Source organism: Parahaliea mediterranea (assembly GCF_003402235.1).
Lineage (GTDB): Bacteria > Pseudomonadota > Gammaproteobacteria > Pseudomonadales > Halieaceae > Parahaliea > Parahaliea mediterranea.
This window is the reverse complement of sequence record NZ_QEWO01000001.1, coordinates 173,015-288,357: the sequence shown is the minus strand read 5'-3', so window position 1 is coordinate 288,357 and position 115,343 is coordinate 173,015. Positions and strand designations below refer to the sequence as shown.

At 62.4% G+C, this 115,343-nt stretch carries 94 protein-coding genes (2 of these 94 running past the window's edge); 39 read left to right on the top strand and 55 right to left on the bottom strand.

The features are described from left to right. From DDZ17_RS01115 to DDZ17_RS01095, 5 genes are all read left to right on the top strand, one after another. Positions 1 to 145, top strand: the end of a protein-coding gene (locus DDZ17_RS01115) for an AAA family ATPase (RefSeq protein ID WP_116364118.1). It extends 3,029 nt beyond the left edge of the window; the window shows 145 of its 3,174 coding nt (coding positions 3,030-3,174); its start codon lies beyond the left edge, outside the window; it ends in the stop codon at positions 143 to 145. Positions 146 to 183: 38 nt separating this feature from the next. Further along, positions 184 to 858, top strand: coding sequence for a DNA-3-methyladenine glycosylase I (locus tag DDZ17_RS01110; RefSeq protein WP_116364117.1), 675 nt, complete (start codon positions 184 to 186; stop codon positions 856 to 858). Between the two features lie 74 nt (positions 859 to 932). After that, the gene (locus DDZ17_RS01105) at positions 933 to 1,304 is read left to right on the top strand and encodes an XRE family transcriptional regulator (protein ID WP_116364116.1); all 372 of its coding nucleotides are present in this window, start codon (positions 933 to 935) and stop codon (positions 1,302 to 1,304) included. Then, positions 1,304 to 2,044, top strand: coding sequence for an RES family NAD+ phosphorylase (locus DDZ17_RS01100; RefSeq protein WP_116364115.1), 741 nt, complete (start codon positions 1,304 to 1,306; stop codon positions 2,042 to 2,044). Before DDZ17_RS01105 ends, DDZ17_RS01100 begins: the two co-directional genes overlap by 1 nt. A gap of 93 nt (positions 2,045 to 2,137) precedes the next feature. Further along, positions 2,138 to 2,629 (top strand): DUF4124 domain-containing protein, encoded by a 492-nt coding sequence (locus DDZ17_RS01095; protein ID WP_116364114.1) that lies wholly within the window; start codon positions 2,138 to 2,140, stop codon positions 2,627 to 2,629. 18 nt (positions 2,630 to 2,647) lie between these two features. Here DDZ17_RS01095 and DDZ17_RS01090 read toward each other — a convergent pair whose 3' ends face one another. The 4 genes from DDZ17_RS01090 to DDZ17_RS01075 all read right to left on the bottom strand — a co-directional run bounded on the left by DDZ17_RS01090 (position 2,648) and on the right by DDZ17_RS01075 (position 8,664). Next, complete coding sequence (locus DDZ17_RS01090) at positions 2,648 to 3,910, bottom strand: cytochrome P450 (protein WP_241505749.1); 1,263 nt, start codon at positions 3,908 to 3,910, stop codon at positions 2,648 to 2,650. A 149-nt stretch (positions 3,911 to 4,059) separates the two neighbouring features. After that, entirely contained in the window at positions 4,060 to 5,664 is a 1,605-nt protein-coding gene (locus DDZ17_RS01085) for a methyl-accepting chemotaxis protein (RefSeq protein WP_116364113.1), read from the bottom strand. 166 nt (positions 5,665 to 5,830) lie between these two features. Then, positions 5,831 to 7,351: a hypothetical protein gene (locus tag DDZ17_RS01080; protein ID WP_157976381.1), complete on the bottom strand. Its 1,521-nt coding sequence runs from the start codon at positions 7,349 to 7,351 to the stop codon at positions 5,831 to 5,833. Positions 7,352 to 7,419: 68 nt separating this feature from the next. Further along, on the bottom strand, positions 7,420 to 8,664 hold the full coding sequence (locus tag DDZ17_RS01075; RefSeq protein WP_116364111.1) for a tyrosine-type recombinase/integrase: 1,245 nt from the start codon (positions 8,662 to 8,664) through the stop codon (positions 7,420 to 7,422). 204 nt (positions 8,665 to 8,868) lie between these two features. Between DDZ17_RS01075 and DDZ17_RS01070 the strand changes: the two genes are divergently transcribed. Together DDZ17_RS01070 and DDZ17_RS01065 are read left to right on the top strand one after the other, a co-directional pair. Beyond that, entirely contained in the window at positions 8,869 to 9,348 is a 480-nt protein-coding gene (locus DDZ17_RS01070) for a nuclear transport factor 2 family protein (protein WP_116364110.1), read from the top strand. Between the two features lie 112 nt (positions 9,349 to 9,460). After that, on the top strand, positions 9,461 to 10,333 hold the full coding sequence (locus DDZ17_RS01065; RefSeq protein WP_116364109.1) for a fumarylacetoacetate hydrolase family protein: 873 nt from the start codon (positions 9,461 to 9,463) through the stop codon (positions 10,331 to 10,333). Positions 10,334 to 10,366: 33 nt separating this feature from the next. Here the strand turns inward: DDZ17_RS01065 and DDZ17_RS01060 are convergent, their stop codons facing one another. The 6 genes from DDZ17_RS01060 to DDZ17_RS01035 are packed head-to-tail and all read right to left on the bottom strand — an operon-like array spanning position 10,367 to position 17,299. Then, positions 10,367 to 11,224, bottom strand: coding sequence for a sugar phosphate isomerase/epimerase family protein (locus tag DDZ17_RS01060; protein ID WP_157976380.1), 858 nt, complete (start codon positions 11,222 to 11,224; stop codon positions 10,367 to 10,369). 33 nt (positions 11,225 to 11,257) lie between these two features. Then, entirely contained in the window at positions 11,258 to 12,136 is an 879-nt protein-coding gene (locus DDZ17_RS01055; RefSeq protein WP_116364107.1) for a ThuA domain-containing protein, read from the bottom strand. Positions 12,137 to 12,151: 15 nt separating this feature from the next. Then, positions 12,152 to 13,852: a GMC oxidoreductase gene (locus DDZ17_RS01050; RefSeq protein WP_116364106.1), complete on the bottom strand. Its 1,701-nt coding sequence runs from the start codon at positions 13,850 to 13,852 to the stop codon at positions 12,152 to 12,154. A gap of 10 nt (positions 13,853 to 13,862) precedes the next feature. After that, on the bottom strand, positions 13,863 to 14,480 hold the full coding sequence (locus tag DDZ17_RS01045; protein WP_116364105.1) for a gluconate 2-dehydrogenase subunit 3 family protein: 618 nt from the start codon (positions 14,478 to 14,480) through the stop codon (positions 13,863 to 13,865). Further along, entirely contained in the window at positions 14,477 to 14,815 is a 339-nt protein-coding gene (locus DDZ17_RS01040) for a hypothetical protein (protein WP_116364104.1), read from the bottom strand. Before DDZ17_RS01040 ends, DDZ17_RS01045 begins: the two co-directional genes overlap by 4 nt. Before the next feature lie 54 nt (positions 14,816 to 14,869). Beyond that, positions 14,870 to 17,299, bottom strand: a complete 2,430-nt coding sequence (locus DDZ17_RS01035) for a TonB-dependent receptor (RefSeq protein ID WP_170150129.1) — start codon at positions 17,297 to 17,299, stop codon at positions 14,870 to 14,872. Positions 17,300 to 17,615: 316 nt separating this feature from the next. Between DDZ17_RS01035 and DDZ17_RS01030 the strand changes: the two genes are divergently transcribed. Continuing rightward, the gene (locus tag DDZ17_RS01030) at positions 17,616 to 18,557 is read left to right on the top strand and encodes a zinc-dependent alcohol dehydrogenase (RefSeq protein WP_116364102.1); all 942 of its coding nucleotides are present in this window, start codon (positions 17,616 to 17,618) and stop codon (positions 18,555 to 18,557) included. A gap of 5 nt (positions 18,558 to 18,562) precedes the next feature. On the opposite strand, the gene DDZ17_RS01025 is transcribed toward DDZ17_RS01030, so the two are convergent. Both DDZ17_RS01025 and DDZ17_RS01020 read right to left on the bottom strand, forming a co-directional pair. After that, positions 18,563 to 19,126 carry a gluconate 2-dehydrogenase subunit 3 family protein gene (locus DDZ17_RS01025; protein ID WP_116364101.1) on the bottom strand — a complete coding sequence of 188 codons (564 nt, stop codon included), beginning with the start codon at positions 19,124 to 19,126 and terminating at the stop codon, positions 18,563 to 18,565. Beyond that, on the bottom strand, positions 19,126 to 20,769 hold the full coding sequence (locus tag DDZ17_RS01020) for a GMC family oxidoreductase (RefSeq protein ID WP_116364100.1): 1,644 nt from the start codon (positions 20,767 to 20,769) through the stop codon (positions 19,126 to 19,128). The genes DDZ17_RS01025 and DDZ17_RS01020 overlap by 1 nt, the downstream gene beginning before the upstream one ends. 225 nt (positions 20,770 to 20,994) lie before the next feature. Between DDZ17_RS01020 and DDZ17_RS01015 the strand changes: the two genes are divergently transcribed. Genes DDZ17_RS01015 through DDZ17_RS00990 form a run of 6 tightly spaced genes read left to right on the top strand, consistent with a single transcriptional unit; the run spans position 20,995 to position 28,876 of the window. Then, positions 20,995 to 21,939 carry an SDR family NAD(P)-dependent oxidoreductase gene (locus DDZ17_RS01015; RefSeq protein WP_116364099.1) on the top strand — a complete coding sequence of 315 codons (945 nt, stop codon included), beginning with the start codon at positions 20,995 to 20,997 and terminating at the stop codon, positions 21,937 to 21,939. After that, a complete protein-coding gene (locus tag DDZ17_RS01010; protein WP_170150128.1) occupies positions 21,923 to 24,361 on the top strand; it encodes a glycoside hydrolase family 3 C-terminal domain-containing protein in 2,439 nt (812 codons plus the stop codon). Before DDZ17_RS01015 ends, DDZ17_RS01010 begins: the two co-directional genes overlap by 17 nt. Before the next feature lie 50 nt (positions 24,362 to 24,411). Beyond that, the gene (locus tag DDZ17_RS01005; protein ID WP_116364097.1) at positions 24,412 to 25,227 is read left to right on the top strand and encodes an SDR family NAD(P)-dependent oxidoreductase; all 816 of its coding nucleotides are present in this window, start codon (positions 24,412 to 24,414) and stop codon (positions 25,225 to 25,227) included. Between the two features lie 31 nt (positions 25,228 to 25,258). Next, on the top strand, positions 25,259 to 26,431 hold the full coding sequence (locus DDZ17_RS01000; protein WP_338322788.1) for an acyl-CoA dehydrogenase family protein: 1,173 nt from the start codon (positions 25,259 to 25,261) through the stop codon (positions 26,429 to 26,431). A gap of 16 nt (positions 26,432 to 26,447) precedes the next feature. Further along, complete coding sequence (locus tag DDZ17_RS00995; RefSeq protein ID WP_116364096.1) at positions 26,448 to 28,430, top strand: flavin-containing monooxygenase; 1,983 nt, start codon at positions 26,448 to 26,450, stop codon at positions 28,428 to 28,430. 23 nt (positions 28,431 to 28,453) lie between these two features. Beyond that, the gene (locus tag DDZ17_RS00990; RefSeq protein ID WP_116364095.1) at positions 28,454 to 28,876 is read left to right on the top strand and encodes a VOC family protein; all 423 of its coding nucleotides are present in this window, start codon (positions 28,454 to 28,456) and stop codon (positions 28,874 to 28,876) included. A 49-nt stretch (positions 28,877 to 28,925) separates the two neighbouring features. Here the strand turns inward: DDZ17_RS00990 and DDZ17_RS00985 are convergent, their stop codons facing one another. Further along, positions 28,926 to 29,561, bottom strand: coding sequence for a TetR/AcrR family transcriptional regulator (locus DDZ17_RS00985; protein ID WP_206613401.1), 636 nt, complete (start codon positions 29,559 to 29,561; stop codon positions 28,926 to 28,928). 192 nt (positions 29,562 to 29,753) lie between these two features. Between DDZ17_RS00985 and DDZ17_RS00980 the strand changes: the two genes are divergently transcribed. Further along, positions 29,754 to 30,989 carry a DegT/DnrJ/EryC1/StrS family aminotransferase gene (locus tag DDZ17_RS00980; RefSeq protein WP_116364093.1) on the top strand — a complete coding sequence of 412 codons (1,236 nt, stop codon included), beginning with the start codon at positions 29,754 to 29,756 and terminating at the stop codon, positions 30,987 to 30,989. Positions 30,990 to 31,076: 87 nt separating this feature from the next. On the opposite strand, the gene DDZ17_RS00975 is transcribed toward DDZ17_RS00980, so the two are convergent. The 15 genes from DDZ17_RS00975 to DDZ17_RS00905 form a co-directional block, all read right to left on the bottom strand. Then, on the bottom strand, positions 31,077 to 32,747 hold the full coding sequence (locus DDZ17_RS00975; RefSeq protein ID WP_116364092.1) for a purine-cytosine permease family protein: 1,671 nt from the start codon (positions 32,745 to 32,747) through the stop codon (positions 31,077 to 31,079). 87 nt (positions 32,748 to 32,834) lie between these two features. Next, entirely contained in the window at positions 32,835 to 34,217 is a 1,383-nt protein-coding gene (locus DDZ17_RS00970) for an FGGY-family carbohydrate kinase (RefSeq protein WP_116364091.1), read from the bottom strand. Continuing rightward, positions 34,214 to 35,002, bottom strand: coding sequence for a DeoR/GlpR family DNA-binding transcription regulator (locus DDZ17_RS00965; protein ID WP_116364090.1), 789 nt, complete (start codon positions 35,000 to 35,002; stop codon positions 34,214 to 34,216). The genes DDZ17_RS00970 and DDZ17_RS00965 overlap by 4 nt, the downstream gene beginning before the upstream one ends. 22 nt (positions 35,003 to 35,024) lie before the next feature. Further along, positions 35,025 to 35,717 (bottom strand): LutC/YkgG family protein, encoded by a 693-nt coding sequence (locus tag DDZ17_RS00960; protein ID WP_116364089.1) that lies wholly within the window; start codon positions 35,715 to 35,717, stop codon positions 35,025 to 35,027. Continuing rightward, entirely contained in the window at positions 35,717 to 37,126 is a 1,410-nt protein-coding gene (locus tag DDZ17_RS00955) for a lactate utilization protein B (RefSeq protein ID WP_116364088.1), read from the bottom strand. Before DDZ17_RS00955 ends, DDZ17_RS00960 begins: the two co-directional genes overlap by 1 nt. Next, positions 37,123 to 37,908, bottom strand: coding sequence for a (Fe-S)-binding protein (locus tag DDZ17_RS00950; RefSeq protein ID WP_116364087.1), 786 nt, complete (start codon positions 37,906 to 37,908; stop codon positions 37,123 to 37,125). Before DDZ17_RS00950 ends, DDZ17_RS00955 begins: the two co-directional genes overlap by 4 nt. 10 nt (positions 37,909 to 37,918) lie before the next feature. Then, positions 37,919 to 39,211 carry an L-rhamnose catabolism isomerase gene (gene rhaI / locus DDZ17_RS00945; RefSeq protein WP_116364086.1) on the bottom strand — a complete coding sequence of 431 codons (1,293 nt, stop codon included), beginning with the start codon at positions 39,209 to 39,211 and terminating at the stop codon, positions 37,919 to 37,921. A gap of 45 nt (positions 39,212 to 39,256) precedes the next feature. Next, complete coding sequence (locus DDZ17_RS00940) at positions 39,257 to 41,452, bottom strand: bifunctional rhamnulose-1-phosphate aldolase/short-chain dehydrogenase (protein ID WP_241505748.1); 2,196 nt, start codon at positions 41,450 to 41,452, stop codon at positions 39,257 to 39,259. A 401-nt stretch (positions 41,453 to 41,853) separates the two neighbouring features. Further along, positions 41,854 to 44,442, bottom strand: a complete 2,589-nt coding sequence (locus DDZ17_RS00935; protein ID WP_170150127.1) for a TonB-dependent receptor — start codon at positions 44,440 to 44,442, stop codon at positions 41,854 to 41,856. A gap of 193 nt (positions 44,443 to 44,635) precedes the next feature. Continuing rightward, a complete protein-coding gene (locus DDZ17_RS00930) occupies positions 44,636 to 46,573 on the bottom strand; it encodes a flavin-containing monooxygenase (RefSeq protein WP_116364083.1) in 1,938 nt (645 codons plus the stop codon). Between the two features lie 193 nt (positions 46,574 to 46,766). Next, positions 46,767 to 47,174 carry a VOC family protein gene (locus tag DDZ17_RS00925; RefSeq protein ID WP_116364082.1) on the bottom strand — a complete coding sequence of 136 codons (408 nt, stop codon included), beginning with the start codon at positions 47,172 to 47,174 and terminating at the stop codon, positions 46,767 to 46,769. A gap of 49 nt (positions 47,175 to 47,223) precedes the next feature. Further along, complete coding sequence (locus DDZ17_RS00920; protein ID WP_116364081.1) at positions 47,224 to 47,808, bottom strand: amino acid synthesis family protein; 585 nt, start codon at positions 47,806 to 47,808, stop codon at positions 47,224 to 47,226. Continuing rightward, positions 47,805 to 48,743 (bottom strand): NAD(P)-dependent oxidoreductase, encoded by a 939-nt coding sequence (locus DDZ17_RS00915; protein ID WP_116364080.1) that lies wholly within the window; start codon positions 48,741 to 48,743, stop codon positions 47,805 to 47,807. Before DDZ17_RS00915 ends, DDZ17_RS00920 begins: the two co-directional genes overlap by 4 nt. A gap of 13 nt (positions 48,744 to 48,756) precedes the next feature. Continuing rightward, positions 48,757 to 49,995: an MFS transporter gene (locus tag DDZ17_RS00910; protein ID WP_116364079.1), complete on the bottom strand. Its 1,239-nt coding sequence runs from the start codon at positions 49,993 to 49,995 to the stop codon at positions 48,757 to 48,759. 50 nt (positions 49,996 to 50,045) lie between these two features. After that, complete coding sequence (locus tag DDZ17_RS00905; RefSeq protein WP_116364078.1) at positions 50,046 to 51,104, bottom strand: hypothetical protein; 1,059 nt, start codon at positions 51,102 to 51,104, stop codon at positions 50,046 to 50,048. Positions 51,105 to 51,441: 337 nt separating this feature from the next. Between DDZ17_RS00905 and DDZ17_RS00900 the strand changes: the two genes are divergently transcribed. Further along, positions 51,442 to 52,521, top strand: coding sequence for a hypothetical protein (locus DDZ17_RS00900; RefSeq protein ID WP_170150126.1), 1,080 nt, complete (start codon positions 51,442 to 51,444; stop codon positions 52,519 to 52,521). A 1-nt stretch (position 52,522) separates the two neighbouring features. After that, on the top strand, positions 52,523 to 53,362 hold the full coding sequence (locus DDZ17_RS00895) for an SDR family NAD(P)-dependent oxidoreductase (RefSeq protein ID WP_157976379.1): 840 nt from the start codon (positions 52,523 to 52,525) through the stop codon (positions 53,360 to 53,362). Positions 53,363 to 53,401: 39 nt separating this feature from the next. Here the strand turns inward: DDZ17_RS00895 and DDZ17_RS00890 are convergent, their stop codons facing one another. The 9 genes from DDZ17_RS00890 to DDZ17_RS00850 form a co-directional block, all read right to left on the bottom strand. Further along, positions 53,402 to 54,526, bottom strand: coding sequence for a hypothetical protein (locus DDZ17_RS00890; RefSeq protein ID WP_157976378.1), 1,125 nt, complete (start codon positions 54,524 to 54,526; stop codon positions 53,402 to 53,404). Then, on the bottom strand, positions 54,523 to 55,863 hold the full coding sequence (locus DDZ17_RS00885) for a DUF1552 domain-containing protein (RefSeq protein ID WP_116364074.1): 1,341 nt from the start codon (positions 55,861 to 55,863) through the stop codon (positions 54,523 to 54,525). The genes DDZ17_RS00890 and DDZ17_RS00885 overlap by 4 nt, the downstream gene beginning before the upstream one ends. Then, positions 55,860 to 57,374: a DUF1592 domain-containing protein gene (locus DDZ17_RS00880; RefSeq protein WP_170150125.1), complete on the bottom strand. Its 1,515-nt coding sequence runs from the start codon at positions 57,372 to 57,374 to the stop codon at positions 55,860 to 55,862. The genes DDZ17_RS00885 and DDZ17_RS00880 overlap by 4 nt, the downstream gene beginning before the upstream one ends. A gap of 207 nt (positions 57,375 to 57,581) precedes the next feature. Beyond that, positions 57,582 to 58,031, bottom strand: coding sequence for a MaoC family dehydratase (locus tag DDZ17_RS00875; protein ID WP_116364072.1), 450 nt, complete (start codon positions 58,029 to 58,031; stop codon positions 57,582 to 57,584). Positions 58,032 to 58,034: 3 nt separating this feature from the next. Next, positions 58,035 to 61,238, bottom strand: coding sequence for a glycosyl hydrolase (locus DDZ17_RS00870; protein ID WP_116364071.1), 3,204 nt, complete (start codon positions 61,236 to 61,238; stop codon positions 58,035 to 58,037). A gap of 210 nt (positions 61,239 to 61,448) precedes the next feature. Continuing rightward, entirely contained in the window at positions 61,449 to 63,872 is a 2,424-nt protein-coding gene (locus tag DDZ17_RS00865; RefSeq protein ID WP_116364070.1) for a TonB-dependent receptor, read from the bottom strand. 356 nt (positions 63,873 to 64,228) lie between these two features. Further along, positions 64,229 to 65,098 carry an SDR family NAD(P)-dependent oxidoreductase gene (locus tag DDZ17_RS00860; RefSeq protein ID WP_116364069.1) on the bottom strand — a complete coding sequence of 290 codons (870 nt, stop codon included), beginning with the start codon at positions 65,096 to 65,098 and terminating at the stop codon, positions 64,229 to 64,231. A gap of 86 nt (positions 65,099 to 65,184) precedes the next feature. After that, positions 65,185 to 66,228 carry a Dabb family protein gene (locus DDZ17_RS00855; protein ID WP_116364068.1) on the bottom strand — a complete coding sequence of 348 codons (1,044 nt, stop codon included), beginning with the start codon at positions 66,226 to 66,228 and terminating at the stop codon, positions 65,185 to 65,187. 9 nt (positions 66,229 to 66,237) lie between these two features. Further along, the gene (locus tag DDZ17_RS00850; RefSeq protein WP_116364067.1) at positions 66,238 to 66,639 is read right to left on the bottom strand and encodes a VOC family protein; all 402 of its coding nucleotides are present in this window, start codon (positions 66,637 to 66,639) and stop codon (positions 66,238 to 66,240) included. Positions 66,640 to 67,029: 390 nt separating this feature from the next. On the opposite strand from DDZ17_RS00850, the gene DDZ17_RS00845 reads away from it, so the two are divergent. From DDZ17_RS00845 to DDZ17_RS00825, 5 genes are read left to right on the top strand one after another with little or no spacing between them, the layout of a single operon-like run. Continuing rightward, positions 67,030 to 68,625, top strand: coding sequence for a fatty acyl-CoA synthetase (locus tag DDZ17_RS00845; RefSeq protein WP_116364066.1), 1,596 nt, complete (start codon positions 67,030 to 67,032; stop codon positions 68,623 to 68,625). Beyond that, positions 68,615 to 69,889 (top strand): CaiB/BaiF CoA transferase family protein, encoded by a 1,275-nt coding sequence (locus DDZ17_RS00840; protein WP_116364065.1) that lies wholly within the window; start codon positions 68,615 to 68,617, stop codon positions 69,887 to 69,889. Before DDZ17_RS00845 ends, DDZ17_RS00840 begins: the two co-directional genes overlap by 11 nt. Beyond that, the gene (locus DDZ17_RS00835; protein WP_241505747.1) at positions 69,882 to 71,042 is read left to right on the top strand and encodes an acyl-CoA dehydrogenase family protein; all 1,161 of its coding nucleotides are present in this window, start codon (positions 69,882 to 69,884) and stop codon (positions 71,040 to 71,042) included. Before DDZ17_RS00840 ends, DDZ17_RS00835 begins: the two co-directional genes overlap by 8 nt. After that, positions 71,039 to 72,010, top strand: coding sequence for an acyl-CoA dehydrogenase family protein (locus DDZ17_RS00830; RefSeq protein WP_116364063.1), 972 nt, complete (start codon positions 71,039 to 71,041; stop codon positions 72,008 to 72,010). Before DDZ17_RS00835 ends, DDZ17_RS00830 begins: the two co-directional genes overlap by 4 nt. Positions 72,011 to 72,035: 25 nt before the next feature. Then, positions 72,036 to 72,821 carry an enoyl-CoA hydratase-related protein gene (locus DDZ17_RS00825; RefSeq protein ID WP_116364062.1) on the top strand — a complete coding sequence of 262 codons (786 nt, stop codon included), beginning with the start codon at positions 72,036 to 72,038 and terminating at the stop codon, positions 72,819 to 72,821. An 83-nt stretch (positions 72,822 to 72,904) separates the two neighbouring features. Here DDZ17_RS00825 and DDZ17_RS00820 read toward each other — a convergent pair whose 3' ends face one another. Then, a complete protein-coding gene (locus DDZ17_RS00820; RefSeq protein ID WP_116364061.1) occupies positions 72,905 to 73,501 on the bottom strand; it encodes a TetR/AcrR family transcriptional regulator in 597 nt (198 codons plus the stop codon). A gap of 100 nt (positions 73,502 to 73,601) precedes the next feature. Between DDZ17_RS00820 and DDZ17_RS00815 the strand changes: the two genes are divergently transcribed. Further along, a complete protein-coding gene (locus DDZ17_RS00815) occupies positions 73,602 to 73,886 on the top strand; it encodes a hypothetical protein (protein WP_116364060.1) in 285 nt (94 codons plus the stop codon). Between the two features lie 97 nt (positions 73,887 to 73,983). Here the strand turns inward: DDZ17_RS00815 and DDZ17_RS00810 are convergent, their stop codons facing one another. The 4 genes from DDZ17_RS00810 to DDZ17_RS00795 form a co-directional block, all read right to left on the bottom strand. Then, positions 73,984 to 74,838 (bottom strand): SDR family NAD(P)-dependent oxidoreductase, encoded by an 855-nt coding sequence (locus tag DDZ17_RS00810; RefSeq protein WP_116364059.1) that lies wholly within the window; start codon positions 74,836 to 74,838, stop codon positions 73,984 to 73,986. A 31-nt stretch (positions 74,839 to 74,869) separates the two neighbouring features. Beyond that, positions 74,870 to 76,807: a flavin-containing monooxygenase gene (locus DDZ17_RS00805; RefSeq protein ID WP_116364058.1), complete on the bottom strand. Its 1,938-nt coding sequence runs from the start codon at positions 76,805 to 76,807 to the stop codon at positions 74,870 to 74,872. 246 nt (positions 76,808 to 77,053) lie between these two features. Beyond that, positions 77,054 to 78,046 (bottom strand): alpha/beta hydrolase fold domain-containing protein, encoded by a 993-nt coding sequence (locus tag DDZ17_RS00800; RefSeq protein ID WP_116364057.1) that lies wholly within the window; start codon positions 78,044 to 78,046, stop codon positions 77,054 to 77,056. 161 nt (positions 78,047 to 78,207) lie between these two features. Then, positions 78,208 to 79,680 (bottom strand): AMP-binding protein, encoded by a 1,473-nt coding sequence (locus tag DDZ17_RS00795; protein WP_116364056.1) that lies wholly within the window; start codon positions 79,678 to 79,680, stop codon positions 78,208 to 78,210. A gap of 302 nt (positions 79,681 to 79,982) precedes the next feature. On the opposite strand from DDZ17_RS00795, the gene DDZ17_RS00790 reads away from it, so the two are divergent. The 4 genes from DDZ17_RS00790 to DDZ17_RS00775 all read left to right on the top strand — a co-directional run bounded on the left by DDZ17_RS00790 (position 79,983) and on the right by DDZ17_RS00775 (position 84,321). Continuing rightward, positions 79,983 to 81,146, top strand: coding sequence for a DUF3089 domain-containing protein (locus DDZ17_RS00790; protein WP_157976377.1), 1,164 nt, complete (start codon positions 79,983 to 79,985; stop codon positions 81,144 to 81,146). 158 nt (positions 81,147 to 81,304) lie between these two features. After that, positions 81,305 to 82,072 (top strand): crotonase/enoyl-CoA hydratase family protein, encoded by a 768-nt coding sequence (locus DDZ17_RS00785; RefSeq protein WP_116364054.1) that lies wholly within the window; start codon positions 81,305 to 81,307, stop codon positions 82,070 to 82,072. A 48-nt stretch (positions 82,073 to 82,120) separates the two neighbouring features. After that, on the top strand, positions 82,121 to 83,353 hold the full coding sequence (locus tag DDZ17_RS00780) for an acetyl-CoA C-acetyltransferase (protein WP_116364053.1): 1,233 nt from the start codon (positions 82,121 to 82,123) through the stop codon (positions 83,351 to 83,353). 191 nt (positions 83,354 to 83,544) lie between these two features. Next, complete coding sequence (locus tag DDZ17_RS00775; protein WP_116364052.1) at positions 83,545 to 84,321, top strand: SDR family NAD(P)-dependent oxidoreductase; 777 nt, start codon at positions 83,545 to 83,547, stop codon at positions 84,319 to 84,321. Between the two features lie 197 nt (positions 84,322 to 84,518). Here DDZ17_RS00775 and purU read toward each other — a convergent pair whose 3' ends face one another. After that, positions 84,519 to 85,382 (bottom strand): formyltetrahydrofolate deformylase, encoded by an 864-nt coding sequence (gene purU, locus DDZ17_RS00770; protein ID WP_116364051.1) that lies wholly within the window; start codon positions 85,380 to 85,382, stop codon positions 84,519 to 84,521. 146 nt (positions 85,383 to 85,528) lie between these two features. Here purU and DDZ17_RS00765 point away from each other — a divergent pair, with 146 nt between their 5' ends. After that, a complete protein-coding gene (locus tag DDZ17_RS00765) occupies positions 85,529 to 86,155 on the top strand; it encodes a TetR/AcrR family transcriptional regulator (RefSeq protein ID WP_170150124.1) in 627 nt (208 codons plus the stop codon). A 208-nt stretch (positions 86,156 to 86,363) separates the two neighbouring features. Then, positions 86,364 to 88,019, top strand: coding sequence for a hypothetical protein (locus DDZ17_RS00760; protein ID WP_116364049.1), 1,656 nt, complete (start codon positions 86,364 to 86,366; stop codon positions 88,017 to 88,019). A 410-nt stretch (positions 88,020 to 88,429) separates the two neighbouring features. Here the strand turns inward: DDZ17_RS00760 and DDZ17_RS00755 are convergent, their stop codons facing one another. After that, complete coding sequence (locus DDZ17_RS00755) at positions 88,430 to 88,753, bottom strand: winged helix-turn-helix transcriptional regulator (RefSeq protein ID WP_116364048.1); 324 nt, start codon at positions 88,751 to 88,753, stop codon at positions 88,430 to 88,432. A 138-nt stretch (positions 88,754 to 88,891) separates the two neighbouring features. On the opposite strand from DDZ17_RS00755, the gene DDZ17_RS22875 reads away from it, so the two are divergent. The 5 genes from DDZ17_RS22875 (at position 88,892) to DDZ17_RS00735 (ending at position 91,989) form a co-directional block, all read left to right on the top strand. Beyond that, on the top strand, positions 88,892 to 89,020 hold the full coding sequence (locus DDZ17_RS22875) for a hypothetical protein (protein ID WP_277749283.1): 129 nt from the start codon (positions 88,892 to 88,894) through the stop codon (positions 89,018 to 89,020). Then, complete coding sequence (locus DDZ17_RS00750; RefSeq protein ID WP_116364047.1) at positions 89,017 to 89,769, top strand: hypothetical protein; 753 nt, start codon at positions 89,017 to 89,019, stop codon at positions 89,767 to 89,769. Before DDZ17_RS22875 ends, DDZ17_RS00750 begins: the two co-directional genes overlap by 4 nt. 14 nt (positions 89,770 to 89,783) lie before the next feature. After that, positions 89,784 to 90,323: a redoxin domain-containing protein gene (locus DDZ17_RS00745; protein ID WP_193940519.1), complete on the top strand. Its 540-nt coding sequence runs from the start codon at positions 89,784 to 89,786 to the stop codon at positions 90,321 to 90,323. A gap of 118 nt (positions 90,324 to 90,441) precedes the next feature. Beyond that, on the top strand, positions 90,442 to 91,059 hold the full coding sequence (locus DDZ17_RS00740) for a TrmH family RNA methyltransferase (protein ID WP_116364046.1): 618 nt from the start codon (positions 90,442 to 90,444) through the stop codon (positions 91,057 to 91,059). A 372-nt stretch (positions 91,060 to 91,431) separates the two neighbouring features. Continuing rightward, positions 91,432 to 91,989 (top strand): nitroreductase family protein, encoded by a 558-nt coding sequence (locus DDZ17_RS00735; RefSeq protein ID WP_116364045.1) that lies wholly within the window; start codon positions 91,432 to 91,434, stop codon positions 91,987 to 91,989. A gap of 22 nt (positions 91,990 to 92,011) precedes the next feature. On the opposite strand, the gene DDZ17_RS00730 is transcribed toward DDZ17_RS00735, so the two are convergent. The 8 genes from DDZ17_RS00730 to DDZ17_RS00695 form a co-directional block, all read right to left on the bottom strand. Continuing rightward, on the bottom strand, positions 92,012 to 93,394 hold the full coding sequence (locus tag DDZ17_RS00730; RefSeq protein ID WP_241505746.1) for a GntP family permease: 1,383 nt from the start codon (positions 93,392 to 93,394) through the stop codon (positions 92,012 to 92,014). Positions 93,395 to 93,490: 96 nt separating this feature from the next. Beyond that, entirely contained in the window at positions 93,491 to 94,984 is a 1,494-nt protein-coding gene (locus tag DDZ17_RS00725) for a UxaA family hydrolase (RefSeq protein WP_116364044.1), read from the bottom strand. A gap of 3 nt (positions 94,985 to 94,987) precedes the next feature. Beyond that, on the bottom strand, positions 94,988 to 96,160 hold the full coding sequence (locus tag DDZ17_RS00720; RefSeq protein ID WP_116364043.1) for an L-lactate dehydrogenase: 1,173 nt from the start codon (positions 96,158 to 96,160) through the stop codon (positions 94,988 to 94,990). Between the two features lie 28 nt (positions 96,161 to 96,188). Beyond that, positions 96,189 to 97,121, bottom strand: a complete 933-nt coding sequence (locus DDZ17_RS00715) for a 2-hydroxyacid dehydrogenase (protein WP_116364042.1) — start codon at positions 97,119 to 97,121, stop codon at positions 96,189 to 96,191. A gap of 55 nt (positions 97,122 to 97,176) precedes the next feature. Next, complete coding sequence (locus tag DDZ17_RS00710; RefSeq protein WP_116364041.1) at positions 97,177 to 98,916, bottom strand: dihydroxy-acid dehydratase; 1,740 nt, start codon at positions 98,914 to 98,916, stop codon at positions 97,177 to 97,179. A 64-nt stretch (positions 98,917 to 98,980) separates the two neighbouring features. Continuing rightward, positions 98,981 to 100,543, bottom strand: a complete 1,563-nt coding sequence (locus DDZ17_RS00705; protein ID WP_116364040.1) for an acetolactate synthase large subunit — start codon at positions 100,541 to 100,543, stop codon at positions 98,981 to 98,983. 50 nt (positions 100,544 to 100,593) lie between these two features. Continuing rightward, positions 100,594 to 102,036 carry a coniferyl aldehyde dehydrogenase gene (locus DDZ17_RS00700; protein ID WP_116364039.1) on the bottom strand — a complete coding sequence of 481 codons (1,443 nt, stop codon included), beginning with the start codon at positions 102,034 to 102,036 and terminating at the stop codon, positions 100,594 to 100,596. A gap of 181 nt (positions 102,037 to 102,217) precedes the next feature. Beyond that, a complete protein-coding gene (locus tag DDZ17_RS00695; RefSeq protein WP_116364038.1) occupies positions 102,218 to 102,901 on the bottom strand; it encodes a Crp/Fnr family transcriptional regulator in 684 nt (227 codons plus the stop codon). A 144-nt stretch (positions 102,902 to 103,045) separates the two neighbouring features. Here DDZ17_RS00695 and DDZ17_RS00690 point away from each other — a divergent pair, with 144 nt between their 5' ends. Further along, on the top strand, positions 103,046 to 104,428 hold the full coding sequence (locus tag DDZ17_RS00690) for an FAD-binding oxidoreductase (RefSeq protein ID WP_241505745.1): 1,383 nt from the start codon (positions 103,046 to 103,048) through the stop codon (positions 104,426 to 104,428). Positions 104,429 to 104,596: 168 nt separating this feature from the next. After that, a complete protein-coding gene (locus DDZ17_RS00685; protein ID WP_116364037.1) occupies positions 104,597 to 106,138 on the top strand; it encodes an arylsulfatase in 1,542 nt (513 codons plus the stop codon). Between the two features lie 74 nt (positions 106,139 to 106,212). Here the strand turns inward: DDZ17_RS00685 and DDZ17_RS00680 are convergent, their stop codons facing one another. The 3 genes from DDZ17_RS00680 to DDZ17_RS00670 all read right to left on the bottom strand — a co-directional run bounded on the left by DDZ17_RS00680 (position 106,213) and on the right by DDZ17_RS00670 (position 109,731). After that, positions 106,213 to 107,046, bottom strand: coding sequence for an SDR family NAD(P)-dependent oxidoreductase (locus DDZ17_RS00680; protein WP_116364036.1), 834 nt, complete (start codon positions 107,044 to 107,046; stop codon positions 106,213 to 106,215). Positions 107,047 to 107,056: 10 nt separating this feature from the next. Continuing rightward, the gene (locus DDZ17_RS00675; protein ID WP_116364035.1) at positions 107,057 to 107,809 is read right to left on the bottom strand and encodes a glucose 1-dehydrogenase; all 753 of its coding nucleotides are present in this window, start codon (positions 107,807 to 107,809) and stop codon (positions 107,057 to 107,059) included. Positions 107,810 to 108,087: 278 nt separating this feature from the next. Then, positions 108,088 to 109,731 (bottom strand): M28 family metallopeptidase, encoded by a 1,644-nt coding sequence (locus DDZ17_RS00670; protein ID WP_206613399.1) that lies wholly within the window; start codon positions 109,729 to 109,731, stop codon positions 108,088 to 108,090. Between the two features lie 304 nt (positions 109,732 to 110,035). Between DDZ17_RS00670 and DDZ17_RS00665 the strand changes: the two genes are divergently transcribed. The 3 genes from DDZ17_RS00665 to DDZ17_RS00655 all read left to right on the top strand — a co-directional run. Further along, a complete protein-coding gene (locus DDZ17_RS00665; RefSeq protein WP_241505744.1) occupies positions 110,036 to 112,366 on the top strand; it encodes a M1 family metallopeptidase in 2,331 nt (776 codons plus the stop codon). Continuing rightward, positions 112,366 to 112,920, top strand: coding sequence for a DUF6702 family protein (locus tag DDZ17_RS00660; protein WP_116364033.1), 555 nt, complete (start codon positions 112,366 to 112,368; stop codon positions 112,918 to 112,920). The genes DDZ17_RS00665 and DDZ17_RS00660 overlap by 1 nt, the downstream gene beginning before the upstream one ends. Positions 112,921 to 113,236: 316 nt before the next feature. Then, positions 113,237 to 115,343, top strand: partial view of a carboxy terminal-processing peptidase gene (locus DDZ17_RS00655; protein ID WP_116364906.1) — the 5' portion only. It continues 35 nt past the right edge of the window; 2,107 of the gene's 2,142 nt are visible here — the first part of the coding sequence; it begins with the start codon at positions 113,237 to 113,239; its stop codon lies off the right edge, out of view.

Below are 115,343 nucleotides of genomic sequence, written 5' to 3'. Positions count from 1 at the left end.
CGTGGGGGTGATCTCCCACGTGTCGGAACTGCGCGAGCAGATGGACGTGCGCATCGACATTCGCAGCGGCCGCGGTGGCAGCTCGCTGCAAGTCGTGTCACCCTTTGCCGCGCAGTCCCAATCACAACCACAGTCACAGTTATAGCCACAGTTACAGTCACAAGGAAGGTGAGGCCGCGGGGGATGGACCACTTCGAAACGATTCACGAGCGCGCCGTTTTACGCCACGGCGGCAAAGCGGCCCTCAACCGCCTGTTGCCTGCGGTCAAAAGCCCGCGTCAACTGGCCCGCACCCAGGATCATCGTTGGCTGGCGGAAATGGCCCGCTGCATCTTCCAGGCCGGTTTTGTCTGGCGCGTGGTAGACAACAAATGGGAAGGCTTCGAAGAGGTGTTTTTCGGCTTCCCGCCGGAGAAAATCGTCATGCTCAGCCCCGAGCAAATCGACCGCTTTGCCGCCAACCCGCTGATTATCCGCAATCGCCAGAAGGTCATCAGCGTGCAGCGCAACGCTCGCTTTGTGCTGGATGTGGCCCGGGAGGCGGGCAGCTTTGGCCGCTTTGTATCGAACTGGCCCGATCAGGATCTGGTGGGCCTGTTCCGCCGCCTGAAGCAGGGCGGAGACCGCCTGGGCGGCATGACCGGCCAGCGCGTGTTGCGCAATATGGGGCGGGATACCTTTGTACTTACCGGCGACGTGCTGCGTTGCCTGCGCGGGGCGGGCCTGGAAGTGGCCGCCAACCCCACCAGCCAGCGCGACCTTGCCCGCATACAAGCCACATTCAACGAGTGGCAGCAGCAGAGCGGCCTGCCCCTGGCCCATATCAGCCGAATTTGCGCCTGTTCGATGGAAAGCTAAACCGGTATTTAGGTAGACAAAAACAATAATATAGTCTAAAAATAGACCATCAGTTGGCTCCAAAGGGGCAGAAAATGAACCACGCAGAGGCTGTAAGATCCGACGAGGCCATTGTCACCGGCGCACTGCTGGAAGCGGGCGGCGAGTTGGGCCTGACCCTCGCCCAGCTGGCGGTGGCGGTTGGCGTGAGCACTGCCTCCATGAAGAACTACTCCCGCGGCACCGCCATCCTGTCCAGCCCGAAAACCCAGGAACTGGCGCTGGGCCTGGTGCGGGTATATCGCTCGCTGTATGCCATTGTGGGCGGCAACCGGGAGCAAATGCAGCACTGGATGCGCACCCCCAATCACCACCTGCGCAACGAAGCGCCAGCGAACCTGGTAACCCGCTACGAAGGGCTGGCGCTGGTGAATCACTACCTGGATGGCATGCGCGGCCGCCTGTAATGGACCCTTTGCTGTTGCGCACCAGTGCTGCCAGCGGGCATATCTGGCGCATTGTGGAATACCAGGAGGAGGCCGCCACGCGCAACATCACCCGCTCGGCCGCCGAGCAGGACCGGCTGGAACACCTGCTGGATGCCCACAAGCCCGCCTACCCGCCGAACACCCTGCACCTGCACTGGATTTTGCGGGCACCCTTTCGCTACCCGCCATTGCGCCACGGCTCGCGCTTTGGCCGCTACACCGAAATGGGCATTCTGTACGGCGCGCGTGAACGCGAGACCGCCATGGTGGAATCCGCCGTTTATCTATGGCTGTTCCAGCAGGGCCTGAGTGACCTGGGCCCGCTGGAGGTGATTACCGACGGGCGCAGCGCGCTGCACTTTGCGGTCAGCCACCCGCGCAGTGCAGACCTGACCAGCGCCGTACTGGAACCGTGGCACAGCCGCATTTCTGACCCCGGCGATTACCATTTTTCCCAGCAGCTGGGCAGCGCCCACCGGGAGGCCGGCAGCGGGCTGTTGTGGTTTGGCTCTGCGCGCTGGCCAGCCGGGGTCAACTGCGCGGTGCTGGACCCGGCGGCCATTGCCGCCAACACCGTGCCGGTGCAGAGCCAGTGGAACCTGCGTATCGACATGACCGCCTGCTGGTGGGGGCGCCCGGGCGGCGAGCGCTTCGAGGTGCGCTACAGCGATGTTGCCGATACCGCCGGCCGCATTCCCCATCCGGCGCTGGCGGTTTGATGCGCTGGATGGGCAGCCTGTTACACTCGCCCTTGCCGCGTTCGCTGCCGTTGGCAGCTGGCGCATGACGATTGACCCGAGGTTTTAGCCGCAATGCCGAAAATAGTTTGCCTGCTGGCGTTGATACTGGCCGCCACGCAACAGGCCAGCGCACAAACGCGTATCTTCAAATGCACCGGCGAGCAGGGCCAGACCGTGTTCAGCCAGCAGCCCTGTGGCGACAACGCAGTGGAAACCACCGTGCGCTCGCCGGATACCAGCACCGGCACCACCGATGAGGAGCGCGCCACCTGGCGGCGGGTGGCGGAATCCAACGAAGTGCGGGAGCTGCGCCGGGAAATCTCACGCCATGAAAACCGCATCAGCGAGCTGCAGAAGGCGCGCGAAATCGATATGCAGCGCCTGCGTGAAAAGGGCGACTACGGCAGCAATTCCCCCCCTGGCAAAACCTACGAAGAAGGGCTGCAGCCGCAACTGGATGCCCTGGACAGCGGCTACCAGAAGCGCATTGATGCCGAGCAGAAAAAAATCGAGCAAATCAACGCCCAGATCGACGCGTTGAACCGGGGCAGCGAGCGCCGCTAAGCGCAAGCCCCGGCGGGTTCAGGTCAGCTGATAACGCACCGGCATAGAACGCAGCCCGCCCACAAAAATCGCCTTGATCCACTCCGGCTCGCCGTTGAAGGCCATAGACTGCAAGCGCGGCAGCAATTCCTTGAAGAAACAGCGTAACTCCAGCACCGCCAGGTGCTGGCCAAGGCACATGTGCGAGCCATAACCAAAGGCGAGCTGGGTTTTTGGGTCGCGCCGCAGGTTGAGTGTGTTGGGCGCATCGAAGGCCGCCGGGTCGCGGTTGGCGGCCGGATACCACAGGGCCACATTGTCGCCGGCGCGGATGGTTTTGCCGTGCAGCTCGGTATCGGCGGTGGCCGTGCGCACCATGTGCCGCACCGGTGACACCCAGCGAATGATCTCCCGCGCCGCGCCGTCATCAAGTGCCCGTGTGTCGCGCCACAGGGCAAGCTGCTCCGGGTGTTCCAGCAGGGCCTTCATGCCGCCGCCAATGGCAGCGGAAGTGGTGTCGTGCCCGGCACTGGCGGTGATGATGAAATAGCTGGCCTGGTCCAGCATGTTCATCGGCTCCCCATCCACCTCCGCGTTGGCCAGCACAGTGGCCAGGTCATCCTGCGGGTTGCGTTTGCGGTCTTCGATGACTTCGGCGAAATAGGCCCCAAACTCGTTGAGCACCTCCACCCCGGCGGTTTCCGAGTCGCCGCGCTGCAGCTCTGGGTCCTGGCCGCCAAACATTTCCTGGGTCAGGCGCAGCATGGTGCCTTCGGCTTCCCGTGGCAGGCCGAGAATCGACAGGATAATGCGCAGGGGGAAGAGGAGGGCGATGTCCTTCACAAAGTCGCACTCCTCGCCCATTTCCTGCATGCGATCGACAAATTCCTTCGCCAGCAATTCAACCTCCGCCTGCAGTTTTTCGATACTGCGGGGCAGGAACCACTCCCGGGTCACCTTGCGCATTTTCAGGTGCTTGGGGCGGTCCATGTGAATGAGGGTTTCCAGCCCGTTAGGCGTGCCGAACTGGGCCAGCAGGGCATCTTCAAAGGCACTGGGGATGAGAATGGTGCGCGGCGCGCTGAGGAAGCTGTCGTTCTGGCTGCCGATGTGGCGAATGTCGTCGTAGCGGGTCAGCGACCAGAAGGGGCGGTAGTCCGGGTGCTCCACGCGGGACAGCGGGTCGGTGCTGCGCAGGTGGTCAAACAGCGCGTACATACTGCGCTCGTCGCCCATCACCAACGGATCGAGCACATCCGCCGCCTGAAACCCGTCCAGCTTGACCTGTGCCTGTGTGTTCACCACTCACTCCTTTTTTATTGTTCCGCCTGGGTGGCGAAGGCCATCAGTATGGCCCAGCGCTCGCGCAAAACAGGAGTGATATATGGCCAAAAAGCGGTTAAATTCTGGCCCTTGTCATCGCGTTGGCAGTGATTTCAACACCGCAAGCCTCATCTGGCTGCACCGCCCCTAGGGCCGTCACCGGCAAAGCGAAACACCGCAGCGGCCCAGGCCAGTTCTTCTATCTGGGCCAGCAGGCGCTCGGTGTCCCGGGCGCTGGCACTGATGCCCTCTGCGTTCTTTCGGGTTACCGCGTCCATGTCGGATATGGCGGCGTTGACCTGTTCAATACCTGTGCCTTGCTCGCGGCTGGCGGTGGCGATCTGGGTGATGAGTTCACTGAGGCGGGTAACTTTCTCTACCAGCGCGTCCATGGATGTGCCGGCCTCGCGCACCAGTGCTGCGCCGCTCTCTGTATCGGCACAGGAGGTGTCTATCAGGGTGCGAATTTCCCTGGCCGCCTCCGCCGAGCGCCCGGCCAGGCTGCGCACTTCGCTGGCCACCACCGCAAAGCCCCGGCCGTGCACGCCGGCGCGGGCGGCCTCCACCGAGGCATTCAAGGCCAGCAGGTTGGTCTGGAAGGCAATGCCGTCGATCACCTCGATGATCGCCGCCATGCGCCCGGAATGCGCCGTGATGCTCCCCATGGTGCTGACCACCTGATCCATCAACGTGCTGCAGCGGGTAACCGTGGATGCCGAATCGCGCGCCAGCACGCTGGCCTGTTCCGCATGGTCGGCATTCTGCTGCACGGTGACGGTGATTTGCTCCATGCTGGAAGCGGTCTGCTCCAGCGACGCTGCCTGCTGCATGGAGCGGTCGGCGAGTTCACTGTTGCCGCCGGCCATGTCCCGGGCCGCCGGGCTGGCCACATCAATACCCCGTCGCACGTCTCCGGCAATGCCGGCCAGGCTCTTGCGCATCAGATCGAGACTGGCCAGCAGGCGCCCAACGTCGCCCCGTTGTGCGCCGGGCGCGGCAACGCCCAGGTTGCCCGCGGCAATCTGGCTGGAAAATAGCACAGCCTGGCGCAGTGGCTGCAACAACGTTTGGCGCTGGTGCCAGGCCATCCACAATAGCAGGGGCAACCCCAACGCCAGCAGCGCTGCCTGGGCCATAGCCAGCGCGGGGGAGGGCGCCTGGGCGGCACGCCAGCCAAGGCCGCTTGCCACCATAACCAGCAGGGCCGAAAACAGAGGAATGAGGGCCGACGACAGGCCCGCCAGGCGCTTGAACAGGCGCGGCAACACGCCGCGCCAGCCCGTGCTGACAATGCGACCATGGCGCACCGTGAGGGGGGCGCTGCCATCGGCGTGCATTTTCCGGTACGCCTGGGCTGCCATTTTGATGGCGGCCGGCTGGGCACGGCTGCGCACCGACACAAAACCCACCGGCTGCCCGTCTTCGTACAGCGGAATGACCTGTGCGCGAACCCAGTAATAGTCACCGTTCTTGCGCCGGTTCTTCACCAGGCCCACCCACATATTGCCGGCCTTCAGGCAGCGCCACAGGTCGGCAAATGCCGCCTGGGGCATATCCGGGTGGCGCACGATGTTGTGGGGCGCGCCGATCAGTTCCGCACTGCTGAAGCCACTGACCTCGATAAAGTGGCGGTTGGCGAAGGTGATATTGCCGCGAAGGTCGGTGTGGGAAATCAGCAACTGGTCGTCGGCGACGGGGTATTCTCGGGACGTGACGGGCTGGTTGTTACGCATACTGGCTCAAACTCCTGGATACAGCGGAGCGGTTCGCCATCAGCGTTGGATGCCGTCAGGGCAGGGCGCTCGGCCCTCCCGGTGCTTGGCGCCAGTGTCGACCCGCGACAGATGCTATCGGCCGAATCGCCACTGGCTTGAGGCGGTTATTGCGTGCTGGGCTGGTTTACCTGCTATTTCCCAACACCCGGGGACGGCGCAGGCCGGCCAGCAGGAGCAGCAGGGCGGTTAGCAACAGGGCCGGAGCACTGTTCACCGGCACAGGCCTGGGCGCTGGTGGCTCCGGCTCCTGCGGCGGCGATGTCTCATCGTCAACGGAGAGGGTCGCTACCTCGGACAACAACGGGCATTCATTTTCATTGCACGTCATCAGAACGCGCACCTGTTGACCATCCATCGCTGAGGTGATGTTTGCGATGCTCAAGGTATCGCTGTTTTCCCCCACGACGTCAGCGCCAGACGCCGCCACCCAGGTTGCGCCACCGTCCTGGCTGAACTGCCACTGGTAGCTGGCCGGGCTGGCAATCACGGTGCCGCCGGCAAAATCGGGAGCATTGTCGCTGCCGTAGGCGCTGGCTTGTACCACATTGGCTACTACTGAAAACGTCGCGGTGTCACCGGCTGTCAGCGCCTGGTTTGCTGGCCCGGTATCGATTACCAGCGCTGCGGGCACGGTGGCGAAGCCCGCCGACTGGCCGCCACCAGCCACCGTGGGCAGGCCGTTGGCATCCACCGCCGTGCCCAGATTGAGTGCACTGCCGGCGCTGGAGCCTGTACCGATGCCAAGGGCGGCGCCGCCGGGAATGGCGGTCAGGTCCACCTCAAGGAAGCTACCGCTGCCTTCAATGGCATCCAGGCAGCCGTCGTTGTCCGCATCCAGGTCCAGCGCATCCACAATGCCATCGCCGTCGGTGTCGCGCCGGCAATAATCAAACGCGATGATCGGGTCATCAAAATTCAGGGCCGTCCCGCTGCTCAGGCCATGAATGTAAATGCGTACCGAGTAGGTGGTGGCAGGCATCAGGGCGTAATCCACAATATCCAGCGCGCGCCGTCCGTTGGTGCCAGTTTGCCCCGCGCCAGAGGCCAAGGTGCCCAACACCGTCGTGTTGGCGGGCGTGGAAAAACCGTCGGTGGAAATTTCAAAGGTGGCGTTGAAGGTAGGGTTGCTGGTAAGGCCCGTGCGGTAGCCAAACCAGTCCAGATAGGCGACAAATACGGCAGACTGTGTGGTAAACGAATAGGCCAGGTACTCATTGAGGGCCCTGGCATCGTTCAGGTCGGTGGCATTGAGGTTGGTGATATCCAGGCTGTTTGAGCCATTATGTGAGGCGTTAAAGCCGCTGCCCGCGGTCAGGTTAGAGACGCTGGCCGGAACAATAATATTCAGCACATTGGCGTTGGACGGGGGAAATGCGGGGCTGTTAAAGGGGTGGGAAATAGCCACTACATTGGGGGTGCCCGTGTACACCGGCGCCCGATCACCGGGGAAGTCCGTGTCGTAGCAACCTTCCTCGATATCCGTCAGGCCATCATTATCATCATCGATGTCGAGGGCATCCGCGATACCGTCTACATCGCTGTCCTGGGCGGTAGCGCCAACGCTGATACCCAGCAATACGGATATCAGAACACATCGCCACCAGGCGGAGGCGAGCAGTAGGGCGTTTTGGATGGCAGTCGACATGGTGTAAACCCTCAGATAATTAGTGGGTATTATAATGCAATTCTCCAACGCAGAGTGTCACCCAAGTATCAATTGACTTTTCGGCCCTTGCCACTTTGCGCGCGCAAACGATTTTCGGTTTGTACATAAACCGTGTCGGTGGTGGCCATGCTGGCGTGGCCCAGGTCTTCCGAGAGATCCTTCAGCGCGCGGCCGCGTTCCACCTCCATGCTGGCGCCGGTATGGCGCAGCCAGTGGGTGGAGGCCTCCCTGAGCTTGCTGGCGCTGTCTTCGCCCTGTTCCCGGCGCATGTCCTGGTAGGCGAGGTCGAAGACCTCCTGCACGATGCGGGCAAGCTGGCGCGACGTCATACCGCCGCGGCCGCGGATTTTCTCCACAATAGGGTAGTTTTCGCCGCTGGATGGCAGGGGGCTGAGGCCGCGATAGGCCCGGTAGCGCTTGAGGTAGGGCAAAAAGCTCTCCGGCACCGTAATATCGCGCAGTTTTCGGCCTTTTCCGTAGATTTTAAGCCACCAGTTACTGTCTGAATCCTGCCAGAAATGGCCCATCGCCGGCGACCAGGTTTTGCGCTCGGACAACTCCGAAATCCGTAAAAACAGCACCTTCAGCGCGCAAATCACGAACAGGCTGCGCTCGAAAACCGGGTCTTCATCGGCCATTCTCAGGGCAACCCGGAATACATACTGCCACTGATGCTCCGTCAGGCGCCGCGGCTCCTTGACCTGCGCATCCTTGATGAAATGCCGGCAGTCGGCCTTGGCAATCTGCGCCGGGTTCCCGTAGAGATACTCCTCATTCATCAGGTATTTGTAGAAGGCAATAATGCCGGTGAAGGTTGCGGTGAGCGTTTGCTGCGACGGCCGGTATTTCTTCTTGTCCGGCTCAACATTGCTGGCCTTGGCGTTCTTCGGCAGGCGCAGCCTGAACGGTGCCCAGGCGCTGTTGGGTGTATAACAGCCGTTGATCAGCTGGAATTTGTCGTGGTTGGTCAGGCAAATCCAATTGAGCGGCGGTTCCCAGCAAAAATCCGCATAGTCCAGAATGTCTGACTTGCGCAGTTGATCCATTGGCTTACCCTTAACCAGGAACACCCACAGCAGAAAGCGCTCTGTTTCATTGCGAAAGCGCGTAAATGTGTGCTCGGATTTGTTACGGCCAATATACAGCAGGAACTCCTGACCCCATAGCCAGTGGTTCATCCACCAACTATCGCCAGCGGCCAGAAACGTGCGCAGGTCAGGATAGTCCCTGAAGTCCAGGTGCTTCAGGCTGTCGTGAGTTGGATACAGTGGTACAGGTTTTGGGATAGCCATGGATGCGCCAATTGGGTGGAGTTTTGTATTGAGGGCTATCTTACGGGCCTTTACCTCTATAGTCCAACACTAGACAGTATTGGACATAGCAAAGTATGAAGTGGATGGCAGCCTAGCTCGCTTCACCCGTTTATATGACCTCTACTCCCTCTGCACTCGCTACACTGCCACGTATATTCAGCAAATCGTCGATAGTGCTCTGCCATGCTTGAAGCCACTGATTACATCGCCATCCAGAACCTTATTCATTCATATCCCAAGCGGCTGGATGCGGGCGACTTAACCGGTGTTGGCAAGTTGTTCGTTAACGCGGCGGTATATTTTGAAGGTGAGGACGCGCCTGTTCGCAATGACCCTGCCGAAATCACCCGCCGCTTCAGCGAGTTTCTTCAGCTCTACAACGGCGTGCCGCGAACGCGGCATGTGGTTGTTAATCTGATGATTGACCCTGTCTCGCCGGACAGAGTCGAAGCCAGCAGTACGGTGGTTGTGTTCCAGCAGACGCCCGCCCTGCCCTTGCAGCCGATCATTACCGGCGACTACCAGGATGTGTTCGAGCGAGTATCCGGCGTTTGGCGCTTTGCCGAGCGTCACATTTCCAACGACCTTTATGGCAACCTCAGTGCCCATGGGCGATTTGCCATCGGGCCCCGAGCCGACGATGCCACGGCCGGCGAACCGTAAACCGTCAACCCGACGACACTCCCTTGATTCCATTCAGGCGTATAGTCTCGCGTAGTCGCCCGTGTGCGGCTGTTACTTCGCACATTTCACCGATCACACAGAGGCCACCCCTATGAAGCTCGGACGTATCAAGCATCGCGCAACCATCATTGCCGAATCTGGACTGATTGATGTCGAGCGCGCATCCAAGGGGCGGTTTCCGTCGGACCTGGACGATCTGATACCACAGCTGGCGGCTGTGATGAGCTGGTTTGAGTCCGAGCGCCCGGCCGTGACTGATCCGCGAACGCAGGCGGAACTGGAGGCTGATCTCAGCCAACTGGATGCGCCCCTGCTAAGGCCCCGGCAGATTTTTGCCGTCGGCATCAACTACAGGGGGCACGCCGACGAAGTGGATTTAGCGCTGCCGCCCTCGCCGATGATCTTTACCAAGTTTGCGTCGTCTCTCACCGGACCAGGCAGCACAATCGTGTTGCCACCAGGCACAGTTGACTGGGAGGTGGAGCTGGTTGCGGTGATTGGCCAGGGCGGGCGCAATATCGCGCCAGAGACGGCCCTGTCTCATGTTGGCGCCTATTGTGTCGGGCAGGATCTTTCGGAACGGACTCACCAGATGGCCTGTTCGCCGGCCCAGTTCAGCATGGCCAAGAGTCACCGGGGGTTTGCCCCCATTGGCCCCTGGCTCACCACTGCCGACGAATTGGATAACCCCCAGGATCTTGCCATTGCCTGCGATCTGGATGGCGAGGTGATGCAAAGTGCGCGAACGTCGATGATGCTTTTCGACCTGCCCACACAGATTGCCTACCTGTCGTCCATTTGCGAGCTCTACCCGGGTGACCTGATTTTTACCGGCACGCCCGCCGGCGTTGGCCTGTCGCACCAGCCCCCACGCTTCATTCGCCCCGGGGAGGTGCTGCACTCGCGTATTGAAAAGCTCGGGGCGCTGCGCAACCCGTTTGTTCAGGGCAGCGCCGGCGGTTGATGAACTCGGCACCCTGTGGCCACCAGAGCGGGCTCAGAGTTCGGCAAACAGCGCCTGCAGGAAGCGAGCGCCCTCTTCTGCCAGTGCATCCTGTGACGGTGCCAGTGGTCGCCAGATTGCGGCGGCCTCTGCGATGGTTGTGCAATCGGGCGTAAAGGACTCGATGACGCAGTCGCCCTGATAGTTGATGTCGCGCAGTGCGCTGGCCACATCGCTCCAGTGGACCTGCCCCAGCCCCGGCGTGCCCCGGTGACTTTCACTGGCGTCGAGGTAAACCAGATCTTCGCCTGCCAGGCAGATGGCGTCGTAAACACTCTGCTCTTCGATATGCATATGAAAGGTGTCAAGGTGGATGCGAACCGATGGCAGGCCGATATCGCGGATCAGCTGCTTTACCTGTGCGGCGGTATTGATAAGGTCGGTTTCAAACCGATTCAGCGGTTCAATGGCAAGTGTCACGCCGTGGTCTGCGGCCATCTGGCCGGCCTCGGTGAGTCCCCTCACCGCAAGTTCCCACTCCCGATCCCGTTGTTGCTGCGGTATCTTCCGCCGTTTGCCCGTCGCAGAGTAGGCAGGCCCCACCAAATGATTGACACCGAGCTGCTCACAGATAGCCAGGGTACTGCGTATATAGTCCAGTGCGTTCTGTCGTATCGATGGATCCGCATGGGTGAGATCACGATCCGGGCTGAAAGCGCCGGAAACATACAGGCGCAGGGGGTAGTCAGCATGTACGGCTTTGATCTCATCGACATCGATAAGAACCGGGGACTCCACCGGCACAGTGAATGCGTCGAAGCCCATTCTCGCCGCATGTTCGATCAAGGGCGTTGATTCGCGCGTAAAGGGTGACTGCCATACCCAGGCATTGACGCCGACACCAATGCTCACCCCACCATCCTCCGACCTGCATTAAAGTCAGTGCTATTCACTCGACTCACCCATGGCCCAGCGCATGGCTTTTGAAAGTAGCTCGCGATAGGCGGGTATCCCGTAGGTTGCCGGTTGGTGGCCGATTGCGGAGTAAAACGCCCTGCCCTGCCCCAGCCGGTGCCGCCAAACCTGCGGATGCTCGCCGTCGCTCCCCATGCGATCCGACCAGCCTTCCATCCACCCGGAATCAACAGGCCCGTGGGTTTCATAGCTATCAGGGTCTATCGTTACAAGGATTTCATAGCCTTTATCGCGCGGGCTGGCATCAAAGGCATACCACTCCTCGGCAGGTATCTGCCAGGGCGTGCTCAGGTGCTCGGTCACCACCGAATCAAGGTCTGTCCGGTACAGTTCAGCATCCTGGAACTGGGGCATCATGGTATGGCCGATAAACTGTGCGCCGATCAGCGTTTGTACGTACCAGGGCCACTGGTAGCTGGTGTCGCCCCCTGACCCGTGTACACCAAGCCATCCGCCACCATTTGTCAGCCACTGCTTCAGCGAGCTGCGTTGCTCATTGGTCAGAACATCGCCCGAGACATTGTTCCAGATCACCAGATCGAAGTTGTCCAACACGCCGGGGTTGTGCACTGCAGCATTGTCAGTAACAAACACATCCCAGCCGTGAGCTTGCGCCAGTTCGGTGAACAGCGCGTCTGCGACGGGCAGTGCATCAATATGGCGAAAGCCATTGGTCTTGTTGAAGATCAGCACCGCTGGTTTGCTGAACTGCGGCAATGCCGGTGGTTCGGTTTCATAATCGTGGGACGGAATAATGCCGATATACTTGTAGTAAGCATAGGCGCCGGCGCCTAGCAGAGTAAGAATACCGGCAAAAGTCAGGGCGCTGATTTTTAACCATCGTGGCATAGTGCTTTACCTTGTTTACAGGCGACCTTGCGCCAGTTGTTTGACAGCGTAATCACAGGCCCTGGCAGTCAATGCCATATAGGTCAGCGAGGGATTAACGCAGGAAGATGAGGTCATGCAGGCGCCGTCGGTGACAAACACGTTGGGCGCACCGTGCACCTGGTTGTGCGCGTTGACCACGGATTGCGCCGGGTCATCCCCCATGCGGGCAGTGCCCATTTCATGGATTCCCAGCCCCGGCTCACCCATTTCTTCCATCCTGACTGTGAACACAGCGCCAGCCGCTTTCATCAGCCCCTCACCCTGCTCCAACATGTCATCGCGAATCATGCGCTCGTTATCGCCCCACTGGCAGTCAAAGCCCACCTGTGGAATGCCAAACCGGCCCACCTTCTTCGCGTCTAGATACATGCGGTTGTTGTATTGCGGTAAGACCTCCCCAAAACCCGCCAGGTGGAAGACCCAGGGGCCGGGCTTGCGCAGGGATTCCTTCAGTTCAGCGCCAAAGCCCTTCTTATTGAAGCCGGTTTTCCAGTCCATACGCATGGCCGCGCCCTGGTAGCCATAACCCCGAAGGAAACCGGCATCATCATCCTGGCCGCCGAGGTTTCTGAACCGGGGGATATAGGTGCCGTTGGGTCTGTTGCCAAACCAGTAGCGGTCCATGTCGTCGTAGAAAATACCCGTAACCCCGACGCCATACACGTGGTCCATCAGGTAGTGGCCGAGCGCCCCGCTTCGATTGCCCAGGCCATCCGGAAAGGCCTCACTGCGCGAATTCATCAGTATCTGTGTACTGCCCACTGTCGAGGCGCACAGAAAGTACAGGCGGGCTCTAAAGGCACTGCGCTCACCGGTCTTGCTGTCGATCACATGAACGGCGCTGACCCTGCCACCTTGCGCATCGTATTCCAGGCGCTCGACCACTGCATTCGCCTTGAGGGTCAGGTTGCCGGTGGCACGCGCAGCGGGCAGGGTCGCGCTGTGGGAACTGAAATAACTGCCTGTTGAGCAGCCCCGGTCACAGGGTCCGCAATAATGGCAGGCCGCGCGCCCGTTGTGATCTTCGCTCAGGATCGCCACACGGCCGATGGTCATGTGCACATGGGGCGCCTTCTTGCGTAAACGCCCCTGGATCGTTTTCTCCAGTGCATGCATTTCCATCGGCTTGAGAAATTCGCTGTCGGGCAGTTCATCCAGGCCAAGCGCTTCGCCGCTAATGCCGGCAAACTTTTCTACATGGCTGTACCAGGGGGCCAGGTCGCGGTAACCGATCGGCCAGGGGATACCGTGGCCATCAGTAGCGTTCGCTGTGAAGTCCTGTTCACACCAACGGTAGGTCTGTCGCCCCCATATTAATGATCGTCCGCCCACCACATCGGCTCGCATCCAATAGAAGGGCTTTTCGGCATCAAAGACGTAGGGATTGTCCTTGTCATTGTTCCAGAATTGCCGGTTGCCTTCGTTCAATGCATAACCGTGGCTCTGGATCGGGTACTCGTTTTCGTACAATTCGCGGGGCTTTTTTCCCTGGTAGGGAAGCTTCCAGTCCGGGGCGTGTTCGCCGTAGTAATCCAGGCCGGGTGTGATATCCCTGCCGCGTTCCAACACCAGGACTTTCAGCCCCTTCTCGGTCAACTCCTTGGCTGCCCAGCCGCCACTGATACCAGAGCCGACCACAATGGCGTCAAAGTCGTAGTTTTCGCTTTGTATCATTCTCAACTCGCTAGTAAGGGGTACCGGCCCAACTACTGTCGTCAGGGCCAAGTTCTCGGTTACCATCGAAGGTCATGGGCATGGCTTCGTAGCGCAGTACCTGCGTTGCACCTGCTTCAGAGGTGAAAAAGCCCCAGATGGTCAATTCTTTCATCTGGCAAATAAAAGGCGCATCACTGACAAAAACACGTTGCGTATTGCCAAAGTCGTACCAGGCGGAGTCACTGGCCGCCGATTCAAGCGCTTCCAGACAGTCGCTTTGTTGCGCGGGTTCAAGCATTTCGAAACTCTTCCCGTACGAGCGCTGCGTGCTGGCCATCAACTCAGCCAGGCCCTGGTCAAAAATGGCCCGCTCCGCGTTGTTTAGCCAGTCTTGCACCATGTTCTCGATGAAACCCGGCACACCGGCATCAATCGCGCCGGGCGTATCGGTGGCTGGCATGATGGTTTCTGCAACCGCGGCGACTGTGCGTCGCTGGGCTTCGTTAAAGTAGTTGGCAGGTGTGCGGTTGTAGTTTGCCCGAGCCAGGTAGTGCTTCTGCTCGTCGCTCAACGCCATGCTGATGCGCGTGGCGGCAACGCCGCTCACCAGCAGCGCTGCACATTGCATGAATTCACGTCGATTCATTGTTGGGACACCTCTGTTGCTACGTTTTTTCGGGCGAAGCACAGCAGGCGTCGCCACGGCACGGCTATGATGAGTCCCAGTGCAATGCATGTGAATGTCTGGTACGGCCAGTGGTTGAAGTAATAGCCGCCTACCTTGAACAGGCTGTAACCCCAGTACACCACATTCCAGCCGGTGAGATGGTAAAGCTCGTAGAACATCCAGGCGGTTGGAACCAACAGAAACCTGAAAAACAGCGCAACGACAATGCCCAGAATGAGCCGGCGACGCTGGTTGCCAGGGCGGTATCTCATCACAGTATTCACCACACGGTTCAAAAAGGAAAAATGTGCCATGGCTTTGCAGTCATGGCACCAAAAAGCGCTCGCTGCCGCTATGGGCGAGAACACTTAGCCATTGCCAAAGGCGTACCTCAAGGTCACCCCGATCTCGCGCTCGGGTACAAAGCGAACACCGTAATAGCCGGCTTCGAAGGTGCCGTAGTACGTCTGTGCTTCGCCGCGATCAAGGTACTGATCCTCATCGAGAAGGTTCTTGGCCCAGACGCTCACTTCCCATGGGGAATTAACACCGCGAATACCGGCAAACAGATTCAGAATGCCGTAAGCGTCTGCCTCGAAGTCCATGCCGGTATCTTCTTGCGCTCCGTAGTAGTTGTAGAGTGCACGCACATACGCGTCGCTTGAAAACAGGTTAAAACTGTATTCCGTCTGCAGCACGCCGGACCATTTCGGCGTCGTGGCGATGCGCGTGTCTACATTGCAGTAGATAACCGAATTGCCGCCGAAATCCTCCAGGGTCAGATTGCCGATGTCACCGGAATCTGGTTCGCCATCCAGGTTGGTGTCACGGCAGGGAACGCTCGCATCGTCAAACGTGCCGTCCGCATAGGCGGTATTGAGCTGAACCCACCAACTGTCATTGATGCTGTAGGCCACTTCCAGCTCAAAACCGTCGACTGTGGCATCCCCCGGGTAGGTGAAGCCGCCGGATTGTATGGTGTCGCCCGCGCCGATATAGGGGATGTCATTGAAGCGGCCAATAAAATTGTCAAATTGCTGATGAAACAGTGATGCGTTTACCCGCAGGGTGCGATCCATCAGGTCTGAGCGCAAGCCGATCTCGTAGGAGTCAGACTCCTCGGCATCGCCCTGGATAAGGTCTTCCGATACCGGCGCTGTTACGCCGACCGTGACACCGGCCGGGCGCCAGGTGTGGCCATAGGTCAGGTAGGCCATTACCTCATCACTGAATTCATGTTTGAGTGATGCAGTGTAAACCCAGGCATCCTGCTTCTGTGACGCTGGCTGGGTGAAACTTGACCCCGCCAGCACCAGATCACAGTAGCCGTTATACGTCTCGTCACCGTTAAAGCCGACACCGAGGCCTACCAGACTGCCGCAGAGTCCGTTCAGGGGAGCGCCGGGTGCAATGCCGATGGCGATTTCCGCCTCACTGGTGGTAATGGTCTGGGAGCGCTCCTCCTCCGTCTCCAGGTAACGCACGCCTATTTGGAGGTCGGTCTGCTCGCTCAGATGCAGGGTGGTGTTGCTGTAAATGGCATATTCTTCCATGACAATCGGAATACTGCCGTCTACGGCAATGAGATAGTCGGGGTTTGCGCCACCCAGGCTGTCTGGGGCCAGTGGAGAACCAAAGGCGCCATCCAGCGGGGAAAACTGCTCGAAGGTGGTCGAAGTGTCTGTTTTCATGTACCAGAGACCAATCAGGTAGTCGGCAAAGGCATCGGGGGTATCCGATTCCAACCGCAACTCGTGCGAATCCACTTCGAAGGCCGACACCGTTTTCTGCGGCTCAGTCCAGCCTACAACGGCATTGGCGGTATCCTGCTCGCGGTCGATGTCAAAGGAGTTGTCCTGGTAGGCCCCGTTATAGATGAGCACATGGCGGGGAATTTCCAGCGACATTTGAAGGGTAGTAACATTGAACTCCTGCGGCCCACCCGATGGCCCCTCCATGACCGATACACCGCGGCGGTTACCAATCGCCGGGCCGTTGTAACCGGCACCGGGGCCGTTCACTTCAACCATGTTGGTTCGCTCGGATTCCAGCCACTGGTGAGTCAGCGATGCGTCGAAGTAGTCCGTAGGCGCCCACAACAGCGTAGCGCGCCAGCTGCGGGTTTCGCGTTCCGAGACGATGCCGGAGTTGGCGCTCTTGACCCGGTTCCCCTCATCTTCGTCAAACATGCCCGCCACCCGCAACGCCAGGCTGTCGCGAAGGATTGGCACGTTAATGGCGCCCTGGTAGTTGCGCGCCCCCTGGTCGCCGCCAGAAGCTGAGACATACCCTCCGAGAGCGTCCAGGTCCGGGCGACGGGTGGTGACAGTGATTGCCCCTCCGGGTGCCGGGCGCCCGCGCAATGTCCCCTGCGGCCCGCGCAGTACCTCCACCTGGCCAACATCATAAATGCTTTGAAAGGCGTAGTTGGCGTCGACGGGTGTTTCGTTGATGTACACATCCACCGCGGGTGCCGCCGAGGCCTGTGAGTCAAAGCCAACCCCCCGCACCTGTGCGACAGCCCCGAAGCCGTCACCGCCTTCCAGCGATAGCCCCGGCGACAATTGCTGAAGATCCTCGAAACGGAACAGATTGTAGTCGGCGATATCCTGGGGGGTTATGGCCGTCACTGTCATCGGTACATCTTGCAGGCTTTCGGCGCGGCGTTGCGCGGTGACGATAACCTCTTCCAGCATGCCAGCTTCACCGGCACCCGTTGTTTGACCGCTGGCCGAACCACTGTTCAGTGATATCAGGGCTGTGGCGACGGCTGTCGCCAGTTGATGGGGCTTGTACATTGCAGTACTCCTGCGCGAACCGTTATAAGGATTATTGTGTCGGCCCGGATTTCCACTCATGGGCAGAGTGCCGGCTGGGCCCTTGGTTATATATATCTAATTGATAATATAATGTGGCCGCGGGAGAAATGTAAACGTATACATTGGTGTTTGCAAGCCCCGTGATCGCGCTCCCTGGTCGCCTCCTTGATCACCCCTTTAAACGCCGATTGCCGCCCTTTAATTGCCCTTTTTTGCCGGGACGCAGGGCTCAGTATGTGATTTATTCTTACCATTAAGATAATATCACCCTTCAAATTCAAGAGGCATTGCCAACATGAAAGCCGTCCGCTGTCACAACCACGAAGTCTGCGTCCACGATGTACCAGCCCCATCCGGCGAAGGCGTGCGCGTGCGCATTGCCTCCGCGGGTATCTGCGGGTCGGATTTGCACTTCTGGCAGCAGGGCTTCCCTATTCCCTTCACCCTTGGCCATGAAATTGCCGGCATTGCAGAGGACGGAACGCCGGTTGCCATAGAGCCTACGGTGTACTGTGGGCACTGCGAACGCTGCGTACGCGGCGACTACAACCTGTGCATTCGCGGCACCGAGGCGGTGATGGGCGTGGGCCGTGATGGCGGCATGACGGAGGAATTGATAGTGCCCGCCAAGTGTCTGGTGCCCCTGCCCGGCGGGGTCCGCGCGGAAGATGCCTGCCTGGTGGAGCCGCTGTCGGTTGCCGTGCGGGGTATCGCCCTGGCGGGCATCAGCGACAAGCACAAGGTGGCGGTCATCGGCGGCGGCAGCATCGGCCAGTGCGCTGTGGCCATCGCGCGCCAGGCAACGAGCCAGGTGCATCTTTTTGCGCGCCACGACGCCCAGTTGCGCGCGGGCGAAATCCTGGGGGCAACCCTGGACGGTGAACTGGACGACTTTGACCTGGTCATCGACTGCGCCGGCACTGATGCCGCCATGGAGCAGGCGGCCAACCTGTGCCGCCCGGGCGCGACGATTCTCATGCTGGCCTCGTACTGGGGCGGGCTGACCATGCCCGCCATGCAGATGATGATGAAGGAATTGCGCACCGTCACCTCCATGGCACAGGCGCGTCAGGGGTTGGTGCGGGACGTAGAAATTGCGGCGGCGGCGCTGGCCCGCAACCCGCTGATTGCGCCAACGCTCATCACCCACCGACTGCCCCTGGAGGCAGCCCCGGAAGCCTTTAATATCGCGGCGGATCGCGCGAGCGGCGCCATCAAGGTCGCCTTCAACCCCTGAGCAAGCTAGTGCGGTGGCAAGCCGGCAACGTCGGCATCACTGACTCCGCCCTGGTAGTGCAGGTGGCCGGGAAACCCGATGGCTTGCCAGCCGGCGCTGTGCTGATTTGCTCCGTGACGCGGCGCCGCCAGAAAACCCAGCAGGGTGTTAAAGCGCAGGCTCTGGAACAGGGCCTGCTGCTCTGCTGGCGAATGGGCCAGGTGCCCGTCCTCAAGTTGCTCTAAAAAGCGCTGTTTGGTCGCTGCCGCCAAGGCACTCCAGTTGTCTGCACCCGCCGCCCGGGCCGCTGCCCTGAACAGGCCCAGCCCGCTGCGGTACAGGGGCAGTTGATCTGCCCCTTCGTGCAACAGCAGCTTGTCGATGAAGTTGACCACGCCGGCATCGCGCACACTGATGCCATTCACTGGCGGCAGCAGCAGGTCGCAGGCAGCCTCCAGTGTTTGCAATTCATCCACATGCAGCACCGCCGGGCGGTGTGACGCGGCAGCCGCCAGCAGCGCCTGCGGGTGCGCCGCCATGGCGCTCGCCAGGCTGGCGGCGGTGAGTTTGAGAAAATGACGGCGATCCATCAGCTCAATTCCCCCCGGCTATTCAGTGCTATGAAGTGATCCGCCACGCGGTAGGCATTGGCATAAATAGTGAGGGTCGGGTTGTAGCCGCCGGATGTGGGGAAGCAGCTACCATCCACCACCCAGAGGTTCTTGACCTCATGGGCCCGGCACCAGCGGTTGAGAACGCTGGTTTGCGGGTCATTGCCCATGCGGCAGGTACCCATGATGTGGCCAGAGCCGGTTTTGACGCCGGTGTAGTCGGTCGCCCAGGTTCTTCGCGCGCCGCCGGCTTCGGCAATGTCTGCCATGCGCTTTTCAAAATAGCGCGCCAGGCGAATGTCGTTGTCGTGGCGCCGGTGAGTGATGCGCGCCACGGCCAGGCCCTGGCTGTCGCGATGCTCGGGGTCGAGGTCAATCCGGTTGCTGGCCACGGGCAGGTCCTCCCCCACCATAATCAGGCCGCCAATGTACGGGTAACGCGCCAGGTAGTCGCTGAGATCGTGGCCCCATACACGCTGCGAGCGCCCCAGGTAGCTCGCGGCCTTGAGCGCGCTGACTATCGGCGTGGCTTCGATGGCCTCACCAATCACACCACCGCGAATAAAGCCCCGGCTGGCGTTTGAGGGGTGAAAGTCATCCACCGCGACGTTGCCCGGAGGCCCCAGCGCACTGTGGCTTGGGTCATCCATTTCGAAGTTCACCATGGCAAACACATGGCACATCAGGTTGCGGCCCACCTGGTCGTTGGTGTTCAGCAGCCCCCGGGGGAAGCGGCCAGAGGTGGATTGCAGAAGCAGCTGGGTGGTGCCGATACTGCCCGCGGCCAGCACCACCTGCCGCGCCTGCAGCACCTGTTCTTTGCCCTGCTCGTTCAGGTAGCGCACGCCACGCAGGCGGTCGCCCTCGCCTTCCAGCAACTCCACTGCGCGGCAGTTGGCCAGCAGGGTGCAATGTCCTGTCGCCAATGCGGCCGGGATATGAACCGCCAAAGACGATGCCTTGGCCTGCACCGGGCAGCCAAAGCTGGAACAGAAGCCGCTGTTCATGCACTTGCCCCGGCCGCCGTAGATACGGCTGTTGATGGCCATGGGGATCGGAAAGGGATTAAGCGCAAGGCGCCGCGCACCCTGCTCGATAAGCCGCGATGCCGGCCGGTACACATGGGGTGGATTGGGGTACATCGCCTGACCTGGCGCGCCGAAAGGATTACCGCCGGCATGGCCCGCCACACCAAGGGCCCGCTCGGCCTGTGCGTAATAGGGGCTGAGCTCTTCGTAGCTGATTGGCCAGTCAGCCAAACTGCTGTCAGGAACCTCACCCTCCACACTCGCCACCCGGAACTCATCCGGGCGAAAGCGCCAGCTCCAGCTGCCCCAGTGCACTGTACCACCGCCCACCGTTTGGGCCATCAGGCTGTACTTGCCTGGTACCGCAGTGTCACTGCTGGTTTCGCGCTGGGTTTCCAGGTAGTCGGGCAGGAAGAAATCCTGCCGGATGACGTTGCTCAGCTCGTCCTGCTGCATGAAGGCATCGGGGCTGTAGTGGCGGCCGCGCTCCAGCACCACCACCTTCATGCCTGTCGCCGACAGGCGCTCGGCCATTACGCCGCCACCGGCCCCGGAGCCGATGACGCATACGTCCCATTCTGTGCGCTTACCCATCCTGCCCTTTGTTATCGGTGTTGTTTGAGAACTGCCTATGTTGCATGGCCATCGCTCGCCTGCATAGGTAGCCGCCAGCTTGCATGATGGCGATGCCGGCGCGGTCTACCTATGCAGTCTGCAGGCAGCTTGACGCTCGCTCAGAAGCCACGCTAACCTGATCATTATATTATCTATAAATAAATAATCGTTAATTCAGCCAGTATTCAATAAGGGAAATGAACTATGGACATGCATCGTTTCGAAGGCCGTGTTGCCATAGTAACTGGCGCTGGCGGCGGCCTTGGCCGCGCCTACGCCATGCTGCTGGCCGCCCGTGGCGCCAAAGTGCTGGTGAACGACCTCGGCGGCAGCTTCCAGGGCGAAGGGGCCGACCAAAGCTATGCGCAGGCCACTGCACAGGCCATTCGCGACCTGGGTGGCGAAGCACTGGCCAATGGCGACAGCGTTGCCACTACCGAGGGCGCCGAAGCCATCGTGGCGCAGGCCATGGAAGCCTGGGGGCAGGTCGACATTCTGGTGAACAACGCCGGCGTGGTGGTGGGTGTTGGCCCGTTGTGGAATGTGACCGATGAGCAATGGGATACCGACATTGGCGTGGCCGCCGGCGGCACCTTCCGGCTGTGCCGGGCGGTATGGAAGCACATGTGGGAAAGGGACTACGGGCGCATCGTCAACATTGCTTCCGGCTCGTTTTTCGGCATGGGTAGCGGCGTTGGCTACCCCGCGGCAAAGGGCGCGGTGTGGGGCATTACCCGTGGCCTCGCCAGTGCCAGTGCCGCCAAAGGCAAGAACGTACACGTGAATGCCATCATGCCAATTGCTGCCAGCCGCATGACCGCCCTGATGGGGCCGGAAATTGAGGCGGCCATGACGCGGGACTTCCCGGCGGACGCGGTGGCGCCTGTAGTGGGCCTGCTGGCCCACGATGCATCCCCCTGTAACGGCGAAATGTTCAGTGTGGGTGGTGGCGGCTTTGCACGGGTATTACTGGGTGTTACTGGCGGTTACCGTGGCACCAACAAGCAGTTGACCATCGAGGAAGTGGCCGAAAACTTCGCTCTTGCCATGGATCACAGCACGTTCTTCCTGCCTGCGGACTCGCTGGAGGACGCCGAAGCCTACGAGTCCGGCGTCAACTGGAACGCCTTCCGTGAATTCATCGGCTGAGCCGTTGCTGGACGCGCTAACCACCGAAGAAAAAGCCGCACTGTGTTCTGGCGGCAGCTTCTGGCAAACCCGGGCCATTGAACGCCTGGGTATACCCGCCCTGCTCCTGACCGACGGCCCCCACGGCCTGCGCAAACAGGCCGGTGGGGCTGACCATGTGGGCTTGCAGGCCAGTATTGCGGCAACCTGTTTTCCCTCTGCGGCGGGCCTTGCCTGCAGTTGGAATACCGAATTACTGACAGAGGTGGGCAGCGCGCTGGGGCTGGAAGCGCGCGCAGAAGGCGTGCATGTGTTGCTGGGCCCTGGCGTCAATATCAAACGCCACCCTCTGGGTGGGCGCAACTTTGAATACTTCTCTGAAGACCCGTTCCTATCCGGCGTGCTGGCAGCGGCGTGGATCAACGGCCTACAACGCCAGGGCGTTGGCGCCAGCCTTAAACACTTTGCCGTCAACAATCATGAACACGGCCGCATGGTGGTGGACGCCGTGTTGGATGAGCGCACCCTGCGGGAAATCTACCTTCCGGCTTTTGAACACGCGATAAAAACGGCCCGCCCCTGGACGGTCATGTGTGCCTACAACAAATTGAACGGCACCTACCTATCGGAAAATGCACTGCTGCTTAACCAAATTCTGCGCGACGAGTGGGGTTTTGGCGGCCTGGTGCTGAGCGACTGGGGTGCGGTCAATGATCGCGTTCGCGCCCTGCAAGCGGGCATGGATCTGGAAATGCCCACCAGCGGCGAGGTGAATACGCGCAGGATTCTCGCGGCATTGGCCTCGGGTGATCTGCCAATGGCAACGCTGGATCAGGCGGTGGTGCGACTGCTTGCCCTTATTGACAGATCACAGCGCTCCCCCGCTGCCCTCCCTAACGAACTCCCCGACAAACTCCCCGACAATCTGTTGGAGACCAATCACGCCCTGGCACGCTGCGCCGCGGAGCAGGCCTGTGTGCTGTTGCGCAACGAATCTGGCCGCCTGCCGCTGAGCCCTAGCGGCCGCATCGCGGTGATTGGCCAGTTGGCCGAGGATACGCGCTACCAGGGCAGCGGCAGCTCGCAGATCAACCCGAGTCGGCTGGAGCAGCCTCTGCAAGCCATCCGCGATTTTGTGGATGAGCGGGCGCACATCGATTTTGCGCCGGGTTACAGCGTCGGCGGGCAAACTAGCGATGCCTTGCAGGCCGAGGCCTACGACCTGCTTGAGGCGGCCGATGTGGCCGTAGTTTTCCTGGGCTTGCCGCCGGCGTACGAATCGGAAGGTTTTGATCGCGAGCACATGCACCTGCCGTCGGGCCAGCTGACGCTGCTGGATGCCCTGCTGCCGCTGGCCGACAAGCTGGTGGTGGTGCTGCAAAACGGCGCGCCGGTGGCACTGCCCTTTGCCGAGCAGGTGCCGGCCATTCTGGAGACCTACCTTGGTGGCCAGGCAGGGGCATCCGCCCTCGCCCGCATCCTGTTTGGCGATGCGAACCCCTGCGGCAAGCTGGCCGAAACCTTCCCCCTCGCTGCGGATGATGCCGCCAGTGCGCCATTTTTTCCTGGCGGCCTGCGGCAGTCGCAGTACTGTGAAGCACTATGGGTGGGTTATCGCTACTTTGCTACCGCTGGCGTGCCGGTGCGCTACCCCTTCGGGCACGGCCTGTCCTACACCCGTTTTGAATACAGCGACCTGGCTGTTGAGCCCGGCGATGCCAGCAGCGACACCGCGGTGGCAAGCGTATCCTTCAGCATCACCAATACTGGCGATCGCGCCGGCGCGGAAGTAGCCCAGGTATACATTGGGCAGCGCCACCCTTCCCTGCCCCGCCCAGCCAGGGAATTGAAACACTTTGCCCGGCTGCAGCTTGAGCCCGGCCAGCAGCGCAGGGTAAGCCTTGCGCTGAACCGGCGCGCCTTTGCCTACTGGGACAGCGGCACCAGCGCCTGGCGCGCCGAGGCGGATATCTTCCGCATCGAGGTTGGCGCATCCAGTGCCGATATTCGCCTGACCGGCCAGCTGACCCTTGCCGAGGGGCCTGCCCGGCGGCCCCAGCCTGCGGGACTGGCGCCCTACGCCGACCCTGCCAGCCGGCAATTTGACCGCGCTGCTTTCGAGGCGCTGCTTGGCCACCCCGTGCCCGTCCCGGTACCCGCCAGGCCCTATCACCTGAATTCGACACTGGGTGAAGTACAGGCAACCTGGCTTGGCCGCCAGCTCAAAAACATTATGGCGCAGCAGGCCGGCAAGACGCTGAATGACGACGCCAGTGAAAGTGCTCGGCGGATGATCGAGGCCATTGTCGAGGAAATGCCCCTGCGCAACCTGGTGACCCATAGCGAGGGCAAGCTCTCGCCGGGCCTGATGCGCGCCATGATTCACATCATGAACCACGATTGGCGAAAGCTATTGCGCCGAGCGCCAGAACAGGCCCGCTAGCGCAGGGCCTGCTATCACCACTGCAAATCAACCTAGCTGGACTACAACCCATGTCAAGATTGAAGAATAAAGTTGCACTCGTCACCGGCGCCGGCCAGGCCGGCAACATTGGCGCTGCCATTTGCGATGCCTTCCTGCGCGAAGGGGCCGCCGGCGTGATGGCCACCGACATCAACGAGGCCCATGCGGCTGAGTTGCTGGATGACCTGCGCCAACGCTATGGCGAGGCGCGTATCCAGTTCACACCGCTGGATGTAAGCGCGTCCGAGCAGTGGGCCGCGGCGCTGGAGGCTACCGTAGGCCACTTCGGCCACCTGGATGTACTGGTGAACAACGCGGGCATTGCCATCCACGGCGGCATAGCGAATACATCCCTGGATGACCTGCGCACGGTGATGGCGGTCAATCACGATGGCAGCTTCCTCGGTATCAAGGCCTGCCTGCCGCTGTTGGCCGAAGCACATACACGCCACGCCGGCGGCGGCGTGATTATCAACACCGTCTCCATGGCGTCCTACATGCCCAATGCCAACAACATCGGCTACCACGTGTCGAAGGCGGCGCAGCGCATGCTGACCCTGTGCGCGGCACAGGAACTGGGGCCACAGAAAATTCGCGTCAACTCGGTTCACCCCGGCGTCACCATGACACCGCTAATGCGCCAGGGGCTGGCGGATTATGTGGCGCAGGGCCTGTGGGAGAGCACCGAGGCCGCCGAGGCCGAATTGGCGGCCATGAACCCGCTCAACACGGCCAGCCAGCCGCAGGATACCTCCGAGGCCTTTGTTTACCTGGCCTCGGAAGAATCACGCTTTGTGACCGGCGCTGCCATCTGCCATGACGGCGGGCTGGGCATGCGCTATTGAGCCATCCCTCATCCCGGAGCCGTAGAGTAAATTGAAGAACAACTTGAAGAGCACCATGCAGAACAACGACATCAACGAAGAACTGAACCTGTTTCGCGAAAGCCTGGAAAAGTTTTGCGACGCGGAAATTGAACCGTACTACGCCGAATGGGAAAAGCAGGGGCAGGTGCCGCGCGAACTGTTCAACAAGTGCGCAGAGGCCGGCCTGCTTTGTGTGGATGTGCCAGAAGCCTACGGCGGCCTGGGTGTCGATGCGCGCTTTTCCTTCGCCGTGGTGGATGTCATGTCGCGCCGTGGCTACGGCGGCTTTGTGGGCGGCCTGCAGGTACACAACGACATCATTCCGCCCTACCTGCTGCATTTCGGCAGCGAAGAACAGAAGCAGGCCTGGTTGCCCCGGCTCTGCTCGGGCGAAGTGGTTGCCGCCATTGGCATGACCGAACCCGGCGCCGGCTCGGACCTCAAGAACCTGCGCACCCACGTCCGGCGCGAGGGCGATGGCTATGTGCTGAACGGCTCCAAGATTTTTATCTCCAACGGCCAGCATGCGGACCTGGTGGTGGTGGCCGCCAAAACCGACCGGGAGGCCGGGGCCCACGGTATTTCCCTGTTTCTGGTGGACACTCGCCTGCCCGGTTTCAAGCGCGGCCGCAATCTCGAGAAGGTGGGCCAGCACGCGGCAGACACCTCGGAAATGTTCTTTGACGAGATGCACCTGCCCGCCAGCGCACTGCTGGGGGAAGCGGGCAAGGGCTTTGCCATGATGATGCAGGAGCTGCCCCGGGAGCGCTTGATCATCGCCGTGCAATCCCTCGGCCTGGCGATGGGGGCCAGGGATCTGACGCTGCGTTACGTGCAGGAGCGCGAGGCCTTCGGCGCGCCAATCGCCCAACTGCAGAACACCCGCTTTACGCTGGCTCAGGTAGATACCGACATTGCCGCCGCCGATGCCCTGACAGAGCGCGGTATCGAATGCTACTGCCGCGGCGCACTGACGCCCGAAGACGCCGCCGCCATGAAACTGTTCACCAGCGAAATGGCCGGGCGCGTGGCCGATAGCTGCCTGCAGTTGTTTGGTGGCTATGGCTACATGGTGGAATACCCGATATCCCGCTTCTGGGCCGATGCCCGGGTGATTCGTATCTACGGCGGCACATCGGAAATCATGAAAGAAGTGATCGCGCGCTCCCTGTTGGGGCGCTAATACGGAAGGACACGCTATGACTGCTCAATGCACACCCAATAACCTGACTGAACAGGAGCTGGACCAGGCCATCGACGCCCTGGACCCGGTGGTCGCGCTGATGTCGCTGATCCAGATCACCGGCGACCGCAGCCTGCTCAATCGCTATGGCGACGCCCTGGAAGGCACCCAGCACACCGTAAAGGAAGCCTTTGTCGCCTTTGAGGATGAACGCGCGCCCCCCAGCGAGGAGGCACTGCGGACGGCACAGATTGTGCGCGACTTGTTGCGCGACGCAGTAAAAGCTGCCAAGCAACCCCTGATGCCCAACCTGGACAAACGGCTTTTTCACGAGATGGCCAACCGGGTCACCGGGGTGCAGATACCCGAGATGTCGGTGGAGCCGGCCTTCCAGCACGCCGGCTTTACCACCGATACCCGTGTACGCGAGCCCGCCCGGCTGCCACCGGCGGACTTTAAGGTGCTGGTGGTGGGCGCCGGTATGATGGGCATCAACGCGGCGGTAAAACTGCAACAGGCGGGCTTTGATTTTACCGTGGTGGAAAAGCTGGACGCGGTGGGCGGCAACTGGCTGGAGAACACCTACCCCGGCGCCGCCGTGGACACGCCCAGCCGGGTCTATTCGTTTTCCTTCGAGCCCAATGCCTCCTGGAGCAAGTACTACCCGAACGGGCCCGAGTTCCTGTCCTACCTGGAGCGGGTGACCGACAAATACAGCCTGCGCGAGCGCATTGACTTTGGCACCCGGGTAACCGGCGCCGCCTGGGACGAAGCGAGCAAACGCTGGAAGGTCAACGCCGAGCGTGGAGGCAAGCCGGTCGTCTATGAGGTGAACGCACTGATCATGGCCGTGAGGCCCAACAACGAGGCCAACTACCCGGCGGTGGAGAATCTCGATGCGTTCGCCGGGCCAGTGGTGCACTCCGCCCACTGGGACCACAGCGTGGACCTCAAGGGCAAGAAAGTGGTGCTGGTGGGCACCGGCTGTTCTGGGGTACAGGTGGCCACTGCCATTGCCGACCAGGTGGGTGAGCTGGTGATTGTGCAACGCCAGCCAGAGCACATTCTGCCCAACCCCAGCGCGCACGCGCCGGTGGACCCGCTGGAAATTCGCGCCATGGAAGTCGTGCCCTTTGCGGCCCAGTGGAAGCGCCTGCAGAGCCTTGCCAGCCAGCTCACCGACATGCACGGCATGGTGCTGAAGGACGAGCAGTACGCGGCAGAGACTGGCGGCTTCGGGCCCATCAACGACGGCATTCGCATGCTGTGTGCGGGCTACCTGCAAAGCCACTTCCCGGATGACCCGGCGATGGTTGCCATGCTGACACCGAACTTCCCGGTGTTTGCCAAGCGCCCCATTCTCGATTGCGGCTTCTACGACACGCTGAAAAAACCCAATGTATCCATCGTGCGCGGTGCCCTGAAGGCCGCCGACGAAAAGGCCGTGATTCTGGATGACGGCACCCGCATCGAGTGTGATGTGCTACTGCTGGCCACCGGCTACAAACTGCACTTTGGCCGGCAGTTCGACATTCTCGGGCGAGACGGCAAAAACCTGCGGCACGAATTCGAGCCCTACCCCTATTCCTACGAGGGCATGCTGGTGCCCGGCTTCCCCAACTTTGTTCTTGGCGGCGGCCCCTACAGCTTCCTGGTGGCCAACCACGCCGTGGTCAGCGAGCAGCAAATGCACTACGCCATTGAGCTGCTGCAGTGGATGGTGGACGACGGCCTGTCCTCCGTCGATGTCACCGAGGAAGCCACTAGGGCCTTCGTTGAAGACGTAGACAGCAACCTGCAGCAGTCCGCCTGGGTGCAGTGCGGCAATGCGCATGGCTACTACCGGGATCAGGGCAAAAAGGTGATTCTCGCCATCCCGCGACACAACTCGCGCATCTGGCACGACCTCCGTGCGCCGCGCCAGGGAGATTTCCGCGTCACCCAGGAGGCGGGGCGCAAGCCAGTAGCTGCGCCAGAAATGCCCATGCTCACCATTTAATACCAATAAACAGGCGTTCACTCATGACTGACCCCCGCCCCAGCGGCAGCAACCACGGCATGCTGTACAGCTTCGCCAAAACCTTCGTCCACAACCTCGATGCCATGGCGGCGTTCTACGAGAACGTGTTTGGCCTGATCCCCTTCAATCGTCACAAGGATGCGATGTTCGGCCGCAAGATTGACGAAATCACCTACCAGAGCAGTTACCCCGGCGGCCCCGCCCTGACCCTGATCCAGTACATGGATTCCAGTGGCCCGGCGACTGGCGAGTCTGTGCAGGGTTTTATCACCGAGGACTTGGAAGCGCTGTGTGAAAGAGCCCTTGCAGCGGGCGGCAAGGTGCCCGAGTCTATTCGTGAGGTTGCGGAATTCGGCATCCGGGTGGCCTTTGTGCTGGACCCGGAGGGTCACGTGAATGAAGTCGTGCAGATGACCACCGCCTGATGGGATCTGATGAGACTTGCCGGCAATGGACGCTCCCGGCAAGTCTCGCTCAGCAGAGGTTGGCCACCAGTGCCCCGCGCAGTGCATCTAGGTGCCGCGCCAGCGCCGCCTCGAATTCACTGTTGCTGAAATGCACGGCGCTCACCATAAAAATAATGCCGCTCCCCCAGGCGAGGTTGAACACCACCCCGCCTTCGCTGCGCAAGCTCGGCTCCTGCACGGGAATGCTATAGGGCTCAAAAATTCGTGTCAGTGTCGAATCCCCCAGTGGTTGCAAGCGCCGCTCTGCCATGTCGCGCAGGATAAGCCCCAGTTGTGCCGGGCGCACGCGCATAAAACGCAGCCATGCCGTGACGGTGGCAAGGATGCGATCCACTTGCTCGCTGCTGGCAGGTGCCGCATGGGCATTGAGGTAGGCGGCATAGTCCGCGGCCATGCGCTCCAGTACCGCCCGGTAGAGGGCATCCTTGCCACCGAAAAAGTGCGCCACCGCAGGGGCTGTTTTGCCGACATCCGCGGCCACGTCCTGCAGGCGGGTGGCAGCGTAGCCGAGGTCGGCAAAGCGCTTTTCCGCTGCGTCCAGGATTGCGGTGCGGGTTGCGCTGCCCTGCTGGCCTTCCCCCTGGGGCCTTCCCCTGCGCCGGCCGGATGGCTGCCTGTCTGTCATGCGGGTTACCTTTGCCATGTGGCATTTTCATCGGTGTGGCTTCGGCGTTTTGTGGCTAAATTGCCGCACGCGTCGCCTGGCCCGATTTAAGCCCCTGTTATTAATTGTTGAACCGCAATTGCGGTGCGCATATTTTTACTGAATTGATATTAAGTTAAAACAAATTACCCTGTCATTGTGCAAACCCACATTTCATAAAAGGAGATAAGCATGCCCACTGAAAAAATCGCGCCCCGCGTTGTGCGCTATGGTGGCGCCATGTATGGCGAAGACGAAATTGCACAGGTCAATGCCGTGCTGGCAGATCCACACGGCATGGTGCCGGGGCTGCACGTCGGTCAGTTTGAAGCCCGCGTGGCAGAGTTCATGGGCAAAAAGCATGGGGTGATGGTCAATTCCGGCTCGTCGGCTTTGATGATTGCCATGCGCCTGTTAAACCTGCCACAGGGCTCAGAGGTCATCACCCCGGCACTCACCTTCTCCACCGACGTGGCCACCATCTACCAAGCCGGCTACAAACCTGTGTTTATTGACGTGGGCCTGGACGATTACCAGATGATGGCCGACCGCGTGGAAGACGTGATCACCGACAACACCAAAGCCATGCTGGTGCCCGACCTGGTGGGCGGCATCGGCGACTGGGACAAGCTGCGCGCCCTGGCCGACAAGCACGGCCTGAAGCTGGTGCACGACTCCTGCGATACGCTGGGTGGCAGCCTGCGCGGCAAAAAAACCGCCACGCGCGCGGATATCTCCGTCACTAGCTTTTCCATCTTTCACATCATCACTGCGCTCGGTAACGGTGGCATGGTGTTCTTCGACAACGATGACTACCTTGATACTGCGCTGATGCTGCGCGCCTGGGGCCGCTCGTCGGAGAAGTACATGTTTGGTACCAAGGTGGCCGAGAGCGATGGCCGCTTCCTGGAAAAGCTGGACGGGCTGGATTATGACTCCCTGTTCCTGTTTGAGGATCTGGCCTACGGCTTTATTCCCAACGAGGCTGGTGCGGCGTTTGGCCTTGGCCAGATGAACCGGATCCATGAGTTGTGGCGGCTGCGCAACGAACGCTTTCAAAGCTATTACCAGTTCTTCGAGCCGTTTGCAGACCAGTTTATTGTGCCCACCACCCTGCCCGAGACGGAAACCACCTGGATCTGCTTCCCTCTGCAGATTCGCCCGGAAACCGGCTGGAGCCGTAAGGCATTGCAGATGCACCTGGAAGACAGCGGAGTGTTCTCACGGGTGATTTTCTCCGGGAACATCACGCGCCACCCCATGCTCAAGGGCAGGGACTTCCGCGTTCACCCCGCCGGCCTTGGCAATTGTGACCAGATCATGGAATTTGGCGTCATGCTGCCTTGCCACCCGACCATGACCGACGAGGACCAGCGCTACGTTGAGCAGGTACTGATGGAATTCATCGAAGCCAACGGGAAACCCTAGCAACGGGGCGCAGATGCAGCCGGTTCATCTGGCTGCATCGGTGAGCCATAACCATCGGGCACCATCCAGTCTGCTGGCCTGGATGACCTATTCCCCCCGCTCACGCGAGCGCATCCACAGGTAGGCGCTGAGCATGTACGCCAGCGTCGGCAGAATAAGGTAAGTGCGAAAGTTATCCAGCCCCAGTTGACCGCTGTAGCAAGCAACCCCCATGACCAGGCAGGTCAGCAGCGAGAGCAAAGCCACGCCCCGGTACAAACCGAGTCCTCTGGCTTGCTCCCAGCGCTCCCTGGCCGGGGGTGCGCTGGCTCGCTCATCAGCAAGCCAGGCTACCTCTTCCATTTGGCGCTTCATTTCCACCTCTTGATCAGCAACAGCATCGGGGTAGCGCTGCGAGGCCCCCATGCTCCTGGCAAGTACAACATAGATGACTGTAGCCGCAAGCCAGGTGGGCACCAGCAGGAAGAACAGGTGCAGAGTACCGCTGAAGCCCAGCGCGGCAGCCACCAGCAGCGACCCGCCCCAGGCGCAGATAGCTGCCCAGTTGGTGGCCTGGCCGAGGTAGTGACTCCAGTAGCGGGTCATGCCCAATCGGGGCAGGAGCCAATGCTCCGCCACAATCACTGCGCCAATGGGTGACAGCACCAGGCCCATGATGCCGACAAAATCCATCAACCGGCTGAACACGAAGGGGAAGCAGGCAATCAGGGTGGTCACCACGCCCACCACAACTGTGACCCGAACGCGATTCCAGCGCCGGTTCAGCGACTGGAAGGCGAGCCCGGCCCGGTAAATGGTGGGGTTGGAGGTGGTCCAGCCGGCGATGATAACGGCGAGGATGCCGGTCGTGCCCAGGGCCTGGTAGGCCACTGCGCCCGGGTCCAGCGCCTGGATGGTGGAACCCACCAGCAGCGCCGCGCCGGCGCCCATGACACCGGCAAAGGCCCAGGCTGCATAGTGGCCGATGAACATACCGATGGCCGATAGGTAACCATAGCTGGCCTTGCGGGCAAAGCGCAGAACCGTCATGTCCGACAGGCCGCCGTGCATGGCGAGGTTACAGATCCAGGCAAAGGCCGCCACGTGCCACAGCCCGATGCTGCCATCACCCTGCCCTTTCCATATCCACTGGTCTGCCACCTTGCGCAAGTCCGACAGGTTGTTGATGCCGTCAATGCCATCGGTTGCGGCCGCCAGCACCGGCAGCATGGACAGCGCGCCCAGCAGGAACATCAGCACCATCCAGGGGGCGCACACCTCCGCAAAGCGGGCCACGCTGCGAAAGCCGCGGGTGGCAATGGCCACAACCACTGCCCCCACCGCCAGCACCACGGCCACGAAGGCGGCGTTACCCGGGTACCAGTGCACCTGTGGTTCTATGCCAAATGGAATACGAACTGCCGAGGCAGATACCGTGATCATGGTGCCGGCCAGCACGCAGAACAGCAGGCCGTTGACCACGCTGTAGATGCGGATGGTGCCCGCCCCGGCGATTCTCTCCAGGTAGGCGTAAAGGGTGAGTCGCGTACTGACCGCAATGGGCGCGCAAATCAGCGCCCAGCTGAGCACCGCCAGCAGGTTGCCGAGCAGCAGGCCCCAGAGAATATCCGAGGTGGACACCCCCCAGGCGACAAACATGGCGCCAATAACAAACTCGGTGCCGGCGACATGCTCGCCAGCGTAGTTGGCGGCAAAGTGTCGCGCCGGTTGCAGGCGATCGGGGCTGACGGGGCTGCGTTCAAACTCATTATTATCCATGGTTGATGCTTCGCTGTAGGGGGTGATATGTGACGGTGGTTATATGGATTGTTATGTGGGTTTTTAGTGAGGGCTAAGCCGTTTCACTCACATCAGGCAGCTGCGCCATTGCCGCCGGTAGTCGGCAAGGCCGCTCAGGGCCAGCGGTGCAGCGCGCGTAAAACGGCCCATGGCATTCGGCAACGGCCGGTGCCAGCGGGTCAGGCACCAGGCACCGCGAGCGGTGCTGGCGCCATCGCCAGCCAGCAGCACCGGGCTATCCGGGCGCAGTGCCGCCAGCACGCCACACAACAGTGGGTTGCGCTGGGACAGGCTGCCAAAGGCAATAGGTCCGCGGGCACCCAGCAGATCCAGTTCGTAGTCGATCATCAACGCCAGGTACAGGGTTGCCAGGGCGGCGCCATGGCGGGTGCTTCCCTCGGGCACCTTGATGCAGCCGCTGCTGCCATTGAAGGGGCCGCCGGCGGCGAAGGCCGGCAGGGCCATGGCGCCGCTATCGAGGGTGGCTTGCAAGGCCGCCTGCGTCAGCGGGCGGGCCGCTTCGTCCCCTGCCCTTTCGCAGATCGCCTCGAATTCCCGCCCGCCCATAAAGCGCGCGCAGGCCAGGGGCCGGCCATTCACGTCGACATTGGCCAGGGTGTCGCAGGCCTCATTCAAATGCTGGCAATCGCCGCCATGGCTCATGGTGATGAACCAGGTGCCGGTGGATACCACCGAAAACGGCCCACCCAGCTGTGCGGCGCAGGCCAGGTAACGGGCATAGCTGGCGTTGGAGTCGTGCACGCCGGCAAAGACCTGGCAGCTGCTGGGCAGGCCCGTGGCCTGAGCCACGGCACACGACACCGCCCCGACAGCGGCACAGGCATCCACCTGGGGCGGGCAGGCATCTTTCAGCCCCAGTGCCTGCAGCAGCGGGCTGTAGGTATCTGCAAGCGGCAGCCACAGGTCGGTGTGGCAACCCAGGGAGGTTCGCTCACTCACCGCCACACCGCACAGGCGCCACACCCAGTACTGGGGGTAGCACAGCAGCGTGCGCACCCTGGCAAAGGCCTCTGGGAAGTACGCGCGCTGCCACCACAGTTGACGGCCCAGGTTCAGCCCCGCCGGCAGTGCCGGCGACAGGCTCTGTGCAAAGGGCGGGCGCACACGGTTGTACTCAGGGGATACGGCCTCCGGCAGGGGGCACTCGTAGTCCATGACTGGCAGGGCCAGTTCGCCGCTGGCATCCAGCAGCACTGCACAGGCGCCGTGGGTGCTGATGTTGATGGCATCCAGCCGATAGCGTGCAGCCGCCTGGCCAAGGGCCTGCAGCAGCCATTGCCAGATGGCCTCCACATCAAAATGGGGGTAGGGGCCGCTATCGGCCACTGCATTCGCCCGCTGCACCGACCAGCAGGTGTCCCCGGCATCGTCCAGCACCAGGGCCTTGATGTTGGTTTTCCCGATGTCGAGGATGAAGGTGAAACTCACGGAACGCTCACCACCTCGATGTTGACTCCGCGCTTCTCCAATGCCTTGAGCAGTTTGCGGTCGGCCTTGCTATCGGTGATCAGCAGGTCAACCGCTTCCGGCGGGCAGAAGATGAATTTGGCGCGCTGGCCCAGTTTGGAGCTGTCAGCAAGTACGATGAGTTGCTCCGATTGCCGGTGCAACTTCTGCTCGGAGGTGATCAGCAGTGGGTCTGACTCTGTTACGCCCAACTCCGAGATGCCCGGCGTACCCATGAACATTTTTCTGGCGCTGTAATAGGCGATGGTGTCCTGCTCGTAGGCGCTGAGGATGATGCCCTGGCGGCGATACAGCTCACCGCCTGGCAGTGTTATCTGGTTCTGGCTGGTATTGGCCAGCTCCTGCGCCAGCACAAAGGAGTTGGTGAGGATATTCAATTCCCGCCGGGCGAGGAATTCGCCCATCATGAAGGTGGAACTGCCACCGTTGATGATGATGGACTCGCCGTCCTCGCACAGCTCCACGGCGCGCTGGGCAATCAGCCGCTTGGCTTCGGGCTGCTTTTCGCGCGCGGCCAGAAACGCGCTACCGGCAAGGTGGGCGCGTTTTATCCGGCTGTCCTGCGCGCCACAGGCCCGGGCCCCGCCGCGCACTTTCTCGATCTGCCCTTCATCGGCAAGTTTGACCAGGTCGCGGCGAATGGTGGCCTCGGAGGCATTGGTGTGTTCGGTCAGGGCGTGAACACTGGCGAATTCCAGCTCGTCGAGGATATCCAGAATAAGTTGATGGCGTTGGCTTTCCAGCATGGGGACTCCCGGCAGCTAGCGGTTAGGGCGAAGACGCCAGTGTAATCAGTGATGGAGCGGGTTGCGTGTGCCGGGCGACCACCTGTGCCAGGCCGCCGCCCACCAGAAACAACACCAACCGACGCGGGCCGTGGGCGCCCACCTGAATCGTCTGTTCCACATCGGCGGTGCGCGATGGGCCGGTGACCAGGTGCAGCGCGCTGCCCACTGGACCAAGGCGCTGCCAGGCGCTCTCCTGCCGATCCACCAAGTGGCGGCCATCCAGCACTACCAGCAAAATGTCTGACAGAAACAGCAGGCCGCTCGGTACGTCTCGGCTGTCGAAGCACGCGGTGCCGGTTTCAGCGATGCCCAGGCGCGCCTGCACCAGGCCCACCTCGATACTGCCTCGCACATAAGGCTGTACTGAGTTGGCCCAATGCATGTGCGCCAAGGCCTGTGCGGTGGATACGGTGAGCCTGGCCTGCGCATCCAGCACTTTGGCGCAGGCCGCTGGCAGGGCGGCCAGTTCATCGCAGTAGTGCAATTCGACTCCCGCCGCCAATGCCTGCTGGCAGAATTCGGCAGGCACGTCATCGATGGGGCGCAGCGAAGCTTGAGCCGCCGGCTGCGCGGCGATCAGCGCCTGCGAATCTGCAGTGCCGGCGGAGGCTGCCTGGCCAGGCCCGCTCGCCTTGCGAATACGCCCCAGAATGCGTTCCCGTGCACTTTGCATCAGCCGCGCCCCTTCCTGGCCTGCCACTGCTGCTGAAAGCTGCCACCCTGCGGCGCGGGCAGGTCGCGCTCACGGCTCCAGCCCCCGAGTAACGGGATGCGACGCAAACGCCCGCGCCCGCCAGCGGCCAGCGCGAGTGCGCGGCTTCCCCAGCCGGTCAGGCTGCGGTAAAGGGCCGGGTGGCGGCTCAAGCGGGCGTGCAGGCGCAGCAACCAGCGTGATGCAATGGCAGGTGTTTGCTGCTGCTCGCGCTCGCGCAGCTTGCGCATTAAGCCCGGCAGCGGGATGCGCACCGGGCACACGGCTTCGCAGCGGCCGCAGAAGCTGGAGGCATTGGGCAGTGCGTCGTCCTGGGGCGCGCCCCGCAACAGCGGCGACAGCACCGCGCCCATTGGCCCCGGATACACGGCGTTGTAGGTGTGGCCACCAACGGCCTGGTACACGGGACAGTGGTTCATGCAGGCGCCGCAGCGAATACAGTGCAGCATGGTTTCAAACTCGGTGCCCAGCAGCGCGCTGCGGTGGTTATCCAGCAGCACCACGTGGAACTGATCCGGGCCGTCCTGCTCATTGCCGGCGCGCGGGCCGCTGAAAAAGCTGGTGTAGGACGTGATGGGCTGGCCGGTGGCGCTGCGGGCCAGCACGCGGATGATCTTGCTGGCGTCGTCCCAGGTGGGCACCACCCGGTCGAAGGAGGTGGTAATAATGTGGGTGCGCGGCAGCCTTGCGGTAAGGTCGCCATTACCCTCGTTGGTCACCAGCACCGCGGTGCCGGTTTCGGCAATTAGCATATTGGCGCCGGTAATGCCCACATCGGCGTTCAGGAAGCGCTCGCGAATAACCGCGCGGGCCTCATCCACCAGCTGGCTCACCTCATCCAGCGCCCGCTCACCGAGGCGGTGGGCATCGCGAAACAGGTGCTCTATCTGCCCCCGCGTTTTGTGCAGCGCCGGGGCCACGATATGGCTGGGCGGTTCTTTGGCCAGCTGGATGATGTACTCGCCAAGGTCGGTCTCCCAGGGCGTTATGCCGGCGGCTTCAAGTGCCACGTTCAGATGAGCCTCTTCCCCCACCATGGACTTGCCCTTGGTGACCGCCCGGGCGCCGCTGTCGCGGCAGATGTCGATCACAATGCGGCGCAGATCGTCGGGTGTTTCTGCCCAGTGCACCTGGCCGCCCGCTGCCAGCACCTGTTGCTCGAACTGCTCCAGGCACATGGCAAGGTTGGCCAGGGCACGCTGGCGCACTTCGCGCGCCTGGTCCCGCATGTGCTCAAAGTCGGGCTCGCTGGCCGCGGCATGGGCGCGCTTGTCCACAAAGCCACTACGCGCCTTTGCCAACGCCCTCTGCAATTGGCTATCTGCCAGTGCTTTATGGGCGCGCGTATTGAACTGCCGCACGGCACTCATGGCGCCCTCCCCTTACCGCTGCCCTGCCCCGCCGCTTCGCCGATGGCGGGCTGGCTTAACGCGCCCGCCAGCACCTCTGCGATATGGCGCACCTGTAAATCCAGACCGCGCCGCCTGGCGCGGCCCGCCAGGTGCAGCAGGCATGACACATCGCCTCCTAAAAGTAGATCAGCGCCAGTTGCCAGGGCGTTGTCCAGCTTGGCATCGGCCATGTGGGCAGACACTTTGCCGAACTTCACACAGAAGGTGCCGCCAAAGCCGCAGCAGACATTCGTGTCCGTCATTTCTTTCAGCACCACACCACCGCAGTGCCCTAGCAGTTCTCGCGGCTGGGCCTGGATGCCAAGTTCCCGCAGCCCCGCGCAACTGTCGTGATAGGTGCAGGACAGGCTGGCCGTGTTGTCCGCCAGCCGGGTAAATCCGGCCACTTCAACCAGAAAGGTGGTCAGCTCGTAAACGCGCTGGCAGAAGTCCTCCACGCGCGGCAAGCGCACATCACCGGCAAACAGCGCCGGGTAGTGATGGCTGATCATGCCGGCGCAGGAGCCCGAGGGCAGCACCGTATAGTCGTAGGGCTCAAAGGCTTGCACCAGCTGCCAGGCCACCTCACGGGCGTCGTCGCGCAGGCCGTTGTTGTAGCTCACCTGGCCGCAGCAGCTCTGGGGCGGCACTTCCACGGTAAAGCCCGCCGCTTCCAGCAAGGCGGCCGTGGCAAAGCCCACGCTCGGCCGGAACAGGTCAACCGGGCAGGTGGCGAACAGGCCAATGCGCTGGGCTGCCACAGTGCCGGCCTTACACGATGCCGGAGCCGGACTGTCCGCTGCTGGGGCGCAGTTTGCCCACCTGCTGGCGGTAGCCGCTGGCGCGATACACCGCCACTGGGTCGGCGGCGCCCCCCTCCAGCACGCGGGCGCGGGCCAGGATTGGGTCTACATCGGTATTGAATGCCGCCTTCAGGGTGTTGGTGGCCATCATGGCGTCGTTGCTGTCCTGGTAGGCGTAAAGCGCCTCCCTATCCACCAGCAGAGCCTTCACGTAAGAGCGCTGCACCTCCTGGGCCGAGGTCATCAGGCTTTCGATGGGGTCAGTAACGTTGTGGGACTGGTCCAGCATGTAGGCCGGGTCGAAGCCCGCCTGGCCACGCTGCTCGGCATCCACCAGTTCGTTGAAAATCAGGAACTGCTGGTACGGGTGCAGGGAGCCGCTGTCCAGGTCGTCGTCGCCGTATTTGCTGTCGTTGAAATGAAAGCCCGCTAGCTTGTGGAACTGGATCAGCCGCGACACGATCATCTCGATATTCACATTCGGCGCATGGTGGCCAAGATCCACCAGGCAGCGCGCCTTGTCGCCGAGTTCCATGGCGCACAGCACGCTGCTGCCCCAGTCCTGGATAACGGTGGAATAAAAGGCCGGCTCGAACATTTTGTGTTCCAGGAACATGGCCCAGTCATCTGGCAGCGCCTCGTAGATGGCGCGGGTGCTTTCCAGGTAGCGCTCCAACTGGCGCTGGAAGTGGGATTGCCCGGGGAAGTTGCTGCCATCGCCCACCCACACGGTGAGCGCACTGGCGCCGAGCACCTGGCCCCATTCCATGCATTGCAGGTTGTGCGCCACCGCCTGGGCCCGCACTGCCGGGTCGGTGTGGCTCAGGCTACCGTATTTGTAGGACAGCGGCTGGCCCGGCTGGTCCTGGAAGGTGTTGGAGTTCACCGCGTCAAAGCCGAGCCCCAGTTCATCGGCGTGCTGGCGCAGTGCTTTGAAGTCATCCACCCGGTCCCAGGGAAAGTGAGGAGACACCCTCGGTGTACAGCGCACCAGCTGCTGGATGACCGCGCAGTCCTGAAGTTTCTCGAACACATTGCGCGGCTCCCCCTGGCTGGGAAAGCGGGCAAAGCGCGTGCCGCCGGTGCCCGTGCCCCAGCTGGGCACCGCTACGGCGAAGCGCCGGGCCTGCTCGGTGAGCACGTCAATCTCAATGCCCCGGCGAGCAAGCACCGAACCGAGGTGGTCGTAATCCGCCTGCAGATGGGCGGCACTGTGTTGGTTGGCCTCGTTCACCAGGCCGGCGTCTATCAGTGGGGTCATCGTTCTGTTCTCTTATCGTGTCTGTCTAGCCGTAGTGAGTGGGCATCAGCGCAAAAAGGCCTCGTGCAGGCCACCGTCCACGCTGATGATCTGCCCGGTGGTTTTCGACAGCTGGCCGGACACCAGCAGGTAGGCGGCCTCCGCCTGGTCCTCGGGCGTGATGGGTTGCTGGGTCAGGGTGCGCTGGGCATAAAAGCCCGCCAGTTTGTCGCGCAGGGTGTCGTCATCGTCGCAGTCGCCGTAGGGCACGCTGTATTTGTTGAGCGATGCCAGCACCCGGTCGCGGGGGAACATGGTGCTGCCTTTCACCACCGTGGCCGGCGCCAGGCCGTTCACGTTCACCAGCGGCGCCAGCTCCATCGCCAGCTCGCGCACCAGGTGGTTGGCCGCCGCCTTGCTGGTGTCGTAGGCCAGAGAGCCGCGCTTGGGCACCGCCGCGTTCACACTGGTAGTGAGCACCAGGGCGCCACGCAACTGCTGGGCCTGCCACACGCGCGCCGCCGAGGTGGCCACAATCCAGGCGCCCTTCACATTCACCGCATAACTCAGGTCAAACATGTCCTCGTCGCTCATGCCGCCCTGCCCCGGCGCCATGAACACACCGGCGGTAACAATCACTTTGTCGATGCCGCCGTAAGCCAGACAGGTGTTGCGAAACAGGTCTTGCACGCTGTTTCGGCAGGTGATGTCTACCGCCAGCGCCAGTGCCGGCCCGCAGGACGACAGGCCGCTGCCGGCCACGCCGATGCCCTGCCCCCGTTCGGCCATGATCGCCTCGGCGGTTTGCCGGGCGCGTTCCGCATTCAAGTCGGCACACACCACATGGGCGCCCTCCCGCGCGACGCGCAGAGCCGTGGCGCGGCCAATGCCGTCGCCGGCACCCACCACTACCACCACGTCCCGCGCCAGCGGCTGTTCGGGGGGCATGCGCTGCAGCTTGGCCTCTTCCAGCAACCAGTACTCGATGTCGAAGGCTTCCTGCTGGGGCAGCGCCACGTACTCGCTGATCGCCTCGGCACCGCGCATCACCTCCACCGCACAGTTATAAAACTCGGCGGTCACCCGCGATTCGCTCTTGTTCTTGCCCCAGGCGATCATGCCCACACCGGGGATCAGGCACACGGTGGGGCTGGCCGGGCGCAGGGCCGGCGAATTGTCGTGGTGGCAGCGCTCGTAATAGGCGCGGTAGTCCTCGCGGTAGGCCGCGATGCCCTCTTCCAGCATGCGTTTGAGGCCGGCCATGTCGTCAGACTGGGGATTCCAGTCCACAAACAGTGGCTTGATTTTGGTGCGCAGGAAGTGGTCGGGGCAGGAGGTGCCCAGCTCCGCCAGCCGGGGCGCATCGTGTGAGTTCACAAAGCGCAAAATGGCATCGTCGTATTGCACAGTGCCTATCATCTTGGCGTCAGCCGATACCAGGCCGCGCAGGAAGGGCAATACTTCCGCCAGCACGGCGTTGCGCTCGCTCTCGCTAAGCGCCGCATACTTATGCCCGCCAAAGGTGCGCTCGCCCCTGTCGTGCTGTGCGATGTAGCGCGCGGCCTTTGCGATGATGTCGAGGCTTTGCTCGTAGCAGGCCTTGCTGGTGTCGGCCCAGTTGATCACCCCGTGCCCACCAAGAATAACCCCGCTGGCCTCGGGGTGCGCGCGGCAAAGGTCACGCAGCTTAAGGCCAAGGTCAAAGCCCGGGCGCTGCCAGGGCGTGTACACCAGTTCGCCCCCCCAAATCTGCTGCGTCAGGCGCTCCGCGTCGGCGCAGGCCGCCACCGCAATCACCGCATTGGGGTGCATGTGGTCCACATGCTTGTGCGGAATATAGGCATGCAGCGGCGTGTCGATGGACGGCGCGCGGGCATTGAGGTTGAAGGTGGTGTGGGCATAAAGGCCCACCATCTCGTCTTCAATGGCGGTTTTGGCGCCGCTTGCGGGCGCGGCCCGGTACAGGGCTTCCAGTTGCAGCAATTTGTCCTGATAAAGGGAGGCAAAGTTACTGGGGCCGGCGGTGCGCAAGTCCCCTCCGCTGCCCTTCACCCACAGCACCTCAACCGGCTCGCCGGTCAACGGATCCGTCTCGGTGAGTTTGGCCGAGGTATTGCCGCCGCCGGTGTTGGTGATGCGCTGGTCGCTGCCAAGGATGTTGGAGCGGTAGACCAGTGCCTGCAGGGGCGACAAGTCCCGCGCGTCTTCGATGTTCCAGCGGTTATCGACAATGGGGTCTGCGGGTGTGGCACCTTGGGTCACTGAACGGCCTCCTGATGATGGCATTGCCGACCGGCCGCAGTCTGTTCGCAAGCGCTCTGTGGCTCACGGCCGATCATGTTCAGTCATTATCACTCACGAGCAGGTGAGCAGCCACCCTCTGTGCGATATTTTTTTATGAATAATTTATTAGAAAACAGGAAGCCAGCCCAAGGTCACCGGCGTGAAGCCAAAGTTAACGCAGGCGCTGATGGGCCAAAGAGGAATGAGGAAAGAGGAAGAAACAAGAAAGATAAACAACAGGGGATGCTCAGGGCTGGCGCAGAGGTGGCAAATAGAACTGCCACCACAACGCCGGTAGAGCACCCCTACGCCACAAGGGTGGCAATCGGGTCACTGGGGCTGCCCAGCAGCCCCGGGTTTCCAATCTTCCAAATCACTACTCACTGTTCATCCCCAAAACGATAGCGCAGTGAAATGCCGTACATGCGAGGCTCGCCGTACACCGTGTTGGTAAAGCCCGACGACTGGCGCAAGCCCACGTACTCGTTGATGGCGTAGGTTTCATCGGTGGCGTTGGTGACAAAAGCCCTGGCGTCGAGATTGCTGCCGAACAGGCGGTTCCATTCCATTGACAGGTTCACGGTGGTGTAGTCGTCAATCCAGGCGCCCGGGTCATCCAGGGGCGAGGTAGTTGCCGATGAGTAGGTTTCGCCCTGGTAGTTGACGCTGGCGAAGAACTCAAGGTCTCCCAGGTTCTCACCCAGTGGCAGGAAATAGTTGAAGTTGAGCGACGCGATATGTTCCGGCGTATTCTGGAACGGTATGCAGGAATAATCCGCCACCACATCGGCCTGCCCCACCGAGGGCACCGTCAGCGGGCCATCGCAAGGGAACATGGTGGAGCCGCCACGCAGTGGATCCGCGTAGATGGTCAGGTCGTAATCGCGGTACTCGGCATCGGTATACGAATAATTGAAGGCGATTTCGACATTCTCGAAAGGAGCGATACTCGCCTCCAGTTCGACACCCTGGATACGGGCTGAATCGGCGTTGAAGGTCACGGCCCCCTGGTCCAGGCAGGTTGCGTTAGCAGAAAAATCCTCACCGTTGGGGCCGGTGCACACAAAGTCTTCCGTGCTGCTGTTGCCGTTAAAGTCATTGGCGTCCGGCAGGAAGTTACCAATGGGGAAGTTATCCGCCGAGGCACGCTGGATGTCGTCGTAATCCATGCTGTAGAGGTTCAGGTTCAAGCGCGCCGGCACTGTGCCCAGGGCGAAATCGGTTTTCATGCCCAGCTCGTAGCTGGTGACCAGTTCCGGTTCGTAGGTCAGTTGCCGCGGGGCAGCGTAGTTGAAGCCGCCCGCTTTGTAGCCACGGGTCACCTTGCCATAGAACAGCGCAGAATCACTCAGCTGGTAATCAAGTCCGATGGTCCAGGTCCACTCCTTGCTCTGCTGGCGCGCTTCGCGCAGGGCCAGCTCGTATTCGGTGGGCGAGCTGTAGACACGGTCGGAATAGAAATTACTGGTGAATCTCGAGGCGTCGGTTTCATCGTCGGTATGGCGCACGCCAATCGTCAGGCGGAAGTCATCCAGGCTGTCGCTAAAGGCGCCCATGTTCAGTGTGCCCTGGGAGTAAAAGGCCAGTGCGGTAATTTCCTGTTCGTAGAACGTCCCGGTATTCAGGCTGGCGGCGTTGAAAGAGCCGGTGCCTTGTAGACCTTCCGGCTCCACCTTGGCGTAGTAGGTGCCAAGGACATAGTCCAGATCGTCATTCAGCGCCGTGCCCTGCAGTTGCAGCTCGAAGGTGGTCTGGCTGCTGTTGGAGATGGAGCCCTCCTCGCCCGCCGCGCCATAGGGATTGCTGTTGTCGTTCTCCAGAATGTAGGAGTTGATCTGGGCCAGCATTGGCAGCAATGTGCCATCCAGATCCCAGTCGTAGTCCAGGTCCATTTCCTGGTAGCTGATGATGTTGCGAACCTGCAGGTTGTCGCTCAGTTCGAAGGACAGTTTGTTAATGTAGGCCTCGTGTTCGATACGCGTGAACTGGTCGGTATTCATCGCCGTCTTGCGCTCGCCCAGTTGCTTTTGCACCGCCAAAATGCCCTGGGTAATGGTAGGGTCAAACACGTTGCCCGCCAGTACATTGCCAGCACCGTAGGCCATATTGCCGGACAGGTTGGCAACATTCGGGCCGTCTCCGGCACCGCTGAAAACAAACCCCGTCCCGTTGTCTTCAGAAACCGAGCGCAGCATCACCAGATAGTTCTCAATGCGATCAGTGGGGCGCCACAGCACGCCGACCCGGGCATGCCAATAGTCCTTGTTGTCGTAGTCCTTGCCGGCAAAGCCGGGGCCGCGCTCGCCCGGCGCAAAGGCCGCGCACAGGGGCTGGGCGGTGGGCAGGCACACATCGTTGTAGCCAAAGGGGTTGGGGCCAACGTCTTCAGTGAACCCGTCGCGCTTCACTCGCTGCACGGCGGCGCGAACCATCAGGGTGTCGTCGATGACTGGGATGTTGATGGCCCCTTCGTATTCGCGATCCTGATAATTGCCGGCCTGGGCCTGAAGGTAGCCATGCAGCACTTCATTCGGCTGCTTTGGCTCCAGCAGCAAAGCGCCCCCGGTGGTGTTGCGGCCAAACAGTGTACCCTGCGGGCCACGCAGCACCTGCAGTGAGCTGAGGTCAAACCAGGTGCCGGGGCCGCCCTGGTTGGCGATAATGCCAGACTGAATCAGCGGCACCTCGGCGAAATAATTTACCACGCCCACCGGCGCCAGATAGGTTGCCCCCTGCCCGCGAATGGTCACCACCTCGGCGTTGCGCGGGTTACCGGAGCTGGACACGTTCAACGACGGCACTTTGCCCAGCAGGTCGTAGGGATTTTTGATGTTCTGCTTGCGCAGCGCATCGCTGTCCAGCGCACTAATGGCAATGGGCACATCCTGGATGCTTTCCTGGCGCCGCTGGGCGGTGACAATCACCTCTTCCAGGCGCCCGACTTCCTGCGCCTGGGCAGGCGTGCCCACAAGGGGTGCCGCCAGTGCGAAGCTTGCCGCCAGGGACTGTATGGCAAGTGGCAAACGCCTGGGAGTGATAGCCGCTCGGGGTTGGGGGGATGTTAAGGCAAAGGCGATCGTTGTCATTATGTGTCCTCTAAACGCAGGGTGCCAATTGAGTGGATGGCGAATGGATGTTGAAAAAACTGCAACGCATGCCGGATCAGCGGAGCGTGAAATGCGCCGGCTCTGGTGAGCGCGTCATATTCCAGTAGTCCACCAGACGCCAGGGGCTAGACAGGTACAAGCGCCCCTTGCTGTTCTGGTAGTAGCTGTTTACGCGGGGATGTCCCCAGATCATCTGCTCCAGCTTGGCATCCAGCTGTTGGTTGTAGTTGTCGTGGGCCGTTTCGCTGATTTCCAGCGCCGTGCCGCCGCGCTGGTGAAGCAAATCCAGGCTGGCAAGAATGTAGTGAATCTGGCTTTCCGCCAGAATATTGACGCCGCCACCGTGATTGGGGGCGCTGTTCGGCCCTGAGCCAACAAACAGGTTGGGAAAGCCCGGCACCAGCAAGCCCAGGTAAGCGCGTGGGTCTTCCTCTCCCCAGACATCGCGGATGCTCACGCCATCGCGGCCAACAATCTCAACGGTGGACAGCATCTTGGCGTGCATGTACCCGGTAGCGAAGATAATCACGTCGACTTCGATGAGCCGCCCGTCGCGGGTAATAATGCCGTCCTCGACAATCTGCTCGATACCGTCGGTCTCCAGGGCGACATTGTCCCGCTTGAGCATGTCGAACCAGCCGTTATCCATGCAGAAGCGCTTGGCGCCTGGGGGATAGTCCGGTGTGACCTTGTCTTTCAGGTCCGGACGGTCGGCCAGCTGCTCGTCAATGTAGCCCAGCAAGTACTGGCGAATCTGTTCGTTGGTGGCGTTGACGGAGACATCAGGCAGGTGCCAGTGCGGGTCAATCAGCACGTTGTTGTACCAGTTGTCGGAGGCATTCCAGTAGGTTTGCAGGCGCCACCACTGGGCGTAGTGCGGTATTTCGCGCATGGCGCGCGCCTGGGCCTCGGGAATCTCGTCGTTCAGGTTGGCCACCGGCATCACCCAGTGCTTGGAGCGCTGGAACACCGTGAGCTGGCTGGCGATCTTCGCCATCTCCGGCGACACCTGCATGGAGCTGGCGCCGGTGCCTATCACCGCTACGCGCTTGCCGGCCAGATCCACACTGTCGTCCCAGCGGGCGGTGTGCATCTTGGTGCCGCGGAAGCTCTCGTGGCCGGCGATGTTGTAGGGCTTGGGGCGGGTGCTGAAGCCAGCGGCGGTCATGATGGCGTGGTAGTGCCTCAGCTCCTCACGGCCATCCTCGCGGGCGCGCGTGCGCACCTCCCACACCTCGCTTGCCTCGTTCCAGGTGCAGGAGACCACCTCGGTGTTGAAGATAACCCGGTCCCGCACACCGTATTTGTGCGCGCAGTGCACCAGGTATTTTTGGTTGTCCGGCCCGCGCGAGAACCAGTGCGTCCAGTCGCCGTTCAGTTCAAAGGAGAAGGAGTAGTAGTGACTTGGTGTATCCACCGCCAAGCCCGGGTAGCGGGTGTGGAACCAGGTGCCCCCCACCTCGGGGTTACGCTCGATGATGTCGTATTCATACCCCGCCTCCGCAAAGCGGACACCGGCATTGATGCCGGTAAGGCCAGCGCCAATTATCAGCACACGAAAGTCGGCCGGCGGCTTCTGGTAGGGAACGGCATCCTTTCCGGGGATATGCGTAAAGCCGGATTGCTCCAGGACCAGGGGCACAAACTCATCATCAACGGGCTCGCCAACGGCAACACTCATCATGCGCTGCATCGCTTTGGTGTCTGGCTCTCTGGCCGCCAGCGGGGGCTCCCTGGTCAGCAGCGTGAACAGGCGTTCGCGCAGGTCCTCGGCCAGCGCCTCTGGCACGGCTGCCCCACCCTGCATCATGGATTTGATGTGGGGTGAGTAGCGCTGCAACAGCGACTCATCCCCACCCAAGTGAACGTAGACCATCAACAGGGTGGGTATATCGCCCGCTGTCAGCATTTCCCGCAGGCCGGCGTGGTCGCGGATGGGCAGCACACCTTCGGGCGTGTTGGCGGTACTGCGGATCGTTGGTATCTGATTCATTTGGGTTGCTTTCTATTTATTTGATTATGTTTAACTTACCTATAATATTTATTTTAGTCACCCTCAAAATTTGAACCACCTGAGAGTAAGCAGGGAAGGTGCGCACGCGAGGGGCCGGCCAGGGCTCAGGGCGACCGCAATGCCCCCCGGCACACTGCAATCGGAAATACGCTACGCTCGGTGCAGCCCCCCATCAGGACCCCAGCAACTGTACGTTTTCGCTGAGCGCGCCTTCCGGGTCTGTGGCAAACAGCACCCGCACGCCGTGTTCTGGCATGTCCTTGATATCGCCCACGGTGCTGCCGCCGTTGTCGAGAATGCGCTGGCGCACGACTTCCAGGTCGTCACACACAAAGCCGAGGATGACCTGCTGGTCGCGTGGCTTGGGGCGATCGAGGAAATTGAACATCACCAGCGTCTCGCCCTGCATGCTGGCGCTGGTGCCGAGGATAACCTCCCGAAAGGGTTCGCCCAGCCCGCCGCTGTCTCCGGCAACGCGCGCCACTTCCTGCAGGCCGTACACCGCCATGTAATAGGCCGCCATGCGCTCTTCATCACCGACAATAAGCTTGGTAAAGAAGGATCGGGGTTTATCTGCCATTGTGGTTTCCTTGCTGTTCGAGTTATGTATTCAATGGTGGATTGGGTACTCAGCGCAGGCCGTCCAGCCCCTCCACCTCGTCCTTGAGTAAACCGCCAAGGCGCGAATGCACCCTGCCCCCGGTGCCCATGACCAGCGAGAAAAGGATTTCATCCGGCCGTGGAGCGTCCTGCAGGCCAACCTCCATGGAATTGAAGTGGCTGCGCACAAAGGCTGCGTGGATATAGTGAACAGGCACCATCATGCGATAGCCCGCGCACGCCACCGCTTTGTTGGCCGGCACCATGGCCTTGGGCTGGCCAAGCACCTCGCGCATGGCCCAGCCCCCCGCTTCGTGCCACACGGCACCGTGCTCCATTTCACCGTTGATGCCGACGATGGCCGCCTTGCTGTACACCTCCACGCGCTCCCTGCCACCAAGCGTAACCACCAGTTCTTCTGCCAGTTCGCGGCCAAGTGCGCGCAGTTCCGACATGAAGGGCATCAGGTCTGCTTCATAGCGGCCGGCAAAAGGGTTGCGAATCACCGCCGTTGCCGCCGCCATCGTCAGCGGTGTGTCGGTGACGGGGCCACCTTCGTGAAAGATGGTTTCTGTGCTGAGTGCTCGCTTGCGAATGGCAACCAGATTGCTCACGCGGTGTCCTCCCCTTCTGAATGCTGCTGGTGTTGTTTGAGAAAATTGAATATCTCGGTGTTGTCTGCCTGCGGTGGCAGGCTCTGGGCGGCGTTGGCCCACAGGGACTCAACCATGGCCAATTGCGGCAGGGCCAAACCCGCCCGCTCAGCCAGCTGGCTGGCCACACCCAGATCTTTATGCTGCAGCGCCAGGGCGTAACCGCCGGAAAAGCTGCCAGACAGGATGAATTGGCACAGCTTGGTTTCCGTGGCCACATTCCTGCCACTGGCTGCATTCAGAATGTCGACAAACACTTCGAGATCAAGGTCCATCTGCTGGGCCATCAGCAGGGCCTCGCAACTGGCCAGCAGGCCAGCCGCGTAAACGTAATTGTTCAGGGCTTTCATCGCATGGGCCGAACCAACCCTGCCAGTGGGAATGATGACGCTGCCCATACAGGCCAGCACCGGCCGCGCCCGCTTGAGCGTCTCACTGTCGCCACCCACCATGATCGACAGTTGCCCCGTCTCCGCCTTGGCGACCGAACCGGACACGGGAGCATCCAGCAATGACATCCCCTTCTCGTTCAGCACGGCATGCAAGCGTCGGGTTTCACTGGGGTCTGAAGACCCCATATCGACAATCGTTGCCCCTGGCCGAAGTACCTGGCAAAGCGAGGTGCCTTCACCGGCTATCACCGCCGAGGTTACCTGGCTGTTGGGCAGCATGGTTATTACCAGGTCACAGTCGGCCAGCGCGTCGAGGGAGGTAACGGCTTGCATGGTCTTGCCACTGTTTTTGGCAAGTTGCGCGGCGTGCGCATGGTCCGCGTCAAACACTTTGACGCCTGCCACCGTCCCCCGGGCCAACTGACAGGCCATGGGTTCACCCATTTTGCCAAGGCCAATAAAACCAACCAGACGGCCAGTGCGCAGGTGGGAAGATTCTGTCATTAAACGCTCCGATTCAGGCCAGGGCATGCTGGCCTGCCTGGTTGGGCGCTGCGTTGCGGATGAGCGGTATCAGCACCAAAGAAAGCATCAGCAGCCCCGCAAACAGCACAAAGGCCCAGTGATAACTGCCGGAAACATCGCGAATCCAGCCGGTAAAGGGCGGCATTATCAGGTTCAGGGGCAACAGGATGGGGCTCATCAGCCCCATAACCCTGCCGTAATTGAGCGCGCCATAGGTGCCGGCCAGCAGGGCGCTCCACACCGGCAACATACCGCCCCCGCCAAGGCCAAGGACCAGGCTGCCCAGTGTCAATCGCCAGGTATCCGGCACACCCCAGAAGCAGCCAATGCCGGTGGCAATCAGCCCGATGATGCCGCCAAGGACAAGCCGCACATCGCAGCGGTCGGCCAGCCAGCCGAACAGCAGCGTGCCAGGAATGGCCGCCAGGGCGATGTTGGCGATAATCCGCGTGCCCTGATCCCGGCTGGCGCCGGTCTCAATCACAAAGGGCATGAGATTGCCCATGGTGGCAGTGAAGCAGGCGAACATGACGCTGACCACCAGGGCGATGAGCCAAAAGCTGCGGTGGCGAATGATGGCGTGGGTGGAGCTGAAATGCCCCTGGGTGTGCTGGGCGCCGCCGCCCTTTTCTTCGGGCGGCACATAGCCCTTCTGCTGCGGCCGATCCACTATCAACAACCACACCGGGACGGCCATGGAGGCAATGCACACAGCGATCACCCTCAGCCCGTCACGCCAGCCCACCGTGTCGGCCAGCCACTGAATGAACGGGGGATAGAAGAACCCGCCGAAGGAGGTGCCCGCCGCGGCAATGCCCAGGGCGATGCCGCGGTTGGTGGTAAACCACCGCGCCAACAGGGTGGATGCGCACAGTGGCCCCAGCAGGGTATAGCCGGCACTCAGGCACAGGCCGTAGATCAGCGGTACCTGCCACATGGCACGGGTCAACGAAAGACCCACAAACCCCACCGCCGTTATCAACAGGGCCGCAATCAGGATGTTACGCAGTGAATAGCGATCAACCGCAATACCTGCAGCGGGCGAAATCACCCCGGCACCCAGCGTCATGCACGTCAGGCCCAGCATCAGCACCATGCGACTCGGTGCGTAGGCCTCCGCCAGGGGTATGGCAATCACGCTGTAGGAATAGGACAGGACGCCAGCGCCGGTCGCGTGCATGAGAAAGGCTACGGCAACCTGTATCCAGGGCCATGCGCTGTTGTTGGGCACGTTACAGCCTCCCTGGCGTAGCGCCAGCGGCAAAAGCAGGCGGACTTGTGTTAGGCTGCGATGCCGTCCTCTGGCTCCGGCGGGAAGTACAGCGGCGTACCCACATGGTAGACACGGGTGAGCAGGCCGATAAACGCCTTGTCGGTCAACGGGTCCGAGGGCATGTCGAAGTGCTCTCCCCGCGCCTTCAAGTCCTGAATAAAAATATCGAAGACCTGGTCGTGGGTAATGTCGTCGGTGTGATCAACGGTGCGTTTCAACTCGTCCAGATCCATGTAGACATTGGCGCCCCAGTGCACCAGAAAACGGAACTCCGCCTCGGGTATCTGCTGGATGACTCTGTCGCCGGTGCGAATGCGCCAGCCGCCCTCGACACTGGGGTCTGCCTCCATCACCGAGTCAAAGGCCAGGCCCTCAGGCTTTCTCATGGCCTTGGGGCCACAGCTCTGGGCGGTGTGGAACATCATCTCGTTCTCTACCACCACGGCACGCCCCCACATGGGCGCCTGTATCTGTTTTGGCTGCAGGTGTGGGCCATCCGGCCAGTAGCTAAAGCCGCCGCCGATCTTGCCCCGATAGTACCAGGCGATCACCTGGGCCTTGCGAGCCTGCCAGCGCTTGAACAGGCCGGACTTGACCATGGTGTTCATCAGCCAGATTGGCGTGTTCTCGATGGTCAGGCCGCGAAACCGTGTGCCATCCACATGCGGGTTGCCGCTGTCCTGGCTGGGCCCCTGGATATTGAACAGCATGCTGTCCGGCTCGGCGTACTTCGCCCCCCAGTAGTCGCGCACCAGCTTCAGAAACGCGGGGTTATAGAAGCAGTCCTCGATTTCAGGCTGGCTGCACACACCCCCGTGAGAAAAGTAGCCCCGGAACACTGGACTCAGGAACATATCCAGGCTGGGCTCAACCCCCTCCGGAAGAGAGCCGGAGGTGGTGGCGATCAATTCCTCGGCGGATTTGAAATGCTGGGAAATAATAAGCGTCCACGGGCCATTGCGGCGCACCACGTCCAAAAGCCGTTGGTGCTGGTCTTCGCTGTAAACCCCCTCAATGATTCTGGGCTCTGCCACCGGGCGAAAGACCTTGGCGCGTTCGATATCCATGATGACTCCTCCTTTGGCGGTGATTGCAGATTGAGGGAACAGGCCTGAGCGCCCACCCAATCACCGCCGCACTATTTATTTTATTGATACTTTAATACTAAGCATAGGTTTGGGCCGATCGGCGCGTCAAGCCCGAGGGGGCGCTGCAGCGATATGCGCCCGACGGGTTAGCCAATATATACCCGCCTCAAAAACAGGCATTGAAAGAAGCCTCAGGAATATGGGCCCGCGCTGTTGCGCACCTGTTTATTTTATCGATAAGATATTGAACTTTACCTGGCACCTGCGCGCAAGTCGGCAGGACTACTGCAGTCATTCAAGAGGTTATCCCATGGCCATGACCCAACAACGCCGCGAAGAACTTTCCCGCATCCTGCGCCCGGCGGCGCCGCCGCGCGAGGTGAGCAATGTTTACAGTGAAGATCAGTTGCAGCGCCTGCTTGGCGTAATGCGCGACAACGGCCCCTGGCCGCTGATTCTCGCCCAGCACTTTGCCTCTGCCGAAGAGCTGATCGCAACCCTGTCGGGCGGCGCACCGGACGGCGGTGGCCTGTCGCTCGATATGTTCATCACGCCGACCTTCCGCGGCTTTCTGGCCAATTACTCGGCCCCGCTTTACCCCGAAATTCATGACTGCTTTTACAACGAAACCTTCCTGAATATGGCCAAGGACTACTGGGGCGCCAAGTACGCGAAGCCCCAGATGATGCTGTTCAACGTGAACGGCCCCGCGGGCAACCTGGACCCGGGCCACCTGGACAGCCCCAGCTTTCGCGGTGTGCGCTACGAAAATACCCCCACCTGGCTGTGTGCGGTGATGGGCAAGTCTGGCCTGTTCCAGGATTACCTGATCAAGATGGCCCAGGTGATTACCTGGTTCTCCCACTGCCCACAGAGCGGCTTTACCTACTGGCCAAACGGCCCGCTGGAAGCACCAGAGCGCCTTATGCCACCCATCTACAACCGCGGTGTGCTGGTGCAGAACGAAATGATGTTCCACCGCGGCGAGGCCAACGGCCCGCTGGAGCAACAGCGGCCGAAGGGGCTGGCCTTCGACACCCTGTTCTCGGGTGATCCGAATGACACCAACCAATGGCTGCTGAAAACCGGCGACAATGTGATCGCCCGTCACAGCACTGATGAGCTGCGCTTTCTGGTGCACTGGTCCGCCGAGGTGTTCGAGGACTTCGATGAGTTGAAGAAGAACATGGACGGCAGTGACGACCTGACCCACGAAAAGGCCATCGAGATGATGATCGACGATGTGCGCGCACAGGGTATCAGCATCGAGACGCCCACCGACCCGCTGCACGACGCCACCTTTATCGCCCAGCTCAACGCCGCCTACGACATGGGCGGCCCCAGCAGCTACCCCGAGGATGCGCCTGTTACCCCTATGTACACGGACGCGGCCTGATATGAGCACAGATAACGCGGGTTTTGAGGCCAGCTACGGCCCCTGGGCAGTGATTGCCGGGGGCGCCCAGGGTATCGGCGAAGCCTATACTCGTTATATTGCCGCGCGCGGTGTCAATGTGATGGTGCTGGATATTTCCGCCGACGCCCTCGCCGCCATCAGCGCCAGCGTGCGCGAGGAATTTGGCGTGCAGTGCCTGCCGGTTGAGGTCGACCTCGCCGGCGACGATATGCTGGAGGTGATCCGCGCGGCAGTCGGCAAGCGGGAAGTCGGGCTGCTGGTGTACAACGCGGGCCTGGCGGATGTCGGGCCGTTCTACAAAGCAGATTCCGGGCTGGACTTCGAGCTGAAGAAAATTGCCGTTAATGTCACCGGGCCACTCAAGCTCATCTATCATTTCGGCAAGGCCATGCTGGCGCGCCGGCGTGGCGGCATTGTGCTGATGTCATCCGGTGCCGGCCTGACTGGCTCGCCCTACTACGCCCACTACTCCGCCACCAAGGCCTACGACATCGCCCTGGGCGAGGCCTTGTGGGGCGAGTTTGCCCCCTACAATGTGGACGTACTGGCAGTTGCCGCCGGCATGACCTTATCAACCGCGGCGGCGGGCTTTGAGCACATTGAGGATCGCTCTCAGTTCCAGACCACCACCGAACTGGTGGACGAGGCCATGGCGGCGCTGGGGCAGCAGCCCCTGTTGATTGCCGGCAAAAACCACCGGGCCAATGCCGACAATATGCTGCAGATACCCAAAAAAGACCTGATTCGCTACATGGCGGAGCACGCGATCAATAACTTCCTTGGTGGCGAGGCCCCGCCCCAGGTTATCGACGGGGACTGAGGGCCAGGGCCTCGGTTAGGGTTAGCGTCAGAGTCAGAGTCAGGGATTGGCCACCACGAACGCCGGCACCGCCTGCAGGCTGTGCAGCACCGAGATAGAGGTGCACTCGCCGGTTGCCGGGTCCGGATTGCCGTCCGCCAGGCGCTTTACTGCGTAGTACTTGCCCGGGCAGGTATAGCCGTGGGTATCCGCCGCCGGTTTGCCGGACGACAGTCCGGTGCGGTCCTGTATGCGAATGGATGAATGCGCCAGGGAATCGAGATCCCAGTAACCAGCCAGGAGGCCACTGGCGTTGCCGGTGTCCGGGTCAATCTCCAAACGCAGCATCGCATCGCGCAGGTAGAGTTCGCTGTCCAGCCGCTGGGCGGCGCGGATGATGCGCAGGTCAAACCGCTCGGTCACCAGCACGCCATCATCCAGTTGCCCTCGCACGCGATTGTGATAGCGCGTATCAGCGGCCAGCGGCAGGCTGGCCCAGGGTAGCGGTGCACCATTGGTGCCAAGCGTAACCGGGGTCTGGCTGGACGCCAGCAGCACTTCTACCGCGCCGCTGTCTTCGTCCAGCGGCGTTACCTGCAATAAAACGGTCATACTGCCATCGGTAATGAAGGAATTGGCAAAGGCCGCCGCCTGGCCGGTGGGCTGGTAACCGCGCACGCAACCCATGACCCGCCAGTACTGGTTGTCGATGGTGCGAGCCTCATTGGCCGCACTCGCTGCCGGGCAGGCGCTGGGGGGCGCGGTTGTCTCGCTGATGCTGCCGTCGGCCTCCATGCGCTGCATGGCCAGCGGGCCGTCTATTGTCAGCATGCCGGTGTCGGGGAAGTTGGCGGGGTTGGCACAGGGGTCCTGTTCCGGGTCGTCGTAGTACCAGGGCGCCAACGCCTGCTGTAGCAGTTGGGGGTCATCCAGGTAGGGTTGGCGCTCGGCCTCCGGCAGGGCCGCCAGAAAGCGCTGCGAATAGCCGAGGTTGAAGCCATCGGGGCAGTCGTTGGGGCCAGCGCCGGGGGTCACCAGGCGAAAATCCGTCAGTACGTAACCGCGCTGCACGATATCGCTGACTTCGCTGCCATCGGGCAGTGCCTGCACCGCTAACGAGATGGCGCACAGCAACGCCGCCAATCCGCCACCCAGGCCATGTCTGGTAAAAGTTACCCGTTTCATACCAGCACCTCGCTTACCGGGCGGTCGGTCTGCATGGAGCGTGTACCCCACTGCGCCACCGGCAGGCCCATCACCTGTTGAACGGTAAGCCCCACCCGCGTTACTGCATCGCCGCGGCCCATAACGTGCACCCCGCTACGTACCTTGCCGCCGGCGCGGCCAGCGAGCATCAGTGGCAAACCGCTGACATCGTGGGTTTTCGCCAGGGAGGTTTCCGAATGGGCCAGCACCAGGCAGTTATCCAGCAGCGTGCCATCCCCTTCCGGTACTGCCTTGAGTATGTCCAGGTAGTGGGCGAAGGCCTGCATGCTGCGCTCCACAAACCAGGTGGCCTGTGGCTGGTACCCCAGGGCTGGGTCCACGGATTCTTCATGGGTCAGCTGATGGTGATTGGCGGTGCTGCCCCCACGCCGCAGGTTAGAGGCACCCGGCGAGTAAACCACGTTGAACACGCGGGTCTGGTCGCAGGCCACAGCCAGGGCCATCAACTCGGCCAGCAGGCGATGGTTGCGATCCACCACGTCGATCTCGGTGTCGGTGGCGCTCGCTTCCGGCACGTCTGGCACGCGGCAGCTGGCCAGCGGCTCTGGCTCGCTCAGCATGATGTCCAGTTGCTGCTCGGCCTGGCGCACGGCAGTGAAGTACTGGTCCAGCCGAACCCGGTCGCCGGCCCCCAGCTGGCGCATCAGGCGCTGGCGGTCTTCTTTAACGGCCGAGAGCACGCTGCGGCGCATCATCAGTTGCGGGTCGGGCTGGAAGTTGCGGGCGTTCGGGTCCTGAAAGCCGGTGCCGAATATCCGCTGGTAAAACGCCACTGGCGACACTTCGGCGGCGTTGATTACACTGCTGCTGCGCCGGCTGTAACTGTGCCTCGGGTCGCCGCTGGCGGCGACCTCCAGCGAACGAAAACGGCTGCGGCTGCCGATGGCATCGGCTACCAGCACATCCAGACTGGGGCTGACAAACTCATCCGGTACGCTCGGTGCGTTCCCCGTCAGCGTGCCAACCACCCCGCTGCTATGCACCTGATTGGGCTTGTTGTCCAAGTGCACATTGAAGCCGCTGCAAATCGACAGCTCCCTCCGGTGGCGCGCCAGCGCCTGCAATTCCGGCGGTAGTGCAAAGTCTGTACCTTCTGCCTCGGGGTTCCAGCGCTCCGGCGTCATACCGCAGCCCCAGAACCAGGTGCCAAAACGCTGGGGCAGCGGCGCCTCCGATGCGAATGCATTCCCGTTGGTGTTGAGGAAGCCATCCAGCAGCGGCAGTGCCACGCTGACGGCGCTACCCTGCAACATACCGCGCAGCACTGTGCGCCGTGTAAGCCCTTTCTTGCTCATGACTGATCCTCCTCGGTCGCCGGGGCGGCTGCGTAGAATGACTGACTGTTGGCGATGGCTCGCAGCAATGCGGGGAGCTGATAGCCACCCGCGGCAAAGGCCTCGTTCAACGCCGCCTGCAGGTCGCGTGCGTGCGGAATCTCCGTGCCACTGGCTGCGTAGCGATACACTGTGTCGGCAAAGCAGGCCGGCACAAGCCGGTGGTTCTGCAGCGCGGCCCCGAGGCCCCTGGCGCCCTCAAACGCCACACTATCCAGCTCGCCGGCGGTATTGATGGGACTGCCGTTCTCGCGCAAGCGCAGCATGCCGATGCCGTCGTAGTGCTCCAGCGTCAGGCCGATCGGGTCCATCAGGTGATGACAGGCGGCACAGGTGCTCTCCTTGCGGTGGCGTTGCAGGCGCTCACGGGCGGTGGGCAGCACGGCAAACGCCTCGTCCAGTGTGAAATCCACATCCGCTGGCGGTGGCGGGATGGGCTGGCACAGAAAGGTTTCGCGAATAAAACGCCCGCGCAGGGTCGGCGAACTGCTGCCGGCGTGGGCGTGCAGTGACAGCAAGCTGACCTGCGACAACAGGCCCTGGCGCTCATCTTCGCTGTCGAATTGATAGGTTTGCCAGCCGCTCGCCCAGGGCACCGGCACGGCATACACGAGCCCGAGGGTGCGGTTCATCGGCATCCAGTCCAGCACAAACAGGTCCCGATAGTCGCCGCCGGCATCCAGCAGGTGCTGGGTCAGCGTGCGCAGGGTCTGCTCCTGCAGGGCATCGGCCACGGCCGGGGTGAACGCCGGGTACAGGGCCACATCCTTGGACAGCTCGCCAAAGCGATCAAAGGCCAGCATGTCGGTAAACAGGGCTCGCATGCCCTGCTCCAGCCGGGGCGACGCCAGTAGGCGCTCCACTTGCCGCCTAAGGCCCGCCGGCTGCATCAGCTCGTCTTCATGGGCCGCCTGCAACAGGGTGGCATCGGGTGTGGTGTTCCACAGGAAATAGCTGAGGCGCGCTGCCCGCGAGTAGCTGTCCAGCTGCCACTGACCGTTGCTGGCTGGCTGTGCTGTTTCAATACGAAACAGGAAGTCCGGCGACACCAGCAGGCTGGCCAGGGCCAGTTGCAGCCCGTCATTGACACTGCCCCCGAGTGATACCACTTCGCTGACCACGGCTTCCCGCTGGCTTTGCTCGGTAGCGGTCAGCGGGCGTCGGAACAGTTTCAGGCCGTAGTGCGCGATGAAATGGCCAATACAGTCATTCGCAGTACCCGTTGCCGTCAGCCGCGGTTCACACCCCAGGTTTTTCTCGCCCTGCTCGCCGCTGAGCACCTGGCGGGCGATCTCACGCGCCATCAGGTCGTACTGCTCATAGTCGGCGGGGGCCAGGCTGGCCAGGGCGCTGCCTGCAGCCAGCAAGCGCTCATGTCGGTAATCTGGCGCAAAGCGGCCGACAATCTCGATATCGCCGCCAAAGACATCGGCGATGCTGTTGCGGTACTGGCCCTGGGTCAGTCGTTTCATGGCAACGACATGCGACGCCTCGACTGACGGTGACACGGGCGCACCCTGGGCCAACACGGCCGCTGCACATAACAGGCCGGCCATGGCCGCCTTTACCCTGCACATCACCATCTTTACAGCACCTCGAAATTACCTATTATTTATTGATAAGTATATTGTGCCATCCTGAACACAATCTGAAGGCGTTACAGGTAACGCACGCTATCGCTATTTGCCCTGTGCCCGCGGTACCCACACCCTTCCCTCGCCACGGGCGACCAGAACATCGCCAACCCGGGCCTGCGCCGACAACACAACCTGCTGCCGTTCCGTATCGATAGCGGTCACCGTCATCCCGGCCACAACGGTATCGCCGATGTACACGGGTTTGAGAAACACCAGCTCCTGCGACATGTAAGCGCAGCCTGGGCCGGGTAATTGGGTGCCCACAATGGTTGACCACAAACTGGTGGTGAGCATGCCGTGGGCCAGGCGACGACCAAAGCGAGTCTCGCGTGCAAAGTCGTCGTTCAGGTGCAGGGGATTGTCATCACCCGAGACCGTTGCAAATGCCTGTACCGCTTCGTCGGTGATGGCTTTGCTGTAGCTGGCCTGCATACCGACAGCGAGTTCGTGAAGGTAATAACCGTGCGCTACTTGGCCGGTGGATTGAGACATGCGCTACTCCTGATCCGCTGCGGCTTTGTCGCCGCCACCTTGATTCCCCTTTTGATCATCGTATTGCGGTATTGATGAGGGCTCCTTTATCTGGTGAAGCTGAACCGGCCCGAGCAAGCCGGCGGCCACCAGTTGGTCCTGGTAGACTTTCATGTGCGAGTACAGGGGGTCTTCCGCCAGCCCCTTACCCACAAAGGCATTGCGCAGGGGGGCAGTGATGGCGATATCAATCAGGTTGTCACCCGGCTCAAGCGCATCGGTAATATCAATACGCGATGGCGGCAGGCTGGCTCGGCCGATGCGCTGGCCATTCACGGTGACTTGCGCCCCGCCCTGGACCAGGCCCAGGTCGAGCACAAAGCGCGTGGTGCCTTGCAGCGAGCTCACTTTCACTGTGTGCTGATAATGCACCGGGCCGCTTGCGAAGCGCAGGCCCTCATTGTCGCGCCAGTCAAACAAGGCGTCCAGCTGTCGCTGTTGGCCATTGGCAAGCAACATCCAGCTTTGCAGTGGCAATGCCTCTGGCCCATCGGCCACCCGCTTTTCCGCCGGGGCGTGGTTAAGGGCATTGTCTGGCATCGCCACACCGGCCACCAGGAAGCGGCTTTCCCAGGGCGCCAGCGCCAGCAGCAACTGATCGGCCCCATCCTGAACCGGCCAGATTGCGCCAGTGCGGGCATCGAACCACCAGCTGCCCTCGGGGGGGGCAGAGAGCTCAGCGGTGGCCGCAGTCGCTGCTTGGTTGGCAAAAAAGTGCACCTCACCGCCGGCCGCCAGCTGCCGCCGGATACGGCGAATGCTGGAAGGTGACTGATAGCGAAGCGATGGCACAGACGCCTTTTGCAACATGCTGGCAAGCGCGAGCGGCACAAACTCGGTGCGAACAGCACCACCTGCCAGAAGCCGCTCAACACCCTTGCGCACACTGGCGTCGCCGGCCTCGGCATCAAGGAACGAGGGCTGCCGCGTTGGCACATCGCCGGCAAACACCACTGGCACACCATCCGCAAGCTGTTTTTGCAGGGCAGACAGTGTGGCAGGTTCCATGACCTCTACGTTGGCTACCAACACACTGCCGTAGCGCCCTCCTGCGGCGGTCAGTCGGTTGTGTTCAACCTTGCCCATTTGTAGGGCGTGATCGTTCACCCAGCCCCAGGTAATGCCGTGCCGGTCCAGCGCGTCGAGCAGCGGCTGGACGGATTCCATCCACGCGACCCTGGGGTCAACGGCTTTCTCTGGCACCGTCATCAGTTTCATCAACTGGGCCTTGCCCTCTGCCAGCGCCGGATCTTCCAGCATGACGTTGGCGGGGTCAGCATCCGGCAGGCTGCCACTCACCAATACTTCTTCGCCCTCCCTGTCCATGTTGGGGCCATGAAAGCCAAGAAAGGGGTAGTAAACCAACACATCCAGCGAGGGCGCGCCCTGGCGCAACAGGTGCTGGCTGCGGCCGATGTATTGGTTCAGGGCCGGGATATCCGGCCACAGGCTGGTATTGGCGGCTGAATACAGCCCCGAGAAATGAGCGGGATTCTGCGGCCCTGAGAATGGTTGCCATCCCTCTTCGCCGTAGTCATTGCCGCTACCCTGCCAGGGATAGGGCGTGCCGTGATAGATAATGTGGTTCACGCCGGCCAGCAGCAGCTTGTCTGCGGCGGCCTTCAGGCGCCTTGCGGTGGGTTGGTAATCGCGGTTGATCCACACAAAGGACTCGGCGCTCACCAGTGGCCGGCCGTACAGGGCAGCGGCGGAGCTGGCAAACTTGAGCCCCACATTAGCGCCACCGGCCCATAACTGCTCGGTCTCCACAATCGTGTTGCTGCCCATGGCCCGCAGCAGGTCGATATCCATGCCGTAGCTTTGCCCGCGCGATATCAAGCCGCGGTTTTCCGCCCAGTTGGCGGAGGTTTGCACAAAGCGCTCGATCATCAGGTCGGACAGGGTTTTCTGGTAGTCCCAGCGGATGCGCTCGTCACCGTCGGTCAGGCTGAATTCCGGCCCGGCGTGTACGCCCAGCAATTCGCGAAAGTAGACATTGTCGGTGCCTTCCACATGGATCACCGGCAGCCAGGGTTCCAGGTCGTAGCCACGGCGCCTGGCGAACTCCGGCAGGATGTCTACAACGCCCATGCGGGTAATGCGAAATTCCAGGCTGTCGTTAAAGAAACCCCGCAAACCCTTGCCGTAGTGTTGCGCCAGGCCGGTGCGCTCACCGTAGGCGTATTCGTAGTGCCCGAGCACCTGGGGCGTACGCAGATGGTCCACGACAAAGCCCTGGGGCTTCTGGGCGGCACCCATTGGCACCTCGCCACTGGGCATCAGGTAATTGGCAATCACCTCCCAGTCGCCCTCGGGCGCCTGCCAGTTCAGTTCGCCATCGCTGACCTTATCAGTCAGCACGGTGAGCGAGTCGGCATCCAGCGCGACGGTGTCAGCGACATTGAACGGGCTCCAGGCGTGCCCTCCGTCTACTACCCTGGCGGCGGTAACGCTGAGCAGCCTTGCCTGGTCGGCAGGGAAATTGATGAAGTCGGCACCGGCAAATTCCAGCATCGAGAAGATACGCTCACTAGGCCCCGGCTGCGGCTCGGGCAGGGCCATGGACACGCTGCCGCCACCGCTCACCCGCTCACTGCCATAAACCAGCGCGGTAACGCTATCCTCCAGCAGGATTTCAGGCCCGCCCGGCGGCCAGCCGCTGAAGTGGGTGAGATCCACCTGCATGCCGAGCGTTTCGGCATGGGCAATGGTGGCATTCAGCGTGGTGTAATAGGCTGGCGTGTCGAAGCTGTAAACCCTACTCATCACCGTTTCGTCGTCTGCCACGTTGATCATGCCGCTGAGGAACGGCTGGATTTCCACGCCGCCAAAACCGGCTGCCTGCAAGCGATCCAGTTGCGTGCTGGCAACAGCACTGTCCACGTCGCCACCCGGCCACCACCAGCGCGTCCAGGGCATGGCGCTTTGCGGCGGTGTTGCCAGGGTTTGCCAATCCACCGGGGCTACCAATTCCGCCTGGCCTGGCCGGTTGGTCGCGACGGGCTCTGGCCCACTGGAGTAGGTGGCAATACTGGGCGCGTTTGCCGGGTTAGCAGGCGGCACCAGCGCCTGGTTAAGGCGCTGGTAGGCCCAGCCGCCGGCCCCGGCGATAAGCAACAGCGCCAGCAGGGCCAGCCCCCCAACAATCCAGCTCAGTTTTCTTAGCATCTCCTACCTCCATGGGTTCAGGCCAAAATCTATTTTCTTATTTATAAGATATTAAGTAGCCAACCTGAAACGGGGATTAAGCCAGTGGCGCACGCACCCGCTGAACACCTACCCGCTGAAAAAAGCCGCATGAACATAAACAAAAAAGCGCCATACCCTTGCGGGTACAGCGCAAAAGGTGCAGTCAGCATTCCGCCAAACGCTGACTACTTAGCCGTTGCCGAAGGCGTACCTCAGGGTCAGGCCAATCTCGCGCTCGGGTACGTAGCGCACCTGGTAATAGCCGGCAGGGAACATGCCGTAAACGGTTTGCGGCTGGCCGCGCTCCAGCAGGGTGTCTTCATCCAGCAGGTTCTTGGCCCACACGCTGATCTCCCAGGGTGAGTTGACGCCACGGAGCCCGGCAAACACATTGAGAATGCCGTAGGCGTCGGCCTCGTAATCCATGCCGGTGTCTTCCTGGTCGCTGTAGTAGTTGTACAACGCACGCACATAGGCGTCGTTGGAGAACAGTTCGAAGGAGTACTCGGTTTGCAGCATGGCCGTCCATTTGGGCGTGGTGGAAATGCGCGTATCTACGTTGCAGTAGATAACTGAGTTGCCGCCAAAATCAGCTACCGTCAGGTTGCCGATGTCGCCGGAGTCCGCGTTGCCGTCCAGGTTGGTGTCACGGCAGGGCACAGTGGCATCGTCGAAGGTGCCATCGGCATAGGCGGTGTTGAACTGGGCCCACCAGTTCTCCGTCAGGCTGTAGGAAACATCCAGCTCAAAGCCGTCAACGGTGGCGTCACCGGGATAGGTGAAGCCGCCAGACTGGATCGAGTCGCCGGCGCCAATGTAGGGAACCTCATTAAAGCGCCCGATGAAGTTGTCGAAGCTCTGGTGGAAAATCGACGCGTTCAGGCGCATGCGGCGGTCGAACAACTCCGAGCGCACACCGATTTCGTAGGAATCTGATTCTTCCGGGTCGCCCTGCAGGAGGTCCGGTGTCACTGGCGCAGTAACGCCGACAGTAACGCCAGCCGGACGCCAGGAGTGACCATAGTTGAAGTAGGCCATCACATCGTCGGTAAACTGGTGCTTGAGCGCCACGTTGTACACCCAGGCTTCTTGGTCCTGGGAGGCTGTCTGGGTGTAGTTTGAACTGGCAAGGACAAGGTCACAGTAACCCGGGTAGGTCTCGTCACCGTTAAAGCCCACGCCCAGGCCAACCAGGCCCTGGCAAAGCCCGTTCAGGGGTGCGCCCGGTGCAATGCCGATGGCAATTTCAGCTGCGCTGGTGTTGATAGTCTCAACTCGTTCTTCCTCTGACTGCAAATAGCGGACGCCAAGTTGCAAGTCAGTTGCATCAGTAAGATGCAGTGTGGTGTTGCTGTAGATCGCGTACTCGGTCATCTCGATGGGAATGCCACCGCTGGCCTGAATCAGGTAGTCGCTATTCACGCCGCCGGTGGGGTCAGGATTGAGTGGGGAGCCAAATGCCCCGTCCAGCACCGAGGGTTGTGCGAACGTGGTTGCAGTATCGGTTTTCATATACCACAGTCCAACCAGGTAATCGGCGAAGGCATCCGGGTTGTCGGATTCCAGACGCAGCTCTTGGGAATCGACTTTAAAGCTGGAACGGGTCTTCTGCGCTTCAGTCCAGTCCAGGGCGGCGTTCAGCGAGTCCAGTTCCACATCGAAGTCAAAGGAGTTGTCCTGGTAGGCGCCGTTGTAATAGAGCACGTGGCCTGGCAGGTCCAGTGACATGTGCAGGGTGGTGGTCTGGAACTTCTGCTTGCCGCCGGATTTGCCTTCCATCACCGATAGGTCGCGATCATCGCCGATGGCCAGTCCGTTATAGCCGGCGCCCGGGCCGTTCACGGTTTCCATATTGATGCGATCCGACTCCAGCCACTGGTGGGTCAGTAACGCCTCAAACCCATCGGTGGGCGCCCACAGCAGGCTAGCGCGCCAGCTTTTGGTTTCGCGCTCGGATTCAATACCGGAGTTCACGCTCTTGGCGCGATTGCCCTCGTCTTCATCGAACATTGCGGCCACGCGCAAACCGAGTTGGTTGTCGATCAACGGGACGTTCAATGCGCCCTGGTAGTTTTGACTGCCCTGGTCGCCAGCCGAAGCCGATATTGAGCCACCTACCGCGTCCAGGTCCGGACGGCGCGTGGTGACGGTAATAGCGCCACCTGGAGCCGGCCTGCCGCGCAGGGTGCCCTGGGGGCCTCGCAGCACTTCTACCTGACCGATATCGTAGATACTCTGGAAGGCGTAGTTGGCATCTACCGGGGTTTCGTTGATGTACACATCCACCGCCGGTGCGGCCGAGGCGTTAGAGTCAAAGCCCACGCCGCGCATTTGCGCCACCGAGCCGAACCCGCCGTTGCTTTCCAGCGACAGGCCCGGCGACAACTGCGCCAGGTCTTCAAAGCGGAACAGGTTATAGTCGGCAATGTCCTGGGGCGTAATGGCCGTGACCGTCATCGGCACCTCCTGCAGGCTCTCTGCCCGACGCTGGGCAGTCACAATCACCTCTTCCAGCATGCCGGCCTCACCCGCCCCCTGGGCGGAGGAAACTGTTGGGTAGAAGGACATGGTTGCAACCGATACGGCCGCGGCCAGAGGGAGGGTCTTATACATTGTTCAAACTCCAGAAAGATCCGTTCTAAAAATTATGTGGACGATCCGCGCGGGCGGCGCAACTACCGGTCTACTTCATGTTTATACTTATCTTACGTATAAATATAATGACAAATAATTTATTAAATTCCGGTAATAGTCAATACCGTTCAAAACAAATTAATTACCGTCACGGGTAGGCTATTCATACTGGCGCGCAGACGTGTGAAGCCGGCACACTTTCGACACAGCTTGCGTCGCGTCAGAGCACGGGCAAGCGGCTAGGGCCCGCCTGGCGTGCCATGGCGGGTGTTTTGGATAGGGTATTGCCAATGCCAGCCGGCTGCGGGGCCATTGCTGGCCGCGCTCACCGGTTTTCAGCAACCGAGCCCTGAAGGCACGATATCCGGGTGTGCGTATTCCGGCAGCGCCGGGGCCTCGATCTGCTCTTTACCATCGAGGGTGTACACCGGCAGTTTGTGGTGGTGGGGAAAATGCAGGCTGTAGGCGGTCAGTCCGGTGCGCTCACTGGCCGGCAGATGGCACAGTGCCAGGCAGGTCTCGGCAATGTACTCGATACGTTCCGAGGGGTATTCCTCGGGAATCCACTCACTGGCGCCCGGCGTCCGAATGGCGGTGCTGGGAGCCAGCGTGTTGACGGCGATGTTGTCTGCCTGCAGTTCTGCTGCTAGCCCCTGGGTCATGCGGTGCACAGCGGCCTTGATGGCCGCGTACACGGTGGCGCCGCCGTGGCTTGCAAAGCCATCGTAGGGCCGCAACGGTGGCAGCGCGGTGACCGAGCCCAAAGTGACAATCCAGCCGCCGCCGCGCTTGCGCATTTCGGGCACGGCGTGGTGGTAAAGAATAAACGGCGCGCGCAGGTAGTGGCCGATGGTGTTGTCGAACATCGACTGTGCCATGTCCACCGTCGGCGCGTATTCCGCCTTGCCGCCGCTGTGCACCAGAATATCCAGGCCGCCGGCCAGTTCAACGGCGCGCCCGACCAGGCCCTGCAGGTCATCCTCCCGCTCCAGGTCGGCGACCAGCGGGTGGGCGGTGCCGCCGCTGGCTGCAATCAGGGCCACGGTTTCCTTCAGGGTGCCTTCGTATTTGCCGGCGCTGTCGAGGCTGCGAGCGGTTACCACAACGGTGGCACCCTCGGCCGCCAGGCGCTGGGCGATAGCCCGGCCAATGCCACGGCTGGCCCCGGTGACCAGCGCGATTTTGTTCTGCAGCAGTGTTCCCATGGTGCTATTCCTTGTGTGTTATTGGTGGGGGTTGCTTATGCTGTGTGTGGTATTGGTAGTACTCAGTGCTGCGCGCCCGGCGCCGCTCAACCGCCTGCGGGCACCAGTTCAGCCGCCAGCACGCTGTCACCCAAGGCGCAGAAAGCGTGAGACAGGTGAAGGTCGATAGCCTGGGCCCCGGACTCCGGGTCAAACCAGCGATCGATGTAGGCCCAGTGGTGCGGGTGGGCCATATAGGGGCCGGTCAGCCCATCCAGATTGTTGAACTCCTGCTCCCATACCCAAGTCCAGGCAGGCACGTCGGCCCGGTGCCAATCGGTGGCCCGGGCCCGGCTCAGGCACCAGTTGCGGATTTCGCCTATGTGCAGGGGCATCGCCAGCAGGTCGCGCTCAAAGCGCGCGGCTGTCTCATCGTCCTCGCCCGGCAGCAGACGGAAGAAGGCGGTGCGCTTCACCCCGCCCGTCATGCCAGCATCGCGCAGGCCCGCGCCCACGGTCTCCATGGCCAGCGCGTGTACTGCCTCGCAGTGGTCGGCCAGGGCCGGAGCAATCTGCTGCTGCCAGGCATCGCTCTGGCGCGCCAGGCGGGCGGCGTTTTCATCCGCGTATTGCAGGTCCCAGGTCAGGTGGCCGGCGGCGTACTCGGGGGCGAAGTTGCACGACAGAGCGCTGGCCTTGAGCCCCGGCAGCGCCGCCACCGCATCCTGCACGGCGGATTCCAGCGCATCCAGTTGCCCTTCTTTTGCCTGCAGCTGAGCCGTCTCGCGATAGCCGCGGGTTGCCACTGGGCCCTCTGCGGGCAGCACGGGGGCGAGTGCCTGACTATCGCAATCCTGCAGATAATGGCGCTCGCGGGAATCCACCAAAGCGTCCACCTCGGCCCAAAAAGCCAACACCTGCGGTGTGCTGGACTGGGCGCGCATGGCCCACCAGGCGCCGACATCGGCAACCTCCCACTGCAGCCAGAGGCTCACCGGGCGCTCGGCAGTCAGCACCGGCGGTGATACCTGCGCGCTGCGAAACACCAGTCCGCGCGCTGCTGCCGCATCCTGGTATTGCGTTGCAAACAGGCGCCGCAGCGCTGCGAGATTGGCAGCTGGCACGATGAGATGATCCTGAACGGTAATCATATCGCCCCCTCAGCCTGCCAGCAGTTCGACAACTTCAATCAGGTGCCCTTCCGGGTCAGCCACAAAAGCCACCCGAACGCCGTGTTCCGGCATGGACTTGATCGGGGCCACAACGCTGCCACCGGCCTGTTCGACCCGGGCGACAAAGGCATCCAGGTCATTCGTCTGAAAGCCGGTGATAACCTCGTCGCTGCCGCGGGTTTTCCCGTCGGTAAACTGCAGCAGCACAAAGGTGGCCGCCCCCTCGCCGGTGGGGTTGTACATAATCTCGCTGATGGGCCGTCCGGCAATTTCGCTGTCTACCCGGGCCAATTCGGTGAGCCCGCACACGCTGGCATAAAATGCCGCCGCAGCCTCAAGGTCGTTGACCAGCAGTTTGCTAAAGCCAAAATGGGTCTGGGTGCCTGACATAGTGTTTCCTTGTTATGTGTAACGGTGGGTTGGGTTGTAGTTTGCCGCCTGTTCGCCGTTGGCATTTTATCGGTGGCTGCTGTCGGTCGTTCTATTGCTGAAGCCCGCGTTAGATGAATGGCCGCCGGGTGAGCACCGGGCGATTGCCGGCTGCAAAAACCGTCCTGCCTGGCACCAATGTGCGCACACCTGTAGACATTTAACTTATGCTTAATTTATTCTGCAAAGCTATCGGCATTCGGTGGCGGCGTCAACGCTATGCCGCTCGCCCTGCAGGTCGGCTGTCAAGTGGTACATCAATTCAACCCAGTACAATTGCGCCCCGCAACCCCTATCTGCTGTAGTAGCATCAACCGATAACAACAATGACTTTTAAGGAGCACTTCTGTCATGTCCACCGGTCATTTAAGACAGCAGACCCTGTTCGATGTGCTGCGCCGCACCGCCGCGCGCTACCCAGACAAGCTGGCCATTCGCCAGCACGATGTCAGCTGGACCTATCATGAATTCCACGCCCTCGCCCTGCGCGTTGCCGGGGGCCTCAAAGCCCAAGGCATCGGGCCCGGCGACCGGGTTGCCATCCTGTCGCGCAATTCCAATGCCTTTGCCGTGGCGCGCTTTGCCATAGCGGCCTGTGGCGCGGTGCTGGTGCCGGTGAACTTCATGCTCAATGCCGACGAAGCGGCCTACATCATCGGCCACAGTGGCGCCCGCCTGCTGCTGGTGGGCGATACTGAGCTGGAAAAGGCAAAAAGCGCCGCCAGCCAGTGCCCGGCGGTGGAACAGCTGTTCTGGCTGGCGCTGGATAGCCCTTCACCGGATAGCCTTTCACCAGATAGCCCTGCACCGGATGGCCTGCAGCCCTTTGATACGCTGGCGGCGGCAAGCCCGCTGGCCGAGCTGCCGGCCATCGACAACAAGGAACCCGCCCAGATCATCTACACCAGCGGCACCGAATCCGCCCCCAAGGGCGCGGTGCTCAGCCACGCCGCCGTGCTGTGGCAGTACAGCAGCATCCTGGCGGATGCGGAGGTCGCCGGGGATGATGTGCTGTTGCACGCCCTGCCCCTGTTCCACTGCGCCCAGCTGGACTGTTTTTTGGGCCCGTCCATTCACTGTGGCGGCAGCAACGTCATCACCGCCGACAACAGCCCGGGCAACCTGTTGCACCTACTGGCCAGCGAGGGCATTACCTCCTTCTTTGCCCCGCCCACGGTGTGGATCTCGCTGCTGCGCCATCCGGAGTTTGACAGCACCGACCTGTCGGCCCTGCGCAAAGGCTACTACGGCGCCTCCATCATGCCGGTGGAGGTGCTCAAGGAGATCCAGGCGCGCCTGCCCGATCTGCAGCTGTGGAACCTTTATGGCCAGACGGAAATCGCCCCCACCGCCACCATCCTCAAGCCCGCCGACCAGCTGCGCAAGGCGGGCTCCGCCGGCAAGCCGGTGCTGCACGTAGAAACCCGGGTGGTGGACGACGCTGGCAACGATGTGCCGGTGGGCGAGATTGGCGAGGTGGTGCACCGCTCGCCGCAGCTGCTGACGGAGTACTTCAAGAACCCGGAGAAAACCGCCGAGGCCTTTGCCGGCGGCTGGTTTCACAGCGGCGACCTGGCCACCCTCGACGACGAGGGCTATCTCACCATTGTCGATCGCAAGAAAGACATGATCAAAAGCGGCGGCGAGAACGTGTCCGGGCGCGAGGTGGAGGAAACCATCTACCAGTTGGACTGGGTGGCGGAAGTGGCCGTGATCGGCCTGCCCCACCAGCGCTGGGTGGAGGCGGTGACCGCGGTGGTGGTGCCCAAAGCTGGGGCCGAGCCGGACGAGGACGCGGTGATACGCTTCTGCCAGTCGCGCCTGGCCACCTTCAAGGTGCCCAAACGCATCGTGTTTGCCGACGACCTGCCGCGCAACCCCTCCGGCAAAATCCTCAAGCGCGAGCTGCGCCTGGCTCATCAGGACGCCTTCAGCAATGACGGATAACGCCGCACAATCTGGCCATGGCGCGAGCGATGCAGCACCGCCGCGCCAGCAGGACACCCCGCACGCTCTGGACGGGGTGCGGGTGCTGGATTTGAGCCGGGTGCTGGCCGGCCCCTGGTCCACCCAGATACTGGCTGACCTGGGCGCGGAAGTGATCAAGATTGAACGCCCCGGCGCGGGGGATGACACCCGCAGCTGGGGGCCGCCGTTTGTACAGCGCCAGGATGGCGCCCGCGATGCCGCCTACTACTTTGTTGCCAATCGCAACAAACGCTCGGTGGCGCTGGACATCAGCCAGCCGGAAGGCCAGGCGGCGGTGCGCCAGTTGGCGGCCAGCGCCCACGTACTGGTGGAGAACTTCAAGGTGGGCGGGCTGGCGGCCTACGGCCTGGACTACAACAGCCTGAAGGCCATCAACCCTGCCCTGGTGTACTGCTCGGTGACCGGCTTTGGCCAGAGCGGCCCCTACGCCCCCCGGGCCGGTTATGACTTTCTGATCCAGGGCATGAGCGGGCTGATGAGCATAACCGGCCAGCCCGATGGCAGCCCCGGCGCCGAACCGGTCAAGGTGGGCGTAGCCACTGCCGACCTGTCCGCCGGGCTCTATGCCACCATCGGCATTCTGGCGGCCCTGCGCCACGCCGAGCGTACCGGCGAAGGCCAGCATATCGATATCTCCCTGCTGGATTGCCAGGTCAGCCTACTGGCCAACCAGGCACAGAACTACCTGGCCAGTGGCCAGCCACCCCGGCGCCTGGGCAATGCCCACCCCAATGTAGTGCCCTACCAGGTGTTTGCCGTGGCCGATGGCCACCTGATTCTGGCGGTCGGCAATGATGGCCAGTTCCAGCGCTTTTGCGCCGAGGCCGGCGTGCCGGAACTGGCCAGTGACGCCCGCTACGCCACCAATGCCGCAAGGGTGGAAAACCGCGATGCCCTCATCGCCACCCTGCGCCCGGTGCTGGCGGCGCGCACCGGGGCAGATTGGATCGCCAGCCTGGAGGCGGCAGGCGTTCCCTGCGGCCCGATCAACACACTGGATCAGGTGTTTGCCGACGCCCACATCCGCGCCCGCAACATGGCCATTACCATGCCCCTGGACGAGGGCGGCAACACCCTGCCCCTGGTGGCCAACCCTCTGCGTATGTCGCGCACGCCACCCAGCTACCGGATGGCACCGCCGGGCCTGGGTGAGCACACCCTCGAAGTGCTGGCGCAGATCGAGCGCAACCCGGCCCAGTACCTGATCACCGACAGTGAGTAAGCGAATGATTCCCTGGCCACAACGACAGACCCTGCCGACCTCCGCAGAGGCCCTGCGCAGCGAAGTGCGCGCTTTTCTGGCGGCCCACCCGCCGGCGGCAGCCGCCGATGTGCGCGCCCGCTCATGGATGGGCTTTGACGCCGCTTTCTCGCAGGCCCTTGGCCAGCGCGGCTGGGTGGGCATTACCCTGCCCACCCAATACGGCGGTGGCGGTGGCAGCGCCTTTGATCGCTACGTCATCCTTGAAGAGTTGCTGGCCGCCGGCGCCCCGGTGTCTGCCCACTGGATTGCCGATCGCCAGAGTGCGCCGCTGCTGCTGCGCTTTGGCAGCGACAGCCAGCGCCGCGAATTGCTGCCGCGCATCTGCGCGGGCGAGTTGTACTTCTGCATTGGCATGAGCGAGCCCGGTGCCGGTTCTGACCTGGCCAGTGTCAGCACCCGCGCGGTGCCCAACGACCAGGGCTGGCTGCTGAACGGCAGCAAGCTGTGGACCACCAACGCCGACCGCTGCCATTACATGATTGCCCTGGCGCGCACCTCGGGCCAGCACGGCGACCGGCAGCAGGGCCTGTCACAACTGCTGGTAGACCTCTCCCTGCCGGGCATCACCATTCGCCCCATTCGCGACCTGGCCGGCGACGCCCACTTTAACGAAGTGTTTTTTGACAATGTGCAATTGCCCCACGACGCCCTGATTGGCGCCGAGGGCGATGGCTGGCAACAGGTGACCGCCGAGCTTGCCTTCGAGCGCAGTGGCCCGGAGCGCATTCTCTCCTCCATGGCGCTGCTGGAGTGCTGGTGCGACCAACTGCGACGCAGCGGCGCCGATGCCGGTGATCAGCGCACCCTCGGCGAGCTGGCCAGCCGCCTGGCGGTGCTACGCTCCCTGTCGCTGTCCATCACCGCCCAGCTGGAACAAGGGCAAAGCCCGGTAATACCCGCAGCCCTGGTCAAAGACCTGGGCACCACCTTCGAACAGGACATACCCGACCGGCTGGCCGACCAGATAGCCAGGCGCGGTGGTGAACACGGCAGCGGAGAACTGATGCGTACCCTCGCCTACACCAGCATGATCGCCCCCACCTACTCACTGCGGGGCGGCACCCGCGAAATTCTGCGCGGGCTGATTGCCCGGGGGATGGGCCTGCGATGAGCGATTCCGTCTTTCTGGACAGCATCCAGCCCCTGTTCCAGGATATTAATGCCCGTTTTACCGGCCAGTCGGACTTCAGCCCCCAGGCGGCGTGGGACGAGCTGGTGCAGTCAGGCTTTTTGCGTTTGCTGCTGCCAGAGAGCGCCGAGGGCGCCGGCCTTGATATTGCCCAAGCGCTGCCGGTGCTGATGTCCGCCGGCTACTGGGCCCTGCCCCTGCCCTATGTGGAAACCACCCTGCTCTATGCCGCCTTGCCCGCCGCCCTTGTAGACGCCCCAGCAGACACCATCGAAGGCAACCTGGCCCTTGCCGTTGGCACTTGCGGCCCTGGCGGGCCGGCACAGCCCCTGCGCCAGGGCCTGCACTGGCTGCGCGCACTGGTTACCGCAAAGGATGGCGGCATCGCTGTAGTGCCGGTAAGCGGCGATGTTGAACAGGGCTGGCGCAGCCAGGGCGAGGTTAAGCCGCTCTCGCAGGAGCTGGATATCCATCTGCTGGGCACCGCCGCCGAATGCCTGCAACTGGCCGGTGCCATGCAGCGGGTGCTGGAACTGACTGTCGACTACGCCAACACGCGCCAGCAGTTTGGCCGCCCGATTGGCAAGTACCAGGCCCTGCAACAGCAGATAAGCGTGATGACTGGGCACTGCCACAGCGCCGTCATGGCGGCGCAGTTGCTGGCAGCGGGCATGGTGCAGGCGGATTCCGGGCTGCGGCTCGACACACCGCGCATCGCCAGCGCCTGCGGTGTGATCAAGGCAGCCTGCCAGCCGGTGGTTGCCACCGCCCACGCCGTGCACGGGGCTATCGGCGTCACCGAGGAATATACCCTGCACCACTACACACGCCGCCTGCTCGCCGGGCGTATTGCCGGCGGGTCGGAATCCTGCTGGTTCGAGCAGGTGGGCCGCGCCTGCCTGGAACAGGACGGCCGCGTCTTTGATTTCACCCTGGCAGCGCTCAGCTAGCCGGCACTGTTTACCGGGAGTCACCATGTCATTGATACAACAGCAGCAGCAAAACCACATCACCATACTCACACTGAACGACCCCGAGCGTCACAACCCCATTTCCGATGGGCCCATGGTGGACGCCCTGTGCGAAGCGCTGGAGAGCGCCGACAGTGATGACACGGTGCGGGTCATTATCCTTACCGCCGCGGGCAAGTCGTTCTCCAGCGGCGGCAACCTGAAAACCATGCTGCCGGGCGCCCCCGGCGCCCTGGCCGCCGATGAACCCGCGCAAACACCCGGCAACTACCGGCGTGGCATCCAGCGCATCCCCCTGCTGTTCCAGCGCCTGCAAAAACCGGTGATTGCCGCCGTCAACGGGGCCGCCGTGGGGGCCGGTTGCGACCTGGCCTGCATGTGCGACCTGCGCATTGCCTCAAGCCGGGCGCGCTTTGCCGAGAGCTTTGTGAAACTGGGGCTGATACCCGGGGACGGCGGCGCCTGGCTGCTGCAGCGCATTGTGGGCTATGCCAAGGCGGCGGAGCTGTCGCTCACCGGTGACATGATTGACGCGCAAACAGCCCTGGAGATCGGGCTGGTTTCGCAGGTTGTCGAGCCCGACGCCCTGCTGGCCACCGCACTGGAACTGGCCGGCAGGATATCGGCCAACCCGCCCCGCGCGGTGCAGCAGACCAAACGCCTGCTGCAGCAGGCGCGGGACAACAACCTGGCTCACCACCTGGAAAACGCTGGCGCCGTGCAGGCGCTGATGCACACCACCGCCGAGCACCACGATGCGGTGGCGGCCTTCCTGAACAAGTCAAACTGAAAAGAGCGCGGCCAGGGCCGCGCATCGGTCGGAGCGACAAGAACGCCCCGGTGGTTAAAGGGCATAGATCAGAGCGCGCTGGCTCAGCTGCCCTGAATGCGCTCCACCTCGCGCTCGAGGTTGCTGATCATCTGCTGGAAGGCGAGTTCAAGCACTTCGTCGGTGGTCAGAGTCATATTGTGCTTGCGCAGCATCAGCAGGAACTCCTGCTCGTCAGGCTCCAACTTGTCGATGTGCGACAGGGAAATCCCACTGCGGAAAACGCTGCCCAGCAACTCGTTGAACACCACCGCTACCGCGTAGCTGCAGAACAGCCACACATGCAGGGCAAGGTCGTGGCCGCGAAAACCCTGTGCGTACAGGGTACGCGAAACCGTGAGCGTAATACGCAACCAGCCGGGGGAGCTATTGCCGTTAACACCCATCACCTTGAGCACGATAGGATAGCGTTCCGCGTGGGCCTTGAAGGTCCACAGCCATTGCATCAGGGTATCCTGCCAGCGCTGGTTGGGCTTGGCCGGCGGCATTTCAAACTGCATGCAGATATGGTCGCCAATGGCTTCCAGCAGGGCATCGCGGCTGGGGAAGTAGTTGTACAAGGCCATGGACACGGTATCGAGGGACTTGGCCAGTTTGGCCAGGGTAAACTGCTCCACCGGCCCCTGCTCCAGCAGCTCCATAGAGGCGGCCAGTACCTTCTCCCGCGATAGCCGCGCCGGACGCCCGGCCGTCGCGCGCCGCGCAGTTACCGCTGCAGCTGTTGTCTTACCGGGCGCCGGTGTGCTCTTTACTCTGGCTTTTGTTTTAGCCGTCGTCTTGGACTTGGTCGCTGTTTTGGCCTTGGCTGCTGCCTTGACCTTGGCTGTGCCCGCCCCGGGCGCCTTCGCTGATTTTTTACTGGCTGCGGGCTTTTTTACCGGGGTTTTGCGGGTTGCAGGTGATTTGGCGGCGGCCTTAGCGGCGCCGGCCGACTGCTTTTTTCCGGTTTTACCGGTCTTGCTCGTCGTATTGCTTGTCTTGCGTGGCATGGCGCGACGCTCCCCTTGCGTCTGGACTTACTCGTAATTTAAGGGTGTGACTATAGCTCGCGCCAACCGCGGGCGGCAAGACTCCCCCGGCTGTTTAAAAACGCGGCGGCGCTTGCACGCCGCCGCTTCCGCGCCTATTTGCCGTTGACGGAAAGGCCCATGCCGCGCAGCACTTCTTCAGGCAGGGCCGGTTTTGCCAGCGCAGACAGGTGCGCCGCACGCCCCGCGGCAAATTCCCGGGTGATGTCCGGGTGGGTGGATACCCAGAAGTCGCCGGCAGCCAGCTGCGGCAGAATGCGCTGGGCCGCTTCGTAGCCACTGATGCCGTCAGCTTCAAGCATGGTGTTCATCATCACCCGATGCTGCTCGCTGCTGGTATCGGTAGTGGTGCCGCCGTCCTCAAAAATGCGCGTAGCCACTGGCCCGGGCAGAATGGCCGAGACAGTAATCGGCGCCTGCTTGATCTGCATTTCCAGGAACAGGCATTCGCTAAAGGAAATCATCGCATGCTTGCTGAGGATGTAAGAGGTCTGGATCGGCATCATGCCCAGGCCACCGATGGACGCGGTGTTGGCAATCCAGGCGGGCTTGCCAGCGGCAATCATGCGCGGTGCAAAGGCGCGCACCCCGTGGATGGCGCCATGAATGTTGATGTTGAGGGTTTTTTCCCACTGCTGTGCCGATAGCTCCCAGCTGAAGCCCAGCGTCTCCACCCCGGCGTTGTTGACCAGCAGAGTGACATCACCCCAGTGGTCGTGAACGGTGGCGGCCAGTGCCTCAATGGATTGCGGGTCGGACACATCCACCTTCACCGCCAGGGCTTCGCCGCCCTGCTCTGCAATCGCATTGGCCACCGAATCGGCGCGGTCCAGCGCGATGTCCGCCACCACCACTTTCATGCCCTGCTCGGCGGCCACCCGGGCCAGCCCCTCGCCGATGCCGGAACCGGCGCCAGTGATCACGGCCACACCGCCGCGCAAATCTTCCATACTCACTACTGCTCTATCTCCTCAGGCCTTCTCAGGCAACTGCACGCGTTTTGGTTTTGGTGAAGTGGTAGTCGTCCAGCTCTGGGGCGCGGGTCATCGCCCAGTAATCCACCAGCTTGTAGGGGCAGGACAAAAATACCCGCCCACTCGCGTTCTTATAGTAACTCCTGGCCTTGGGGTGCGACCAGATCAATCCCTTGAGGGTGTCGTCTATACGCTCATTGAAGGCCCGCGTGGCCTCGGCAGTGGGCTCCAGGGCAACGGCGTTGTTGGCCTGCAGGGCCTCCAGGCACTCCAGGATGTAGTGGATCTGGGTTTCCGAGGTGATGTTCTGTCCGCCGGCATGATTGGGCGCGCTGTTGGGGCCCACAGTCAGGAAGAAGTTGGGATAGCCTGGCACCGTTACCCCAAGGTAGGCGCGAGGGTCATCTACGCCCCACTCTTTCTTCAGGTTGCGCCCGTCCCGGCCGATGATACGCAGCCCGCCGGTCATGTCGGAAATATCGAAGCCGGTAGCGCACAGAATCACATCCACCTCCACCCGGCTGCCGTCCTTGAGCACGATGGCGTTCTCCTCAATGTGATCGAGGGTGTTGTCTTCAAGACGGACGTTATCGCGGCACAGGGTGTCCAGCCAGTTGATGTCCATGCAGATGCGTTTGCCGAACACCGGGTAGTCGGGCACGAGTTTTTCCAGCAGGTCGGGCCGGTCCTTGAGCTTGCTATGGTAGTTCTGCAGGCAGTACTGGCGCACGCCTTCGTTGTAGGCCGATACCGAACTGCCGTCTTCGCACTCCCAGTCCGGGTCGATGCGGATGTTTTCGTACAGGCCATCGGCGGCAAACCAGTAGGCGCGAAAGCGGAACCACTGCTTGTAGCCGGGAATGTGCTGCTGGGCCCAGCGCACCGCCTCGGGCACGGCCTGCAGGTGATTGGGCATTACCCAGTGGCGCGAACGCTGGAACACGGTGAGGTGGCCCACCTCCGGCGCAATGGCGGCGCCCAACTGCACGCCGCTGGCGGCGGTGCCGATCATGGCTACTCGCTTGCCCTTTAAATCCACACTGCTGTCCCAGCCGGCGGTGTGCATCACCGGGCCGGCAAAGGTGTCCAGCCCCGCAATGTTAGGCAGCGACCAGCGATTGACCGGGCCGTGGGCATTGATCACCGCATTGGCGCGCACCGTGCGCTCGCCGTTGGCGTCCTTCAGGGTTACGACCCACTCGTTCTCTACGTCGTCCCACTCGAAGCCGACTACACGGGTTTCAAATACCACATGACGTCGCAAGCCGTACTTGTCGGCCACCGCCAGCAGATAGCGCTGGAACTCTGGGCCATTGGGCGTGAAGTGCGACCAGTTGGGGTTCAGCTCAAAGGAGTAGGAATAGAAATGGCTGGGGGTATCCACCGCGCAACCGGGGTAGGTGTTCTCCCACCAGGTGCCGCCCACTTCGGGGTTTTTTTCGATCACCTGGAAGTTATAGCCGGCCTCGTCCAGTTTGATGGCGGCCAGCAGCCCGGTAAGCCCCGCACCGATCACCAGCACTTTGAAATCATCCGCTGGCGCCTTGCGCCCGGGCCGCGCCCTGCGCTGCTCGGGGCCGTCAAAACCCATTTGCTCCTTGAGCATCGGCACAAACTCGGGGCCCACCGGCTCACCCACTTCCACGCTCAACAGGCGCGCCAGGGTGTCGTCGTCCAGCGCCGTGGCCACCGGGGGCGGATCCTGGGTCAGCAGGTTAAACAGAGCCTGCCGGATTTGCTCGGCCAGGGCCTCTGGCACTTGTTTTTCGGGCTCAAAAATCGAGCCGATATGGGGCGCACAGTCATCCAACAAGCGGGTGTCTGGCTGGTACTGCGCCAACACCATCAGCAGTGTCGCTACATCACCTTCTGCAAGGCCGCGCCGCAGGGCGTGGTGGTCGCGAATGGGCAGTGTCGGCCGGAAGTCGAGTACGGGTTGATTCATGGTGGCTCTCTCTCGGTTCGCCCGACTCACCGCCGGGCTGGTTTGGCCTGGCTGGCTTGGCCAGACCAAAGGCGTTAAAACTCGCTTTGCATTAATTATCTTATATATAATTTATTTGTCAATCCAGCGCATTCCGGGGCTTTACAGATGCGCGGCAGCAGCGCTCAACGCGACGGGTTTGATGCCCGGCTGGCCACAGGACTTTGTACTTTGCGCTGTGCGCGCTGCGGCCAGCCTGGGGTCGCACTACTCTCCGAGGTGCTGGCGGTAGAAGTCAGCCTGAAACGCAAAGAACTCCCGGGTTTCCGGCAGTTCCAGGGCGTACCAGTGGGAATGCGGCATGGCGTCGTAAACCAGTATCTCCGACGCCCTGCCGGCCCGGCGCAGGGCCCGGTGGAAGTTGCTGGCCGCGCTGAGCAGCGCGTCGCGGGTGCCGGAGGCCAGCAGGCTGGGCGGAAACTGGCTGAGGTCCGCCGTTTCCGGTGAGAGGATGGGGTCGTGCGGGTCCGCGCCACCCAGGTAGGCGCCCACCTCACTGAGTTCGTGCCCCAGCGGCAGGCTGGGCTGGCCGTAAAACCCGCTGAGGGTGAAGATGTTACGGGTATCACCAAAGTCGAACAGGTTGCCGCCGGCGGAATACATACCCACACAGGCCGGCAGCGGCAGCTGCTCCACCTGTTGCAGGCGAATCACCGCCTGCCCGCTCAAGAACCCGCCCGCGGAGCTGCCAAAGAGCCCGATATTGCCGCCACCGAATTCTTCGAGACAGTGGCGGTAGACCGCGATGATGTCATCGAGCGCGGCAGGATAGGGGTGCTCTGGCGCGAGGCGATAATCCACGGCGATCACGGTGATGCCGGTCATCGAGGCAACCGGAATGGCCTCCACCAGCGCGCCGGAGCCGACCACAAAGCCGCCGCCGTGCATGTTCAGCAGCGCTTTGCCGGGTATCCGCTGGCTGGCATCTGCCGCCTGAATGCGGTGGCAGCGCACGCCATTGATCGTCTCTTCCTGTATCTCCACCGGGTAGAGCGCCTGGGCGTGCTGATTCAGGCCCTCGAAGGCCGGGGCCATGGCATCGCGCAGGGTCCACATGGGCACCGGCTCGTCCGGCACGGGCGCATCCCCCCAGGGGTTGGACGCCAGGTAAGCACGAGCCTCGGGGCTGATGCTATCGGGAATGGGCACACGATGGTCGCCGAGATGGACGGTGCCGTCTGCGTCGATGGGATAGGGCATGTGGGTCTCCTTTTGGGCTGCGTCGACGGGCAAAGCGCGCCGACCTCATATTTTAATTAGATGTAAGTTTTATTGTGCAGGAGCCCACCCGAAAGATACAGGCGCAATGCCAGCGCGTGTTTTAACAATCTGAACCAGTCATTGCCGGAGGCATGGCGCGACTACCCTCCCCGCTCATCCCTGAGAGCGCCGCGCCGGATTTTGCCCGCCTCGTTACGCGGCAGCTCCGCGACCAGTTCAAAGCCCCGGGGCACTTTGTAGCGCGCCAGCGCCGCCTCGCAGTGCGCGGCAAGAGCGGCCGGGCTTGGGGGATTGGCGCTGTCGATTGGCTCCACCACGGCGTGCACCCGCCGGCCGAGGTCTTCATCCGGCAGGCCGATCACCGCCACATCGCGCACCGCTGGGTGGGCGCTTATCACCGCCTCGATCTCCGCCGGGAAGATATTGGCGCCGCCGGAGATGATCATGTCGGTGCGCCGGTCGCTGAGGTAGAGGTAGCCGTCGGCATCCAGGTAGCCCATGTCACCCACGCTAGTGTAGCCCCCGGGCAATTGCCGCAGGGGTTCGGCGCCACGGTATTCATACTGGGCCTCCACCCCGAGGAAACGGCTGAAAATTTCGCCCACTTCGCCGGTGGGCACGTCCTGGCCCTGTTCGTCGACAATCCTGAATTCCGTCATCACGCCCTGGCCTACGCTGCCCCGGTGCGCCAGCCAGTCGTTGCCGTCGATCACGGTGAGGCCGGTGGACTCGGTGGCTGCCCAGAGTTCCAGCACTCGCTCGCCGCCAAAGTGCTCGACAAAGCCGAGCTTGGCCCACGCCGGGCAGGGAGCGGCCAGGTGCCACACCCATTTGACCGAGGACAGATCCCGCGCCCCCATGTCGGCTTCGCGCAGCATGCGCTGCATCATGGTGGGCACCAGGTTCAACACGGTGGGCCGGTATTGCTCGATCAGATCCAGGGCGCGCTGGGCCCTGAAGCGGGCGTTCAGCAGCACCCGCCCGCCAATAAACAGCGTGATGATGGAAAACAATAGCGGGCCGTTGTGGTACAGGGGCCCGGGTGAATATTTGAGGTCGCTCTGATCCATGCGCAGCAGGGCCGCCATGGGGTGCTGGCCGTCGGCAAAGGCAAAATCCCCGGGCGTCACAATCAGCTTGGGTTTGCCGGTGGAGCCGCCGGAGCCCACCGCCTTGATGGGATTTGGCACCTCGGCCTGGGGCAGTGTGGCGGGAAAATGATCCAGCGCGGCCATGTCGGCGCGTGTAATGCCCTGCAAATCAGCCTGGTCACTGATGACGCAGACCGGATCGGCCAGCGCCAGCATGGCATCGCGCTCGGCGGGTGGCATGCCGTTGCTGACCGGAAATGGCGTGGCACCGGCCTTGTAGGCGGCAAACACGGCCACCATGTGCTCGATGCAGGTGGGCAGCACAATCGCCACCAGCCTCCCCCGGCCCGCGCCTTCGGCCTGCAGGCGGTGGGCCAGGCGGCTGGTCCACTCGTCCAGCTCGCGCCGGGTCAGCGCTGGGCAGCTGCCATCGTCGCCGGCGCACAACAGCACGGTTTCATCGGGCCGTTGCCGGGCATATTCCTGCAAGGCCCTGCCGGGGGTCCACAACGCGTCTGTCACCGTATGCTCTCCTTTTTGGTGTTATGGGATGCGCGGTACAGGGCGTATGCCCGCGCGGCACCGGGTAGGTTGTAGCAGGTCTGTGGCGCCGGCGCACCCTCCATGGGCGTTCGGGCAATGCTCTCACCGCTCCTGCCACCGCTCCTGTCTTAGCCCCTTGCAATAACCGCGGCCCCGGTAGGCAGCGCTCCCCCACCCTGCCCCTTCGCCGTCACAAAACCTTCACACAGCCGCGTTGGCGCCGCTGGTAGAATGCTTTTATTGCATTTTTATGGCGTTTTTTTGAATTTATGCGGAAGGTTTTGCTGCATTCACTGGCCGTTGTGGCGTGCGCCTGCGGCCTGTTGTGGGCCGCCTTCAGCGTATGGGGCGACGAGCTGCTGGCCTATTACATCCAGCCCGCTGCGCCCTTTGACCCGACCGCAGCGCCTCGGGCGCCGGACTATACCGACCCGCGCTACTGGGCCGCCTTCCCGGGCAAGGCCAGCGCCGCCCGCCTGACGCCCCGGGGCCTGCCCGAACGCCGCCAGAGCGCCCCGGCGGATGTGTTCTACATTCACCCCACCTCCTACATCAGCGCCCAGCAGTGGAACGCACCGCTGTTCAGCGACACCCGCGCCTGGGAGATGGTGGACATCATGCTGGGCGCCCAGGCCAGCGCTTTCAACTATTGCTGCGACATTTACGCCCCGCACTACCGCCAGGCGGCGCTGTCGAGCTTTTTGGCCCACGACAGCCCCGACGGGGCCGCCGCCCTTGAGCTCGCCTATGCCGACGTGGCGCGCGCCTTCGATGCCTTCCTGGTGCACAGCGACGGGCGGCCCTTCATCATCGCCAGCCACAGCCAGGGCACCTACCATGCCCTGCGCCTGATGGCGGAGCGCATCGACGGCGGCGAACTGCAACGGCGGCTGGTGGCGGCCTACCTGGTGGGCTACTGGCTGCCGCTGGACACCTTCGAGCGCACCCTGCCCCACATCCCCCCCTGCGACGGGGCCGGTGATACCGGCTGCGTGGTGCACTGGTCCACCTATGGCGAGGGCGGCCAGCGCCGCAATGGCGTGCCCCACTGGTACCCCGACGGGCCGGAGCTGGCCGACGGCAAGCCACTGCTGTGCAGCAACCCCCTCAACTGGCAGCGCGACGGCGCCCGCGAGCCGGCCTCGCGCCACCCCGGCGCCCTGTACGTGCCCCGGGGCGACAGTCTGCTGGGCACCCTGCTCAACGTGCCGAGCGACATCCAGCTTCACACCCTGCCCCGCCCCCTCAAGCAGTGGACCTGGGCAGAGTGCAGAGAGGGGCTGCTACAGGTGGCGGAGCAGGTCAGCGGGCCCTTTGCCGAGCTTAACAGCGGCCCGGCCAAGGACTATCACCTGGCGGACTACAGCCTGTTCTACAACGCCGTGCGCGACAACGCGGCCCTACGCACACGCCAGTTCGACGCCCGGATGCTGAGCCAGCACTGACGGGCTCACCCTGTGGGCGCTCTTCGCCCCCGCTTCCTGCTTGGCCTTTCCAGTTCGGCCGTGCCAGTTTGACCCTGCCAGTTCGGCCAGCTGGCCCCGCGCTTTGGGGCTGGGTTACTATCGCTGGCCCACAATCATAAATCGCAGGAGTTGCCCCCGTGTCAGAATCCCCCGTTCTTACCCACGCCAGCGATGGTGTACTGGTTATCACCATCAACCGCCCCGAGGCCAAAAACGCGGTGAACCGCGCCGTGGCGCTGGGCATTGCCGCCGCCATCGACGAACTGGAAGCCAACAGCGAGCTGCGGGCCGGCATTCTGACCGGCGCCGCCAATACTTTTTGCTCGGGCATGGACCTGAAGGCCTTTGTGTCCGGCGAAGTGCCCATTGTGGAGGGCCGTGGCTTTGCCGGCCTGTGCGAATACCGCACCGCCAAGCCGCTGATTGCCGCGGTGGAGGGCTTTGCCCTGGCCGGCGGCTTTGAGCTGGCCATCAGCTGCGACCTCATTGTGGCCGCCGAAGACAGCCGCTTTGGCATTCCGGAAGTGAAGCGCGGCCTGGTGGCCGGGGCCGGCGGCCTGGTCAAGCTGCCCAAGCAGATTCCCCTGCGCATCGCCAAGGAGCTGGCACTGACCGGCGATTTTATCTCCGCCGCGCGGGCCTACGAGCTGAGCCTGATCAACGAGGTAGTCGCCCCGGGCACCGCCCTGGAAGCGGCGCAAAAACTGGCCGCGCGCATCGCCGCCAACGGCCCCCTGGCCGTGGCCGCCAGCAAGGAGATTGTCGACAAGGCACAGGACTGGCACAGCGACGAGATGTTTGCCAACCAGCAGGTGATCGCCCAGCCGGTGTTTACCAGTGAAGACGCCATCGAGGGCGCCACCGCCTTCGCCGAAAAGCGCGCGCCCCAGTGGAAGGGCCGCTAGGCCACCGGATTCAAACCACAATAACGGCAATATCAAAGGAGAATCACCATGGCAGAAGCCTGGATTATCGACGCCTGCCGCACGCCCCGCGGCATTGGCAAAAAAGGCAAAGGCGCCCTGGCCGATGAGCATCCCCAGCACCTGGGCGCCACCGTGCTCAAGGCCCTGGCCGAGCGCAACGCACTGGACACCGCCGAAGTGGACGACATTATCTTTGGCACCAGCGCCCAGCGCGGCCAGCAAACCGGCGATCTGGCCCGCATGGCGGCCCTGGAAGCGGGCTATGACGTGCGCTCCTCCGGCGTGACGCTGGACCGCTTCTGTGGCTCGGGCATCACCGCGGTCAACCTGGCCGCGGCGTCCATCATGTCCGGCATGGAGGATCTGGTAATCGGCGGCGGCTGCGAGATGATGTCTGCCTACGCCCAGATGGGCGGCAGCTCCCCCTTCATCGACAGCGACAACCTGCTGCTGCGCAGCATGCACCCGCAGCCCCACCAGGGCATCTGCGCCGACGCCATCGCCACCCTGGAGGGCATCTCCCGGGAAGACCTGGACAAGCTCGCGGTGGAATCCCAGCGCCGCGCCGCCCACGCCATCGAGAACGGGCACTTCAGCAAAAGCCTGGTACCGGTGTACAAGGTGGACGGCAGCCTGGCCCTGGATCGGGAGGAATTTCCCCGCCCCGGCACCACCCTGGAGAGCCTGGCGGAATTGAAGGCAGCCTTTGAGCCTATGGCGGACTACCCCCTGGACGACGCCGGCACCACCTACCGCGGCCTGGTGGCCCAGGTGTACCCCGATTTGCAGATCAAGCACGTGCACCACGCTGGCAATTCCTCCGGTGTGGTCGATGGCGCCGCCGCCCTGCTGCTGGCCTCCCCCGACTACGCCCGCGCCCACGGCATGAAGCCGAGGGCGCGCATTGTGGCCATGGCCAATATGGGCGATTCGCCCACGCTGATGCTGAACGCGCCGGTGCCCGCCGCGAAAAAAGTGCTGAAGAAGGCCGGCATGTCGCTGTCGGATATCGACCTGTTCGAGATCAACGAGGCCTTTGCCGTGGTGGCGGAGAAGTTCATCCGCGACCTCGACCTGGACCGCGACAAGGTGAACGTGAACGGCGGGGCCATGGCCCTGGGCCACCCGATTGGCGCCACCGGCTCCATTCTGATTGGTACCGTGCTGGATGAACTGGAACGCCGCGACCAGCAGTTTGGCCTGATCACCATGTGCGCCGCTGGCGGCATGGCCCCGGCCATTATCATCGAGCGCATCTGAGGCGCAGCGGCCCGCTGCATCACTGGCGTTTAGCGCCGCGCCCCTGCCGTCACACCCGCCCGCCTGCCGTTTTGCACACCGGCGGGCGAGCTATTCAAACCAGCCCCACTTTCGCGCCCTGCGTGCTGGCAAGCCACAGGCCGGCCCTCCATAGTCGGCGTTCATGCCAGCGGATAAACAGGATAAACGCGATGACCCATGACGCCCGACTCACCAACAAAGCCCTGCTCATTCTCGGCGCCGGCACCGGCATTGGCGCCGCCACCGCGCGCCGGGTGGCCGCCGAAGGCGCCCGCGTGTGCCTCGCGGACATCAACAGTGAGGCCGCCGAGGCGGTAGCACAGGACATTCGTGACGCCGGCCAGCAGGCCTTTGCCCTGGCCTTCGACATTGCCGACGAGGATTCGGTGAACGCCGTGGTCAAGGCGGCCATAAGCGAACTGGGCGCACTGGATGGCGCCCACATCAACGCCGCCGATCTCAAGATCATCCATGAAGACAGCGATGTCCTGTCGCAACCGATGGCGGTGTTCGACCGCACCATGGCGGTAAACCTGCGTGGCCACTTTCTGGCCACCCGGGCCCTGCTGCCGGTACTGCTGGAAAACGGCGGCGGCGCCCTGGTGTACACCAGCTCCGGCGCGGTGGAAGCCGCCGAACCCACCCGCCCCGCCTACGCCATGAGCAAGAGCGGCATCAACGCCCTCATGCGCCACGTGGCCAGCGGCTGGGGCCGCGAGGGCATTCGCGCCAACTGCGTGTCCCCGGGGCTGACCATCACCGATGAAATGCGCGCCAGCGGGCTGCTGTCGCCCGAATTCCAGAAAATGGCCCTGGCCGGCACACCCCACCCGCGCCTGGGCCACCCCAACGACATTGCCGCCATGGTGGCCCTGCTGCTGTCGGACGACGGCCAGTGGATCAACGGCCAGGCCTTCCATGTGGATGGCGGGACGATCATGCGATAGCGCATTCGACTGGGCGAGCGATAACCCCTCGCCCTCCCCGCCAGCCGGGCCATCGCAACCCCTACTGGCGCATCCCCAAGGCTGGGCTACGCTGAACTCACCGGAGCGACCTTCACCTTCCAGGCCCAGGTGGACAGCTGCGACGGCCCCATCGTCAACAGCGCCGACATTTCAACCTCCGATGCCAGCGCCAGCACTCAGGAAAACACCACCGTCTTGTTGCCCTGCACCAGCACTCGGTCCTCCAGGTGATAGCGCAGGCCCCGGGCCAGCACGGTTTTTTCCACATCCTTGCCCAAGCGCACCAGGTCTTCCACCGTATCGTGGTGGCGAATACGGATCACGTCCTGCTCAATGATCGGCCCCGCGTCCAGTTCCTCGGTGACATAGTGGCAGGTGGCACCCGTGAGCTTGACCCCGCGCTGGAAGGCCTGGTGATAGGGCCTGGCACCCACGAAGGACGGCAAAAAACTGTGATGAATGTTGATGATGCGCCCGCCATAGTCCGAACACAGCCAGGGTGGGAGTATCTGCATATAGCGCGCCAGCACAATGGTGTCTGGGTTCGCGGCGCGGATCAGGTCCGAGGTGGCCTCAAAGGCCGCCGCCTTGCCCGCGCTGTCGCCCGGCACCGGCACCCAGTGATAGGGCACCCCGTGCCACTCCACCAGTGGGCGCAGGTCTTCGTGGTTGGAAATCACACACACCGGGTCGAAGGGCATGTCACCGCTGCGCCACAGGTGCAGCAGGTCCGCCAGGCAGTGGTCCAGCTTGCTCACCATCAGCACCACCCGCTGGGGCCGCTGGGACTCCGTCAGGCGCCACGTCATTTGCAGGTCGCGAGCCACCGGTTCAAAGGCCGCCCGGAAGGCATCCGCATCCATCGCCAGGCTGTCGGCATCCACCACATAACGCATGTAGAACATGCGGGTTTCCGTGTCTTCGTACTGGTTGGCGCCGATAATGGAACCGCCCTGTTCGGCAATGAACCCCGCAATGCGGGCCACAATACCCACCTGGTCCGGGCAGATGCCCACGAGTCGGTAGCTGCGCTGTGTCATACCTGTTGGCTTCCTGCTGGTACATGCTGCGAAAAAGGGGGCTAACACTAGCACTAAGTGGATTCCGGCGCAGCCCACGAACAGGCAATTGCGCCGCGCCGCTGCCTGGGACACACTGGCCCCTTTTGCACAGCGGACTCCAGCACGTGGCCAACAGCGCGCCCTACCACCACGGCGACCTCTACAAATCCCTGATCGTCGCCGCCGCCGAGTTGATCGAGGAAGAGGGCCTGATGGGCTTTTCCATGGTAGCGGCGGCTCGCCGCCTGGGGGTCAGCAGTGCCGCCCCCTATCGCCACTTTCGTGACCGCAGTGCACTGCTCAACGCGGTAACCGACCTGGCCTTCTATGCGCTCAACAATGAGATGGAAGCCGCCGTCGACCGCTTTGAGCCCGGTACTGAGGACTGCCTGGTAGCCCTGGGCACGGCCTATCTGCACTTTCTTCAGCGCCACCAACCATTCTACGAATTGATGTGGGGCAGCCTGGCAGCGGAGATGGCCACTCCGGAGTGTTTCGCCGGCCGGGTACGCGGCCTGCACTTCTTCGTTGCCGCCCTGGCGGACTGGTGCCGCCTGAACGGAGTCACCCACCGCGCTCCGGAAGACATCGCCCTCGCCTTCTGGTCCATGGCCCATGGCCTCAGCCTTTTGCAAAACCACCGGGCCTTTACCGAAATTCGCCGCGACAACAGCATCGAAGACATGTTGCGCACCAACGCCCTTGTTTACCTGCAAGGCGTACTGGCCGAGGCGCGGCACGGGCCGGCATAGGCCCGCGTGTCACTGCCAAAAGAATTTAACCCATTTTAGACCGATGGTCAGTTTTTTGTAGTACGGTCAGCATGTAATCCACTAAAATGTCCTCGCCGAGACGCTCCCCGGTTTCGACAATCTCTGACAAACGCCCCGCTCCCGGTGGCAAGCCCAAGTATTGCCCCGGCGCGGATATCGAGTCGTTACATAAACAGAGGAACAGGACTTGCTACGCACCTTACGCTACCTAACAACCGGCCTTGCACTGGGCTGCCTTAACAACATTGCCCACGCCGTGGTCATTGACACCTTCGATACCGGCCAACCGGCAATCAGCCGGACCGCGCCGACCGATACCGGTACCCGTGTCGACGCGTGGGTATCCGGCGCGGGCATTCTCGGCGGCGAACGCGAGCTTACGCTCACCCTGAACCCCACTGTTGGTGACGGCACCCGCCTGAACGCCGAGGTTTCAGGCGGCACCTACAATCTCAACAAAGACTCCACGGCGGGCTCATTTTCATACGCCTACATTGTCTGGGATGGCGTCGACGGTAGCGGTACCGTCGACCCCAATGGCCTGAGCAGCGTCGACTTGACCGAAGCCGGCAGTCACGACGCCATCTCAATTAGCGTGCGCAACAACAGTAATCCAGCCACGGTGTATGTCGTGGCCGATTCCGGCTTCGGGTATTCGTCCCGGGCGGCGCTCAATCTCCCCGGCGGCGTGGCTTCACCACGTACCTTTACCGTACCCTTTTCAGTTTTTTCGACATTGGGCTTCAACGGCCCGGCCAGCTTCGACGACATCGGCGCATTGCAATTACAGATTTCATCGATGCCTGCGCAGAACCTGGTCATAGACCGGGTGCAAACCACATCGACTCTCAGCGCCACCAAGCGCGATAGCCTGCTGCTGGATGTCAACAACGACGGCGTGGCCAACCCGGGAGATGTGCTGCGCTATACCGTGCAGGTCGTCAACGCCATGGGCGATGGCAGCGGGCAGGTAGACAACGTGATGTTCAGCGACACCCTGGATAGCCATACCAGCCTGGTGGCAGGCTCCATCAGCACCACCCAGGGTGTCGTCCTGTCAGGCAACAACCCCGGCGACACGGCTGTGAGCATGGACCTCGGCACCCTGATCGACGGCACCACGGTGACCTTGAGTTTTGATGCGACCATCGACAACCCCGGCCCGGCCGGGCTCACTCAGGTGGCCAACCAGGGCACGGTATCCGCCGACAGCCTGACGACCCTGCTCACCAACGACCCAGACACCGGCCCGCCAAACGACGCGACGGTCACTGCCGTGGTGGTGCCGCCTGTACTTTCCGCCACCCTGGGCAGCACGCTCGCAGTGGATAGTAACGGCGACTCCCAGGCCGGCGCCGGCGATACCTTGCTCCTGCAGATGAGCGTCACCAACACCGGCGGCCCCGCGACGGCCCTGGTGTTCAAGCTGCCCGATCCGGCCAACGCGCAACTGCGAAACGACAGCGTCAATACGTCCCGGGGGGTGGTGACCAGCGGCAATGGCGCGGGCGATTCCAGCGTCGAGGTGGCCCTGGGTGATCTACCCGGGGGAGCCTCCGCCACCGTCAGCGTGGAAGTGATGCTGCCGGCGCCGTTGCCCGTCGGCCTAAGCCAATTGAGTGTTCAAGGCCAACTCAGCGGCGGCAACTTTGTTGCCTTCAATACCGACGATCCTGGCACCGTAGCCGTAGGCGATGCCACGGTGGTGGCTCTGGCCGCCGCGCCACCACCACCGCCTGCACCCGGCACCGGCGCACATGCTATCCCGGTCACTGGCCCCGCCGGCCTGGCGTTAATGATTATCGCGCTGTTGGTCGCGGGTGCGAGAAGCCGGCACGGGTAAACTGGCGCAGGCACATCGTATACGGGTCGGATCGCTTGAGGCCGCCTACTCTCCTAGCGCGTCACGCTTGCACCTGAAGTCGGGAAGGACGCGGGACGGCTCCCGCCGTCCTCCCACTCCCCCATAGATGCGGTTTCGTAGCCAACCAGCATTCCAAGCTATTGGTTGGGGCGCGCAAAAACGTACAGAAAGCCCAGCAAAGGAAAGGAAAGGAAAGCGGTAAATTTAAGAGTGCATTTCCCAAGTTCCCAAGCAGCTATCTCCCTGGTAAAACAAGCACATGCTGCTATCCGACAAGATTTAGCGTTTCTGGATGCTGGCAGCGAAGGGCACAGGGGCAGGGTCCAGTAGGCCCCTCTGGCATGCAACCGCTGGGGTAAAATCTGATGCCAGTAAAACGTATCAGCCAATTACCCCGATTCTCTGTCTCGAATCTCCTGATCGAGGTCCTGTATCTGTCGAATGATACTTAGGAGTTCTTCCCCTTGTAACGTGAGTGAGTACTCTGTGCGCGGGGGCACTTCAGGGAAGCTTGTCTTCTCAAGCAGACCATAGGATGTCAATTTACGTAATCGTTCAGACAGTACTTTTTTGGAGATACCGGCAATGCGCCTCTCCAATGCACCAGGACGGTTGACACCGTCACCGACGGCCAGCAGCACAGATACGGACCACTTGCACCCGACAACGTCCTCCAGTTTTCGATAAGCGCTGGGGCTGCTGCGGACGCTCATTTTTTTCTCTTTAGATTTCGCCAATTTACACCAATAAGTGCCTACTGAACCTATAGGTTACCGCTTTTTTTGCTGAGCCCGGGCGCTATCCTTGGGCGTGTAAACAATGTTTCGACGTTCGACGTGAGGAACATCATCATGACTGAAAAATCGATCTTGTACCACGCTGGCTGCCCTGTGGCCGCTATAGAGCAGAAAAACCCTGCCAAGGCAGTCGATCCTGATCGCTCTATTAACTTCGGTGCAGCATTGGAGGCACTAAAATGAACGTAATACTTCGCAGCATGGCCATCGGCGCACTGGCGCTCGGCACAGGTTTTAGCGTCGCCTTCGCCCACGGGCCAGAAGATGGCGGAATTATGGCGCCCGATGGAAAAGGCGTTGCCGCCCCGTTTGACATTATTCATGCCCGGATTACCACGGATGGCAATGTAGCGGTATTCCATATGGGAGTCTCGGGCAATGCAGGCGCTTCTAAGCCCAGCGCTTCTGGCAAATTGGCGGGCTCTCGAGTTTTTTCCTACGTTTGGCCTACCAGCATCGATACTGCCGGTGTGGGTTTCGACGAGAAAGCGGGTATTCTCGCCTTCGCTGTCACGGCACATCCCGATTTTGATGATACCCCGCTGTTTGACGAAAATGGCGATGGCAAACTGGATAACGATGGTGACCTTTGGCACAGCCACTGGGTGGTACTGGCACCGGATGAGGCGTGCGGCGCTGGAAATCTCAAGGTCAAGGATATTCCTGAAGGATCAAAGCCAAGCCTGCCGCCCACCTGGCCTGGGCTGCCCATTCTGATCGATAGCCCCGGCTGGTCACCGGTGATCAGTGGCGATACCGTTGAAGTTCGCGTGCCATTTCATGATATTGGCATGGTTAAAGCGGCCTCGTTTGACGGCGTCACCGCCGGTCTGCGCGTCAACGACAGCATCCACGCCCCTTTGCTCTGCGTGGTTGACGTATTTGACGTGGCATCCGGTGATCTCAGTCTTCCGGGCAAGACCAACCGATAGCGAGACGATAACCGATGAGCGTGTGTGAAGCCCCGGAACTGCAGACCACCCATTGGTTCAACGCGGACGCGCCCCTGACGCTGGCATCCTTGCGGGGGCGAGTGGTGCTCATCGAGGCGTTCCAAATGTTGTGCCCTGGGTGTGTTTCCCACGGATTGCCGCAAGCTCAACGAGTTGCGACAACCTTCCACAAGGAAGATGTCGCGGTAATCGGAGTACATACTGTATTTGAGCATCACGCCGCTCAGGGCAGCCAGGAAGCGCTACAAGCCTTCCTTCATGAGTACCGCATAACTTTCCCCGTTGGTATGGACACACCGTCGGACAATGGCATGCTGCCCAAGACAATGCGTGCCTATGGTCTGCAGGGCACCCCGAGCCTGCTACTGATCGACCACAAAGGAAAACTGCGCAAGCACAAGTTTGGACATGAGCCCGATCTGCTACTCGGGGCCGAAATCATGTCCTTGATTTGTGAGCAACGCACAAATCCGCCAGATCCCGCCGACGAATTTTCTGTAGCGAGGAGCGGCCCCAAAAAACAGTCAGTCTGATGACTTTACCCCTTGTTGATCGGTTGAATTCCCGGCCAAAAGCGGACATTTGGCCTAAAATGGGCAGATTCCGCCTTTCGAGCTACAGCGGACTATCTCAGGGAGCACACTGTAAAACATGGAAGAAGACAAAAAGCAAAAGAGTGCCGTCAGGCGCCGCGCCAATAAAATCAAGGCGTATCGGTGCAAAAATCTAATAGCCGTAATTGAAGACCCTCACGACATTAGGAACATTGGAACCGTGATTCGTAATGTAAATGCTCTAGGGGTTGAGAAAGTTTATGTGGTTGATCCGCGGAAGAAGCTGCCGGATGAGTGGGAGGATATGCGGGCCAGGAAGTCCCTGTCGTCTACTTCGGTGTCTGCCATAAAATGGACATTTGTAAAACGGTTCGATAGCACTTCAGATTGCTTTGATCACCTTGAAAAAAACAACTTCACCTCAGTGGTCACATCCCCTCATGTCAAAGGACGGACGAATATCGTATTGCATGAAGGTGATTTCACTGAGGACCACAAACTCGCTGTTTGGTTTGGTAGCGAGTCGAGGGGTATTACCGATGAAGCAGTGAAGCGAAGCAAAGCCTGCATCAACATCCCGATGCTTGGCATTATCGAGAGTCTGAATCTGGGCACCACTTCTGGCATCGTCCTCTATGAAATCACCAAGCAGAGGCGGGCTTATCAGCGACTCTACAGTCGCAAAAATAAGAGGGGGCGAAAGTACCTCGCTTAGAAAGTGCCTTGCCTAGTCGCTCTCTGGACCGTTTTTCGAAACAGGTCGTCCTTTTCTTGTCAAAATGTTGGCTTGGCCAACCACCGCTTGGAGGGCTGTGCTGCCTTTACGATATTTCGCGGCCACCCTTGCCGCTAGCGTAACGTGTCCGTCCCGGACATTTGCACGGCCAGCAACATACATTACTTTTCGTTTATTTCGAAAGTATCTACAAAATTTATTCGATTTATTCGCTCACTCACTCCCGGCACACTACAGGGGTATTGCAGCGGGTGGCCGGCGCTTGAGGCGCGGCGGCTACCTGAACAATAACCCCCGTGCCGGCCCCATACCTGCCTGCACGACACTGAGAATTTGCACAAGGAGAACGCCATGAGTGAGATTCACCCCCTGTTCCGCCAGCGCCGTAGCCCCTACCAGTTTGACCCGGCCCGCAATGTCAGCGGCACGGATGTGGATGCCCTGTTCGAAGCGGCCCGCTGGACGATGTCGTCCTACAATGCCCAGCCGTGGCGCTACATTGTTGGGGTGAAGGCGGAGAATCCCGCGCTCTGGCAGGCGATTTTCGAGGTGCTGGTGGAAGGCAACCAGCCCTGGGCCCAGCATGCGCCGGTTCTGGCGCTGGGAGTGATGGAGACGGCCTTTGAGCACAACGGCGAGCCGAACAAGGCGGCCGCCCATGACCTGGGGGCAGCGTCAGCCTTTCTCACACTGGAAGCCACGGCCCGGGGCCTGGTGGTCCACCAGATGATCGGCATCGAGCCGGAAAAAGCCCACGCGGACTTTCAACTGGGCGACAGCCAACAAGCGCTGACAGCCCTGGCCATTGGCTATGCCGGTGATAACCCAAGCCTTCCCGCCGCCTATATCGAGCGCGACGAAGCGCCGCGCCAGCGCAAGCCTCTGGCGGAGATTGTACGGCGCAGCTAGTCGCTGTCCTTCAATAAACTCATCAACCGACCACCGCCACCGCTGCGATACACAGCAGCGTTGCCACCACCGGAATGACCACGGTCACCATGCCGACATCCCGATAGGCCTGCTTGTGGGTCAGGCCGGTGATGGTGAGCATGGCCACCACCGCTCCGCAGTGGGGCAGCGAGTCAAAGCCGCCGGCGGCCATGGTGGCCAGGCGGTGCAACACCTCGGGGGCGATGCCCGCCTCCAGGTAACCTGGCGCCATGGTGCTTATGAATATCTGCAGGCCGCCAGAGGCGGAGCCGGTGATGGCCGAAATCATGCTGATAGACGTGAACATGGACAGCAGCGGCGGCAGCGGTGCTTCCAACATCAGCTGGACGAACTGTTGGAAGCCGGCAGTGTGAGTCACCACCCCGCCAAAGCCGATCACTGCGGCGGTGTTGATGAGCGGCATAATGGAGTCCTGGGTGCCCTGCCCCACAGTGTGCAGGGCCTTGCCACGCAATTCCCGGAACAGGATGACACACAGCAGCGTGCCACCCATCAGGGCCAGGCTCGGCCACACCACGGGCTGGCTGTTGGCAAATTGCAGCAGGGCGTAATCCGCCGCTGCATCGCCCAGCACGATGGTGAGCAGGCGCGGCAGCAGGATAGTGCCCAGCACCACCACCGGCGGCAGCAGGGCCAGGGGCCAGACTGGATAGGCTGACTCGCCCGGGTCGGCCTGCAGGCTGTGGTCGGTGGGCCCGGGCTGAAAGCCCTCTCCTTGCTGCAGGGCCTGCAGGCGCTGGCGCTCCAGGTACCACATGCCAAGGCCGAACATGATCAGCCCACCCAGCACGCCAAGCCAGGCGCCGGCGAACAGGTCGGTGCCCAGGGCCACCGAGGAAATCACGTTGTGGATGGAGGGCGTGCCGGGCAAGGCCGTCAGGGTATAGGTGCCAGAGCCCAACGCCAGCGCCGCGCAGAACAACCGCTTGGGAACGTTTGCCTGTTGCAGTAGCTTCAACCCCAGCGGGTACATGGCGAAAATCACCACGAATACCACCACGCCCCCGTAGGTGAGCAGGGTTGATGCCAACACGGTGATCCACAGCACCCGTTGGGCACCCATTTTGCGCACCATGGCCATGGCGATACTGGAGGCCGCGTGGCTGTCACCCATCACCCGGCCAAACATAGCTCCGGCGGCAAACAGCAGGAAGAATTTGCCAGCGAAGGTGAAGGCCCCCAGGCCCCCGAAAGAGAAGTACTCGCCCAGCCCCTCGGCGATGGGCAAGCCGTTGGTGACAATCACCAGCGCCGAGCTCAGCAACGCCGCGAGGATGATGTTGACGCCGCGCAGCGCCAGCCAGATCAGCAGTACCAGGCCACCGAAAAGCCCGAGGTAGCCCATGAGTGCGGTGAGCGTCATAGTGATTCCTGTTGCCGTTTTATCGTTGTCATTGGGTTGTTGTTATTGCGTTCGCCCGCGGCGGGGTCAAAAAATACCCACCGCGATGCGATGGACTCAGAGCATAATACCCAGATCCCAGGGGCAGAATTCCTCTTCGCCATAGCCGAGAATTTCGCTCTTGGTCTTCTCCCCGGAGGCCACGGCGATGATGCGCTCGAAAATCTGCGCGCCGCTCTCTTCGACGGTTTCGCTGCCTTCCAGGATGGTGCCGGTGTTGATGTCGATATCCTCCGGCATCAGCTTGAACATGCGGGTGTTGTCGATGAGTTTGATGGACGGCGTGGGCTTGCAGCCAAAGGCGGAACCGCGCCCGGTGGTAAACACCATCACCGTGGCGCCCCCGGCCACCTGGGCAGTGGCGCCCACCGGGTCGAAGGATGGCGCATCCATGAACACCAACCCCTTACCCGCCTCTACCTGCTCTGCGTACTGGTAGACAGCGTTCAGGTTGGTGGTGCCCCCCTTGGCAATGGAGCCCAGGGATTTTTCGATGATGGTGGTCAAACCCCCGGCCTTGTTGCCCGGCGACGGGTTGTTGTTGATCACCAGGCCGCGGGCGGCGGTGAACTCCTCCCACCACTTGACCCGATCCACCAGCTTCTGCCCCACTTCCTCACTGGCGGCCCGGGCGGTGAGCACATGCTCGGCGCCGTAGCATTCGGTGGTTTCGGACAGGATGGCGGTGCCCCCGTGGCGCACCAGCAAGTCCACCGCATAGCCCAGCGCCGGGTTGCAGCTGATGCCGGAATGGCCGTCGGAGCCGCCGCACTGCATGGCGAGCTTTAGCTCGCTCAGGGGAACGGGTTCGCGCTCCACCCGGTTGACCTCAGGCAACACGGCCTCGATACGGCGGATGGCTTCGGCCACGGTGGCCGGGGTGCCACCGGCCTCCTGGATGGACAGGGAATCACCCGGCCAGCCGTCCAGAATGTCGCCGAGGTTGGTGATTTCGCAGCCCAGGCCAATCACCACGATGTGGGCAAAATTGGGGTGTCGCACGTAGCCCCCCAGGGCGCGCTTGAACAGGGTGAAGCCTTCCAGCGGGGTGTCCAGCCCGCAGCCGCTTTTGTGGGTGAGCGCGACAACGCCATCCACGTTGGGGTAGTCACCCAGGCGGTCTTTGAAATGCTCCGACACCTGTTTCACCGCGGTGGCAGAGCAATTGACGCTGGCGATCACACCGACATAGTTGCGTGTGGCCACCCGGCCGTCGGCGCGCCGAATGCCCATAAAGGTGCGCGGCTCGGCAACGTACTCGGTGGGTTTGGCGTTGCCGCAGAAGTTGTAATCGCGCTCGAATTCCCCCATCGCCAGGTTGTGGGTGTGCACGTGGTCGCCCACGGCGATATCCGCGCTGGCAAAGCCGATGATCTGGTTGTAGCGGTGTACGGCATCCCCCACCTTCACTGCTCGCCGGGCCAGTTTGTGGCCGGCGGTAATGTCGGCATTGGCGACGATACCGTCCACCACCTCGCTGCCGGCCGCTATGTCACGCAGGGCAATCAGTACATCGTCGTTGGGATGCAACAGGGTATAGGCGTTGTTCATGACTTACTGCTCCCCGCCGTTGCCGCCATCAAGTAGTGCCGGCGTCAATTCCGACAGGCGGTTCACGCCCATCAGGGCCATTGCGGTGGCCATTTCTTTTTGCATCAGGGCGAGCAGTTGCTCCACACCGCCCTGCCCTTTGCTGGCCAGTGCATACACCCAGGCCCGCCCCAGGAACACCCCGCGGGCGCCCAGGCACAGCGCCTTGACCACGTCAATGCCGCTGCGCACGCCGCCATCGAGATAGACTTCCACCTGCTCGCCCACCGCATCAACCACACCCGGCAATTTGGCGATGGTGGATGCCACTGAATCCAACTGGCGCGCACCGTGGTTGGACACCAGCACCGCATCGGCGCCGGCGTCCACCGCGGCGCGGGCATCGTCGGCCTCCATAATGCCTTTGACCAGCAACTTGCCCTGCCACTGGTCGCGCAACCAGCGAATGTCGTCCCAGGTGCAGCTGGGGTCGAACTGGGAGTCGATAAAGGCCTTGTACAGGTCCAGGTCATCCGGGTCGGGTATTTTCTCGGCCAGGTTGCCGAAGTTGTGCGGCTTGCCCTTGATGCCAACGTCCCAAGCCCAGGCCGGGCTGGTGGCCAGCTGGGCCAGCTTGCTGAGGGTGCCGGGCAGGCCGCCGCCCAGCATGCCGTTGCGGTAGTCGCGCAGGCGCATGCCGGGTATGGGCAAATCCACGGTAAAGGCCAGGGTGGTGCAGCCGGCGGCGCGTGCCCGCTCCAGCAGGCGCTGGATAAACTCCCGGTCGCGCAGCATGTACAGCTGGAACCAGAACGGCCCCCGGGTGGCAGCTTGCACCTCTTCCAGCGAGCAGATGCTCATGGTGGACAGGGTGAATGGCACCTGTTGCGTATTGGCGGCCCGGGCCGCCTGTACTTCGCCGCGCCGGGCGTACATGCCGGTCATGCCCACCGGGGCCAGCACCAGCGGCGATTGCGCGCGAAAGCCCAGCAGCTCGCATTCGGTGCTCACGGCGGAGACATCGCGCATCACCCGCTGTTTGAGGCGCAGGCGCTGCAGGTCGCCGGCGTTGTCGCGCAGGGTCAGCTCGTCGTTGGCGGCCCCATCGATGTAGTCGAACAGAAAGCGCGGCAACCGCCTGCGCGCGCGGCGGCGGTGGTCATCGGCGGTTATCGGCACTACGTCAAAAATACTCATGGTGTTCTCCAGTTGTTATTGTCGGCGATCACACGCAGCGATCGCCCGGCGCTCCCTGCTGCAGGTAGGCCTGGATATTCCCCAACAGGCGCAGGGCCATGTCCATGCGGCACTCGCCGGTCGCGCTGCCAATGTGGGGCAGCAGGGTCACGTTGCTGAAGTCTTTAAGCGCCGGGGTGACCTCGGGTTCGAACTCGAACACATCCAGCCCCGCACCGCCCAGGTGGCCGCTGGCCAGTGCCTGCACCAGTGCTGCCTCATCCACCAGCGGGCCGCGGCCGGTGTTGATCAGCACCGCGCCGGCTTTCATCTGCTGCAGGGTAATGGCGTTCATCAGGTGCCGGGTAAAGGGGGTCAGGGGGCAGTTCAGCGACACGATATCGCTGGCCGCCAGCAGTTCTTCAAGGCTTTCGCAGTAGCGCGCGCCGGTAAGGCGCTCTGCCTCGGCCTTGCGGTTGGGGCCGTGGTACAGAATCTCCATGGCAAAGCCGCCGGCGCGGCGTGCCAGGGCCTGGCCGATATCGCCAAAGCCGACAATACCCAGGGTTTTGCCGTGCACTCGTTGCCCCAGTTGTTGCTGGGCGCCGGCCCAGTCGCCGGCGCGCAGGTGCTGCTCACAGGTGCTGAGGCGCCGGCAGGTAGCCAGCAGCAGGGCCATGGCGAGGTCGGCCGTATCTTCAGTCACCACCGGGGTATTGCTCACCATCAGGCCGCGCTCTCCTGCGGCCTTGAGGTCGATGTGATCGGTGCCCACGCCAACGCTGGCCACCAGCCCCATTGAGTCGGGGAAGCTGGCAATCAGTTCGGCGTCTACCGCGCTCATGGGGCTGGCCACGTACACGCTGCAGCCGGCCATGGCAGCGGCGTCGCGGCCGGCCACAACGGTCTGGCCTAACTGGCCGAGGCCCTGCATCAGGGCCGGCGGCAACTCAGCGGGTAGTGCTATTTTTATCTCGGACATGTCATTTCCTGTGCTTGGCGTGCCGGCCCCGGTACGACCCGGGGCGGGCAAAAGATTACTGATCGGCTTCGTTGCGCCAGTCGACGTTACCGTTGTGGGTCACGGCGCCACGGTTGGCCGGGCCGACACTGGCGATGTACTTCTGGGCGTAACCGGCGGCGGCGATATAGCCTTTGCCGCTGGGGTCGTCGCGCTTGAGGGTGCGCTCCCGTTCGCGCAGCTCGTCTTCGCCCACGTCAAGCACCAGGGTTTCGGCATTGAGGTCGATGTCGATCACATCGCCGCTCTGCACCAGGGCAATGAGCCCCCCGCGTGCCGCTTCGGGTGTGACATAACCCACGCAGAAGCCGCGGGACGCGCCGGAGAAGCGCCCGTCGGTCACCATGGCGACGCTTTCGCCCTTGCCCATGCCATAAAGCAGCGCGGTGATGGTCACCATCTCGCGCATGCCGGGGCCACCCACAGGCCCTTCGTTGCGAATCACCACCACGTCGCCGTCCTGGATTTCGTGGGCCAGCAGGCTCTGCAGGCAGGCCTCCTCGGATTCAAACACCCGGGCAGGCCCAGTGAAGCGCTCGCGCTCAAGGCCGGCGGTTTTGATCACCGCCCCCGCCGGAGCCAGGTTGCCCTTGAGAATTTTCAGGCCGCCGTGGCTGGAACGGGGTTTTTCCACCGGCTCGACTATGCGCCCATCCGCCTCGGGGGCATCCGCCAGGGCATCGGCCAGGGTTTCACCGCTGAGGGTCAGGCAGTCGCCGTGCAGGAAGCCGCCTTTCAGCAATTGCTTGAGGATAACCGGCACACCGCCAATCTCGTGCAGGTCCGGGTAGAGATAGGGGCCAGAGGGGCTGAGGTGGGTGAGCAGCGGGGTGCGGTCAAACACCTCGGCCACATCCTCGATGGTGAAGGCAATGCCCGCTTCGTTGGCAATGGCCGGGATGTGCAGCACGGAGTTGGTGGAGCCGCCGGTGGCCGCTACCGCCGCGCAGGCGTTTTCCAGGCTTTTGCGGGTCACTAGGTCGCGCGGCAGCGGGAAGTTGGCCTCTACGGCCTGCATCAACTGCCGCCCTGCTCGCCGCGCCATGGCGCGACGCTGGCTGTGTACCGAGGGAATGGTGCTGGACCCAAGGGGCGAAAAGCCCAGTACCTCGGCCACCATGCCCATGGTGTTGGCGGTGAACTGCCCGGCGCAGCAACCGGATGCAGGCCAGGCGGCACGGGACACCGCCTCCAGCTCTTCCTCGTCGGTCTGGGAGGCGATCAATTTGCCGGTGTACTCGCCCACGGTTTTGACTTCCGCCGGCGCATCCTTGTAGCGCCCGGCAATGGCCGGGCCGCCGTTGACGAAGGCACCGGGCACGTTCAGGCGGGTCAGGGCCATCATCATGCCGGGGAAGTTCTTGTCGCAGGCGCCGATACACATCAGGCCGTCGTACTGGTGGGCGCGCATCACTATCTCAATGCTGTCGGCAATCAGCTCCCGCGACATCAAGGAAAAATGCATGCCGGTGTGACCGTTCACCAGGCCGTCGGACACGGAAATGGTGGTGAACTCCCGCGGCGTGCCGCCGCCGCGGTAAATGCCAAAGCGCGCCTGTTCGGCAACCTCAGCAAGGCGTATGTTGCACGGGCTCATTTCACCGTGGCTGGACACCACGCCCACAAAGGGCTGCGCGATGTCCTCGTCGTCCAGCCCCATGCCACGCAACATGGCGCGGGCGGCGGCCTTGATCGGGCCGTTTTTCATGACGCTGGATCGATAGGGAGGTTTGTGACTGGCTTTACGGTCCGCCATGGTTGTTATTCCTCTCGGTAAGATCGGTCTGCGGCGCCGGTTGGCGTCGGCGCCCTGTGGGAGGTTAGAACTGCAGCGGCGGCACCCGGGCGTCAATCAGCAGCGGGCCGGCCTCGGCCATGCCCCGCGCCAGGGCGGCATTGAGTTCCTCGGCGGTGGTGGCTACCAAGGCGGGCACACCCATGCCCTGGGCCATGCTGGCAAAGTCCATGTCGGGGCTGCCGATATCCAGTGAGCTGGCGGCCTTGGGCCCGGGCTTGCCGCCCCGCGCGCCGGTGCGGGCAAACTCCAGCTCCAGGATGGAGTACTTGCGGTTGTTAAACAGCAGCACGGTAATGTCCAGGTTCTCCCGCGCCATGGTCCACAGGGACTGGATGGTGTACATGGCGCTGCCATCGCCCTCCAGGCAAATCACCTTGCGCTGCGGGCAGGCAATGGCCGCGCCCACCGCGGCGGGCAGGCCAAAGCCGATGGAGCCGCCAGCCAGGTTCACCCAGTCGTGGGCGCGGGCGCCCTGGGTGAAGGGGAAGCAGGCCAGCGCGGTGGTGATGCCCTCGTCCACCACAATGGCGTTTTCCGGCAGGTGGTGGGCCAGGGCCTGGGCCGCGCTGTTGGCATCCAACTCGCCAGTGGGGGCTGGCGGCACCTGCAGCTCGCGCAGCTCAACCGCCTGGGCCTCGGCGGAAAAAGCCGCCAGCAGCGCATCCAGCGCCGCATCAATATCGTCGTTGGGCCCGGCCAGGGGGTAGACGCTGCAACCCTCCGGCTCCAGTACGCTGGGCACGTTGGGGTAGGCGAAGAACGACACCGGGCTGGCGCAGCCCAGCAGGATCAGTTGCTCGGCATCCTTGAGGGCGTCGATGGCCAGTTCCGCCAGATAGGGCAGCCGGTCGATCACCGCCGTGCCGGCGCCACGGCGCACCCGCGTGGGGAAGGTTTCGGTCATCAGGCGGGCGCCGGTCGCCGTCGCCAGGCGGGCCAGCTTGATGCCCTGCGCTTCGCTGACGTGGCGCCCGCCCACCATGATGACGGTGTTCTTGCCGGCGCGCAGGCGCTCTGCCGCTTCCTGCAGTTTGTCCTCGGCCACCGGGGCGGCCTCGGCTTTGTCCACCGCCGGGGCGGCCCCTTCGGGGTTGTCGCCCCAGGACACATCCGCCGGCAGCACCAGCGTGGCGATATGCCCGATGCCCGCCTGCTGCACCGCTTCGGCGGCATCGCGGGCGATATGGGCCGGCGTTGGCGAACTGTGCACCCAGTGGGATACCGGGCCCGCGATACCGGCGATATCCGAGGTCAGGGGCGCGTCATATTCCAGGTGGTATGTGGCGTGGTCGCCCACAATATTCACCAGCGGCAGGTTGCCCTTTTTGGCGTTGTGGATGTTCGCCAGCGCATTGCCAAGGCCGGGGCCCAGGTGCAGCAGGGTCGAGGCGGGCTTTTCGGCCATGGCCGCATAGCCAAGGGCGGCGCCGCTGACGACGCCTTCAAACAGGCACAGCACGCAGCGCATGCCCTCCACTTCGTCCAGGGCGGCCACGAAGTGCATTTCGGACGTTCCCGGGTTGGTGAAGCAAACGTCCACCCCGTTGTTGACCAGGGTCTGGATCAGGCTTTCGGCGCCGTTCATTCGTCTATCCTCTTATTTGGTGTCATCAGGGCCGTTGCTAAAGGCCGGGCTCAGCTTTTCATCTTCAACATGAAGTTGAGCATTCGGTTGGCCTTGCCCGCGTAGGGAGGCATCAGCATGTTCATTGCACGGACCGGGCCCTGGTAGAAAATAGGCCGCATTTTGGAGAAGGTGGTGAAGCCTTCGTAACCGTGGTAATGCCCCATGCCCGAGTTGCCCACGCCGCCAAAGGGCAGGCTGTGCAGGGCGGCGTGAATCAGGCCGTCGTTCACCGTAACGCCGCCGGACAGGGTGTGCTGGATGTACCAGTCGGCCAGTGCCTTGTCGTTGGTGTACACGTAAAAGGCCAGCGGGCGGGGCTTGCCATCAATATAGTCGATCACTTCGTCGCGGTTGCGGTAGGTCTTCACTGGCAACAGGGGGCCGAAGACCTCGCGCTGCATGATCTCCATGTCGTCGGTCACATCCAGCACCACATGGGGCGGGAAGATGCGGCGACTGGCGTCGGGCTGCTGGTTGTCGAACAGGTTGATTACCCGGGCGCCCTTGCTGCGGGCGTCTTCCAGGGTCGCCTGCAGGCGGTCGTAGGAGCGCTGGTCGATCACCGCGGTGTAATCGCCGTTGTTGATGTCCGGGTAGCGTGCATTGCAGATGCGTCGCGCCTCGGACACAAACTCCTCCTCCTTGCCCTCGGGCAGGTAGAGGTAATCCACGTTGGTGCAGATTTGGCCGGCGTTGAACATCTTCACCCACATCACACGCTCGGTGGCGGTGGTGATGGCGTAGTCCGGCGCCACAACGGCCGGCGACTTGCCGCCCAGTTCCAGGGTCACCGGCGTGAGGTTTTTGGCGCAGTTGGCCATCACCGCCTTGCCGGTGGCGGGCGAGCCGGTGAAGAACAGGTGATCGAAAGGCAGCTGGGTAAAGGCCGGGCCGCGGCCGTTGCCGTCTTCGAAGAAGGCCAGCTTGCCGGCGCTGAAGTACTTCGGCGCCAGTGCCTTGAACAGGGCCGCCAGTGCGTTGGAGTTCTCCGACATTTTGATCATGGCGGTGTTGCCGGCGGCAAAGATGCCGGTCAGCGGCGCAAAGGCCATGGAAATCGGGAAGTTCCAGGGCACCACAATGCCCACAACACCCAGCGGTTGCGGCACAACGCGGGCCTTGGCCAGGGGATACTGGGTGACATCCAGCGCCCGCTTCTGGGGCTTCATCCATTTTTTCAGGTGTTTGATGACGTCCAGGATGCCCTCCTGGTTCATCAGCAGTTCCGAGAGAATGGTTTCAAAGCGTGCCCGGCAGCCGTAGTCGGTGTTCACCGCATCAATCAGCGCTTCGCGATTCTCCACCAGCAGCCGATGCAGGGCTTTGAGATCCGCCACCCGCTCTTCATAGCTGGGGTTGCGATGGGCGTGGTAGTGCGCCTTCTGTTCGGCGAAGACATCAAGAAATTCCTGAGGGATTGCGGTGGCGTCCGCCGGCAGTGGCTGGTTCATGATGCTATCGCTCCTCGCAGTGTGCTGCGTTGGTTGCCCGGGGGCGGTGCGACCTGCAATACAGTACCGCTGCGCCCGCTAAGTGGCACGCAGTATAGGACGCGACTACACAAAAGTTTGTCGCCCATGCGATAGTGTGCGAACAGCGCCAACGCCACTGGCGCCAGAGTGAAACCGCTAGTCAGTCACCTTTCTGGCTCAGGCGCTCAAGCGTTGGCAGATCGCGAATGATGAGGCTGCCGTAGGCGAGATCGATGATCTCATCGGCCTGCCACTGGCGCAGAATCTTGTTCACCGATTGCCGCGACCCGGCCACCAGGCTGCCGATGTCTTCCTGGGTAATGCGCAGATTGAAATGCACGCCGTCGTCGCGCTGCTCCCCCGCCGTTGCGGCCAGCCCGCACAGGCGCGCAGCCATCCGCCTCGACAGGGCGATGTGGCTCACCTGCTCGTAGATGCCATACAGGCGCCGCGTGCGATGGGAAACCAGGCGCGCCACGGCGCGGGAGAACACCGGGCTTTCACTCCACAGGCGCTCGAAATCGGCGCGCGCCAGGGCGCGCAGGGTCACCCGGCCTACCGCCTGTGCGGTGTGTGGCCGCGGGCCACCATCAATCAGGCTGGACTCGCCAAAACACGTGCCCGCGGGGAACAGGTCGTACACCAGCTCGCGGCCGCTCTCGCTGATGGTGAACATGCGCACATTGCCCTGCGTCACCTGGAGAATTTCATTGCCGACATCGCCAGTGCGGTAAATCAGATCGCCATTATGAAACTGGCGCTGTGTCATGCAGTCCACCACCTCGCTGCGCAGTGGCTCGGGCAGCTCGGAAATCCAGTCTTGGCACAGGGTATCGTTGGCCATTGGTCCTCGTTGGAAGATTGTCGTCCAGGCGACAGTGACGCCTGATAGGCCGCATCATACTGCAAATGGTTTCAGGTAACAGGCTTGCGCTGCGGCGCGCCAGGGGATATACCTCCGGGGATACCCCGGGGACAGGAGTTGTATATGATGGACATTGTTGCAGCACTGCGGCAGTTGCTGGGGGAAAACGGCGTGCTGGATCAGGCCGCCCTGTCCACCCGCTCAGCCGGCGCCATGCGGCCGGACCACCTGCAGGGCGCTGCCCTCGCCCGCCCCGCCAGTACCGACGAGGTTGCGGCGGTGCTGCGCTGGTGTCACCAGCACGCCATTGGCGTGGTGCCGGTGGGAGGCCTGACCGGCCTGGTACACGGCGCGGATGGCAGCGCCGAGGTGGTGCTGCTGTCGCTGGAGCGCATGAACGCCATCGAATCGATTGACCCACGCCAGCGCTGCGCCACCGTGCAGGCCGGCGTGGTGTTGCAGACCCTGCAGGAGTCCCTGGAGGCCCACGACCTCATCTTCCCCCTTGACCTTGGCGCCCGCGGCTCCGCCACCCTCGGCGGCAACGCCGCCACCAATGCCGGCGGCAACCGGGTGATCCGCTACGGCATGATGCGCAACATGGTGCTGGGCCTTGAGGCGGTGCTGGCCGATGGCACGGTGGTGTCATCGCTCAACACCCTGATCAAGAACAACGCCGCCTACGACCTGAAGCAGTTGTTCATCGGCTCCGAGGGCACCCTGGGGGTGATCACCCGCCTCAACCTGCGCCTGTGGGAGGCGCCAACCAGCCGCAACATGGCCCTGCTGGGCCTTAATGACTTTGCCAGCGTCACCGCCCTGCTCAAGCGCATGGACCGCGACCTGGGTGGCACCCTCTCCGCCTTTGAAGTGATGTGGCAGGACTTCTACCGACTGGTGACCACCGCCCCGGCACAGGGGCGAGCGCCGATCGCACACGACTATCCCTACTACGTGCTGCTGGAAAGCCAGGGCGCCGACCCCGAGGGTGATAGCGCGCGCTTTGCCGCCGCCCTGGAGTCCGCCATGGCGGACGACCTGGTGGCCGATGGCGCACTGTCGCAATCCGAGGCCGACTGCGAGCGCTTCTGGTCCCTGCGGGACGACGTGGCCCAGGTATTCCAGGGCGGCTATCCAATTATCTTCGACATCTCCCTGCCCATTGGCGAGATGGAAGCCTATATCGCCGGGCTGCGCCAGCGCCTGGCTGAACAGGTAGCAGGCCACCGCCTGCTGGTGTTTGGCCACCTTGGCGATGGCAACCTGCACCTCGCCGTGCAGGTGCCCGTGGCAGAGGGCGAACAGTGGCGGCACACCGTGGAATCGCTGGTTTACGCGCCACTGGAGGCCTTTCGTGGTTCGGTCTCCGCCGAGCACGGTATCGGCCTCGAAAAGCGCCCCTGGCTGGCCATCTCGCGCAACGAAGAAGAGCTGGCCCTCATGCGCACCCTCAAAAATGCCCTCGACCCGGGCAACATCCTCAATCCGGGCAAAGTGCTGTCCTGAACTGGCGTCAACAGGCCAGCGCATACCGACTGGCCTGTAACAGGACTTACGCTCTGGCCGAATTCTCAACTGGCACCTTGCCTTGGGGCCGGCGGCTTCTATACTCAACCCAGTAGAACGCCCCAGCGTGTTCCTCTTCATTCCTTTTGCCCTTCCGGGGAGAGCATCATGAAGCACCTGTTGATCCACCGACTTAGCCCCTTGTTCCTGTTGCTGTTCACCGCCCTGGCAACTGCCGCCGACAAACCCAATATTGTGGTGATTTTTGGCGACGACATCGGCTACTGGAACCTGAGCTACAACAACGACGGCATGATGGGCTACAGGACGCCCAACATCGACCGCCTGGCCCGTGAGGGCATGCGCTTCACCGACTATTACGCCGAACAGTCCTGCACTGCCGGGCGAGCGGCCTTTATTACCGGCCAGATGCCGGTGCGCACGGGGCTGACCAAAGTGGGGCTGCCGGGGTCAGACCTGGGCATTCAGCCTGAAGACCCCACCCTTGCCGAACTGCTCAAGGCGCAGGGCTATGTGAGCGGCCAGTTTGGTAAAAACCACCTCGGTGACAAGGACGAATTCCTGCCCACCAATCACGGCTTTGAAGAGTTCTTTGGTAACCTCTACCACCTCAATGCGGAAGAAGCTCCGGAGCACCCCCAGTACCCGAAAGACCCGGAGTTTCGCAAGAAATTTGGCCCCCGCGGTGTGCTGCACAGTTACGAAGATGGGCGTGTGGAAGATACCGGCCCGTTGAACACCGAGCGCATGGAAACCGTCGACGAGGAGTTCCTGACAGCCGCTATTGACTGGATGGAGCGCAAGGCCGCCAGTGATCAGCCTTTCTTCCTGTGGATGAACTCCAGCCGGATGCATTATGTCACCCACGTGCCGGACAAATGGGCGGGGAAATCCGGTCTTAATTTCTACGCTGACGGCATGCTGCAGCACGACAACGATGTGGGCACTCTGCTGAACAAGATCGATGAACTGGGTATTGCCGACAACACCATCGTCATCTACTCCACCGACAACGGCCCGCATTTCAATATGTGGCCCGACGGCGGTATTACCCCCTTCCGCGGTGAAAAGAACACCAACTGGGAAGGTGGCTATCGGGTGCCCTTTGTCATTCGCTGGCCGGGCAACATTGAGCCTAACACCGTCTCCAACGAGATCACCTCCCACACCGACTGGGTGCCGACCCTGATGGCCGCTGCTGGCGAAACAGAGGTAAAGGAAAAATTACTGAGCGGTTTCCGGGCCGGCGGCAAACGTTTTAAAGTCCATCTGGATGGTTACAACCTGCTGCCGCACCTGACCGGCAAGAGCGATGCCGAGTGGCCGCGCCACGAGTTCTACTACTGGAACGACGATGGTCAGTTGGTTGCAATGCGCTATAACCGCTGGAAAGCAGTATTCAAGGAGCAGCGCGCCAAGACCATGCAAGTCTGGGCTGAACCCTTTGTCGATCTGCGGGTGCCGCTATTCTTCGACCTGCGCATGGATCCCTTCGAGCGGGCACAGCACAACGCCAACAGTTACTACGAATGGATGGAGGCGATCATGCAGTGGGCTGGCCCCGCAGCCCAGTCCATCGCGGGTGACATGGTCAATTCCTTCAAGGAGTTCCCGCCCCGCCAGCGACCGGCGTCGTTTAACCTGGATCAGGTAATGTCCAGCCTCACTGCCGGCGCAGAAGGCACCTGATTCGCATTTGCCCGGGTGAGCCACACCAGTGGCTCACCCGCGGTCCTCTACCCTGCCCCGCTCTTCACTGCAGCCTAGAAATTAAAGCCGTTACCTGTCACCACCGGCACATTGGTCCACAGGTCGTTAGGATCCCGATACCAACCCGCCGCCGCCAGTGCACCGCCGTCAAGGTTGATGCTGGTGCCGGTCACCCAGGCGGAAAGCCCAGAGGCCAAAAACAACGCGCAGCCCGCGGCATCCGCCGGCGTGCCAAAGCGCTCCAGCGGAATCCAGCGCCGGGTGTGCGCCTGGTGCTCCTCGGCAATCAGCTCGGAGGGGCGCACCTGGTCGGTCTCGGTGGTTTCCGGGGCGATGGCGTTCACGCGTATGCCCGCCGGGCCAAGCTCCAGCGCCAGGCTGCGGACAAAGCCGGTGATCGCGTGCTTGAAGGCGCTGTAGGCCACGCAGTTGGGAATGCCGCGGAAGGCCTCGATGGAGGAAATCGCCAGAATGCTGCCGCCCGGCCCCCGGGCCCGCAGCAGGGGAATGGCGGCGCGGGTGACCATGAAGATGGAGTTGAGATTGCACTGGTATAGCTTATCGAGTTCCTCATCCTCGTAGAACTCGAAGGGCTTGATCACCCCGAGGAAGTCCCCCACGTTATTAACCAGCACATCAATGCCGCCAAAGCGCTCGCCCACCTCGGCGATGAACGCATCCACATCGGCCCGCCGGGTAACGTCGCAGCACGTCACCAGCGCCGCCTCACCCAGTGCCTTACCGACATCCTGACAGCGCGCCGGGTCGATTTCGGCAACGGCCAGTTGCGCGCCGCGCTGGGCGAACGCCTCGGCGATGGCGCGGCCGATGCCGGCGCCACCGCCGGTCACCACAACCACTTTGCCGGTAAAATCCAGATCGTTCATTGCACTCTCCTTACTGGATGGTCAGCCCGCCATCAACGGTCAATGAATGGCCCACCACATAGCTGGCGCTGTCGGAACACAGCCACAGGATGGCCTGGGTGATTTCCTCGGGGCTGGCCAGCCGGTTGATCGGGTGGTTGGCGGCAATGAGGGACTTGTCGACACCGGGCGGCAGGTTGTGGTCGAGCATGGGGGTGTCCACGGCGCCCGGGCACACGGCGTTGATACGAATGCCGCGGGCGGCATACTGCAGGGCCGAAGCCTTGGTTAAACCCACTACGGCGTGCTTGCTGGCAGTGTAGGCCGGTTTGTTGGCCACCCCGACCACGCCCGCGGCGGAGGCAAGGTTGACGATGGCGCCAGCGCCCTGCCCCAGCATGTGGGCGATTTCATGCTTCATGCACAGGAACAGCCCCTTGACGTTGATGGACAGAATGCGCTCCATGGCCGCCTCGTCCCAGTCCGCCTCGGGGGCCACTTCGGGGTCGACACCGGCATTGTTCACGGCGATATCCAGGGCGCCAAAGTGCGCCACGGTTTGCGCCACGGCGCCGGCCACGGCGGCGCTGTCCTGAATGTCGCACTGCAGGTAGATGGCCTCGCCGCCTGCGGCGTTGATGGCATCCGCCGTGGCCTGGCCACCGGGCGTAACATCCACCACCGCCACCCGGGCGCCGCCGGCCGCCAGCGCCCTGGCCACTGCGGCACCAATGCCACTGCCGGCGCCGGTCACCAAGGCGATTTTATTCTCGAACTGCTGCATGGACTTCTCCCTGTTAGTGTTTTATCAGCCGGTACCGCCGTGGCGAAACCCGTGCTGGAAGGCAGGTGGTGGAGGATAAAAGTTGCGCCCGGCGCTTACCTCCTGCATATGGATGAGCAGCGTACACCAGGGGGCGAACAGCGCCCTGCCAGATAGTTGAACCAGGGAGTGAAAGGCGGCGCCAGGGGCGGTGCCGCCCGCTTGCCCCGCCGTTTAGGCGGCGGGACAAGCGGGGGCAGCGAAGGTATGAGAGAGGATAGCGCTGACTTTGAGCCGGCCTATTGTACCGCGGCCCGGCTCTTGTCGCGGATGGCGCGAAACTCATCGCCCTCCACCCAGTTGGGCCAGTCGTCGAAGTCGGCCATTTCACGGCCAATGCCGTAGTACAGGCCCAAGTCCGACATCACGCCGCGCCAGTCCCAGTTCTCGTCAAACTCGTCCTGTGGGCCGTGATAGCGATTGACGGTGTAGTCCTCGGCCGCTGCGCGACCGGCGGCCGAGCCGCCCTCGACCAGGTTTTCGCCACCTTCAAAGTAGATCATCGGTACCCCGCGCTTGGCGAAGCTGAAGTGATCGGAGCGGTAGTAGTAGCCTTTCTCGGGTGTGGGCTCGGTGGTCGCCGTGCGGCCCTGCGCCTGCAGGGCGCGGTCGAGGTAGGCATCCAGCTCCGATTTGCCCTTGCCCACCACAATCACGTCCTTGGCGGGGCCCATCATGCTGAAGGCGTCCATGTTTACACCGCCCACCGTCTTGGCCAGGGGGTAAACCGGGTTGGCGGCATAGGATTCCGAGCCCAGCAGGCCGGATTCCTCGGCCGTCACCGCCAGAAAGACAATGCTGCGCTCGGCGGGCCCGGCGGCAGCGTGGGCCTCTGCCAGGGCCACCAGGGCGGCGGTGCCGGTGGCGTTGTCGATGGCGCCGTTGCAGATGTCGTCGCCGCTTTCATCCGCGCCGCAGCGGCCCAGGTGATCCCAGTGAGCGGTGTACAGCACCACCTCGTCGGGGCGTTTGCTGCCAGGCAGAATGCCGATCACGTTTTTACTGGATTGCTTTTCGATGTCGTTGTCAAAGCTGACCGACGCCTTCAGGCCCAGCTCAACGGCCTTGAAACCCGGCTGCTTCGCGGCGGCGGTGAGCTGGTCCAGGTCTTTGCCGGCACTGGCCAGAATGTCGCGCGCCACAGCATTCTGAATCCAGCCGTTCACTTCGGTGGCATCCATGTGGCCATTGGCTGCGTCCGCCACATGCTGGGGGCCGCTCCAGGACGACTCGACCACATTCCAGCCGTAGGCGGCAGGCACTGTGTCGTGCACGATCAGTGCGGCGGCGGCGCCCTGGCGGGCCGCCTCTTCGTATTTGTAGGTCCAGCGCCCGTAGTAGGTCATGGCGCGGCCGTTAAAGGGGCCTTCCAGGCCTTCGGTTTCGTAGTCCGGGTCGTTCACCAGGATCATCACCGTCTTGCCCTTCACGTCTACCCCGGCGTAATCGTTCCAGCCTTTCTCCGGGGCGTTAATGCCGTAGCCAACAAACACCACCTCGCTGTCGCTGACGTTGATATCCGGGGTCACCCGGTAGGTGCCAACCACCATGTCGGCACCGTAGGCAAAGCTCAGCGCTTTGCTGCCGCCACTGACCCGCAGGTCGCTGACGTTTTCCGCCGTGATCTGCACCAGCGGCACGTCCTGGAACCAGCTGTCGCCATTGCCGGGCTCAAGGCCCGCGGCGCTGAAGCGCTTTTGCAGCAGGGCCATGGTCTTGTCTTCGCCGGCGGAGCCCGGGGCGCGGCCCTCAAAGGCGTCCGAGGACAGTTCGCGGGTGACATCCTTCATGGTGTCAACGGACAGGGCCGGTGCGTCGGCAACAACCTGGCCAGCCGCGGCCAGGCAGAGTGCTCCCAGCAGGTAACGTGGCATTGCGGGCATAATCTTGCTCCAGTAATGATGGGGCGCTGATTGTTACACTCGCAACCAACCAGCTCAAGCCCGGCGCCCCGCGCTCCAGCGACCGATACCGCAACAAAGGGCAGAGCACAGAGACGCTGGCCTGGTGACCGCCCCGCTGGGGCGTGTTTACTTGAGAAGTTGTTGAGGAAAGGCCGCCCTGCTGCGTCTTACCTCTGTCATGGCGCGGCTGTTGGCCGGCCGCACGCCCTTGCATTGCCGCAAATAATTTCTGGAACTGTATTTAAAAGGTCACCTCATGCCCTTGAAAAATAAAGTATTTACCTTGTTGACACTGCTGACAGCAGCCCTCTTCCCGCCCATCGTTGCCGCTGACGGCCAGAGCGGCCCGGACGCCTTCGCCCAGCTCGACTACCTGCTGGACACGCCCACCGAAACCCGCCTGGCCAGCGGCGCCCCGGGGCCGCAGTACTGGCAGCAGCGGGCCGATTACCGCATCGACGTCAAGATTGACGACCGCGCCCAGCGCATCATCGGCAGCGAAACCATCACCTACCACAACCAGAGCCCCCACACCCTGCGCTACCTGTGGCTGCAACTGGACCAGAACCGCTTCCGCCGTGACTCCGACGACATGCTGACCAAAACCGCGCCGGACTTCGCCCACTTCCCCTACAAGAGCATGGCCAACCTGCTCACGCGGCAGGCCTTTGACGGCGGCGTGACCATCAAGGCGGTGCAAGACGGCAGCGGCAAGGCCCTTGCCTACACCGTGAACAAGACCATGATGCGGGTGGAACTGCCCCAGCCCCTGGCGGGTGGCGCGCAGTTTGCCTTTAGCGTGGATTGGGAACACAACATCATCGACGCCACCGCGGTGGGCGCCCGGGGCGGCTACGAATACTTTGAGCAGGATGAAAACTACCTCTACGAAATCGCCCAGTGGTATCCGCGCCTGGCGGCCTACACCGACTACCAGGGCTGGCAGAACAAGCAATTTCTGGGCAACGGCGAGTTCACCCTGGAACTGGGTACCTTCGAGGTGGCCATCACCGTGCCGGCGGACCATGTCGTGGCCGCCACCGGCGTGCTGCAAAACCCCGACGAGGTACTAAGCCGCAAACAGCGCGAGCGCTACCAGGCGGCGCAGGCATCCAGCGAGCAGCGCTTTATCGTGACCCCTGACGAAGCCAAGAAGAACGCCAGCAGCCGCACCTCGGTGGAGAAAACCTGGCGCTTCAAGGCCGAGAACGTGCGCGACTTCGCCTTTGCCAGCTCCCGCAAGTTCATCTGGGATGCGCGAATGGCAAAAAGCGGCGCCCGGGAGGTGCTGGCCATGTCCTTCTACCCGAACGAAGCGGAGCCCCTGTGGAGCCAGTACTCCACCCCGGCCATTGCCCACACCATCGATGTGTACAGTCGCTACACCTTCGAATACCCCTACCCGGTGGCCATCTCGGTGAATGGCCCCGTAGGCGGGATGGAATACCCCATGATCTCCTTCAACAAACCTCGCCCCTACAGCGATGGCACTTACTGGGACGTGCGCCAGAAGAGCGAGGACAAAACCTGGGAGCGCAGCAAATACGGGCTGATCTCCGTCATCATCCACGAAGTGGGCCACAACTACTTCCCGATGGTGGTAAATTCCGACGAGCGCCAGTGGACCTGGATGGACGAGGGCCTGAACACCTTCCTGCAGTTTGTCACCGAGCAGGCCTGGGAAGAGGACTACCCCTCGCGCCGCGGCGAACCCGCGAACATTGTAGAGTACATGGTCAGCACGCCTCAGGTACCGATCATGACCAACTCAGAATCCATCCACCAGTTTGGCAACAACGCCTACGCCAAGCCCGCCACGGCGCTGAACATCCTGCGCGAATCCATCATGGGCCGCGAACTGTTCGACTACGCCTTCCGCGAGTTCGCCACCCGCTGGCAGTTCAAGCGCCCCACCCCGGCGGACTTCTTCCGCACCATGGAAGACGCCTCCGCGGTGGACCTGGACTGGTTCTGGCGCGGCTGGTTTTACGGCACCCAGCACGTGGACGTAGCCATTGAGAACATCGCCCTGTACCAGCTGGATACCGGCAACCCCGAGGTGGAAAAGCCCTGGCAGCAAGCCGAGGATGAAAAACAGGAACCGACCCTCAGCCAGCAGCGCAATGCCGATGCGCAAACGCTGATCCAGCGCTACCCCCAACTGCGGGACTTCTACAACGAGAGCGACGAATTCTCCGTGACCCCCTGGGATTACGCCCAGTATGAACAGCTCCAGCAGTCGCTAACGGATCGGGAAAAAGCCCTGCTCAACGCCGACAAGAACTTCTACGCCGTGACCTTCAAGAACATTGGCGGACTGGTCACGCCCCTGCCCCTGCGCATCACCTACGGCGATGGCAAGGTGGAAGAACTGCAGATTCCGGCGGAAATCTGGCGCCGCAACGCCGAGCAGGTCACCAAGCTGTTCGTCACCGAGCGGGAGATCACCGGTATCGCCTTTGACCCCTACCGCAGCACCGCCGATGCCAACCCCGCCAACAACGCCTGGCCGCGCCAGCCCAAGGCCAGCCGCTTCAAGCTGTTCAAGGAGAAGGAAGAGCCCAACCCCATGCGCCGCAATGACAAAACCCAATGGGAACAGCCCATACTCTGATGGCCCCCGCACCGCAACTGCGCGCCCAATCCGGCGCCCGTTCAATGGCAGCCATGCAGCGCCCCTGGCTCTTGCTCTGCGTGGCGCTGCTGCTGAGCGCGCCGGGGGCGATTGCCCACCCTTGGCACACCAGCTTTGCCGAGGTCGGCTGGAACACCGCGGGAGACACCCTGGAGGTTGCCCTGCGGGTACTGCCGGAGGACCTTGAAACCGCCCTCACCTGGCGCAGCGGCCGCGCGGTGGTGCTGGTGGACAGCCCGGCGGTGCGCGCTCTGGCACTGGACTATCTGGCCGCGCATTTTGTGCTGCACAGCGAGGCCGGGCAGCAGTTTCGCCCCGCCGCCCTGCTGGGCATGGAGCTCGCCTACGATGCCAGCTGGCTCTACTTCACCGTGCCGGTGGATGCCGGACTGCGCCTGAGCCTGCACAATTCCCTGCTCATGGATGTCGGCAGCAACCAGACCAACCGGGTGCAACGCCTGTGGGCAGCGGCGGAGCAAACCCTGCTGTTCACCGCGGCGCGGCCAGAGCAGCCCTTTTGGCAGGGTCGCTAGCGCTTGTGCAGGTCCGCTAGCGCTAGGGGCAGGATCGCTAGGCACCGGTTGCAGGGTCTTGGCAGAGCCTCGGCAGGGTCTTGGCAGGGTCGGGGGCCCGGCAGGCGCCGCGCTGCTCGCGAACTTTCCCGCGCGCCCCGGTTCTAACGCCCGACGGCCGCCGGTATTTGACCCACCGTACCGAAGGATTACACTTGAGTGACGCCCGTCCATCCGCGGACGCACGATAAGACCACGAGGTAACGCTGTTTTGAACACGCCCATCGCCCTGCTGAGCCTGGCCCGTCGCGGCCTGGCAGTCACCGCCGCCAGCGGGATGCTGCTGCTCGGGGGCATTGCCCCGGCCCAGGCACTGATCGAGTACACCGACACCCAGCGGGAGACCATGGTCGACATGATCGACCAGCTCGAAGAGCGCCACTACGCCAAACTGCGTTACGACGACGAGCTGTCTTCCCAGCATCTGGACAACTACATCGACAGCCTCGACAGCGGCCGCATGTTCTTCACCGCCGCCGACCTCGCTGAATTCGAAGCCTACCGGATGCAAATGGACGACGATTTGCACAAGGGGCGCCTGGACGCCGGCTTCAATATCTTCAATCGCTTTCAGCAGCGGCTGGTGGAGCGCCTGGAGACCGTGGTGGACACCCTGCCCGAGGCCATCGCCGCCATGGACTTCAATGTCGAGGAGGACTACCTGCTGGACGGCGAAGAGCGCCCCTGGGCGGCCAACCAGGGCGAGCTGGACGACCGCTGGCGACGCCACCTGAAGAACCAGGTGCTGAGCCTGCGCATGTCTGACAAACCCCAGGACGAGATTGCCGAAACCCTGAGCAAGCGCTACAAAAACCAACTCAAGCGGGTGCAGCAGTACAACAACCAGGACGTGTTCCAGATCTACGCCAACGCCCTCACCGAGCTGTACGACCCCCATACCAACTACCTGTCGCCGCGCCGCTCGGAAAACTTCAACATCAACATGAGCCTGTCGCTGGAAGGGATTGGCGCCGTGTTGCAGCTGGAAGACGAATACACCAAGGTGGTGCGCCTGGTGCCCGCCGGCCCCGCCGACAAGCAGGGCGAGCTGAAGCCCTCCGACCGCATTGTGGGCGTGGCCCAGGGTGACGACGAAGAATTCGAAGATGTAATTGGCTGGCGCCTGGACGAAGTGGTAGAGCTGATTCGCGGCCCCAAAGGCTCCACCGTGCGCCTGCAGGTCATGCCCAGCAAGGCGGCCAAAACCGGTGAGCGCAAAGTGGTCACCATTGTGCGCAACAAGGTGAAGCTCGAAGAGCAGGCCGCCCAGAAAAAAGTGCTCGAAATTCCCAATGGCGACAAGACCATGAAGGTCGGCGTCATCGACATTCCCGCCTTTTACATCGACTTTGACGCCATGCGCCGGGGCGAGAAGGACTACAAGTCCACCACCCGCGACGTGAAGAAACTGCTCGATGAGTTACAGAACGAGGACCAGGTGGACGGCGTGGTCATCGACCTGCGCAATAATGGCGGCGGCTCCCTGCAGGAAGCCAACGAACTCACCGGCCTGTTCATCGAGTACGGCCCCACCGTCCAGATTCGCCACTCATCCCGCCGCGTGTGGCGCGACGGCAAGCGCCTGCGCGGCCCCTACTACGAAGGCCCGCTGGTGGTGCTGATCAACCGCCTGTCCGCCTCGGCCTCGGAGATTTTTGCCGGCGCCATCCAGGACTACCAGCGCGGGCTGATCGTGGGCGACCGCTCCTTCGGCAAGGGCACGGTGCAGACCCTGATCCCCCTGCCCGAAGGCCAGCTGAAACTGACCGAGAGCAAGTTCTACCGCATCTCGGGTGACAGCACCCAGCACCGCGGCGTGGTGCCGGACGTGACCTTCCCGGCCCTTTATGATCACGAGGAAATCGGCGAGAGCGCCCTCGACCACGCCCTCAACTGGGACAAGATCAACCCGGTGCGCCACCGCCGCTACCAGGACATCAACGACCTGCTGCCGGAAGTGACCCGGCTGTTCCAGGAGCGCAGCGGCAACAACCCGGAATACATCTTCCTGGAAGACCAGGTACACCTGGCCGAGGAAAGCCGCGACATCAAGACCCTGCCCCTGAACGAAGAGGCCCGGCGCGCCCTGGCCGATGAGCAGGACAGCAAGGCCCTGGCCATCGAGAACAAGCGCCGCGCTGCCCTCGGCGAAGAGCTGCTGACCTCGCTGGACGAGGACGAGGTGGACGTGGATGACGACGCCGAGGCGGACAGTGAGGCCAGCGACGAAGCCGCTAGCGGTGAGGAAAGCGACGAGGAAAACGGTGAGGACATTGTCGCCAGCTCGGCCGAGGGCGAGGAAGACGAGCACGACGTGCTGCTGACCGAGGCCGGCAATATCCTGGTGGATACCCTGCTGCTGCGCGAACAGCGCTTTGCCGCCC

Bases quoted from the DNA above. Each gene is read 5' to 3' on its own strand.
- DDZ17_RS01015 (WP_116364099.1), top strand. From the start codon at position 20,995: ATGGACATGCATCGTTTCGAAGGCCGTGTTGCCATAGTAACTGGCGCT.
- DDZ17_RS00695 (WP_116364038.1), bottom strand. From the start codon at position 102,901: ATGGCCAACGATACCCTGTGCCAAGACTGGATTTCCGAGCTGCCCGAG.
- DDZ17_RS01075 (WP_116364111.1), bottom strand. From the start codon at position 8,664: ATGGCTATCCCAAAACCTGTACCACTGTATCCAACTCACGACAGCCTG.
- DDZ17_RS00730 (WP_241505746.1), bottom strand. From the start codon at position 93,394: ATGACGCTCACCGCACTCATGGGCTACCTCGGGCTTTTCGGTGGCCTG.
- DDZ17_RS00830 (WP_116364063.1), top strand. From the start codon at position 71,039: ATGAGCGATTCCGTCTTTCTGGACAGCATCCAGCCCCTGTTCCAGGAT.
- DDZ17_RS00675 (WP_116364035.1), bottom strand. From the start codon at position 107,809: ATGCAGCAGTTCGAGAATAAAATCGCCTTGGTGACCGGCGCCGGCAGT.
- DDZ17_RS00660 (WP_116364033.1), top strand. From the start codon at position 112,366: ATGGCCCCCGCACCGCAACTGCGCGCCCAATCCGGCGCCCGTTCAATG.
- DDZ17_RS00890 (WP_157976378.1), bottom strand. From the start codon at position 54,526: ATGAAACGGGTAACTTTTACCAGACATGGCCTGGGTGGCGGATTGGCG.
- DDZ17_RS00960 (WP_116364089.1), bottom strand. From the start codon at position 35,717: ATGCAAAGTGCACGGGAACGCATTCTGGGGCGTATTCGCAAGGCGAGC.
- DDZ17_RS00880 (WP_170150125.1), bottom strand. From the start codon at position 57,374: ATGAAACGACTGACCCAGGGCCAGTACCGCAACAGCATCGCCGATGTC.
- DDZ17_RS01035 (WP_170150129.1), bottom strand. From the start codon at position 17,299: ATGTACAAGCCCCATCAACTGGCGACAGCCGTCGCCACAGCCCTGATA.
- DDZ17_RS01055 (WP_116364107.1), bottom strand. From the start codon at position 12,136: ATGCCACGATGGTTAAAAATCAGCGCCCTGACTTTTGCCGGTATTCTT.
- DDZ17_RS00780 (WP_116364053.1), top strand. From the start codon at position 82,121: ATGGCAGAAGCCTGGATTATCGACGCCTGCCGCACGCCCCGCGGCATT.
- DDZ17_RS00885 (WP_116364074.1), bottom strand. From the start codon at position 55,863: ATGAGCAAGAAAGGGCTTACACGGCGCACAGTGCTGCGCGGTATGTTG.
- DDZ17_RS00735 (WP_116364045.1), top strand. From the start codon at position 91,432: ATGAGTGAGATTCACCCCCTGTTCCGCCAGCGCCGTAGCCCCTACCAG.
- DDZ17_RS01080 (WP_157976381.1), bottom strand. From the start codon at position 7,351: ATGTCGACTGCCATCCAAAACGCCCTACTGCTCGCCTCCGCCTGGTGG.
- DDZ17_RS00900 (WP_170150126.1), top strand. From the start codon at position 51,442: ATGACCCAACAACGCCGCGAAGAACTTTCCCGCATCCTGCGCCCGGCG.
- rhaI (WP_116364086.1), bottom strand. From the start codon at position 39,211: ATGACCCCACTGATAGACGCCGGCCTGGTGAACGAGGCCAACCAACAC.
- DDZ17_RS00980 (WP_116364093.1), top strand. From the start codon at position 29,754: ATGCCCACTGAAAAAATCGCGCCCCGCGTTGTGCGCTATGGTGGCGCC.
- DDZ17_RS00750 (WP_116364047.1), top strand. From the start codon at position 89,017: ATGAACGTAATACTTCGCAGCATGGCCATCGGCGCACTGGCGCTCGGC.
- DDZ17_RS00855 (WP_116364068.1), bottom strand. From the start codon at position 66,228: ATGATTACCGTTCAGGATCATCTCATCGTGCCAGCTGCCAATCTCGCA.
- DDZ17_RS00915 (WP_116364080.1), bottom strand. From the start codon at position 48,743: ATGACAGAATCTTCCCACCTGCGCACTGGCCGTCTGGTTGGTTTTATT.
- DDZ17_RS00820 (WP_116364061.1), bottom strand. From the start codon at position 73,501: ATGGAGCTGCTGGAGCAGGGGCCGGTGGAGCAGTTTACCCTGGCCAAA.
- DDZ17_RS00860 (WP_116364069.1), bottom strand. From the start codon at position 65,098: ATGGGAACACTGCTGCAGAACAAAATCGCGCTGGTCACCGGGGCCAGC.
- DDZ17_RS01100 (WP_116364115.1), top strand. From the start codon at position 1,304: ATGGACCCTTTGCTGTTGCGCACCAGTGCTGCCAGCGGGCATATCTGG.
- DDZ17_RS01020 (WP_116364100.1), bottom strand. From the start codon at position 20,769: ATGGGTAAGCGCACAGAATGGGACGTATGCGTCATCGGCTCCGGGGCC.
- DDZ17_RS00740 (WP_116364046.1), top strand. From the start codon at position 90,442: ATGGAAGAAGACAAAAAGCAAAAGAGTGCCGTCAGGCGCCGCGCCAAT.
- DDZ17_RS00955 (WP_116364088.1), bottom strand. From the start codon at position 37,126: ATGAGTGCCGTGCGGCAGTTCAATACGCGCGCCCATAAAGCACTGGCA.
- DDZ17_RS00745 (WP_193940519.1), top strand. From the start codon at position 89,784: ATGAGCGTGTGTGAAGCCCCGGAACTGCAGACCACCCATTGGTTCAAC.
- DDZ17_RS01085 (WP_116364113.1), bottom strand. From the start codon at position 5,664: ATGCGTAACAACCAGCCCGTCACGTCCCGAGAATACCCCGTCGCCGAC.
- DDZ17_RS00680 (WP_116364036.1), bottom strand. From the start codon at position 107,046: ATGAACGATCTGGATTTTACCGGCAAAGTGGTTGTGGTGACCGGCGGT.
- DDZ17_RS00720 (WP_116364043.1), bottom strand. From the start codon at position 96,160: ATGAGTATTTTTGACGTAGTGCCGATAACCGCCGATGACCACCGCCGC.
- DDZ17_RS00875 (WP_116364072.1), bottom strand. From the start codon at position 58,031: ATGTCTCAATCCACCGGCCAAGTAGCGCACGGTTATTACCTTCACGAA.
- DDZ17_RS00895 (WP_157976379.1), top strand. From the start codon at position 52,523: ATGAGCACAGATAACGCGGGTTTTGAGGCCAGCTACGGCCCCTGGGCA.
- DDZ17_RS00975 (WP_116364092.1), bottom strand. From the start codon at position 32,747: ATGGATAATAATGAGTTTGAACGCAGCCCCGTCAGCCCCGATCGCCTG.
- DDZ17_RS00825 (WP_116364062.1), top strand. From the start codon at position 72,036: ATGTCATTGATACAACAGCAGCAGCAAAACCACATCACCATACTCACA.
- DDZ17_RS00775 (WP_116364052.1), top strand. From the start codon at position 83,545: ATGACCCATGACGCCCGACTCACCAACAAAGCCCTGCTCATTCTCGGC.
- DDZ17_RS22875 (WP_277749283.1), top strand. From the start codon at position 88,892: ATGACTGAAAAATCGATCTTGTACCACGCTGGCTGCCCTGTGGCCGCT.
- DDZ17_RS01040 (WP_116364104.1), bottom strand. From the start codon at position 14,815: ATGGCACATTTTTCCTTTTTGAACCGTGTGGTGAATACTGTGATGAGA.
- DDZ17_RS01045 (WP_116364105.1), bottom strand. From the start codon at position 14,480: ATGAATCGACGTGAATTCATGCAATGTGCAGCGCTGCTGGTGAGCGGC.
- DDZ17_RS01065 (WP_116364109.1), top strand. From the start codon at position 9,461: ATGAAGCTCGGACGTATCAAGCATCGCGCAACCATCATTGCCGAATCT.
- DDZ17_RS00715 (WP_116364042.1), bottom strand. From the start codon at position 97,121: ATGTCCGAGATAAAAATAGCACTACCCGCTGAGTTGCCGCCGGCCCTG.
- DDZ17_RS01105 (WP_116364116.1), top strand. From the start codon at position 933: ATGAACCACGCAGAGGCTGTAAGATCCGACGAGGCCATTGTCACCGGC.
- DDZ17_RS00995 (WP_116364096.1), top strand. From the start codon at position 26,448: ATGACTGCTCAATGCACACCCAATAACCTGACTGAACAGGAGCTGGAC.
- DDZ17_RS01095 (WP_116364114.1), top strand. From the start codon at position 2,138: ATGCCGAAAATAGTTTGCCTGCTGGCGTTGATACTGGCCGCCACGCAA.
- DDZ17_RS00700 (WP_116364039.1), bottom strand. From the start codon at position 102,036: ATGAACCAGCCACTGCCGGCGGACGCCACCGCAATCCCTCAGGAATTT.
- DDZ17_RS01110 (WP_116364117.1), top strand. From the start codon at position 184: ATGGACCACTTCGAAACGATTCACGAGCGCGCCGTTTTACGCCACGGC.
- DDZ17_RS01005 (WP_116364097.1), top strand. From the start codon at position 24,412: ATGTCAAGATTGAAGAATAAAGTTGCACTCGTCACCGGCGCCGGCCAG.
- DDZ17_RS00810 (WP_116364059.1), bottom strand. From the start codon at position 74,838: ATGGAAGATTTGCGCGGCGGTGTGGCCGTGATCACTGGCGCCGGTTCC.
- DDZ17_RS00850 (WP_116364067.1), bottom strand. From the start codon at position 66,639: ATGTCAGGCACCCAGACCCATTTTGGCTTTAGCAAACTGCTGGTCAAC.
- DDZ17_RS01030 (WP_116364102.1), top strand. From the start codon at position 17,616: ATGAAAGCCGTCCGCTGTCACAACCACGAAGTCTGCGTCCACGATGTA.
- DDZ17_RS00965 (WP_116364090.1), bottom strand. From the start codon at position 35,002: ATGCTGGAAAGCCAACGCCATCAACTTATTCTGGATATCCTCGACGAG.
- DDZ17_RS00805 (WP_116364058.1), bottom strand. From the start codon at position 76,807: ATGAATCAACCCGTACTCGACTTCCGGCCGACACTGCCCATTCGCGAC.
- DDZ17_RS00705 (WP_116364040.1), bottom strand. From the start codon at position 100,543: ATGAACGGCGCCGAAAGCCTGATCCAGACCCTGGTCAACAACGGGGTG.
- DDZ17_RS00755 (WP_116364048.1), bottom strand. From the start codon at position 88,753: ATGAGCGTCCGCAGCAGCCCCAGCGCTTATCGAAAACTGGAGGACGTT.
- DDZ17_RS00930 (WP_116364083.1), bottom strand. From the start codon at position 46,573: ATGAATCAGATACCAACGATCCGCAGTACCGCCAACACGCCCGAAGGT.
- purU (WP_116364051.1), bottom strand. From the start codon at position 85,382: ATGACACAGCGCAGCTACCGACTCGTGGGCATCTGCCCGGACCAGGTG.
- DDZ17_RS00725 (WP_116364044.1), bottom strand. From the start codon at position 94,984: ATGAACAACGCCTATACCCTGTTGCATCCCAACGACGATGTACTGATT.
- DDZ17_RS00905 (WP_116364078.1), bottom strand. From the start codon at position 51,104: ATGGATATCGAACGCGCCAAGGTCTTTCGCCCGGTGGCAGAGCCCAGA.
- DDZ17_RS00685 (WP_116364037.1), top strand. From the start codon at position 104,597: ATGAAGCACCTGTTGATCCACCGACTTAGCCCCTTGTTCCTGTTGCTG.
- DDZ17_RS00845 (WP_116364066.1), top strand. From the start codon at position 67,030: ATGTCCACCGGTCATTTAAGACAGCAGACCCTGTTCGATGTGCTGCGC.
- DDZ17_RS00870 (WP_116364071.1), bottom strand. From the start codon at position 61,238: ATGCTAAGAAAACTGAGCTGGATTGTTGGGGGGCTGGCCCTGCTGGCG.
- DDZ17_RS01025 (WP_116364101.1), bottom strand. From the start codon at position 19,126: ATGGATCGCCGTCATTTTCTCAAACTCACCGCCGCCAGCCTGGCGAGC.
- DDZ17_RS00840 (WP_116364065.1), top strand. From the start codon at position 68,615: ATGACGGATAACGCCGCACAATCTGGCCATGGCGCGAGCGATGCAGCA.
- DDZ17_RS00985 (WP_206613401.1), bottom strand. From the start codon at position 29,561: ATGGCAAAGGTAACCCGCATGACAGACAGGCAGCCATCCGGCCGGCGC.
- DDZ17_RS00800 (WP_116364057.1), bottom strand. From the start codon at position 78,046: ATGCCCTATCCCATCGACGCAGACGGCACCGTCCATCTCGGCGACCAT.
- DDZ17_RS01070 (WP_116364110.1), top strand. From the start codon at position 8,869: ATGCTTGAAGCCACTGATTACATCGCCATCCAGAACCTTATTCATTCA.
- DDZ17_RS01050 (WP_116364106.1), bottom strand. From the start codon at position 13,852: ATGATACAAAGCGAAAACTACGACTTTGACGCCATTGTGGTCGGCTCT.
- DDZ17_RS00865 (WP_116364070.1), bottom strand. From the start codon at position 63,872: ATGTATAAGACCCTCCCTCTGGCCGCGGCCGTATCGGTTGCAACCATG.
- DDZ17_RS00710 (WP_116364041.1), bottom strand. From the start codon at position 98,916: ATGGCGGACCGTAAAGCCAGTCACAAACCTCCCTATCGATCCAGCGTC.
- DDZ17_RS00990 (WP_116364095.1), top strand. From the start codon at position 28,454: ATGACTGACCCCCGCCCCAGCGGCAGCAACCACGGCATGCTGTACAGC.
- DDZ17_RS00670 (WP_206613399.1), bottom strand. From the start codon at position 109,731: ATGCCCGCAATGCCACGTTACCTGCTGGGAGCACTCTGCCTGGCCGCG.
- DDZ17_RS00690 (WP_241505745.1), top strand. From the start codon at position 103,046: ATGATGGACATTGTTGCAGCACTGCGGCAGTTGCTGGGGGAAAACGGC.
- DDZ17_RS00925 (WP_116364082.1), bottom strand. From the start codon at position 47,174: ATGGCAGATAAACCCCGATCCTTCTTTACCAAGCTTATTGTCGGTGAT.